At 64.0% G+C, this 115,343-nt stretch carries 90 protein-coding genes, 1 tRNA gene and 6 pseudogenes (2 of these 97 cut by a window edge); 65 read left to right on the forward strand and 32 right to left on the reverse strand.

Annotation, left to right across the window (positions count from 1 at the left end; translation table 11 throughout):
• The 3 genes and pseudogenes from OKW44_RS36315 to OKW44_RS36325 form a co-directional block, all read left to right on the forward strand.
• Window positions 1-472, forward strand: partial view of a type I secretion system permease/ATPase gene (locus OKW44_RS36315; protein ID WP_035470053.1) — the 3' end only. It extends 1,904 nt beyond the left edge of the window; the window shows 472 of its 2,376 coding nt (coding positions 1,905-2,376); the start codon falls outside the window, past its left edge; it ends in the stop codon at window positions 470-472.
• Window positions 469-1,713 carry an HlyD family type I secretion periplasmic adaptor subunit gene (locus tag OKW44_RS36320; protein ID WP_018417460.1) on the forward strand — a complete coding sequence of 415 codons (1,245 nt, stop codon included), beginning with the start codon at window positions 469-471 and terminating at the stop codon, window positions 1,711-1,713. Before OKW44_RS36315 ends, OKW44_RS36320 begins: the two co-directional genes overlap by 4 nt.
• Before the next feature lie 455 nt (window positions 1,714-2,168).
• Window positions 2,169-2,868, forward strand: a pseudogene (locus OKW44_RS36325) (aminotransferase class I/II-fold pyridoxal phosphate-dependent enzyme); the annotation flags it as partial.
• A gap of 17 nt (window positions 2,869-2,885) precedes the next feature.
• Here the strand turns inward: OKW44_RS36325 and OKW44_RS36330 are convergent.
• A pseudogene (locus OKW44_RS36330) lies at window positions 2,886-3,029 on the reverse strand (IS3 family transposase); the annotation flags it as partial.
• 262 nt (window positions 3,030-3,291) lie between these two features.
• Entirely contained in the window at window positions 3,292-3,426 is a 135-nt protein-coding gene (locus OKW44_RS36335) for a hypothetical protein (protein ID WP_275426059.1), read from the reverse strand.
• A gap of 260 nt (window positions 3,427-3,686) precedes the next feature.
• Here OKW44_RS36335 and OKW44_RS36340 point away from each other — a divergent pair, with 260 nt between their 5' ends.
• Window positions 3,687-4,190 carry a M48 metallopeptidase family protein gene (locus OKW44_RS36340; RefSeq protein ID WP_018417462.1) on the forward strand — a complete coding sequence of 168 codons (504 nt, stop codon included), beginning with the start codon at window positions 3,687-3,689 and terminating at the stop codon, window positions 4,188-4,190.
• Between the two features lie 38 nt (window positions 4,191-4,228).
• Here the strand turns inward: OKW44_RS36340 and OKW44_RS36345 are convergent, their stop codons facing one another.
• Entirely contained in the window at window positions 4,229-6,565 is a 2,337-nt protein-coding gene (locus OKW44_RS36345; RefSeq protein ID WP_018417463.1) for an FdhF/YdeP family oxidoreductase, read from the reverse strand.
• A gap of 151 nt (window positions 6,566-6,716) precedes the next feature.
• Between OKW44_RS36345 and OKW44_RS36350 the strand changes: the two genes are divergently transcribed.
• Entirely contained in the window at window positions 6,717-8,138 is a 1,422-nt protein-coding gene (locus OKW44_RS36350; RefSeq protein ID WP_018417464.1) for an aminotransferase-like domain-containing protein, read from the forward strand.
• Between the two features lie 48 nt (window positions 8,139-8,186).
• A complete protein-coding gene (locus tag OKW44_RS36355) occupies window positions 8,187-8,477 on the forward strand; it encodes a helix-turn-helix domain-containing protein (protein ID WP_018417465.1) in 291 nt (96 codons plus the stop codon).
• Between the two features lie 82 nt (window positions 8,478-8,559).
• On the opposite strand, the gene OKW44_RS36360 is transcribed toward OKW44_RS36355, so the two are convergent.
• A complete protein-coding gene (locus tag OKW44_RS36360; RefSeq protein ID WP_026225284.1) occupies window positions 8,560-9,129 on the reverse strand; it encodes a lysozyme inhibitor LprI family protein in 570 nt (189 codons plus the stop codon).
• Between the two features lie 244 nt (window positions 9,130-9,373).
• Here OKW44_RS36360 and OKW44_RS36365 point away from each other — a divergent pair, with 244 nt between their 5' ends.
• The 8 genes from OKW44_RS36365 to OKW44_RS36400 all read left to right on the forward strand — a co-directional run bounded on the left by OKW44_RS36365 (window position 9,374) and on the right by OKW44_RS36400 (window position 17,156).
• Window positions 9,374-10,264, forward strand: a complete 891-nt coding sequence (locus OKW44_RS36365; RefSeq protein ID WP_084753951.1) for an SH3 domain-containing protein — start codon at window positions 9,374-9,376, stop codon at window positions 10,262-10,264.
• A gap of 275 nt (window positions 10,265-10,539) precedes the next feature.
• Complete coding sequence (locus OKW44_RS36370; RefSeq protein ID WP_018417468.1) at window positions 10,540-12,855, forward strand: putative bifunctional diguanylate cyclase/phosphodiesterase; 2,316 nt, start codon at window positions 10,540-10,542, stop codon at window positions 12,853-12,855.
• A 136-nt stretch (window positions 12,856-12,991) separates the two neighbouring features.
• Window positions 12,992-13,180, forward strand: coding sequence for a hypothetical protein (locus OKW44_RS36375; RefSeq protein WP_008922008.1), 189 nt, complete (start codon window positions 12,992-12,994; stop codon window positions 13,178-13,180).
• Window positions 13,181-13,350: 170 nt separating this feature from the next.
• On the forward strand, window positions 13,351-14,748 hold the full coding sequence (locus OKW44_RS36380; protein ID WP_018417469.1) for an FAD-containing oxidoreductase: 1,398 nt from the start codon (window positions 13,351-13,353) through the stop codon (window positions 14,746-14,748).
• Between the two features lie 28 nt (window positions 14,749-14,776).
• Entirely contained in the window at window positions 14,777-15,130 is a 354-nt protein-coding gene (locus tag OKW44_RS36385; RefSeq protein ID WP_018417470.1) for a cupin domain-containing protein, read from the forward strand.
• 144 nt (window positions 15,131-15,274) lie between these two features.
• The gene (locus tag OKW44_RS36390) at window positions 15,275-15,850 is read left to right on the forward strand and encodes a TMEM175 family protein (protein ID WP_018417471.1); all 576 of its coding nucleotides are present in this window, start codon (window positions 15,275-15,277) and stop codon (window positions 15,848-15,850) included.
• A 2-nt stretch (window positions 15,851-15,852) separates the two neighbouring features.
• Window positions 15,853-16,659 (forward strand): hypothetical protein, encoded by an 807-nt coding sequence (locus tag OKW44_RS36395; protein WP_018417472.1) that lies wholly within the window; start codon window positions 15,853-15,855, stop codon window positions 16,657-16,659.
• A gap of 8 nt (window positions 16,660-16,667) precedes the next feature.
• Entirely contained in the window at window positions 16,668-17,156 is a 489-nt protein-coding gene (locus OKW44_RS36400; RefSeq protein ID WP_018417473.1) for a metallophosphoesterase family protein, read from the forward strand.
• 67 nt (window positions 17,157-17,223) lie between these two features.
• On the opposite strand, the gene proP is transcribed toward OKW44_RS36400, so the two are convergent.
• The 3 genes from proP to argA all read right to left on the reverse strand — a co-directional run bounded on the left by proP (window position 17,224) and on the right by argA (window position 21,167).
• Window positions 17,224-18,693 (reverse strand): glycine betaine/L-proline transporter ProP, encoded by a 1,470-nt coding sequence (proP, locus tag OKW44_RS36405; RefSeq protein ID WP_026225285.1) that lies wholly within the window; start codon window positions 18,691-18,693, stop codon window positions 17,224-17,226.
• 738 nt (window positions 18,694-19,431) lie between these two features.
• Window positions 19,432-19,704 carry an oxidative damage protection protein gene (locus OKW44_RS36410; RefSeq protein WP_026225286.1) on the reverse strand — a complete coding sequence of 91 codons (273 nt, stop codon included), beginning with the start codon at window positions 19,702-19,704 and terminating at the stop codon, window positions 19,432-19,434.
• Window positions 19,705-19,778: 74 nt separating this feature from the next.
• A complete protein-coding gene (gene argA, locus OKW44_RS36415; RefSeq protein WP_018417476.1) occupies window positions 19,779-21,167 on the reverse strand; it encodes an amino-acid N-acetyltransferase in 1,389 nt (462 codons plus the stop codon).
• 123 nt (window positions 21,168-21,290) lie between these two features.
• Between argA and OKW44_RS36420 the strand changes: the two genes are divergently transcribed.
• Entirely contained in the window at window positions 21,291-21,506 is a 216-nt protein-coding gene (locus OKW44_RS36420; protein ID WP_018417477.1) for a hypothetical protein, read from the forward strand.
• On the forward strand, window positions 21,503-25,786 hold the full coding sequence (hrpA, locus tag OKW44_RS36425; RefSeq protein ID WP_018417478.1) for an ATP-dependent RNA helicase HrpA: 4,284 nt from the start codon (window positions 21,503-21,505) through the stop codon (window positions 25,784-25,786). The genes OKW44_RS36420 and hrpA overlap by 4 nt, the downstream gene beginning before the upstream one ends.
• 87 nt (window positions 25,787-25,873) lie before the next feature.
• On the opposite strand, the pseudogene OKW44_RS36430 reads toward hrpA, so the two are convergent.
• A pseudogene (locus OKW44_RS36430) lies at window positions 25,874-26,338 on the reverse strand (YadA family autotransporter adhesin); the annotation flags it as partial.
• A 577-nt stretch (window positions 26,339-26,915) separates the two neighbouring features.
• Between OKW44_RS36430 and OKW44_RS36435 the strand changes: the two are divergent.
• The 5 genes and pseudogenes from OKW44_RS36435 to OKW44_RS36455 form a co-directional block, all read left to right on the forward strand.
• On the forward strand, window positions 26,916-27,935 hold the full coding sequence (locus tag OKW44_RS36435; protein ID WP_018417479.1) for a YVTN family beta-propeller repeat protein: 1,020 nt from the start codon (window positions 26,916-26,918) through the stop codon (window positions 27,933-27,935).
• A gap of 70 nt (window positions 27,936-28,005) precedes the next feature.
• Complete coding sequence (locus tag OKW44_RS36440) at window positions 28,006-29,004, forward strand: sterol desaturase family protein (RefSeq protein ID WP_018417480.1); 999 nt, start codon at window positions 28,006-28,008, stop codon at window positions 29,002-29,004.
• A 197-nt stretch (window positions 29,005-29,201) separates the two neighbouring features.
• Window positions 29,202-30,035 carry an EI24 domain-containing protein gene (locus OKW44_RS36445; protein ID WP_018417481.1) on the forward strand — a complete coding sequence of 278 codons (834 nt, stop codon included), beginning with the start codon at window positions 29,202-29,204 and terminating at the stop codon, window positions 30,033-30,035.
• 19 nt (window positions 30,036-30,054) lie between these two features.
• Window positions 30,055-30,894: a competence/damage-inducible protein A gene (locus OKW44_RS36450; protein ID WP_018417482.1), complete on the forward strand. Its 840-nt coding sequence runs from the start codon at window positions 30,055-30,057 to the stop codon at window positions 30,892-30,894.
• Window positions 30,895-31,421: 527 nt separating this feature from the next.
• Window positions 31,422-31,946 (forward strand): annotated as a pseudogene (locus OKW44_RS36455) (GH92 family glycosyl hydrolase); the annotation flags it as partial.
• A gap of 204 nt (window positions 31,947-32,150) precedes the next feature.
• Here the strand turns inward: OKW44_RS36455 and OKW44_RS36460 are convergent.
• Window positions 32,151-32,615, reverse strand: coding sequence for a rhodanese-like domain-containing protein (locus OKW44_RS36460; protein ID WP_018417484.1), 465 nt, complete (start codon window positions 32,613-32,615; stop codon window positions 32,151-32,153).
• Between the two features lie 454 nt (window positions 32,616-33,069).
• On the opposite strand from OKW44_RS36460, the gene glnA reads away from it, so the two are divergent.
• The 4 genes from glnA to OKW44_RS36480 all read left to right on the forward strand — a co-directional run bounded on the left by glnA (window position 33,070) and on the right by OKW44_RS36480 (window position 39,660).
• Window positions 33,070-34,485, forward strand: a complete 1,416-nt coding sequence (gene glnA, locus OKW44_RS36465) for a type I glutamate--ammonia ligase (RefSeq protein ID WP_018417485.1) — start codon at window positions 33,070-33,072, stop codon at window positions 34,483-34,485.
• Window positions 34,486-34,684: 199 nt separating this feature from the next.
• Entirely contained in the window at window positions 34,685-35,827 is a 1,143-nt protein-coding gene (glnL, locus tag OKW44_RS36470; protein WP_018417486.1) for a nitrogen regulation protein NR(II), read from the forward strand.
• Window positions 35,828-35,863: 36 nt separating this feature from the next.
• The gene (ntrC, locus tag OKW44_RS36475; RefSeq protein ID WP_018417487.1) at window positions 35,864-37,402 is read left to right on the forward strand and encodes a nitrogen regulation protein NR(I); all 1,539 of its coding nucleotides are present in this window, start codon (window positions 35,864-35,866) and stop codon (window positions 37,400-37,402) included.
• A gap of 140 nt (window positions 37,403-37,542) precedes the next feature.
• Window positions 37,543-39,660 carry a prolyl oligopeptidase family serine peptidase gene (locus OKW44_RS36480; RefSeq protein ID WP_018417488.1) on the forward strand — a complete coding sequence of 706 codons (2,118 nt, stop codon included), beginning with the start codon at window positions 37,543-37,545 and terminating at the stop codon, window positions 39,658-39,660.
• A gap of 51 nt (window positions 39,661-39,711) precedes the next feature.
• Here OKW44_RS36480 and xth read toward each other — a convergent pair whose 3' ends face one another.
• The 8 genes and pseudogenes from xth to OKW44_RS36520 form a co-directional block, all read right to left on the reverse strand.
• A complete protein-coding gene (gene xth, locus OKW44_RS36485) occupies window positions 39,712-40,488 on the reverse strand; it encodes an exodeoxyribonuclease III (protein WP_026225289.1) in 777 nt (258 codons plus the stop codon).
• A gap of 248 nt (window positions 40,489-40,736) precedes the next feature.
• Window positions 40,737-40,862, reverse strand: a pseudogene (locus OKW44_RS36490) (integrase); the annotation flags it as partial.
• A 50-nt stretch (window positions 40,863-40,912) separates the two neighbouring features.
• A complete protein-coding gene (locus OKW44_RS36495; protein ID WP_018417490.1) occupies window positions 40,913-41,932 on the reverse strand; it encodes an ABC transporter ATP-binding protein in 1,020 nt (339 codons plus the stop codon).
• Window positions 41,929-42,927, reverse strand: coding sequence for an ABC transporter ATP-binding protein (locus OKW44_RS36500; protein WP_018417491.1), 999 nt, complete (start codon window positions 42,925-42,927; stop codon window positions 41,929-41,931). Before OKW44_RS36500 ends, OKW44_RS36495 begins: the two co-directional genes overlap by 4 nt.
• A 1-nt stretch (window position 42,928) precedes the next feature.
• Complete coding sequence (locus OKW44_RS36505) at window positions 42,929-43,879, reverse strand: ABC transporter permease subunit (protein WP_018417492.1); 951 nt, start codon at window positions 43,877-43,879, stop codon at window positions 42,929-42,931.
• Window position 43,880: 1 nt separating this feature from the next.
• Complete coding sequence (locus tag OKW44_RS36510; protein WP_018417493.1) at window positions 43,881-44,816, reverse strand: ABC transporter permease subunit; 936 nt, start codon at window positions 44,814-44,816, stop codon at window positions 43,881-43,883.
• Window positions 44,817-44,833: 17 nt separating this feature from the next.
• Window positions 44,834-46,450, reverse strand: coding sequence for a peptide ABC transporter substrate-binding protein (locus OKW44_RS36515; RefSeq protein WP_018417494.1), 1,617 nt, complete (start codon window positions 46,448-46,450; stop codon window positions 44,834-44,836).
• Window positions 46,451-46,580: 130 nt separating this feature from the next.
• On the reverse strand, window positions 46,581-49,271 hold the full coding sequence (locus OKW44_RS36520; RefSeq protein WP_026225291.1) for a TonB-dependent receptor plug domain-containing protein: 2,691 nt from the start codon (window positions 49,269-49,271) through the stop codon (window positions 46,581-46,583).
• A gap of 1,073 nt (window positions 49,272-50,344) precedes the next feature.
• On the opposite strand from OKW44_RS36520, the gene OKW44_RS36525 reads away from it, so the two are divergent.
• The 13 genes from OKW44_RS36525 to OKW44_RS36585 all read left to right on the forward strand — a co-directional run bounded on the left by OKW44_RS36525 (window position 50,345) and on the right by OKW44_RS36585 (window position 65,772).
• Window positions 50,345-50,956 (forward strand): MotA/TolQ/ExbB proton channel family protein, encoded by a 612-nt coding sequence (locus OKW44_RS36525; protein WP_018417496.1) that lies wholly within the window; start codon window positions 50,345-50,347, stop codon window positions 50,954-50,956.
• 24 nt (window positions 50,957-50,980) lie between these two features.
• On the forward strand, window positions 50,981-51,400 hold the full coding sequence (locus tag OKW44_RS36530) for an ExbD/TolR family protein (RefSeq protein ID WP_018417497.1): 420 nt from the start codon (window positions 50,981-50,983) through the stop codon (window positions 51,398-51,400).
• A complete protein-coding gene (locus OKW44_RS36535; protein ID WP_018417498.1) occupies window positions 51,397-52,140 on the forward strand; it encodes an energy transducer TonB in 744 nt (247 codons plus the stop codon). The genes OKW44_RS36530 and OKW44_RS36535 overlap by 4 nt, the downstream gene beginning before the upstream one ends.
• Before the next feature lie 155 nt (window positions 52,141-52,295).
• Window positions 52,296-54,215 (forward strand): extracellular solute-binding protein, encoded by a 1,920-nt coding sequence (locus OKW44_RS36540; RefSeq protein WP_429412534.1) that lies wholly within the window; start codon window positions 52,296-52,298, stop codon window positions 54,213-54,215.
• A 7-nt stretch (window positions 54,216-54,222) separates the two neighbouring features.
• A complete protein-coding gene (locus OKW44_RS36545; protein WP_018417500.1) occupies window positions 54,223-55,275 on the forward strand; it encodes a microcin C ABC transporter permease YejB in 1,053 nt (350 codons plus the stop codon).
• Complete coding sequence (locus OKW44_RS36550) at window positions 55,229-56,341, forward strand: ABC transporter permease (RefSeq protein ID WP_026225292.1); 1,113 nt, start codon at window positions 55,229-55,231, stop codon at window positions 56,339-56,341. Before OKW44_RS36545 ends, OKW44_RS36550 begins: the two co-directional genes overlap by 47 nt.
• Window positions 56,341-57,987 (forward strand): ABC transporter ATP-binding protein, encoded by a 1,647-nt coding sequence (locus OKW44_RS36555; protein WP_018417502.1) that lies wholly within the window; start codon window positions 56,341-56,343, stop codon window positions 57,985-57,987. The genes OKW44_RS36550 and OKW44_RS36555 overlap by 1 nt, the downstream gene beginning before the upstream one ends.
• The gene (locus tag OKW44_RS36560) at window positions 57,984-59,423 is read left to right on the forward strand and encodes a TldD/PmbA family protein (protein ID WP_018417503.1); all 1,440 of its coding nucleotides are present in this window, start codon (window positions 57,984-57,986) and stop codon (window positions 59,421-59,423) included. The genes OKW44_RS36555 and OKW44_RS36560 overlap by 4 nt, the downstream gene beginning before the upstream one ends.
• Complete coding sequence (locus OKW44_RS36565) at window positions 59,420-60,808, forward strand: TldD/PmbA family protein (RefSeq protein WP_018417504.1); 1,389 nt, start codon at window positions 59,420-59,422, stop codon at window positions 60,806-60,808. The genes OKW44_RS36560 and OKW44_RS36565 overlap by 4 nt, the downstream gene beginning before the upstream one ends.
• A gap of 34 nt (window positions 60,809-60,842) precedes the next feature.
• Window positions 60,843-61,424 carry a GNAT family N-acetyltransferase gene (locus tag OKW44_RS36570; protein ID WP_018417505.1) on the forward strand — a complete coding sequence of 194 codons (582 nt, stop codon included), beginning with the start codon at window positions 60,843-60,845 and terminating at the stop codon, window positions 61,422-61,424.
• On the forward strand, window positions 61,421-61,984 hold the full coding sequence (locus OKW44_RS36575; protein ID WP_018417506.1) for a GNAT family N-acetyltransferase: 564 nt from the start codon (window positions 61,421-61,423) through the stop codon (window positions 61,982-61,984). The genes OKW44_RS36570 and OKW44_RS36575 overlap by 4 nt, the downstream gene beginning before the upstream one ends.
• A 7-nt stretch (window positions 61,985-61,991) precedes the next feature.
• Window positions 61,992-65,177, forward strand: coding sequence for a multidrug efflux RND transporter permease subunit (locus OKW44_RS36580; RefSeq protein WP_018417507.1), 3,186 nt, complete (start codon window positions 61,992-61,994; stop codon window positions 65,175-65,177).
• 518 nt (window positions 65,178-65,695) lie between these two features.
• Window positions 65,696-65,772 (forward strand) — tRNA-Met (locus OKW44_RS36585).
• Between the two features lie 149 nt (window positions 65,773-65,921).
• On the opposite strand, the gene OKW44_RS36590 is transcribed toward OKW44_RS36585, so the two are convergent.
• Window positions 65,922-66,620, reverse strand: coding sequence for an aspartate/glutamate racemase family protein (locus OKW44_RS36590; protein ID WP_018417508.1), 699 nt, complete (start codon window positions 66,618-66,620; stop codon window positions 65,922-65,924).
• A 163-nt stretch (window positions 66,621-66,783) separates the two neighbouring features.
• Between OKW44_RS36590 and OKW44_RS36595 the strand changes: the two genes are divergently transcribed.
• On the forward strand, window positions 66,784-68,085 hold the full coding sequence (locus OKW44_RS36595; RefSeq protein WP_018417509.1) for an amidohydrolase family protein: 1,302 nt from the start codon (window positions 66,784-66,786) through the stop codon (window positions 68,083-68,085).
• Between the two features lie 126 nt (window positions 68,086-68,211).
• On the opposite strand, the gene OKW44_RS36600 is transcribed toward OKW44_RS36595, so the two are convergent.
• From OKW44_RS36600 to fixL, 4 genes are all read right to left on the reverse strand, one after another.
• On the reverse strand, window positions 68,212-70,317 hold the full coding sequence (locus OKW44_RS36600) for a M3 family metallopeptidase (protein WP_018417510.1): 2,106 nt from the start codon (window positions 70,315-70,317) through the stop codon (window positions 68,212-68,214).
• A gap of 323 nt (window positions 70,318-70,640) precedes the next feature.
• Entirely contained in the window at window positions 70,641-71,504 is an 864-nt protein-coding gene (gene folD / locus OKW44_RS36605; RefSeq protein WP_018417511.1) for a bifunctional methylenetetrahydrofolate dehydrogenase/methenyltetrahydrofolate cyclohydrolase FolD, read from the reverse strand.
• A 423-nt stretch (window positions 71,505-71,927) separates the two neighbouring features.
• On the reverse strand, window positions 71,928-72,572 hold the full coding sequence (gene fixJ, locus OKW44_RS36610) for an oxygen response regulator transcription factor FixJ (protein ID WP_018417512.1): 645 nt from the start codon (window positions 72,570-72,572) through the stop codon (window positions 71,928-71,930).
• Window positions 72,569-75,085: an oxygen sensor histidine kinase FixL gene (fixL, locus tag OKW44_RS36615; RefSeq protein ID WP_035470140.1), complete on the reverse strand. Its 2,517-nt coding sequence runs from the start codon at window positions 75,083-75,085 to the stop codon at window positions 72,569-72,571. The genes fixJ and fixL overlap by 4 nt, the downstream gene beginning before the upstream one ends.
• Window positions 75,086-75,360: 275 nt before the next feature.
• On the opposite strand from fixL, the gene aceE reads away from it, so the two are divergent.
• The 3 genes from aceE to lpdA all read left to right on the forward strand — a co-directional run bounded on the left by aceE (window position 75,361) and on the right by lpdA (window position 81,712).
• Entirely contained in the window at window positions 75,361-78,057 is a 2,697-nt protein-coding gene (gene aceE / locus OKW44_RS36620) for a pyruvate dehydrogenase (acetyl-transferring), homodimeric type (protein WP_018417514.1), read from the forward strand.
• Between the two features lie 83 nt (window positions 78,058-78,140).
• Entirely contained in the window at window positions 78,141-79,796 is a 1,656-nt protein-coding gene (gene aceF / locus OKW44_RS36625) for a dihydrolipoyllysine-residue acetyltransferase (protein ID WP_018417515.1), read from the forward strand.
• A gap of 137 nt (window positions 79,797-79,933) precedes the next feature.
• Entirely contained in the window at window positions 79,934-81,712 is a 1,779-nt protein-coding gene (gene lpdA / locus OKW44_RS36630) for a dihydrolipoyl dehydrogenase (RefSeq protein ID WP_018417516.1), read from the forward strand.
• Between the two features lie 318 nt (window positions 81,713-82,030).
• Here the strand turns inward: lpdA and OKW44_RS36635 are convergent, their stop codons facing one another.
• Entirely contained in the window at window positions 82,031-82,606 is a 576-nt protein-coding gene (locus OKW44_RS36635) for a phasin family protein (RefSeq protein ID WP_013089827.1), read from the reverse strand.
• Window positions 82,607-82,989: 383 nt separating this feature from the next.
• Between OKW44_RS36635 and OKW44_RS36640 the strand changes: the two genes are divergently transcribed.
• Together OKW44_RS36640 and pbpG are read left to right on the forward strand one after the other, a co-directional pair.
• On the forward strand, window positions 82,990-83,265 hold the full coding sequence (locus tag OKW44_RS36640; RefSeq protein WP_162633874.1) for a hypothetical protein: 276 nt from the start codon (window positions 82,990-82,992) through the stop codon (window positions 83,263-83,265).
• Between the two features lie 87 nt (window positions 83,266-83,352).
• Window positions 83,353-84,540 carry a D-alanyl-D-alanine endopeptidase gene (gene pbpG / locus OKW44_RS36645; RefSeq protein ID WP_018417517.1) on the forward strand — a complete coding sequence of 396 codons (1,188 nt, stop codon included), beginning with the start codon at window positions 83,353-83,355 and terminating at the stop codon, window positions 84,538-84,540.
• Between the two features lie 138 nt (window positions 84,541-84,678).
• Here the strand turns inward: pbpG and OKW44_RS36650 are convergent, their stop codons facing one another.
• Entirely contained in the window at window positions 84,679-85,503 is an 825-nt protein-coding gene (locus tag OKW44_RS36650) for an IclR family transcriptional regulator (RefSeq protein ID WP_018417518.1), read from the reverse strand.
• A gap of 180 nt (window positions 85,504-85,683) precedes the next feature.
• Between OKW44_RS36650 and OKW44_RS36655 the strand changes: the two genes are divergently transcribed.
• Window positions 85,684-86,406: a (Fe-S)-binding protein gene (locus OKW44_RS36655; protein ID WP_018417519.1), complete on the forward strand. Its 723-nt coding sequence runs from the start codon at window positions 85,684-85,686 to the stop codon at window positions 86,404-86,406.
• 111 nt (window positions 86,407-86,517) lie between these two features.
• A complete protein-coding gene (locus tag OKW44_RS36660; protein WP_026225293.1) occupies window positions 86,518-87,933 on the forward strand; it encodes a lactate utilization protein B in 1,416 nt (471 codons plus the stop codon).
• 95 nt (window positions 87,934-88,028) lie between these two features.
• Here OKW44_RS36660 and OKW44_RS36665 read toward each other — a convergent pair whose 3' ends face one another.
• Window positions 88,029-88,556 carry a hypothetical protein gene (locus tag OKW44_RS36665; protein WP_026225294.1) on the reverse strand — a complete coding sequence of 176 codons (528 nt, stop codon included), beginning with the start codon at window positions 88,554-88,556 and terminating at the stop codon, window positions 88,029-88,031.
• 274 nt (window positions 88,557-88,830) lie between these two features.
• Between OKW44_RS36665 and OKW44_RS36670 the strand changes: the two genes are divergently transcribed.
• From OKW44_RS36670 to iscX, 10 genes and pseudogenes are all read left to right on the forward strand, one after another.
• Window positions 88,831-89,070: a hypothetical protein gene (locus OKW44_RS36670; protein WP_018417522.1), complete on the forward strand. Its 240-nt coding sequence runs from the start codon at window positions 88,831-88,833 to the stop codon at window positions 89,068-89,070.
• A gap of 154 nt (window positions 89,071-89,224) precedes the next feature.
• Complete coding sequence (locus tag OKW44_RS36675) at window positions 89,225-89,722, forward strand: low molecular weight protein-tyrosine-phosphatase (protein WP_018417523.1); 498 nt, start codon at window positions 89,225-89,227, stop codon at window positions 89,720-89,722.
• A gap of 135 nt (window positions 89,723-89,857) precedes the next feature.
• On the forward strand, window positions 89,858-90,388 hold the full coding sequence (gene iscR, locus OKW44_RS36680) for a Fe-S cluster assembly transcriptional regulator IscR (RefSeq protein WP_018417524.1): 531 nt from the start codon (window positions 89,858-89,860) through the stop codon (window positions 90,386-90,388).
• Window positions 90,389-90,471: 83 nt separating this feature from the next.
• Window positions 90,472-91,696: pseudogene (locus OKW44_RS36685) on the forward strand (IscS subfamily cysteine desulfurase).
• A 72-nt stretch (window positions 91,697-91,768) separates the two neighbouring features.
• A complete protein-coding gene (iscU, locus tag OKW44_RS36690; protein WP_013089817.1) occupies window positions 91,769-92,182 on the forward strand; it encodes a Fe-S cluster assembly scaffold IscU in 414 nt (137 codons plus the stop codon).
• Between the two features lie 78 nt (window positions 92,183-92,260).
• Window positions 92,261-92,584 carry an iron-sulfur cluster assembly protein IscA gene (gene iscA, locus OKW44_RS36695; protein WP_018417526.1) on the forward strand — a complete coding sequence of 108 codons (324 nt, stop codon included), beginning with the start codon at window positions 92,261-92,263 and terminating at the stop codon, window positions 92,582-92,584.
• Between the two features lie 138 nt (window positions 92,585-92,722).
• On the forward strand, window positions 92,723-93,250 hold the full coding sequence (gene hscB / locus OKW44_RS36700; protein ID WP_018417527.1) for a Fe-S protein assembly co-chaperone HscB: 528 nt from the start codon (window positions 92,723-92,725) through the stop codon (window positions 93,248-93,250).
• A 120-nt stretch (window positions 93,251-93,370) separates the two neighbouring features.
• Window positions 93,371-95,242, forward strand: a complete 1,872-nt coding sequence (gene hscA / locus OKW44_RS36705) for a Fe-S protein assembly chaperone HscA (RefSeq protein WP_018417528.1) — start codon at window positions 93,371-93,373, stop codon at window positions 95,240-95,242.
• A gap of 217 nt (window positions 95,243-95,459) precedes the next feature.
• The gene (fdx, locus tag OKW44_RS36710) at window positions 95,460-95,801 is read left to right on the forward strand and encodes an ISC system 2Fe-2S type ferredoxin (RefSeq protein ID WP_018417529.1); all 342 of its coding nucleotides are present in this window, start codon (window positions 95,460-95,462) and stop codon (window positions 95,799-95,801) included.
• Between the two features lie 15 nt (window positions 95,802-95,816).
• Entirely contained in the window at window positions 95,817-96,014 is a 198-nt protein-coding gene (gene iscX / locus OKW44_RS36715) for a Fe-S cluster assembly protein IscX (RefSeq protein ID WP_013588918.1), read from the forward strand.
• Between the two features lie 98 nt (window positions 96,015-96,112).
• On the opposite strand, the gene OKW44_RS36720 is transcribed toward iscX, so the two are convergent.
• The 5 genes from OKW44_RS36720 to OKW44_RS36740 form a co-directional block, all read right to left on the reverse strand.
• A complete protein-coding gene (locus tag OKW44_RS36720) occupies window positions 96,113-96,859 on the reverse strand; it encodes a glycine zipper 2TM domain-containing protein (protein WP_026225295.1) in 747 nt (248 codons plus the stop codon).
• Window positions 96,860-97,203: 344 nt separating this feature from the next.
• Window positions 97,204-98,730 carry a lysine--tRNA ligase gene (gene lysS / locus OKW44_RS36725; protein ID WP_018417531.1) on the reverse strand — a complete coding sequence of 509 codons (1,527 nt, stop codon included), beginning with the start codon at window positions 98,728-98,730 and terminating at the stop codon, window positions 97,204-97,206.
• Window positions 98,731-98,904: 174 nt separating this feature from the next.
• Window positions 98,905-100,009, reverse strand: a protein-coding gene (gene prfB / locus OKW44_RS36730) for a peptide chain release factor 2 (RefSeq protein ID WP_113061858.1) whose coding sequence is annotated in 2 segments (ribosomal slippage) — window positions 98,905-99,927 and window positions 99,929-100,009 — 1,104 coding nt in all. Because the reading frame shifts where the segments join, the coding sequence is not laid out codon by codon here.
• Between the two features lie 109 nt (window positions 100,010-100,118).
• The gene (recJ, locus tag OKW44_RS36735) at window positions 100,119-101,825 is read right to left on the reverse strand and encodes a single-stranded-DNA-specific exonuclease RecJ (protein ID WP_018417533.1); all 1,707 of its coding nucleotides are present in this window, start codon (window positions 101,823-101,825) and stop codon (window positions 100,119-100,121) included.
• 16 nt (window positions 101,826-101,841) lie between these two features.
• Entirely contained in the window at window positions 101,842-102,951 is a 1,110-nt protein-coding gene (locus tag OKW44_RS36740) for a hypothetical protein (protein ID WP_018417534.1), read from the reverse strand.
• Between the two features lie 306 nt (window positions 102,952-103,257).
• On the opposite strand from OKW44_RS36740, the gene OKW44_RS36745 reads away from it, so the two are divergent.
• From OKW44_RS36745 to ftsB, 9 genes are all read left to right on the forward strand, one after another.
• Window positions 103,258-104,511, forward strand: coding sequence for a lipoprotein-releasing ABC transporter permease subunit (locus tag OKW44_RS36745; RefSeq protein WP_018417535.1), 1,254 nt, complete (start codon window positions 103,258-103,260; stop codon window positions 104,509-104,511).
• Entirely contained in the window at window positions 104,504-105,259 is a 756-nt protein-coding gene (lolD, locus tag OKW44_RS36750; RefSeq protein ID WP_026225296.1) for a lipoprotein-releasing ABC transporter ATP-binding protein LolD, read from the forward strand. The genes OKW44_RS36745 and lolD overlap by 8 nt, the downstream gene beginning before the upstream one ends.
• 97 nt (window positions 105,260-105,356) lie before the next feature.
• Window positions 105,357-106,145 carry a TatD family hydrolase gene (locus OKW44_RS36755; RefSeq protein WP_018417537.1) on the forward strand — a complete coding sequence of 263 codons (789 nt, stop codon included), beginning with the start codon at window positions 105,357-105,359 and terminating at the stop codon, window positions 106,143-106,145.
• 115 nt (window positions 106,146-106,260) lie between these two features.
• On the forward strand, window positions 106,261-108,918 hold the full coding sequence (locus OKW44_RS36760) for a DNA internalization-related competence protein ComEC/Rec2 (RefSeq protein WP_018417538.1): 2,658 nt from the start codon (window positions 106,261-106,263) through the stop codon (window positions 108,916-108,918).
• Between the two features lie 116 nt (window positions 108,919-109,034).
• Window positions 109,035-109,838 carry an alpha/beta fold hydrolase gene (locus OKW44_RS36765; protein WP_018417540.1) on the forward strand — a complete coding sequence of 268 codons (804 nt, stop codon included), beginning with the start codon at window positions 109,035-109,037 and terminating at the stop codon, window positions 109,836-109,838.
• A gap of 140 nt (window positions 109,839-109,978) precedes the next feature.
• Entirely contained in the window at window positions 109,979-111,640 is a 1,662-nt protein-coding gene (gene pyrG, locus OKW44_RS36770) for a CTP synthase (RefSeq protein ID WP_018417541.1), read from the forward strand.
• The gene (gene kdsA, locus OKW44_RS36775; RefSeq protein WP_018417542.1) at window positions 111,637-112,491 is read left to right on the forward strand and encodes a 3-deoxy-8-phosphooctulonate synthase; all 855 of its coding nucleotides are present in this window, start codon (window positions 111,637-111,639) and stop codon (window positions 112,489-112,491) included. The genes pyrG and kdsA overlap by 4 nt, the downstream gene beginning before the upstream one ends.
• 165 nt (window positions 112,492-112,656) lie before the next feature.
• Window positions 112,657-113,940 carry a phosphopyruvate hydratase gene (eno, locus tag OKW44_RS36780; protein WP_018417543.1) on the forward strand — a complete coding sequence of 428 codons (1,284 nt, stop codon included), beginning with the start codon at window positions 112,657-112,659 and terminating at the stop codon, window positions 113,938-113,940.
• Between the two features lie 114 nt (window positions 113,941-114,054).
• Complete coding sequence (ftsB, locus tag OKW44_RS36785) at window positions 114,055-114,492, forward strand: cell division protein FtsB (protein ID WP_018417544.1); 438 nt, start codon at window positions 114,055-114,057, stop codon at window positions 114,490-114,492.
• Window positions 114,493-114,586: 94 nt separating this feature from the next.
• Here the strand turns inward: ftsB and OKW44_RS36790 are convergent, their stop codons facing one another.
• Entirely contained in the window at window positions 114,587-114,949 is a 363-nt protein-coding gene (locus tag OKW44_RS36790; RefSeq protein ID WP_018417545.1) for a hypothetical protein, read from the reverse strand.
• A gap of 199 nt (window positions 114,950-115,148) precedes the next feature.
• On the reverse strand, window positions 115,149-115,343 hold the final stretch of the coding sequence (gene hslO, locus OKW44_RS36795) for an Hsp33 family molecular chaperone HslO (RefSeq protein WP_018417546.1). The gene runs 756 nt beyond the window's last position; only the last 195 of its 951 coding nucleotides appear in the window; its start codon lies off the right edge, out of view; it ends in the stop codon at window positions 115,149-115,151.

Raw genomic sequence — 115,343 nt, forward strand, 5'->3', positions numbered from 1 at the left:
CCAGCGTCAGCTGGTGTCGCTGGCCCGCAGCCTCCTTGCCCGGCCGGAGCTCCTGTTGCTCGATGAGCCGACGAGCGCAATGGACGCCCAAACCGAGGCGCTCTTCCTTGAACATCTCGCGCGTGCAACTGCGGGGCAGGCGATCGTTGTGGTGACCCATCGCCCATCCTTGCTGGCCCTGGTTGACCGGATTGTCGTAGTCGAAGAAGGCAAGGTCGTGGCCGATGGTCCGAAGGACAAGATCCTCGCGATGCTGTCAGGCAAGAGCGAACCGGCAGCGGTGGATGAAACGCCGAAGCGCGCGCGACCGGACACCTCGCCCGGCGTCGCGGCCGCAACAAATACGCCCGTGGCGCCTCAGGCCGTTGCCACGAAGATCAGGATCATGAGCGCCAAAAAGACGGTACCGGCAGCCGCTGCGCAAGCGGGTAGTACGCAGGCAGGCGCACCGAACAAGGAGCAATCGCAATGAACTTCAATATTTTCAAACGAGGCAAGAAAAAGGCTAAGCTCGCCAAAGGCGACGCTGCTTTCATGAGCGACATCCGGGAATCGCTGCTGACGCAGTCGACGCCGGGCTCAATGATCATGCTTTACGTCATTCTCACGGTCCTGGCCGGCGGGCTGACCTGGGCGTACTTTGCGCGCGTGGAGGAGATAACGCACGGCGAGGGGACCATCATTTCGAAGAGCCGCGAACAGGTCATCCAGAGTCTTGAGGGCGGCATTCTCGAACAACTGGATGTACGTGAAGGCGACGTTGTCAAGAAGGGACAAGTGCTGGCAAAGATCGATCCGACGCGAGCCGAGACGAGCTATCGCGAAGCGTGGTCCAAGTCAGTAGGACTGAAGGCGACGATTGCGCGTTTGCGTGCCGAGGCGTACGAGCAGCCGCTGACGTTTCCTGACGACGTGAAAGCCGTGCCTACGGTCGTGAAGCAGGAGACGCTTGCTTACAACGCGCGACGTCGTGCACTGAACGATAGCGTGGCCGCGTTGGAAAAGAGCTACTCGCTGTCGAACAAGGAAATTGGCCTGGCCGAGCCGCTGGCGGCCAAAGGTCTTGTTTCTGAAGTCGAACTGCTCCGCATGCGCCGGCAGGCAAACGAGCTGCGCTCACAGATCGTCGAGCGTCGCAACAGATTTCAGGCCGACGCAAACTCGGAACTCACGAAGCTGGAACTGGAACTGGCGCAAACCAGCGAAACCGTAGTGGGTCGTGCGGATGTTCTACAGCGTACGACTGTGATTGCACCGGTGTACGGCACGGTGAAGAATATACGCTTCAATACGATTGGCGGGGTCATCCAGCCGGGCGAGCACATCATGGAAATTGTCCCGCTGGAAGATCAATTGCTCGTCGAGGCACGCATCAAGCCTTCGGACGTCGCATTCCTGCATCCTAATCAACCGTCCACCGTGAAGATTACGGCTTACGACTACGGAATTTATGGAGGCTTGAAAGGCACGGTTCAGCACATCAGCCCCGACACGCTCAAGGACGACCAGAAGGCTGCCGCGGGTCGGCCCGATGCGACGTATTACCGCGTGCTTGTGCTGACAGACTCCAGTGAGTTGCATGCGGGCGGAAAAAGCTTACCGATTCTGCCCGGGATGGTCGCGACGGTCGACATCCGTACCGGTGAGAAAACCATTCTTGACTACATTCTGAAGCCGATTTTCAAGGCTCGTGAAGCGTTCCGGGAGCGGTGATTATCTCGTTGGATCTGGTGACTTCCGGTAATGCCATGCACGGGTGAGCATGGAGGAAACTGGAAGATTCCCGCTTGGAAGCCCGCCTCTTTCCGGGTCTGCATGCCGTGGTCGGAAGAAGCTCGCTGCGCTGGAGCGCGCCTGACCCGGCACGACACGCTGCGGCGCTTGGAATGATTCGCGCATCGTTGTTGATCGTGGCGCTACGGTACGCATGATTGCGGCCGGTTGAACGAGCAAGAGGCGAATCCAATGACTACGACTACGCAGATCAACGTATTGCCGATGCTCAAGACCGGATCAATGACATAGCGAAAGGTGCAACCAAGGTCATAACTGCGACGGCGCTATGACGATTCCCTAAACGAGCATGGGTAAGGCGCTGTCGTTTGTGCCTCTATGCTGCACGTTGCTGACTTGCTCAACTATTTGTCCAAGATGAAGTCTGCTATGACATCCGCGGGCCTGTCCTCGAGCATGCGAAGCGGCTCGAAGAAGAAGGCCACCGCATCATCAAGCTGAACATCGGCAATCTCGCGCCGTTTGGCTTTGATGCCCCGGACGAGATCATCCAGGACATGATCCTGAACTTGCCCAGCTCGTCCGGCTACTCAGACTCGAAGGGCGTATTCGCCGCGCGCAAGGCGATCATGCACTACGCCCTGCAAAAAGGCGTGCGTGGGTCGAGCTGGGCGACATCTACATCGGCAACGGCGCGTCCGAGCTGATCGTGATGGCGCTGCAGGGCTACTGAACGATGGCGACGAAGTGCTGCTACCGGCGCCCGACTATCCGCTGTGGACGGCCGGCGTGAGCCTCGCGGGCGGCACGCCAGTGCACTACATCTGCGACGAATCGAATAGCTGGATGCCCGACCTCGATGACATCCGCGAGAAAATCACGCCGAACACGCGTGCGCTCGTCGTCACCAACCCGAACAATCCGACCGGCGCGCTGTATTCGGACGAACTGCTGCTCGGCCTGATCGAAATCGCGCGTCAGCACGGCCTTGTGATCTTTGCCGATGAGGTCTACGACAAGATCGTCTACGACAGCAAGAAGCACACGGCAATGGCCGCGCTGTCGGAAGACGTGCTAACCATCACGTTCAACAGCCTGTCGAAAAGTTACCGCTCGTGCGGCTATCGGTGCGGCAGAAATCTTGGACTCGTTTATGCTGCAAGTCCGAGGCTCTCCCGGTATTCGCGGGGACTAAGGGAGCCCGGTGAGATTTTGATCCGCTTTTCGTTATACCAGCGGATGTAGGAATCGACTACCGCGATGAATTGCTCAATGGTTGTAGCCTGCCGGTCCCGGCACCACTAGAGTTCACAAGGATTCAGCCGGCGCGATTGCGCCGCCTCGAGTGTGAGCACAAAGCCGGCGCCCTGATTGGATTACGGGCGTGGACGGTTCCACATAAATGAGCGGCCCGCGTGCGAGCGAGCCGATTCCCTGGATCAGGCATCCGCGCCACGATGGAAGCGCGAACACATCAAGTTCGGGCACGACATGCGTAGCCTACGTCGCGCCATCAATCTATGCGCTTACTTCTCCTCCGATATTTGCGCCATAGTCTCACGATCCCATATAGGCAAGAACTGTAACGATCAGTTCGGTAACTACCATTACCGGGATATAAATATCGCCAGGATCATGCAGACCAAACCCGTTCGCGATGGAAAGCCAGGCAAGCGCCAGGCTTTCGGGCATAGGCCACGGATACGTATGGAGTAACCAGTGCCGATGATACTAAGCATGGTCGCCCCACAATCATTCGTCATCTCATACAACGACGAAATTCAGCAATTCGAAATGTGCTCGCTCAAAGACTCAGATCTTGCGGAACTGCGCCGCTCGACGTCAAGCATGCACGGTGACGCCTACGCGCCTTAAGTCGTCCGGAGAGAATCAAACTTGTCGCCAGGCCGGACCATGCGTAACATCACCCCCGCCAACCTCACTCCGCCTTCATGTCCCTCCTCAAATACCTTACCGGCTACCCCGCACCTCTGCAAGACAAGGTGAGAAACCTGATCGCCGCCGATCAGCTCGGCTCCTACGTCGCGCAGAAGTACCCGAGCACGCACGAGGTGCAAACCGACCGCGCGCTCTACGAGTACTGCGCGGAACTCAAACGCGAACACCTGCGCAACGCCGAGCAGATCGACAAGGTCACTTACGACAGCAAACTCGACGTGATGCGTCACGCGCTCGGCCTGCACACGAGCATTTCGAGGGTGCAGGGCAGCAAGCTGAAAGCGAAGAAGGAAATCCGCATCGCGTCGTTATTCAAGGCCGCGGCGCCGGAGTTTCTGAAGATGATCGTGGTGCACGAACTCGCTCATCTGAAGGAGAGCGATCACAACAAAGCGTTCTATCGTCTGTGCGAGTTCATGCAGCCGGGTTATCACCAGATCGAATTCGATCTACGTCTGTATCTGACGCATCGCGATCTGGCGAAAAAGACCGTGTGAGGTACGCCGCGCGGCCGGCGCGACAAACGGAGCTGACTTCAAGCCGCCAGTTCCGCGGCGTCCTCCACCATCGACGCGGTCAACAACACCGGAATCGACTTCGACGTCGGCGTACCCGCGCCATCCGCGACCGAGGAGAGCGGCACCAGCGGATTCGTCTCCGGATAATAAGCGCCGAGACAGCCGCGCGGAATGTCGTACTCGACGAGCAGAAAACCGTCCACGCGTCGCTCGATGCCATCGGCCCACACGCTCGTAATATCGACGCGCTGACCAGCCGCGAACCCGAGCATCGCGAGATCGTCCTTGTTGGCGAACAGCACGCGCCGCTGTCCGTACACACCGCGATAGCGATCGTCGAGACCGTAAATCGTCGTGTTGTACTGATCATGTGAGCGGGTGGTCATCAGCGTCATCAGGCGTTCGCCATGTTGCTTCTTCGCCTGATGAATCGGCGTGTCGAGCGCGATCGCGTGCGCGATGAACTGCGCCTTGCCGCTCGGCGTTTTCCAGATGCGATCGCGCGATGCGACGCCGAGATGGAAGCCGCCCGGCTTCTTCAGACGCTCGTTGTAGTCGTCGAAACCGTCGATCACCTTCGCGATGCCGTCGCGAATCAGCGCGTAGTCGGCCGCATGGGCGAGCCAGTCCAGCTTGCCGCTGCCCAAAGTCGCATGCGCCATGCGCGCGACGATCGCCACTTCGGAAAGCAGATTGGCCGACGCCGGCTTGTTCATCCCATACGAGATGTGCACCATGCTCATCGAATCCTCGACGCTGACGCCTTGCGCCACGCCGTTCTGTAGATCGATCTCGGTGCGTCCGAGCGTCGGCAGGATCAGCGCGTCGCGGCCATGCACGAGATGGCTGCGATTGAGCTTCGTCGTCACGTGCACGGTCAGATCGCATGCGCGCATCGCGTCCCACGTGCGCGGCGTGTCCGGCGTCGCGATCGAGAAATTGCCGCCCAGCCCGATGAACACCTTCACCTTGCCGTCGAGCATCGCCTGAATCGTGTTGACGACGTCGAGTCCGTGCTCGCGCGGCGGCGCGAAGTCGTAGGCTGCGCCGAGCTTGTCGAGAAACGCTTCAGTAGGCTTTTCCTCGATACCGACCGTGCGGTCGCCCTGCACGTTCGAGTGGCCGCGCACCGGGCACAGCCCCGCGCCGCGCCGGCCGATATTGCCGCGCATCATCATCAGATTCGACAGCAGCTGTACCGTCGCGACCGAGTTCTTGTGCTGCGTGAGACCCATGCCCCAGGTCGAAATCACCGCGCGGCCCTTCACGTAGATATCGGCGAGCTTCAGCACCTGATCGAGCGGCACGCCTGCCTCGGCGACGATCGTGTCCCAGCACTCGGCGCGCAGATCGTCGGCGAAGGCAGCGAAGCCGACTGTGTGCTGGGCGATGAAGCCGACGTCGAGCACGCGCTCGAGGCCCGACACGAGCGCTTCGTCATCCAGTTCGAGCACGCGTTTGGCGACGCCCTTGATCAGCGCGAAATCGCCGCCGACCTTCGGACGGATGAACACCGAGCTGATTTTCGTGCTGCCCATCGTCAGCATTTCGACCGGATGCTGCGGGCTCGCGAAGCGTTCGAGGCCGCGCTCCTTCAGCGGATTGATCGACACAATCGTGGCGCCACGCTTCGCGCATTCGCGCAGCTCGCCGAGCATGCGCGGATGGTTGGTGGCCGGATTCTGGCCGAAGATCAGCAGCGTATCCGCGTGTTCGAAGTCATCGAGCGTGACCGTGCCCTTGCCGATGCCGACCGTGTGCGGCAGGCCACGGCTCGTCGCCTCGTGGCACATGTTCGAGCAATCGGGAAAATTGTTGGTGCCGTACATGCGCACGAACAGCTGGTACAGGAACGCGGCTTCGTTGCTCGCGCGGCCCGAGGTATAGAACGCGGCGCGGTCAGGATCGTCGAGACGCTTCAGATGGCTCGCGATCAGCGCGAACGCGTCGTCCCAGCCGATCGGCATATAGCGGTCGCGCGCGGCGTCGTAGACGAGCGGATCGGTCAGACGGCCGTGCTGCTCGAGTTCGAAGTCGGATTGCGTCATCAGCTCCGTGACGCTGTGCCGCTCGAAGAACGCGGGCGTCACGCGCTTGCCGGTCGCCTCAGCGGCCACGGCCTTCACGCCGTTTTCGCAGAACTCGAATGTCGACGCGTGCTCGCGATCCGGCCACGCGCAGCCGGGGCAGTCGAAGCCGTCAGGCTGGTTCTGCTTGAGCAGCGTGCGGTAGTTGCCGCCCGCGACCTTTTCCTTGAGCAGGTTGATGGCGACATACTTCAGCGCGCCCCAGCCAGCGGCGGGGTGCTTGTACGGCTCGATGCGGGCTTCGGCTTGTGTTTCGTTCTTCTTCATGACGTGGCGGTGGATAGATTCGACAGGCTTTGCAGACCAATGCCGAGGAGCCTACTGTGTTCCACAAACCGCGTCGGATACAGAAAACCGGAAAGAATAGGAGTACAGTTGCGCGACGATGCCTGAAGCCGCCCGAATCTACCCGAATCGCATGAAGCTCTACGAAAAACTCGCCGACGAAATCACCGAAACCGTGCGCCGCGGCGTGTTCGCGGCCGGCGAGCGGATTGCGTCGGTGCGTCAGGCGAGCCAGCAGCACGGCGTCAGCATCAAGACGGTGCTGCACGCGTATGCGCTGCTGGAGAGCCGCGGCATCGTCGAGAGCCGGCCGCAGTCGGGCTATTTCGTGCGCGACGCAGCCGCGCGGGCGCCCGCCGCGGCCCGCGCGGGCCGCAAGTCCGCGCTGCCGCCAGTGCCCGCGACGGTCGACGTGAGCCGGCTCGTGCTGTCGACCCTACGCAGCATCCGCGCGCACGACGCCGTGCCGTTCGGCTCGCCGTATCCCGATCCGTCGCTGTTCCCGTGGCGGCGCATCAACCAGTATGCCAACGGGATCGCGCGGCGGCACGCGAGCTGGAATCTGATCGACGATCTGCCGCCGGGCAACCCCGAGCTGATCCGGCAGATCGCGCGGCGCTATGCGGAAAACGGTCTGCCGGTCGATCCGGGCGAAATCGTGATCACGCTCGGCGCGACCGAGGCGATCAACCTGAGCCTGCAGGCGGTCGCCAAGCCGGGCGACACCGTCGCGGTCGAGTCGCCGACCTACTACGCGATGCTGCACGCCATCGAGCGCCTCGGCATGCGCGCGATCGAGGTGGCGACGCATCCGGTCGACGGCATCGACATCGACGCGCTCGCGAAGGCGATCGCGCGGCAGAAGATCGCCGCGTGCATGGTTATGCCGAATTTCCAGAATCCGCTCGGTTTCTGCATGTCCGACGAGCGCAAGCGGCAACTGGTCGAACTGCTGGCCGCGCACGAGATTCCGGCGATCGAGAACGATGTCTACCAGGAGCTGTATTTCGGCGACACGCGGCCGTCGACGCTGAAGACCTTCGACACCCAAGGGCTCGTGCTGCACTGTGCGTCGTTTTCGAAAAGCCTGACGGCGTCGTACCGGATCGGCTGGGCACTGCCGGGGCGCTATCGCGCGCAGGTCGAGAAGCTCAAATTCCTCAATACGCTGACGACGCCGTCGGTGCCGCAGGTCGCGGTCGCCGATTATTTGCGTCAGGATGGCTACGACCGCCATCTGCGGCATGTGCGCCGCGTGTACCGGCAGCAGGCGAGCATCATGAGCGCGCTGGTGCTGCGCTTTTTCCCGGTCGGCACGCGCGTGTCGACGCCGCAGGGCGGCTACGTGCTGTGGGTCGAGTTGCCCGTTGCGATCGATTCGATGCGGCTTTATCAGGCGGCGCTCGAACGCGGGATAACGGTCGGGCCGGGGATGATGTTTTCGACGCGCAACGATTTTCGGCACTTCATCCGGCTCAACTACAGCTATCCGTGGACCGCGCAGGCCGAGGCGGCGTTGAAGACGCTCGGTGAGCTGGCTACGGCGATGGCGTGACAGGCGCTAGGGCGATGCAAAACGACACATCACGACAGGTAGACCGACATGGACGACGACGACATCGACCCGCAACTCGCCGCGATACTCGCGCAGCTATGGCGCGCGCATCGCGAGACACCCCGGCGCGCGTGGTCGCTCGCGAAGCTGTCGAAGCAGGCCGGCGTGCCGATGAGCAGCTTGCGGCGGCAATTGACGGCGCTCTCGGGAAGCGGTCTCGTCGATACGATGCTCCACGACGATGGCACCGGAGCCGCGTCGCTGAGCGAAGTCGGCGCGCAGCTTTGCGCGGAGCTGTTCGGCACGAGCCAGGGCGGCGAGCCGTCGGCCGCCGACTGAGCTTCCCGGCGCAACTGCCACCTGCGCGCAATTGATCCGGCGCACGGGTTGATTGTTGTCGTTGTCAGCGCGTTCCGCCGTCTCATTGCCCAACGCTCGCCTGCACCTGCGATTGTGATTGCGATGGCGCCATGTCCGCCGCCTCTAAAGTGGCCACGCCGCAGAACCAGTCGGCATCGCGCGGCTGATACTTCCACCGCTTGCTGGACTGCCCGATCACGCTCGCACACTGCTCGTTCACCGCAAGGTCGGGCTTTGCGGCCGTGCATTGCAGCGTCGACGGGTCGGAGTGCGCATCCACATTCACGGACGCCGCGTTCCGCGCGCCGCTCGGCAAGCTCGCCAGCAGTCGCTGCAATTCGTCGATACGCGTCGCGTACCACGTCCGCAGACACGCGGCGTCGCGGCAGTTCGCTTCGCGCCAGGCCCACTTGCTGTCGCTGTCGTCGATGAACGCGCGGCGTTGGGCGACTCGCCGACGTGCTTTCCAGTAGAGTTGGCCCAACGTGTCGTCGAGCGTCGACAGCGCGGCGTCGCCGCAAATCATGCGCTCGGCCGGCGAGCGGCCGCGCTGGCAATCGAAGCTCGCAGCGTTGGCGTACGGATGCGCGAGCAGCAGTCCGGCGATCAGGAGGGGGCGGAAGAGGGTCATCAGGGTCTGGGCGGTGCATCGATTGATCATGCCGCCGATGATCGACCGGTCGCGCGCCTCGTGGACGTCCGAACAACGCGGGAATTCGGGCGGGTCGTTACCAGATGTTGCCGCGCGGGCTGCCGGCTCAGGTCGGCGCTCGCGCACCTTCGCGTGTCATGAAGTAGGCGCAACGTCTAGATATTGGAAGTGGGGGCACTTGGGCCGGCGTGTTCGAAGGCGGCCATCGAAAGAGGGAGAACGAATGCAACGACGACTCGTGATCGGTCTTTACATGGCAGCGGGCCTTCTGACTTTACCCGGCGCGGCCAGCGCGCAGTCACAGGCCTATACGAACAGCGGGACCAACGTGCGCGCGGGCCCTGCGGCCGACTACCCGATCGTCGCGCAGCTGCCGGGCGGCGTTCCGGTGACGGTGATGGGGTGCCTGAGCAACTACCAGTGGTGCGACGTCGCCGCGCCGAGTCTGCGCGGCTGGGTGTATGCATCGCGGCTCAGTTCGCCGTACCAGGGCTACAACATGCCGCTGAACTACGGCGTCGCGCTCGGCCTGCCGATCCTCGCGTTCTCGATCAACGATTACTGGGGCAACTACTACCGCGGCCAGCCGTGGTACGGCCAGCGGTCCCGCTGGGCGCGTCATGCGCCGCCCCCGCCGCCGCGACCGGGCGCCGGGCATCCGCCGCCGAACTGGCGGCCGTCGCCGGGGCATGTCGGCGGACGTCCGCCGGGCGGGACGCCGCCGGGTAGTACAGGTGGCCGTCCGTCGGGTGGACCGCCTCCCGGTAATGCGGGTGGCCGTCCGCCGGGCGGGTCGCCGCCGGGCAATGCGGGTGGACGGCCTCCAGGTCACGAGGGCGCCCGACCACCAGGCAACGCGGGCGGACGCCCACCGGGCGGCCCGCCGCCGGGCAACGCCGGGGGGCGTCCTCCCGGCGCGGAGCAAGGCGGTGGGGGCGGTCGGCCACCGGGCGGCGGACCGCAAGGCGGCGGAGGCGGTCGGCCACCGGGTGGCGACCAGCAGGGCGGCGGCAATCGCCCCCCAGGCGGCCATCAGGGCGGACCCCAAGGCGGTCCTCAAAGCGGTGGAGGTGGCGGCGGAACACGGCCTCCCGGAGGCGGTGGCAACCATTGAGGATTGACGCCGCCGCCACGCTGCAGACCATCAAGCCAAATGGGCCGTCGCAGTCTGCCGCGGCCGGCCCAGCGTCGAGCCGCTGCGGCGCCTCGAGGCCACGAACAGACGGCGCCCGCACTGCCGTCGCCCGTCGTACCGGCATCAACCGATGCTGGCACGCCACACCGGAGCCGTCCGCACGCGATGCATGGCAGATTTTCACGCTGGGCTTAGCGTAAACCCCGGTGTGCCGCGTACACTAACTTGCCGATGTTGGGTTGGGGGGCGCAACTATGATTTGCGAAGCAACATCACGTGGCACGACGACAGCCGCGCCGGAGGGCGCCCGCTATCGGCCGGAACGGGCCGAAGAGGTACTCGCATCCGAGCGCAGCGTGTTGCGGCTGATCACCCGCAACACGCCGCTGCCCGAGCTGCTCGACGAAGTCTGCCGTCGCGCCGAGGCGCTGCTCGGCGACGGCGCGTGCTGCTCGATCCTGCTGCTCGACCCGGATGGCGTGCATGTGCGCGTCGGCGGCGCGCCGTCGCTGCCGCCCGCATACAGCGCCGCGATCGAGGGCGCGGCGATCGGTCCGCGCGCCGGCTCGTGCGGCACGGCGATGTTCGAGCGGCGTCTGGTGATCGTCGACGACATCGAATCCGATCCGCTGTGGGAAAACTTCCGCGATGTCGCGTTGCCGCACGGCTTGCGCGCATGCTGGTCCGTGCCCTTCGAAAACGACGCGGGCATCGTGCTCGGCGCGTTCGCCGTCTACTACCGCGCCACCCGCCGTCCGACAGTCGAGGAAGAGGCGATGCTGCGCGACATCGGCAGCAGTGTCGGCCTTGCGGTCCATCAGGACGCGATGGCGCAGCGCCTCGCGCATAGCGAGGAGCGTCACCGGCTGGTCGTCGATCATCTCAGCGAGGGCATCGTCGTGCAGTCGCGCACCGGCATCGTGCTCGCCTGCAATCCGAGTGCGCAGCGCATGCTGCACGTGACACCGGAGGTCGTCGGCAGCAGCATGCGGACCGTGATGACACGCGCGTTCGGCGAGGACGGCTCGGTCATCGGCGAAGTCAACCGTCCGGTCTCGGAGGTCTTTGCGACCGGCAAGCCGATGCTCGGCGTGACGGTCGGCCTCGAACTGATCGGCGGCGAAGTCGTGTGGATCACGCAGAACGTCGTGCCGATCCTGCGGCCCGGCGACAGCGAGCCGGACTCCGTGCTGATTTCGTTTTCCGACATCGGGCCGGTGCGCGAGGCGCAGCGCCAGCTGAAGTACCTCGCCACGCGCGATTCGCTAACCGGCCTCTACAACCGCGCCTACCTGACCGAGCGGATGCGCGACCTGTTCGCGCCGCGCGCCGGCGGCGACCATGACGGCGAGCTCACCAGCGTCGCCGTGCTGTTCGTCGATCTCGACGGCTTCAAGAAGGTCAACGACACCGCCGGTCACGAAGCTGGCGACGCGTTGCTGTGCAGCGTCGCCGAACGGCTGTCGGCCTGCGTCGGGTGCGGCGACACGCTGGCGCGCGTCGGCGGCGACGAGTTCGTGATCGTCGCCAGTGCGTACGGCAATACCGGCGAGCTGATCGGCCTCGCGCACCGCATTCTGGACATGATCGCGGTGCCGTTCGCGGTGGCGGGCAACGAGTACTACCTGGGCGCGTCGATCGGTATCAGCCTGTTTCCCGAAGACGGCCAGGACGTCGCGACGCTGATGCGCAACGCCGATTCGGCGATGTATCACGCGAAGCAGCGCGGCCGCAACAACTTCCAGTTCTTCACCGCCGAGCTGAACCAGCATCTGCAGCGGCGTTTCACGATCGAACAGTCGCTGCGGCGCGCGCTTGCGGCCAACGAGCTGAGCCTCGTGTACCAGCCGATCGTCGATAGCCAAAGCGGCCGCACGATCGGTGCGGAAGCGCTGCTGCGCTGGTACAACAGCGAGCTGGGCAACGTGTCGCCGGGCGAATTCATTCCGGTCGCCGAGGATGCCGGGCTGATCGTCGAGATCGGCGACTGGGTGCTCGAGCACGCCTGCCAGCAGGTCGCGCAGTGGCGGCGCTCGCTCGCGCCGCATCTGATCGTCGCGGTCAATCTGTCGCCGCGGCAGTTCAACGACGGGCTGCTCGAGCGCATCGAAGGTTGTCTCGCGCAGTCCGGGCTCGAACCGGCCGCGCTCGAACTCGAGATCACCGAGCGATTGCTGATGAGCGACAGCGATACCGTGCTGCCGATGCTGAGCGCGCTGAACGCAATGGGCGTGCGCATCTCGGTGGACGATTTCGGCACCGGTTATTCGTCGCTGTCGTATCTGAAGCGCTTTCCGCTGCATAACCTGAAGATCGACCGTTCGTTCGTCGCGGGGCTGCCCGATCATCGCGATTCGATCGCGATCACGCAGGCGGTCGTCGCGATGGCGCACTCGCTCGGCATGAACGTGACCGCCGAGGGCGTCGAGACCGCCGAGCAGGCGGCGTTCCTGCGCGCGATCGATTGCGACAAGCAGCAGGGCTACCTGTACAGCCGGCCGGTCGGCGCGAGCGCGTATGCGCGCACGCTGTACGACGCGCAGCTGATCGGCATGGCGAAGGCATCCTGACGCGATTGTTCAGATTGCCGAACAAGTGACTTCGCGTTGCCGCTATTTATCGGCGGCGACGCGCTCCCTAAAATTCCCCCATCGAAACGTTATTGGTGCGTGGTGCCGAAGCGGCGCCCCGCGTTTGGGGGTCGTGATGTCAGAGTTGATCAGAAACCAGCTTTACCGGCCATCGGTCGTACTGCCGATGGTCGCGCTGATGCAGGTGATGGTGTCGCAGGACTTCAATCTCGGCCAGGTCGGCTGGGTGTTCGCGGCACGCGGCGCGCAGGCCGCATTGCAACGTTCGCGCGAGTTGATTTGCGCGGTTCATTGCCACGCCTGAGGAGTCGCGTGGAGGATCTGCAGTAATCCAGACTGATTGGCGCCGCCTCGCGCGCGGCGCCTGGCAAGACGGGCCGTCGCCAAAGCGCCCGCGCAATCAGACATGGCATGGCAGCCCGTGGCGCGAAGCGTAAGATGCTACGACCTGCATCCAGACCCTGGAGAGTTGCCATGGCACAGCACTTCGACGCAGTCGTGATCGGTACAGGACAAGGCGGTTCGCCGCTCGCCGTGCGCCTTGCTCAAAGCGGGCGCCGCACCGCGGTGATCGAACGCGCGGAGTTCGGCGGCACTTGCGTGAACGTCGGCTGCACGCCGACCAAATCCTATGTGGCGAGCGCCCGAGCGGCGCACGTGGCGCGCCATGCGGCGGACCTCGGCGTGCAGGTGGGTTCGGTCGGCGTCGATCTGGCGGCCGTGAAGGCGCGCAAGGACCGGATCATCGGAGAGTCGCGCAGCGGCGTCGAAAAATGGCTGCGCGCCACGGAAAACATCACGGTGTTCAACGGCCACGCGCGCTTCACCGGCGCGCGCATGCTCGCGATCAGCGGGCACGACGGTCAACTGCTGGACGAGCTCAGCGCGTTCGAAATCTTCATCAACACCGGCACGCGCGCCGTCGTGCCGCCGCTCGAAGGCATCCAGCGGATTCCGTACTACACGAACTCGACGCTGCTCGAACTGACCGCGTTGCCGGATCATCTGGTGATCGTCGGCGGCAGTTATATCGCGCTCGAATTCGCGCAGGTGTTTCGCCGCTTCGGGAGCCGCGTCAGCGTGCTGGTGCGCGGCGAGCGCGTGCTCAACCGCGAGGATGCCGATTTCGCGGAGTCGGTGCAGAAGGTGCTCGCGCGCGAGGGCGTCGAGTTTCATTTCGGCGTGCAGCCGACGCGCGTCCAGCCGCATGCGCATCGCGCGAATGACGTGTGCATCGGCTTCGAGCAGAACATCCCGGCCATGGAGGCATCGCACCTGCTGGTTGCCACCGGCCGCAGGCCGAATACCGACGACCTCGGCCTCGGCGCCGCCGGCATCGAGACCGACCGGCACGGCACGATCATCGTCGACGGCCAGCTGCGCACCAGCGTGCCGGGCGTGTGGGCGATCGGCGACGTGAACGGCCGCGGCGCGTTCACGCATACGTCCTACGACGACTACCAGATCGTCGCGGCGAACCTGCTCGACGGCGGCGCGCGCAGCGTCGACACGCGGATCATGACCTATGCGGTGTTCGTCGATCCGCCGCTCGCGCGCGTCGGCATGTCCGAGCAGGAGGTGCGCAACAGCGGCCGCGACGCGCTGATCGCGACGATGCCGATGTCGCGCGTGGGCCGCGCGCGCGAACGTGGCGAAACCGACGGCTTCATGAAGGCGCTCGTCGATGCGAACAGCAAACAGATACTCGGCGCGGCGATTCACGGCATCGAGGGCGACGAGGCGATCCATACGTTCGTCGACATCATGACCGCAGGCGCGCCGTATCCGACTTTGCAATACGCGATGCACGTGCATCCGACCATCAGCGAACTGGTGCCGACGCTGCTCGATGGGCTCAAGCCGATGCAATGAACTGCCTTGACGCTGGCGCGACACGCTGATGACAAGCCCGCTCAAACCCGCACGTAACAGCGGCAACCTGTTCGACGCCGTCGCGCAGCTGGGGGCGACGCCCGAGGAGCAGGTCGACGCGCTCGTCGAGCGTGGCGGCGTGACGATCGAGCGGATCGTCTCGACCGGGCAGGCGAGTCCGCCCGGCTTCTGGTACGACAGCCCGCGCGCCGAATGGGTCGTGCTGCTCACCGGCGCGGCGGTGCTCGAATTCGACGGCGACCCCCAGCCGCATCCGATGAAGCCCGGCGATCACGTGCTGATCGAAGCGCATTGCCGGCACCGCGTCGCATGGACGAGCGACACCGAGCCGAGCGTGTGGCTCGCCGTCCATTACCCGTGAGCCGCGGCGGATCGAGCCATCCGCGCGGCCCGCTCTCGCGCATCGACAAATCCTCACACCATCACCGATAATCGGCAGCGGCGCGGCCCGCGCGCAAGGCGAAGGCGGGCTGTGCGCCCCACCGCATTGATCTTCGGGACTCGCATGGGCAAGGGACGCGTCGAAGCCTTCAGCGATGGCGTAATCGCCATCATCATCACGATCATGGTGCTCGAGCTGAAGGTGCCCGAAGGCCACGATCTCGCGGCGCTGCGCCCGGTCGTGCCGGTGTTCTGCGCATACGTGCTGAGCTTCGTGTACGTCGGCATTTACTGGAACAATCACCATCACATGTTCCATGCGGTGCAGAAGGTCAACGGCAAGGTGCTGTGGGCGAACCTGCACCTGCTGTTCTGGCTGTCGCTGTTGCCGGCCGTCACGCACTGGGTCGGCGCGAACCATCTGGCCGCGTGGCCGACCGCGATGTACGGCATCGTGCTCTTCATGGCGGCGATCGCGTATTTCATCCTGACGCGCGCGCTGATTTCGCAGCATGGACACGACTCGACGCTGGCCAAAGCGCTCGGCAACGACTTCAAGGGCAAGGTCTCCGTCGTCATTTACCTGACCGGCATCGGGCTCGCGTTCGTCGTGCCGTGGGCGTCGGCCGTGCTGTACGCGCTCGCCGCCGCGTGGTGGTTCGTGCCGGACCGTCGCATCGAACACGTGCTGGAGGCCTGAGCATGCTGCTCGCACTGAAGCTCGTGCTGGCGCCGGCCTTTCTCGCCGCGCTGACGGCGGCCGCGCGCGTCTGGGGGCCGTCGGTCGCGGGATGGCTCGCGGGACTGCCGGTCGTCGCCGGACCGATCATGCTGCTGCTCGCAGTCGAGCGCGGGCCGGCGTTCGCGGCGCAGGCGTCGGAGGCGACGGTTGCGGCGATCGCCGCATCCGAGGCATTCAATCTTGCTTATGGATGGAGCTGCCGACGCTTCGACTGGCCGCTCGCACTGGTCGCGGGCATGGCCGGCTGGCTCGGCGCGGGACTGCTGATCGTGCGGATGCCCGGCTCGCTTGGCTGGGCGCTGGCGGCGGCGTGCGCGGCCGTCGCGGTGTCGCAGAGCTGCTTGCCGCGCGCGACGGGCCATGTGCCGGCGGCACGCGTCGGGCGCGCGGATCTGGCCGTGCGGATGCTCGCGGGCGCATTGCTGACGCTCGCGGTGACGGCTGCCTCGGCATCGATGGGCGCCGCGTGGAGTGGCGTGGTGTCGGTGTTTCCGCTGCTCGGCATCGTGCTCGCGGTGTCGGCGCAGCGTGCGCATGGCGCGGACTTCGTGGCGCTGCTGATGCGCGGCATGGTGGTCGGGCGCGGCTCGTTCGCGGCGTTCTTCGCGGTGACGGCGATGCTGCTGCCGCAGTACGGTGTGGCGGCGGGGTTTGCATGCGCGGTGGTGGTGTCGGTCGTCGTGCAGGGATTGACGCGGCGCATGCTGGCTGGGCAGCGCCGTGCTCAGGCGACGGCGCGAGAGTTGACGCAGCCGCAGACGGAGTGAGACTGCGCATGGCTTCACGTCGCTCACCTTCGACCGCTACCCGCATCGGGCTCATCTCGGATACGCACAACCTCGTGCGTCCGGAAGCGTTGTGCTATCTCGACGGCTGCGACGCAATCATTCACGCGGGCGATATCTGCAACCCGGACGTGCTCGACGCGCTCGCGCGGATCGCGCCGCTCACCGCGGTGCGCGGCAACAACGATACCGGTGACTGGGCCGCGTCTCTACCGACGCATGCGCGGCTGACGATCCAGCAGGTGACGATTCTGGTCGTGCACGATATCGCCGAGCTGGGCTGCGTGCCGCAGCACGATGGCATTCGCGTCGTGGTGAGCGGCCACTCGCACAAGCCGTCGATCGCGGAGCGCGACGGCGTGCTGTATGTCAATCCTGGCAGCGCGGGGCCGCGGCGCTTCAAGCTGCCGGTGTGCGCGGGCACGCTGACCGTCGAAGGCGCGCAGGTTGGTGCGACGTTCGATCCGCTCCTGACGTAAAAGAAGCGGGCCGGCGAATTTCGCCGGCCCGCTTCAGAAACAACGCCTGGTGTGATGACTGCGCGGATCAGGCACGCGCGGTTGCAGCCGCCGCGAACCGTTCATCCATCTCCTCGGCCTCGCGCTCACCGCGCAGCACCGCGTGCGCTTCAGCGCGCGTCCCGACGCACGGACCCGAGCCGAGCAGCGGCTTGCGCGCGGTTTCGCGCAGCGCGAGCACCGACACGATGCCGATCAGCGATGCACCCATCAGGTAGTACGCGGGCATCATCAGATTGCCGGTCCGGTCGACGAGCCATGCGGTCACGAGCGGCGTCGTGCCGCCGAACAGCGACACCGAGATATTGAAGCCGATCGCGAGCGCGCCGTAGCGGATCCGGGTCGGGAACAGCGCCGGCAGCGCTGACGGCATCACCCCGGTGAAGCACGACAGCAGCACGCCGAGAATCATCAGACCGCCGAACACCGGCAGCACCGTGCCCATGCGAATCAGCAGCAGCGCGGGAATCGACAGCGCGAACAGACCGACGCAGCCGAGCAGCATCACGGGCTTGCGGCCGATCGCGTCGGACAGACGGCCGGCGGCGAGCGTCATCGGCATCATCAGGATCATTACGAGCAGCACGAGGAACAGACCGTGCGTTTCGTTGAAGTGCAGCGTGGCGGACAGATAGCTCGGCAGATACGACAGCGCCATATAGTCGGTCACGTTGAAAATCAGCACGAGGCCGACACACAGCAGCAGCGGCTTCCACTGCTGCACGAGCAACTGGCGCAACGACTGGCTGGGCAGCGCGCGGTCTACGGCTTCGCGCTCTTCGGCCTGCTTCTTGAACGCTGGCGTTTCCTCGAGCTTCATGCGGATGTACAGACCCACCAGGCCGAGCGGTCCGGCGATCAGGAACGGTACGCGCCAGCCCCAGGACAGCAGCGCGTCGTTCGACAGCGTCGCCGTCAGCAGCGCGACCGTGCCCGCGCCGAGCACGTAGCCGATCAGCGTGCCGAACTCGAGAAAGCTGCCCATGAAGCCGCGGCGCTTGTCGGTCGAGAATTCGGCGATGAAGGTCGCGGCGCCACCGTATTCGCCGCCGGTCGAGAAGCCCTGCACGAGGCGCGCAAGCAGCAACAGCGCCGGCGCGAGAATGCCGATCGTCGCGTAGTTGGGGATCAGGCCGATCGCGAAGGTGCCCGCGGCCATCATGATCATCGTCATCGCCAGCACGCGCTGACGGCCGATGCGGTCTCCGAGCGGCCCGAATACCATGCCGCCGATCGGCCGCACGAGAAACGCCGCGGCAAACGTGCCGAAGGTCGCAATGAGTTGCGCCGATGGGCTCGACGAAGGGAAGAACACCTTGCCGAGCGTGACCGCGATGTAGCTGTACACGCCGAAATCGAACCATTCCATCGCGTTGCCGAGCGCCATGGCGCCGACGGCCCGTTTCAGGAGGGAGTGATCGACAACGGTGATGTCGTCGAGGGAAAGACGCTGTTCCGGTTTGTGATGTCGCCAGAAGCCGTTGCTGGAAGCGGTCAAGGTTGAAACTCCAATGACTGCGACGAAACTCGTGATGCGTTCCGCCACGGTTGCCGGGAAGTGTAATTTCGTGAGCAAGGCGAGGCTATTCGCGGCACCGGTTATCCGGCGGCGGAACGGATGGCGAAAAGAAGCAAACGCCCGTGCCTCGCGGTAAGTTCGCGAAAAAACACTCGACTAGATTGTGCTGACTGTTGCACCTGCGTGGCCGTGGAAGGGGGGCAGATGCATGAGGGACGCGGGGCTGGCGGGAAACTGACCCATGCGCCACTGAAGGCTTGAAACGAAAAAGGCCGGTCTTGAATTTTCCGCTTCAGGCGGGGAAACGACCGACGAGCCTTCTTGTTTAAAAACAGTTCGAATCAGGATGACGCACGCGCGGAAAACGCACGGCGAGCCAACTTGAATAGAACACGAATGAAGGTGAATTGCTGTTGAAACGCCGCACATATTAGCATGATGACAGAGGATCGTGCAAACCGGTGGTGCGGGCGAAGGCCGCCGATGTGGCTCAATCCATTGCGGGGCGGGGGATCTGGCGGGATCGGCCGAATTGGAAAACGGACCGCCTGGAACATTTGCAGACTCATTTTCGAGGCGAAGGCGACACGAACTGCGGATACGACACGCGGCCGGTATCGGGGCGAAAAAAATCCGCGCTCGCGGCGCGGACTTTCAGGCGTGTGTTTGCTCGGTTTGGGCGACGCGTTGTGTCGTGTCGTCCTCGACGAGGCAAGCTCAGGCTGACGGCGGCACGTACCCCGATGCGGTATCCGCGCCTTCGCCGAAGAAGAACTTTTCGGTCTGCTTCATCAGATACTGACGCGCGCGCGGATCGGCCATGTTCAGGCGATTTTCGTTGATCAGCATGGTCTGCTGCTTCAACCAGCTCTGCCAGGCTTCCTTCGAGATACTTTCGTAGATCCGCTTGCCGAGTTCGCCCGGCAGCGGCGGGAAATCGAGGCCTTCGGCTTCCTTGCCGAGCTTCGCGCATTGAACCATACGAGTCATGCTGTGCTTCTCCTGTAATCGATGTGGGGCGGGCAGGCGCCGGTTCGGATCAGATGGGGGCGATCACGAAGTACTCAAAGCTGTTTCATCAGCACGAGCGACTTGCGCTGCCAGTTATAGAGTCGGCGGCGGTCTTCGGGCAGGTCGTCGACCGAAACCTTGACGAAGCCGCGTTTCAGGAACCAGTGTTCGGTGCGTGTGGTGAGCACGAAAATGCGCGTGAGGCCGCGTGCCCGCGCGCGCTGCTCGATCCGCTTGAGCAAACGCTCGCCGTCGCCCGTGCCTTGCGCTTCCGGCGCGACCGTCAGGCACGCCATTTCGCCGATGCGCTCCTGCGGATACGGATACAGCGCCGCGCAGCCGAACAGCACGCCATCGTGCTCGATCACCGAGAAATGGTCGATGTCGCGTTCGATCTGGTGACGGCCGCGCCGTACCAGCGTGCCGTCAGTTTCGAGCGGCTCGATCAGCGCGAGAATGCCGCCGACGTCGTCCGGCGTTGCTTCGCGCAGGCTTTCGAGGTTCTCGTACGAAATCATCGTGCCGACGCCATCGTGCAGGAACAGTTCGAGCAGCAGGCTGCCGTCGAGCGCGTACGGGATGATGTGCGCACGCGCCACGCCGCCGCGGCAGGCGCGAATCGAATGCTTCAGGTAGAACGCGGCGTCGCCGGTCACTTCGCCGCTTTCGTTCAGCTTGTAGGCGTCGTCGAGCGACAGTTCGCGGATCAGCGCGGTGCCGCTTTCGCCGGTTTCCATCAAGCCCGGCGTTTCGGTCAGGAACACGATCTTGTCGGCGCGCAGCGCGATCGCCGCGGCCGAGGCCACGTCTTCCATCGACAGATTGAATGCCTCACCGGTGGGCGAGAAGCCGAGCGGCGATAGCAGCACGAGCTTGCGGCTCGCAAGCGAGTGTCGGATCGAATCCGCGTCGATCTTGCGCACGAGGCCCGTGTGCTGGAAGTCGACGCCGTCCAGAATGCCGACGGGGCGCGCCGTCACGAAGTTGCCCGATACGACGCTGATGTGCGCGTGCGCCATTGGCGTGTTCGGCAGACCCTGGCTGATCGCGGCTTCGATGTCCAGACGCACTTCGCCGGCCGCCTCCTTCGCGGACTCGAGCGCGCGCGCGTCGGTGATGCGCATGCCGTGTGAAAACTCCGATTCGACGCCGTGCAGGCTCATCTGCTCCTCGACCTGCGGGCGCGAGCCATGCACGAGCACGATCTGGATGCCCATTGCCTGCAGCAGCGCGATGTCGGACACGAGCGCATTCAGCAGCCCCTGATGCACCACTTCGCCGCCGAAACCCACGACGAATGTCTTGTTTCGGAACGCGTGGATATACGGGGCGACGGAACGCATCCAGTCGACGAATTGCGCGTGCTGGGCGAGAGTTTCCGGCGAGTCGGAGGGCGCCGGAACGCTCGCGGGCGCGGGGACGAGGTCGGTTTGGGAATTCATGCCGGGGATTATAATGCGCCCCCATGTCGAATGTACCCAAAAGTCCCGCTGGGGCGAACGAGAAACCGGCGTCGGCCGGCGAGCCGGTCAACCCCGGCGACACGATGCGCCGCCCAGCGCAGGATGCGAGACCCGATCAGGCGCGTGACGCGCGTCGAGGGGCGGGCGTGTCTGCGCGAAAGGTGCCGCCTGAAGGGGGCGGTGCAGGTCGAAAAGATCGCGAAGAGCACGCTGGCGCGCGTGACGAACGGCGCGGTGAATCCCGCGATGAATCGGATCAAGCGTCTGGTGCGAAGCGGGGCGGTGGGGCCCGTGGCGAGCAACATGGCGCTTCGTTGAGCGAGCAGCTTGGACAATTCCGTACTGCGCTTCATAACGCGGCCCGCGAGCAGCAGGGCGATCGGCCGCAAAGCGGGCAGCGGGGTGGGCCGCAAAGCGAGCGCCGCAATACGCCTTCGGCCGCGCCTCGCGGTGAGCATGGCCAGCAGGCTCGCGACGAGGGGGTTGAACAGCGTCGTGCGTCTCGCAACGAACAGGGAGATCGCGGGCCACGTAGCGAGCAACGCGAATCTACCCGCGGCGAGCAACGTCACGGATCGCGCGACAAACAATCGGGCGAGCCGCGCAAGGAACCTCGCGCGCCGCGCGAAGCGCGGCCGTCGCGGGTCGTCGAGCCGAATCCGATCCCACCGGTCACGTTCCCCGAAGCGCTTCCTGTCTCCGGTCGTCGCGACGAGATCGCGCGGGCGATCGCGGAGAATCAGGTCGTGATCGTGTCAGGCGAAACCGGCTCGGGCAAGACCACGCAGTTGCCGAAAATCTGCCTCGCGCTGGGCCGTGGTCTCGGTGCCGGCGGCAATGGTCTGATCGGCCATACGCAGCCGCGCCGGATCGCCGCGTCGGCGACCGGGCGGCGTATCGCCGAGGAGCTCGGCACGCCGTTCGGCGAAGTGGTCGGCTATAAGGTGCGCTTCAACGACAACCTCGCGCCGGGCGCATCGGTCAAGCTGATGACCGACGGCATTCTGCTTGCTGAAACGCAGACCGATCCGCTGCTGAATGCCTACGACACGCTGATCATCGACGAAGCACACGAGCGCAGCCTCAACATCGATTTTCTGCTCGGCTACCTGAAGGAGATTCTTCCCAGGCGTCCCGGCCTGAAGCTGATCGTCACCTCGGCGACGATCGACGCCGACCGTTTTGCGCGTCATTTCGGCAGCGACGACAAACCCGCGCCGGTGATCGAAGTGAGCGGCCGGATGTATCCGGTCGAGGTACGTTACCGTCCGGTCGTCGAGGACAGCCCGGCGGTCAAGGCGGCGCAAGGGACCTCCGGTGCAACCTCGTCTGGCCGCGAGCGCCCGAAGACGCAGCGCGAGGCTGATCGTGATCTGATGGAGGCGATCGTCGACGCTGTCGACGAACTGTGCCGCGAAGGCCCCGGCGACGTACTCGTGTTCCTGCCCGGCGAGCGCGAGATTCGCGACGCCGCCGAGGCGCTGCGCAAACATCATCCGCCCCATACGGAGATCCTGCCGCTGTTCGCGCGGCTCTCGGCCGCCGAGCAGGAGCGCGTGTTCCGCGCGTCGAACGCGCGCCGCATCGTGCTCGCGACCAACGTCGCCGAGACTTCGCTGACGGTACCGGGCATCCGCTACGTGGTCGACACCGGCCTTGCGCGCGTGAAGCGCTACTCGTATCGCAACAAGGTCGAGCAGTTGCAGGTCGAGTCGATTTCGCAGGCCGCCGCGAACCAGCGCGCGGGGCGTTGCGGCCGGGTCGCCGATGGCATCTGCATTCGTCTGTATGAGGACAGCGACTTCCAGGGCCGCGCGCGCTTCACCGATCCGGAAATTCTGCGCTCGTCGCTTGCTTCGGTGATTCTGCGCATGAAGTCGCTGCATCTGACGGCGATCGAAACCTTCCCGTTTATCGAACCGCCGCCGGGCCGTGCGATTTCCGATGGCTACCAGTTGCTCAACGAGCTCGGCGCCGTCGACGACGACAACCACCTGACGCCGCTCGGCCGCGAACTCGCGCGACTGCCGCTCGATCCGCGCGTCGGCCGCATGATCCTCGCCGCGCGCGACCAGCAGGCGCTGAAGGAAGTGCTGATCATCGCGAGTGCGCTGTCCGTGCAGGACCCGCGCGATCGCCCGATCGAAGCGCAGGAGCAGGCGGACCAGGCGCATCGCCGGTTCGCCGACGAGCGCTCCGAATTCCTGCAGTGGCTGAAGATCTGGAACTGGTTCGACGAAGCGATCGCGCACAAGAAATCGAACCGGCAGCTGCAGGACGAGTGCCGCAAGAACTTCCTGTCGCAACTGCGGCTGCGCGAATGGCGCGACGTCCACTCGCAACTGCTGACGGTGGTGCGCGAGCACGGCTGGCGGCTGAACGAAGCGGAGGCGACATTCGAGCAGATCCACCTGGCGCTGCTGACCGGTCTGCTCGGCAACATCGGCCTGAAAGCCGACGACGAGCCGTACTACCTCGGCGCGCGCGGCATCAAGTTCTATTTGTGGCCCGGCTCGGCGCTCGTGAAAAAAGCAGGCAAGTGGGTGATGGCCGCCGAGCTCGTCGAAACGAGCCGTCTGTACGCGCGCTGTATCGCGAAAATCGAGCCGGAGTGGGTCGAGAAGGTCGGCGCGCATCTGCTCAAGAAGTCGTTGTCCGAGCCGCATTGGGAAAAGCGCGCGGCGCAGGTGTCCGCGTTCGAGCGCGCGATGCTGTACGGCCTGCCGATCTATCACCGGCGGCGCGTCGCATTCGGCACGCAGGACCCGGCGCGGGCGCGCGAGCTGTTCATTCGCGGTGCGCTCGTCGAAGGCGAGTTCGACACGAAGCTTGCGTTCTTCGCGCACAACCGCAAGTTGCTCGCCGACATCGAGCAGCTCGAGCACAAGTCGCGCCGCCAGGACGTGCTGGTCGACGATGAATTGATCTACGCGTTCTACGATCAGGCGCTGCCGGACGGCATCCATACCGGCGCCGCGTTCGAGCGCTGGTATCGCGACGAGGTCAAAAAGAGTGGCCAGGCGGAGGACAAGCTGCGGCTGTTGTATTTGTCCCGAGACGATCTGATGCGGCACGAGGCGGCGGGTGTCACGACGGATCTGTTCCCTAAGCGGCTGACGATGGCGGGCATCGAGATGGCGCTGACCTATCACTTCGAGCCGGGCACGCCGCGCGACGGCGTGACGCTCGCAGTGCCGCTGTACGCGCTGAACCAGGTCGACGCGCGCCGCTGTGAGTGGCTCGTGCCTGGGATGCTGAAAGAAAAGGCGCAGATGCTGCTGAAGTCGCTGCCGCAAAAGCTGCGTCGGCATTGCGTGCCGCTCCCCGAGTACGCGGCGGGCTTCGCCGAACGGCACGGCGCACAGCGCTTCGGAGGAGGCGGCTTGCTCGAGGCGCTGATCGCCGACCTGCGCGAGCAGACCCAGGTCACGATGAAGCAGTCCGACTTCAAGCTCGAGACGCTGCCCGCGCATCTGTTCATGAACTTCAAGGTCATCGACGAACATGGCCGGCAGCTCGCGATGGGGCGCAATTTGTCGCAACTGCGCGCCGAGCTCGGCGCTCAGGCGCAGCAGCATTTCCAGAAGCTCGTTTCGGGCGCGGCGGGCGCCGCCTTGGCCGACGCGGGCGGCGGCGGTGTTGCGACACCTGCACGCTCTCCAGATCTGGCTCAGAGTGGCGCGTCGCGCGGCAAGGGCGCGGCCGCGCCACAGCCCGCGACACCGGAAGGCGCACCAGCCACCGCGCTGTATGAAAACCTGACCACGTGGAATTTCGGCAAGTTGCCCGAGTTGCTCGAAATTCGCCGTGGTGGTCAGACGCTGTTTGGCTACCCGGCGCTCGTGGACCGTGGCACTCATTGCGACGTCGAGGTGTTCGATTCGCCGGAAGAAGCCGCGCGGATTCATCGGGCGGGCTTGCGTCGGCTCTTCGCGCTGCAGTTGAAGGAGCCGATCAAGTATCTGGAGAAGAATCTGCCGGGCCTGCGCGAAATGGCCATGCAGTTCATGCCGCGCGGCACGCAGGAGGAACTGCGCGATCAGCTGATCGACACCGCACTCGACCGCGCGTGTCTGCAGGATCCGCTGCCCGACGACGATGCGAGCTTCCATGTCCGCCGCGACGAAGGGCGTAGCCGCCTCACATTGCTCGCGCAGGAAATTTCGCGGCTGGTCGGTCAGATACTTGGCGAATACGCGAGCCTGACGAAGAAGCTCCTGCAGGCGAAGCCATTCGCGGCCGCGTACACCGATCTGCAGAATCAGCTCGATGCGCTGATCGGCAAGCGTTTTGTCGTCGATACGCCGTATGCCCAACTCGCACATTTCCCGCGTTATCTGAAGGGGATGGCGCTGCGTATCGACAAGCTGCGCGCGGACGCCATACGCGACGCGCGCCAGTTCGCCGAATTCCAGCCGCTGCTGCAGCACTATCAGCGCGCCGTGTCGCAGCGCGGCGGCGTCGTGGATCCGCGGCTTGCGGAATTCCGCTGGCTGCTCGAGGAATTGCGCATCTCGCTGTTTGCGCAGGAGTTGCGCACCCCGATGCCGGTTTCGGTGAAGCGCCTGCACAAGGTGTGGGAGTCGATGCAGCGCTAAAGCCAGGGCGCTCGCTCGCGGACGCTGGACACTGGATGTGCACCGCGGCCGATGAGCGGGCCCGCGCACCGGTGCGCGCGGGGTACGCTGCGACACGCTGATCGCGAGCGCAGATTGACCGCCGTACGTGCCCTCGCCATGGCGACCATGCCGTGTCCCGGCAGGACCGCTTGCGGCAAAGCTGCCATCGCGAGCGCCGATGCCGTGCTCCCGTAGCAGTCCCGACGGGCGGAGCGGATCTGGTCGTCGGTATAGCGGTTCGACGCGCTGATCGCGCCGCTCACGCTTTGCTGCAACTGATTGACGTTGACCGCGTCGGTGCCTCGCACGCCGGCCGCGACGTTGGCGATCTGGCGTTCCTGGCCCGCCGCGCCAACCGATACCGTGTTAGCTCGGTCGCGCGTTCGCCCCGGCCGCAATCGCGTGCGCGCCGGACGCCTGCGCGCTCTCAGTCGCGCTATCGCCTGCCGCGCTGAACAACGCGTCGGTCGAGCCGATCGTCGCGTTATTGATCGCGCCTTCGAGCGCCGCGTTCAGCTGACCGAGGTTCATTAATTAAAAATCCTCCGCATTATTGGAGTTAGTGGCACGCAGCGCGTATTCCGACTTTGACGTGATGTTATTGCGTGGTTTTGAAAATATTGAAAATACAAAAACGCCGGTCATTGGTAAGGCTTGCGTTATTTGGTCGAGCGCGCGTCGGCCCGGCGATATACGCTCGGGTTTCATGGGAGAGGCGCTACCGGGGCGGCGCGTATGGAGAATTCTCCGCTGTCCGCGTGCAATTCAGATATCAGCAAACTCCGAAATTCAATCGGGCTAAAAAATATATTAATACGGCTAGGTTTTTATTGATAAGGAAAGAGGAGTATTCTTATTGCTCCCGCTAATCATTTGCGCGATTTTAACGTGTGGCTGATGCATGATTGGCCCTGACAGGGAGAGCACATTGATTCCTCGCTCGAAAACCCGCGGCGCGAGCATCAAACCGGACGTGGCAGACGAAACCTCCCGCTCGCGGCCGCGCTTCATCGCACCCGTCATTTTTCGGTCGTCGCCAGTGACTTACGTCAACCGCCCGGACCGGCAAACGTTCTACAATGACCGTTGTTCTCCGAAGCGAGTTTTCATGCGTAAATTTTTTCTTCCCGGCTTGAGTGCCACGTTCGCCGCGACCGCGGTGCTGGTCGCCGCCGCAGGCTTTTTTTCTCCAGCGGCGCACGCCAATAACGTGATCGTGCTCAATTCCGGCGAGGCCACGCTGAGCCTGATCGACGAGAACAGCCGCCAGGTCATTGGCACCGTGCCCACGGGCAAGGAACCGCATCACCTGATGGCCACGCCGGACAATTCCTCGCTGATCGTCGCCAATTCGGTGTCGAACAACCTGATGTTCGTCGATCCGAAAACGGGGCAGTTACAGCGTTGGGTCGAGAACATCGAAGATCCCTATCAAATCGGGTTTTCGCCTGATCGCAAGTGGCTCGTCACTACGGGACTGCGGCTCGACCGACTCGACATCTATCACTACGACAACCAGAAAAACCAGATGACGCTGGCTTCACGGCTACCGCTCGCGGTGATGCCGAGCCACATGGCGTTCTCGAATGACAGCAAGACGGTGTTCGTCTCGCTGCAGATCTCGGGCGAGCTCGCCGCCATCGACCTGCCCACGCAAACCGTCAAATGGAAGATGAAGGTCGGCAAGGTGCCCGCGGGTCTGTGGATGACGCCGGGGGAAAAGTACCTGCTCGTCGGCATGACCGGCGAGGACTGCGTCGCCGTGGTGGACTGGCGCAACCAGAAGGTCGTCAAGACGATTCACACGGGCAAGGGCGCTCACAATTTCCGCTCGCTCGCCGACGGCAAGCATGTCGCGGTGTCTAACCGCGTCGCTAGCACGATCAGCATCATCGACGAAGACACGCTCACCAACGTCGGCGACATCACCGGCCTGATGCCGGGACCGGACGATATGGAACTTTCCGCCGACAAACGCTATCTGTGGGTTACCTTCCGCTTCGCGAAGCACGTTGGCATCATCGATCTCAACACGCGCAAGCTGATCCAGACGATTGCGGTGGGCCGCTCGCCGCACGGCATCTATTTCTTCAACCGCGCGCCGGTGACGGCGCCGAACGGTGCGTGAGGGGCCTGAGGGCACCAGAGCAGAGCCAGGGCGCCATGAGCCATCAAGGATGAAGTAACAGGCCAGCATCATGTTCCATCTGATTTTCTCCTCACTCGACAGCTTCGTTTCAGCCGTGCAGACGTGGCTGTACGTCGACGTGGTGCAGCCGCTGCTGTTCCGGTTCAATCTGATGGACTACGACGAGGACACCTACGACAGCCTGTACTGGGTCATCGTCGGTGTGCTCGAGGTGCTCGCGATGTACGCGATCCTGCGTCCGCTCGAGGCGCTGCGCCCGGCCGAGCAATGGGAGAACCGCAAGGCCGTGCGCGTCGACGTGCTGTACACGTGGATAGCCAAGCTCGGCATTCTGAACCTGTTCTTTTTCTTCGCGATGCAACCGCTCTTCGACAACGTGCAAGGCTGGCTGCGGCTGCACGGCATCGCGAACCTGAACTTCGACAACCTGTGGCCCGGCGTGACCACGCAGCCGCTCGTCACATTCGTCATGTACCTGCTCGTGCTCGATTTCGCCGGCTACTGGTATCACCGCTGGCAGCACCGCTTCGGCGTGTGGTGGGAACTGCATGCGGTACACCATAGTCAGCGGCAGATGTCGCTGTGGTCCGACGATCGCAACCATCTGCTCGACGATCTGCTGCAGGCGTCGTTTTTCGCGATGATCGCGCTCGCAATCGGTGTGCCGCCGTCGCAGTTCGTCGTGCTGGTTGCGATCACGAATCTCGCGCAAAGCGTGCAGCACGCGAACATCCGCCTGTATTACGGCTGGCTCGGCGAGCGGCTGCTCGTCAGCCCGGCGTTCCACCGCCGTCACCACGCGATCGGGTACGGTCATGAAGGGCTCAATTACGGTTGCAATTTCGGCGTGCTGTTCCCGTGGTGGGACATGTTGTTCCGCAGCGTGTCGTGGAGCCGCGATATGGAGCCGACCGGTATCAGCGATCAGCTCGAAGGCCGCCGCTATGGCGATGGATTCTGGGCGCAGCACTGGTTCGCCTTCGTGCGCATCGCGCATCGCCTCGTATCGAAGCGCCGCGCACCCGGCAACGACACCGCTGCCGTTTGAGTCGATTCAGAGTCGGTTCAGAGTCCATTGCGGATCCATTCGAGCGCGCACTCCGCCGCGCTGCTCACTTCCGCCGGCGGCGCGTCCCTTGGTTTATGCTGTGCACGTTCGAGCGCACCCTCCAGTGCCCCAGCTTGCCTGGCCCGCGCGCGGCGCGTTTTTCCCGTCCATCGTTTCGTTCGCAGGCACTGGCTCGCATGAATGATCTGTTGCGCTCGTTTGGGCGCGCGCTCGCAAGCGCGTTGCATCCGCGCATGCTCTGGCTGACCTTCAAACCGTTTTTCGTCGCGACGGTCGGCTGGGGCGTACTCCTGTGGTTCTTCTGGCAGACGCTGACCGGCGCGACGCGCACCTGGCTCGACGACTGGTCCTTCACCGCCACGCTTTATCATCTGTTCGACGTGCTCGGTTTTTCGACGCTGCACGCGGTCATCGCGCCGTTCATCGTGATCGCGATGGCGATCCCGCTGATCGTCGTCACGGTGCTGCTGCTGATCGCCATGCTGTCGATGCCAGCCGTGATCCGCTTTCTCGCGGCCCGCCAGTTCGCCGGGCTGGAGATGCGCCACGGCGGAACGTGGTACGGTAGCCTCGGTCAGGCGCTCTGGACCACGCTGCTGTGTCTCGCGCTGCTGATCGTCACGTTGCCGCTGTGGCTCGTGCCGCCGTTCTTCGCGTTGATTCCGCCGCTGCTGTGGGGATGGCTCACGTATCGCGTGATGACCTACGATGCGCTCTCGTTGCATGCGACGCGCGACGAGCGGCGCGAACTGGTGCGGCGCCACCGGCTGCCGTTGCTGCTGATCGGTATCGTGAGCGGCCTGCTAGGTTCGCTGCCGACGCTGTTGTGGGCGTCGTCGGTATGGCTGATTGTGCTGTTCCCGGTGATCACGACGGTGACGATCTGGATTTACGCGTTCATCCTCGTGTTCTCGGCGCTATGGTTCGGCAACTACTGCCTGCGCGCGCTGCAGCGCATGCGGGCGGAAGCGCCTGGCGGCGCGCGCGAGGTCGCGCCGGTTCCCTATTGATCAAACGAAAGAGGCGGCAATGGCATTTGGCGTCATCATCATCGGCGATGAAATCCTGTCGGGCAGACGCGTCGACAAGCATCTGCCGAAGGTCATCGAGTTGCTCCGCGGGCGCGGGCTGTCGCTCGGCTGGGCGGAGTACATCGGCGACGATCCGGAGCGCATCACGGCGACGCTGCGGCGCACGTTCGCGTCGGGCGACATCGTGTTCTCGACGGGCGGTATCGGCGCGACACCGGACGACCACACGCGCCAGTGCGCGGCGGCCGCGCTCGGCGTGCCGCTCGAGCTGCATCCGGAAGCCGCGAAGCTGATCCAGGAGCGTATCCGCGACATGTATCCCGCGAACTCGCCGGCGCCTCTCGATCTGAACTCGCCCGAAAACCGGCATCGCCTGAATATGGGCACGTACCCGCAGGCCGCCGATATCATTCCGAACGGCTACAACAAGATTCCGGGCTTTTCGATCCGCCAACACCATTTCGTGCCGGGTTTCCCGGTGATGGCCTGGCCGATGATCGAATGGGTGCTCGACACGCAGTACGCGCATCTGCATCACACGACGCCGCACGCTGAAAAATCGCTGCTGGTGTTCGAGTTGCCGGAGTCGCGCGTGACGCCGCTGATGGAGAAAATCGAGCGCGATTTTCCGGGCGTGCGGGTGTTCAGCCTGCCGAGCGTCGGGGATGCGGAGCGGGGCGGCGTGTATGCGCGGCATCACATCGATCTGGGTGTGAAGGGCGAGCCGGAAGCCGTCGCCGCGGCGTTCGTGAAGCTGCGAGAGGGGGTGCATCTGCTCGGTGGCGATATCGTCGAGCCTGAAGCGGCGGCAGCGGCCACGGGTAAGCCGCGAAGCTGAGCGGGCGACAGCGGTCCGCCGGGCAGCTGTAGTGTACGACCCGCGCAGTTCAGGATGTCGGCGCCGCGCGCGCATGCAGCTTCAACGCACATCGACATGCGCGCGGCGCGGGGCCGGCAACTCCGCGCAACTAACCGCCGCTTCTTCTGCGTGCCTCTAGATGCGACTCATCGTCGGCATTCAAGTATCTCTACGGGCATTGCTAAATAAAATTCGTTATGCATAACCGGGCATTCCTCAAGACCCGGTTCATTCCATTGCCTCGATTAATCCAAGAATTGGATATTCCATCGCGAATTTTAGTTTGTTTAGTAAATTAAAATAAACTTAAATCGGAATGGATAATCGATTGGACGCAATTCGAATCGCTTTTATAGCACGGCCTCCGTTCATTGAGCCGATTGTCAAACGATAATCGCGACGACTAAACGGATGACTAAACAATACTCAGGAGGCAGCCGTGATAGATATACGCCATCCTTCGTCGCTTTGCTTATTACGGGTGCTTTGACGGGTTGTGGAGCAGCGCGGCGGACGCACCCCCTTCGTATGGTGTGCCGCTCGCGCGGAATGTGGCCGACGCTTTCAACAACCACGGCATCGGCAGCGACGGCAGCACCGATACCGAAGGTCGGGGTGCGGACTTCGACGGCTCGCTGTGCAGCTACTCGTCGCAGGCCTTGACGGCGGCGGGCGCGGCGCCGGGCAAACCGTTCTCCTTCGGTGGCGCGAGCTTCGTCTTGTCTGGCGGTCCGCTCGATAACGCGGTGGCGGTGGGGCAGGCCATCGCGATGCCGCCCGGCACGACCAAACCTTTCACGCTCTCGTTCGACGACTGGACGCTCAATGGTGGCGGTGCGGCGCCGGTGGACCCGATCGCGTCGACGACGAGCTATCGCAATGCCGGCGACGGCAGCAACGACGGCGTCAAGACCTATCCGTTCGCGCAGAGCGTGCCACTGTCGCCGGGCAAGCTCGTGGCGAGCGTCACGTTGCCGAAACAGGTCAGCGCAGGCAAGTTGCACGTGTTCGGGATTTCGGCCGCGCCCTGAACACAATGGAGCGCCGCGTGCGCGGCGCTCGACGAAACAAGCGGTCCGCGCCTGAGGGTTGGGTTGGCGCGAACCGCGACATCGCAGTGTCACAACCCGCGCCGACGATGCAATCAATGCGTGGTCGGCGCGAATCGTTTCAATCGGCCTGCTTCAGCGCCGCGCCACGGGCTTGCGCAGATGCGGGCAGTGCGCCACGCGCCATCAGGCTCCGATCCACGGCAAGCCGCGAAAACACCATCCCGACACCGTCTTCCGATGCCCCTGGCTGTCCTTGTCGCCTTCGAAGCCTTCCAGCAGGTCATACGCCTTCGTGAAGCCGGCCTGGGTCGCGGCGATCGCGGCGAGCTTCGAGCGCGCGGCGCTGCGGCACAGGAACAGCACCGGCGTACCGGGCGAGGCGACCTGCGCGAGTTGCTGCACGAATTCCTGATTGGGCACCGCGCCCGGATAGCGCGTCCATTCGACATGCGCGTATTGGCCATCACCGATCACCGGCCGGCCGACCCAATCGAGCTCGGCGCGGGTACGCACGTCGACGAGACGCGTGCGCGGATCGAGTTCCAGCAGTTCGAACGCCTCGGCCGGCGATACCGCGCCCGCGTAGGGCAGTTGGTTCTCGGTGCGGCGGGCGTCCGCCTTCGCGTAAAGTTGTTCGAGCGTGCTCATGAGCGTCAACTCCTTCGGACCAAATGATTATTCTAGCGCGCGGCAGGCAGCGCACGGACCTGTGTAGACTGGACGGCGCCGGACAGTCGACGGGCAGCGCCCCAATCTCGATGCGCGAATATGGTGCATTTCTCGCTGAATGCACCAAAATGGTAGAGAGCGCCGTTTCCAAAGCGGTGAATGCACGAAATGGGTGCGTCGCAGTGCCCGCACGTTTGTTTGCGACGCGGCTCGCGCCTCGTGCGTGGCCGGCAAATCCAAGCGGCGCAGTGGTGTGCGCCGGATTGGCCCGCCCGGGCCCAGACGTGGCACACTATCTGCTTTATTGGTGCCGATCGATTTTGCCCGGCAGAATTTTCCGCCCTGCGACGCCATATGGGTGGACGTTCCGGGACGGGTCAGCTAGATTGGGCGGCGGCTGAATCCGCCGAAATTGTTAATCAGGAGATAGGTTATGAGTAAATCCGTGGCCGACGTCATTCAACTCGTCAAAGACGAAGACGTCAAGTTTGTCGACTTCCGTTTCACCGACACGCGCGGCAAGGAGCAACACGTTTCGGTGCCGGTGTCGGCGTTCGATGAAGACAAGTTCGAAAGCGGCCATGCGTTTGACGGTTCGTCGATTGCCGGCTGGAAGGGCATCGAAGCATCGGACATGTTGCTGGTCCCGGACGCGAACACCGCCTTCATCGACCCGTTCTACGAAGAATCGACCCTCGTGCTGACCTGTGACGTCGTCGAACCGGCTGACGGCAAAGGCTACGAGCGCGACCCGCGCTCGCTCGCGAAGCGCGCCGAAGCGTACCTGAAGAACTCGGGCCTCGGCGACACCGCGTACTTCGGTCCGGAACCGGAATTCTTCATTTTCGACTCGGTCCAGTGGAATACGGATCAGTCGGGCTGCTTCATCAAGATCGGTTCGGAAGAAGCACCGTGGTCGTCAGCGAAGGAATTCGAAGGCGGCAACACCGGTCACCGTCCGGGCACCAAGGGCGGCTACTTCCCGGTCGCGCCGGTCGACTCGTTCCAGGACATCCGCTCGGAAATGTGTCTGCTGCTCGAACAGATCGGCATTCCGGTCGAAGTGCACCACCACGAAGTGGCGGGCCAGGGCCAGAACGAAATCGGCACCAAGTTCTCGACGCTCGTGCAGCGCGCCGACTGGCTGCAGCAGATGAAGTACGTCATCCACAACGTCGCGCACACGTACGGCAAGACGGCGACATTCATGCCGAAGCCGGTCGTCGGCGATAACGGTTCGGGCATGCACGTCCACCAGTCGATCTGGAAGGACGGCCAGAACCTGTTCGCGGGCAATGGCTACGCGGGTCTGTCGGAATTCGCGCTGTTCTACATCGGCGGCATCATCAAGCACGCTCGCGCGCTGAACGCGATCACGAACCCGGGTACGAACTCGTACAAGCGTCTCGTGCCGCACTTCGAAGCTCCGGTCAAGCTCGCCTACTCGGCTCGCAACCGTTCGGCATCGATCCGTATTCCGCACGTCTCGAACCCGAAGGGCCGCCGTATCGAAACGCGCTTCCCGGATCCGCTGGCGAATCCGTACCTGTGCTTCTCCGCGCTGATGATGGCGGGTCTGGACGGCGTGCAGAACAAGATTCACCCGGGCGAAGCCGCCGACAAGAACCTGTACGACCTGCCGCCGGAAGAGGATGCAAAGATCCCGACCGTGTGCGCGGGCCTCGACCAGGCGCTCGACTCGCTCGACGCGGACCGCGAGTTCCTGACGCGCGGTGGCGTGTTCACGGATGCGATGCTCGACGCGTACATCGAACTGAAGACGACAGAACTGCAGCGTTATCGTCAGTCGGTGCACCCGATCGAATTCGAAATGTACTACTCGCTGTAAGCGGCCATGGCGCTTCGCCCGTCACCCGGCGAAGCGCTTTGCCCGACGCTCGCGATCGGTCACAAAGGGACGGCGGCGCCGTCCCTTTTTTGTTAGGCCGTACGCACGGCCGGCCGCGCGCAGGCAACCCGGCATTCGGTGAAGCACAATAAAGCAGCACTCCTGATTTATCACCATCTCCTACCGGCCAGACTGCAAGATGGTTCTGAAGAATCTGATCAAGGCAAGGAAAGGACACGAACAGACGCTGTCGGATGACGTGCAGCTCGTGAGCTCCGGTTTGCTGCCCGGTTTCGAGGCGCTGCCGACCGTCGTGCTGGTGCTCGAAAAGCGCACGCTGCGCGTCGCGTTCGCGAATCCGTCGGCGGAATCGATGCTCGAGATGTCTCGCAAGCAACTCACGCAGATGGCGTGGCCAGACATCTTCTCGAACGCGGACGAACTGGTCGCGACGATCACCGCGATCGCCGCGCACCGTTTTCACGCGACGCATCTGGACGCCGTGCTCGAGCGTCCCGGCCACGAGCCGCTGCACGTGCATGCGATCGTCGGTTTTCTGGAAAGCGCGCAGGACTACGTGTTGCTCGAACTGTTCGAGAACGAGCGGCATCTGCGCACCGACCGCGAAGAGCGCATCAACGACCTGACGGCCGTCAACAAGCATCTGATCCGCAATCTCGCGCACGAAATCAAGAATCCGCTGGGCGGGATTCGCGGCGCCGCGCAACTGCTGGAGTTCGAACTCGGCGAACGTCAGCGCGACGAGTTGCGCGAGTACACCCAGGTCATCATCAAGGAGTCGGACCGTCTGCAGACGCTGGTCGACCGCTTGCTCGAACCACACCGGCATCCGCACATCGTCGGCGACGTGAATATTCACGAGGTGTGCGAGCGCGTGCGTCAGGTGATTCTCGCGGAGTTTCCGCGCGGCCTGACGATCGAGCGCGATTACGACGTCAGCGTGCCGGATCTGCGCGGCGACAAGGAGCAGCTGATCCAGGCGCTGCTGAACATCGTGCGCAATGCGGCCGAGGCGTTGCGCGAGCGGATCTCGCAGGGTGATGCGCGCATCGAATTGCGTACGCGCGTGGCGCGCAAGGTCACGATTTCAAAACGCCTGTGCAAGCTGGCATTGGACTTGCATATCATCGACAACGGCCCAGGCATTCCCGAAGAGATTCGCGACCGCATTTTCTACCCGCTCGTGTCGGGGCGCGACGACGGCAGCGGTCTCGGTCTCACACTAGCGCAGACCTTCGTGCAGCAGCACGAAGGTCTGATCGAAGTGGACAGCCGGCCGGGCCATACCGAGTTTCAGATTCTGCTGCCGCTCGACCTCTAGATAACACAAGCACCTCAAGACTTCTGACCGACCTATATGAAGCCGATCTGGATAGTAGACGACGATCAATCAATTCGCTGGGTGCTCGAGAAAGCGCTGGCTCGCGAGAACTTCGCGACGCGCAGCTTCGCGAACGTGCGCGAAGCGTCGGCCGCGCTCGATCACGACAGCCCGCAGGTGCTGGTCTCCGATATCCGCATGCCTGGCGGCTCCGGGCTGGAACTGCTGCAAACCGTACGCGACAAGGTGCCGGGCTTGCCGGTCATCATCATGACCGCGTTCTCGGATCTCGATAGCGCGGTCGCCGCATTCCAGGGCGGCGCGTTCGAGTATCTGGCGAAGCCGTTCGACGTCGACAAGGCCGTCGAGCTGATTCGCCGCGCGGTCGACGAAAGCATGCGCGGCGAGCAGACGTGGGACGAGCGCGTCGCCGAAGCGCCCGAGATGCTCGGCCAGGCGCCCGCGATGCAGGACATGTTTCGCGCGATCGGCCGCCTGTCGCATTCGGCGGCCACCGTGCTCATTACGGGCGAATCAGGCACCGGGAAGGAACTGGTCGCGCGTGCGTTGCACCGACATAGCCCACGCGCGAATGGCCCCTTCATCGCGTTGAACACGGCCGCGATTCCGAAGGATTTGCTGGAGTCCGAACTGTTCGGTCATGAGCGCGGGGCGTTCACCGGCGCGCAGGCGATGCGCCAGGGACGCTTCGAGCAGGCCGAGAACGGCACGCTGTTTCTCGACGAAATCGGCGACATGCCGTTCGATCTGCAGACGCGTCTGTTGCGCGTACTGTCGGACGGGCAGTTCTATCGCGTGGGCGGCCACAATCCGTTGCGCGCGAATGTGCGGGTGATCGCGGCGACGCACCAGAATCTCGAATCGCGCGTGCGGCAGGGACTGTTTCGCGAGGACCTGTATCACCGTCTGAACGTGATCCGTCTGCGCTTGCCCGCGTTGCGCGAGCGCAACGAGGATATCCCGCTGCTGACGCGGCATTTCCTGCAAAAGAGTGCGCGCGATCTCGGCGTCGAACCGAAGCGCGTGTCCGAGGAGGCGCTCGCGTATCTCGCGTCGCTGCCGTTTCCGGGCAACGTGCGACAACTCGAGAATCTCGCGAACTGGCTCACGGTGATGGCCCCCGCGCAGACGATCGAAATCAAGGATCTGCCGCCCGATCTCGGTCCCGCGCACGGCGGCGGGAGCGAGCTTGGTGCGGGCGCCGCTGTTGGCGCGACGACGGATGGCACCGTGGCGACCAATGCGGGAATCGCGGGCGGCGTGCCGCTCGCTGGCACGAGCGGCGGCGCGCTCGTGCATCCGGGTGGGGCGGCCGGTGCGTCGGTCGCCACCGCGCTGAGCGCATGGGAAGGCGGCTTGCGCACCGAAGTGGCGCGCATGCTGCGCGAGAACGCGGCCGACGTGATGGACGAACTCGCGCGCCGCTTCGAAGCGGCCGTGATCCGCGAGGCGCTCGACTTCACGCGCGGCCGCAAGGTCGAGGCGGCCGAGCGGCTCGGCATCGGGCGCAATACGATTACGCGCAAGATTCAGGAGCTCAATCTGGAGCCATGACGCGCTCGGTCTGAGCGATGCTGCATGGCAGGCGGGGGCGGCTCAGGCCGCCTTCGTCGTTTTTGCATCGCGCCCCGCGGCAAACCGTCAACCACCGGACACGAGGCATAATCAACGCTGTTCCGATCCAACAGCCGACGATGCCAGCTTCTTCAGCTTCTCCCGCCCCGTTCGAGTGGCCGCTTTCCCCCGATCCTTTCCTGTCGCTCGAAGAGCTGTACGACGCTGACGCACTCGCATGGGTCGACGCGCAGAATGCGCGCACCCGCGTGGCGTGGTGCAGCGGCGAGTCGTTCGACACGCTCAGACGGCGGCTTGCCGATGCCTATCTGCCGCGCGAGCGTCCGGTGATTCCGGATCGCTGGAAGGACTGGGCCTACGATTTATGGCAGGACGAGCGCAATCCGCGCGGTATCTGGCGACGCACCGCGTGGGCCGCATGGCGCAACGGCGCGCCGGTGTGGCAGAACCTGCTCGACTTCGACGCGCTCGGCGCGGCCGAAGGCACGCCGTGGGTGTGCGTCGATCTCGATATCCTTTATCCGGACGGCGACCGCGCGCTGATCACGATGTCGCCGGGCGGTTCGGATGCGCTCGTCGTGCGCGAGTTCGATCTCGACGCGCGGCGTTTCGTCGACGATGGCTTCGCGATTGCGAAGGCGGGCAAGCACACGGCGTCGTGGATCGATCGCGATACGCTGTACGTCGGCTGGGACAATGGGCGCAAGACGCTGACGCGCTCCGGTTATCCGCGCGACGTGCGGCGCTGGACCCGCGGTACCGCGCTCGCCGATGCGCCCGTCGTGTTTCGCGGCGAGTTTGGCGACATCGGCGTGGAGGCGCATTACGATCCGGTCGATCGCCGGCATACGGTGACGAGCAGCGTCGACTTTTTCGATTCGCACACGTATTACCTCGACGACGCTAGCGACGCCTGGCATCGTTACGAAGTGCCGTCGCACGTCGCGGTGGGGGCGTGGCATGGCTGGCTGTTGGTCGAGCCGCGGCTCGATTGGGAATGCGAGTGGGAGGGCAATCTCGCGCGCTATCCGGGCGGCGCGCTACTCGCGATTCGCGAGGACGCGTTTCTGCGCGGCGAGCGCGATGTGACGCCGCTCTTCACGCCGACGCCGCTGACCTCGGCCTGCGAGTGGTCGCATACGCGCCATCATCTGATCGTGTCGTATCTCGACGACGTGCGCGGCAAGACGCTGATCTGGACGCCGTCGCAGCGCGAGGACGGCACGTGGCAGTGGCGTGAGCGCGTGTTCGCGTCGCGCGGCGATGCGCAGGTCGACGTGTCTCCGGTCGAGTCGATACTGAACGACGAAGTGTTCGTCGACACCGACGATTATCTGCAACCGCCCGCCTACTGGCTCTCCGATCTCGCGCTCGAGGAGCCCGACGAATGGGAGTTGCTCGACCGTTGGCCGACGCAGTTCGACGCGACGCGCGTTGTGGTGACGCGCGGACATGCGGTATCGGCCGATGGCACGCGCGTACCGTACACGGTGATTGGGCCGAAGGAAGCGCTGTCATCGCCGGGCGATGACAGCCCGACGCGCCCATGTCTGCTGAGCGGCTACGGCGGCTTCGCGATTCCGCTGCTGCCGTGCTATCTGACGGGGCAGGGCATCGGCTGGCTCGAACGCGGCGGCGTGTACGTGGTCGCGCATATTCGCGGCGGCGGCGAATTCGGCACGCGCTGGCACACGGCGGCGCAAGGCGAGCATCGCCAGCGCGCGTTCGATGATTTCATCGCGGTCGCCGAGGCGCTGATCGCGACCGGCGTGACGAGCGCCGCACAGCTTGGCATTCAGGGCGGCAGCAACGGCGGTCTGCTGGTGGCCGCCTGCATGGTGCAGCGGCCGCAGCTATTCGGCGCGGTCGTCTGCGAGGTGCCGTTGCTCGATATGAGCCGCTATCACCTGCTGCATGCGGGCGCCTCGTGGATCGACGAGTACGGCGACCCCGATGAACCCGATGAAGCGCGCTCGCTCGCCGCGTATTCGCCGTATCACAACCTCGCGGCGGGTGTCGCGTATCCGCCGGTGCTATTCACGACGTCGACCGCCGACGATCGCGTGCATCCCGGCCATGCGCGCAAAATGGCCGCGCGCATGCAGGCGCTTGGCGCGCAGCACGTGTGGTATCGGGAGAATACGGAAGGCGGCCACGGCGGCTCCGATGAGTTGGAGCAGGCCGAGCATGATGCGATGGTGTTCGGGTTCTTGTGGGGTGTGCTGGGCGGCGCTTGAAGCAATAGGGAAGCGAGGCAGCGCTGCCTCATTTCATCGCTGGATGCCGGATCAACCCAGCTGCGCGAACACTGGCGCGTGATCCGACGGCTGCTCCCACTTGCGCGGCACCTTGTCGATGTCGCACGCCGAGCAGATGTCGGCCAATGCCTTCGACAGCAGGATGTGATCGATGCGCAGTCCCGCGTTGCGACGGAACGCCATCATCCGGTAGTCCCACCACGAATAGATTTTTTCCTGCTGCTCGAACTGGCGGAACGCATCGAGCAGGCCGAGGCCGATCAGCCGCACGAACGCCGCGCGTTCCTCGGGCGACACCAGATTCTGACCTTCCCATGCCTTCGGATCGTGCACGTCGCGATCGTCGGGCGCGATGTTGTAGTCGCCGAGCAAGGCGAGCTTCGGATGCAGCGTCATCTCGGTTGCGAGCCAGTCGTGCAGCGCGTCGAGCCAGCGCAGCTTGTACGCGAACTTGTCGGTGCCGGGCGCCTGGCCGTTGGGGAAATACGCGGAGATGATGCGCACGCCGTCGATGGTTGCCGCGATCACGCGCTGCTGCGGGTCCTCGAAACCGGGGATGTTGCGCACGATGCTGCTTTCGTCGACGTTCAAACCTTCGCGCACCAGAATGCCGACACCGTTATAAGTTTTCTGACCCGCGTACCAGCATCGATAGCCGACCGCCTCGAGTTCGGCGCGCGGAAATTTTTCGTCGGGAAGCTTCAGCTCCTGCAGGCACAGCACGTCGGTGCCGCTGCTCGCGAGCCAGTCGATGACGTGCTGCTGGCGGACTTTGAGGGAGTTGACGTTCCAGGTGGCGATTTTCATCAGTTGCACAAATTGTTGATTTTCAATAAATATTTGACTCGATATGGTCGTGATATATGTATCGACATACTCATTTCACGAGTGGTGTTCCGTTACTCAAGAGTCACACGCGATGCCAGTCCGGCGTCGCAGCCTATATGATACGGCCTGTCGGGCCGGGGGGCGCGGGTTCGAGTCCCGTCCACTCCGCCAGACAAAGCCCTTCATGGGAACTTGAACGGGCTTTTTGCTTTTGGCCCATCACCAGGCTGGTGCTTGAGGTTGCCGGCCGCCTCGATGAGACGACGCACTTCATCGGGACTGAGCACGACGGGCAATGTGCGGGGCACGCGCACCGGGCGCATTCTGACCATCAGTTCGGGCCGGTCGAGCGTGGGCTTTCGCCGCTATCCCGGTTGTTGAACTCCCGCCCGTGAGAGAGGCGCTATTCGGTAGGAACGGGAACCCGGATGCACGCAACCCGCCGTGCATCACCTTGCTGGGAAACCGCTTGCGGTTGCGCCTCGCCGCATGCGTCGATCGCGGCGGGGCAGCGCGTGCGGAACGCGCATCCCGACGGCGGTTGCAAGGGCGACGGAATCTCGCCTTGAAGCAGCAGATGCCGTCGCGCGCGCTCGACGGTCGGGTCGGGAACCGGTACGGCCGACAGCAATGCACGGGTATAGGGATGCGCAGGTGCCGCGTACAGCGCGCGTTTTTCGCCGAACTCTATCACGCGCCCCATATACATCACCATCACGCGATGGCTGATTGCTTTCACCACGGCCAGATCGTGTGCGACGAACAGCAGCGACAACGACAGTTCGCGTTGCAAGTCGCGCAATAGATTAACGATTTGCGCTTGAATCGACACGTCGAGCGCGGACACCGGTTCATCGCAGATCACGAGTTGCGGCTCGCTGATCAATGCCCGTGCAATTCCGACGCGCTGACATTGCCCGCCCGAAAACTCATGCGGATAGCGCCGCAGATGCTGCGCATTCAGGCCGACGCGTTCGAGGATGGTCAGCACGCGAGCGCGCACATCGGCGCGCGCGACATCGGGCCGATGCGTGATCAACGGCTCCGCGACGATCTGCTCGATCGTCATGCGCGGATCGAGCGACGCCAGCGGGTCCTGAAAGATCATCTGCACGTCGCGCCGCAAGATGCCGAGATCGCGCTTCGCGCCTTGCACGGTTTCGACGCCATGAAGCTTGACGCTGCCGCCCGACGCAGGCGCAAGACCGACGATCGCGCGCGCGAGCGTGGACTTGCCGCAGCCGGATTCACCCACCAGCCCGACAGTTTCGCCGCGCCGTACATCGAACGACACGCCGTCGACAGCGCGCAGCGTGGCCTTGCCAGACCACGGTAATTTGCCGCGCGGCACGCTGAAATGCACCTTCAGTTCGTTCACCGACAGCAGCGGTTCGGTACTGTTGCAAGCGGAATGCTGGTTCATCGAACGGCCTCCAGAATGGCTGAAACCGGACGGTGGCACGCGCGCAATGCACCCGCCAGATCGCTACGCGCATCGAGCGACGGCACAGTGGTGCGGCAAGTATCGTCTGCAAACGAACAACGCGGTGCGAACGCGCAACCCGCGCCGATTTGCCCCGGCAAAGGCGGATTGCCCGGAATGGTTTGCAACGGGCGGTCGTCGTCGGTGATGCGCGGCAGCGCGTTCAGCAGGCCGATCGTGTACGGATGGGTCGGCGCGGCGAACAGCGCACGCGCGTCTGCCTGCTCGACCGTGCGCCCTGCGTACATCACCACGACGGTATCGCACAAACCGGCGACCACACCCATGTCGTGCGTGATGAGGACGATTGCCGTGCCGCGCTCGCGATTCAGTTCGCGCAGCAATTCGATGATTTGCGCCTGAACGGTGACGTCGAGCGCGGTAGTCGGTTCGTCGGCAATCAAAATTTCCGGTTCGGACAGCAACGCCATCGCAATCATCACGCGCTGCCGCATACCACCGGAAAACTCATGCGGATACATGCCGATGCGGCGTGCGGCATCGGGAATCCGCACCGTGTCGAGCACCTCGATGGCGCGCCGACGCGCTTCGCGACGCGACAGCTTCTTGTGCAATTGCAGCGATTCCGTCATCTGCCGTTCAATGGTCAAAAACGGATTGAGCGCCGTCATCGGGTCCTGAAACACCATGCCGATCCGGTTGCCGCGAATCCTGTTCAGCGCTGCGTTGTTCATCGTCAGCAGATCGCCGCCGTCTTTGCCACGATACAGTGCGGTGCCCGACACGCTGCCGTTCGACGACAGCAAACCGAGCAGCGCCATCACGGTCTGACTCTTGCCCGACCCCGATTCGCCGACGATACCCAGCGTGCTGCCCGCGTCGAGCGAAAACGACACGCGTTGGACCGCATCGACCGGCGGTCCTTCGCGGCGCGTGAAGCGCACACTCAGGTCCTTCACTTCGAGCAGCGCCATGTCAATGATCCTTGGGGTCGAGAGCGTCGCGCAAACCGTCGCCGACGAAGTTCACGCAATAAAGCGTCACGCACAGCATGACGGCAGGGCAGAGCAGCAGCCACGGCATTGATTCGAGTTTTTGGGCACCGTCTTCGATCAGCACGCCCCAACTCGTCATCGGCTCCTGGACGCCGAGTCCGAGAAACGACAGCACTGATTCCGTCAGCACGATCGACGGCACTGTGACCGTGGCATACACGACCACCACGCCGATCAGGTTCGGCACGATATGCCGCGCGATGATGGCGCGGGTGCTGACGCCAGTCGCACGCGCCGCGTCGACGAATTCGCGCGAACGCAGCGACAGCGTCTGACCGCGCACCACGCGCGCCATATCGAGCCACGAAAACGCGCTGATGGTCAGCACGACCAGATAGAACGCGCGGCCGAACAGCGTCATCATCATGATCGCGATCAGCATGTACGGAATCGCGTACATCACGTCGACGACGCGCATCATAACGGCATCGACGCGTCCGCCCATGAAGCCGGCTGTCGCGCCCCACGCGACGCCGATCAGTCCGGACACCAGCGTGCCGAGCAACCCGACTTCGAGCGATACGCGCCCGCCCACCAGCGTGCGCGCGAGCAGGTCGCGACCGAGTTCGTCGGTACCGAACAGATGCATGCCGAGCCACGACGGCGGCAGACTGATCGATCCCCAGTCGCTGTCGACCGGATTGTTGGGCAGAAACAGCGGCCCCGCAAAGCATGCGACGACGATCAGCAGCAGGATCACGAGACTTGCAAATGCCGCGCGATTACGCAAAAAGCGCATGCCGGCAATCGCGAACGGTCCGCGCGCAGCCTTCGTGACGATGCCGCCGGACAGACAGCCGCCTGCGGACGCCGCATCGGCCGGCGGCGCGACGAACGCACGCGCGGCCAGGTTGAATAGACGAATCTTCATGTCAGTACCGGATGCGCGGATCGAGCCATGCGTAAGCAAGATCGACCAGCAGATTGAACAGGACCGCGAATGCCGTGATCAATGCGACCAGACCGAGCACCAGCGTGTAGTCGCGATTGATCGCGCCGTTCACGACCAGTTGCCCGAGACCGGGCAGTGCGAATACGGATTCGGTGACGACCGCAGCGGTGATCGACGAAATGCACAGCGAGCCGAGTAGCGATACGACCGGCATCAGCGCCGGTTTCAGCGCATGACGCAAGACGATGGTGCGCCCGGCCAGACCTTTCGCGCGCGCGGTCCGGATGAAGTTGCCGGACAGCACTTCGATCATGCTGCCGCGCATCACGCGCGCAATCGTCGATACGTTGATAATCACGAGCAGTACGATCGGCAATACGCGGTAGTGCCAGTCGCCATCGCCCCAACCGCCAGCGGGCAGCAGACCATGCTCGCCGCGCTTGATCAGGATCGCGAAGACCCACACCAGCACGGGGCCGAGGATGAATGGCGGCACCACACTGCCGAGATTGCCGAGCAACATCACGCCGTAGTCGATCACGCCATTGCGGCGCACTGCCGCAACCGTGCCGAGCGCCACACCGATCACCAGCGCGATCGGTACCGAAATGCCGCCGACGCCGAGGCTGACCGGTAGGGCTTTCCACACCAGTTCGCTGACCGACCAATCCGTGTAACGGAACGACGCGCCGAGATCGCCGTGCAGCAGCGAGTCGATGTACAGCAAATACTGCTTCCACAGCGGCTGATCGATGTGATATTTCGCGTCGAGATTGGCAAGCACGGCCGCCGACAGATGCTTCTCCGAATCGAACGGGCCGCCGGGCGTCAGGTGCAGCAGCAGGTAGCACGCGGTGATCACGGCGAGAATCGTCGGGATCGCCCATAACGCGCGGCGCAATGTATAAGCCAGCATGGCAAGGCTCCTTGCGCTCAGTGCTTGATGATGTACATGTCCTGCGACTGCCGCTGATCGACGTAGTTGGTCGGCGAATAGCCGCCCACGTACGATTTCACGAGCCGCACCGCCGAGTACTGGAACATCGGAATCAGCGGATAGTCGTTCATCGCGATGTCGTGCGCCTGCGTTAGCATCGCGGTGCGCTTCGCTTCGTCCATCTGCTGGTTCGCCTGATCGATCAACGCATCGACCTTCGGATTGCAGTAGTGCTGGTCGTTCTGCACGCTGTTGCAGCGGATCAGGTCGAAGAACGACATCGCGTCGTTGTAGTCGACGAACCAGCCGTCGCGCGACGCCTGCACCTTGCCGTCGTGGCGCATTTTCAGCAGCACGCGGTTCTCGACGTTTTCGAGCTTCACGTTGACGCCGAGCTTGGTGCGCCATTCCGACGTCGTGAATAGTGCGACCTTCTTGTGCAGGTCGTTGGTGTTGTATGTCAGCGTGAACGTCAACGGCTTTGCAGCGGAATAGCCCGCCTGTTTCAGCAGGTCTCGCGCGGTTTCGATGCGTTTCGCCATCGGCCACGCGGCCCAGTCGGGCTGGAATTGCGCCGCGCCTTGCGTGCCTTTTGCAATCAGGCCGTACAGCGGCAACTCGCCGCTTGCGGTCAGTTTAGACGTCAGCAGGTTGCGGTCGATCACCATCGACAGCGCCTCGCGCACGCGCTTGTCCTTGAAGGCCGGGTCGGCGTTGTTCAGCGAGTAGTAGTAGGTGGCGATAAACATCCCGGTCTTCAGTTCGGAGCCGAACTGCTTGCTGACCTGGTTATAGATGCCGGACGGAATCGAATACGTGTAATCAAACTGGCCGGCCTGATACATCCGCATTGCCGTTTCGTCGCTTTCGATCGGCAGATAGGTGACTTTCGTGATCGCGACCTTGCTCGCATCCCAGTACTTGTCGTTCTTCACCATCACGAGACGGTTGCCCGGTTGCCAGTCGCTCAACGCATACGCACCGTCGCTGACCATGTGGCCGGCCCGGGTCCACTCGTCGCCGTATTTCGCGACCGTCGCGCGGTTCACCGGCGCCATCGTCGACATGGCGGTCAGTTGCGGAAAGAACGCGGTCGGGTCTTCGGTTTTGACCTCTAGCGTGTACGGATCGACCGCGCGTACGCCGAGACTGGAGAGCGGCGCCTTGCCCGCCAGAATGGCCTTCGCGTTCTTCACGAACTCCACCAGGATGGTGTATTTCGAGGCGGTTTTCGGATCGACCACGCGTTGCCATGAATAGACGAAATCGGCGGCCGTGACCGGCTCGCCATTGCTCCAGCGTGCGTTGTGGCGCAGCTTGAAGACCCATGTATCGGGCGCGCCGCGGCTCCACGATTGGGCGACGCCCGGCACCACCGCACCGTCGGCGGCGATGCGCGTCAAGCCTTCGAACAGGTCGAGTCCGATGGTATTCGCGGCCCAGGATTCGATATGCGCAGGGTCGATCGATTCTGCCTCGACGGGTGTTTGCCGCGTGAGTTCCTGGTTGGCTGCGAGCGTGACGCCGGGCGGGATCGTCACGGCGTGGGCGGGAGAGAGAAGGGCGAGCGCCAACGCGGCCAACGCCGCCCGGGTGGCGTGAATCGGTTTCATTGCGTGTTTCAAGTGGCATCCGTAAAGCAAAAAAGCTGGCGGTGCACGAGGCACCGCCGCCAATCCTCTTCAACAACGAAGAAGAGGCAAGAGGAGACCTACGGTCCTGCGATAAAGCCCGCTGCGACGATCAGAAGCGGTAGCTCGCACCGATCTGGAAGAAGCGGCCCAGATTCGTGTACAGCGACTGGTCGTAGCCGGTGATGTCCGGCGTGGCTTGCCACTCCACGTCGAACGGCGGCGCCCTGTCGAAGATGTTCTGGATGCCACCATAGATCGTCCAGTTCTTGAAGCCGCGATACGTCATCATCAGGTTGAACTGGCTATACGACGCCACCGAACCCGTCCCACCGTCGCCGAACTCGGCTGCCACCGCGTTGGTGTACGGACCCGTGTACTGCCAGCTCAGCGTCGTGGTCATCTTGCGGTAATCCCACGTCAGGTTCGTGTTGCCCTTCCAGCGGGGATTCGACGCACCGAACGGTTGCAGCAGCGCGAGGTTGTTACCCGCGAAGTCCTGCGTTGCAGAGCCCGGGCTGTTCAGCTTGAAGTGCCACACGTACGCCCAGTCGCCCGACAGCGTGAACGTGCCGTACTTCGTGCCGACCGATTTGCGGAAGTTCATATCGAAGCCGTCGGTGTCCAGCGAGCCGAGGTTGACGAACTGTTGCGCGATGTAGCGGACCGTGCCGTCGGGATTGCGCACGACCCTTGACGGGTCGTTGGCATCCAGCACGGCATTCGGATCGTCGGTACCGATTACGCCGTCGATATGAATCTTGTAGAACGCTGCACCGATATCGGTCGACGCATCCGGCGACAGTTCGAAGCCGATGTTGTAGTTCTTGGTGTGCTCCGGTTGGAGGTTCGGATTGCCGTTGATCTGTTCCGTCGTGAAGTGCTTGGTCGGCACGCCGCTCGGGTCGTTCGGGTCGACGAGGTTCTGGTGAGCCAGGTAGGTTGCCTGCGAGTTTTCGACCAGCGTCGGCGCGCGGAAACCACGGCTGTACGACGCGTACGTCGTCAGCATCTGGACCGGCTGGAAGCGCAGTGCGAAGTTCGGCGAGAACGCGCCGCCGAAATCGCTATAGTGGTCGTAGCGGCCCGCTTGCGTGAACGTCAGGTTGTGGATGATCGGAATATCGATCTGGTAATACACGGCCGCGATGTTGCGTTCGCCGTCGACGGACTGAACGTTCGCCGGCACGACGATCCCTTGCGACGAGTACGTGCGCGGGTTGATCAGCGAGCTTTCGTGACGGAATTCCGTACCGAAACCCATGCCGACCGGGCCAGCCGGAAGGTTGAACAGATTGCCGGTCGAGGTCTTCGCCGTCACGCTGTCGAGCTTCGAGATCGCCTGCTGGTTGTCGTTCTGGAACAGGCCGTTCAGACCGTTCGGTGTCGATGCCGGGTTCGCGAAGTTGTAGCCGCCGTTCGGGCCGAGGATGTTTTCAAGCGCGGCCGTGTTGATCATGTTCGAGTACGTCGTGTCGACCGTGCTCTGCGAATGACCATAGTCCACCGACCAGTCCCAGTCGCCGATCTTCGCCGTGGTGAACGAACCCTTCACGCCCGTCGACGCCTTCCAGAACGTCGATACCGTGTCTGCGCGCTGCGCAACGCCCGGGAAGGTCAGGTTGATCGGCGTATCGACACCGTACGGGTTGTACGGATTCAGCGCCGACACCGTGCGGTCGAGTTGCGACACCGAGCCGGTCAGCGGATTGAACACGTTCGACGTGCTGCTGATGGCTGGGCTGCCGAAATACTGGACCGTCTCGTTGCGGCTCGCCCACAGGTCGGCGTAAGCCTGTATGTCGTCGTTGATCTTGAAGGTGCCACGCACCTTCGCGTTCATACGCGTCGTCTGCGGAATCAGCGAGTACGTGTTCGCGTTCTTGTACACGCACGATGCGCCCGCCGCGTTAGTGCTGCCCGGAGGGCATGGGCTCAACGCGGCGGTCGAGCCGTCGGGCAGTTGCCAGAATGACTGCTGATTCGGACCCAGAGGACCAGCCGACCCACCAGGGAACTGACTGAAGTCTTCGTTTTTGGTCATGTCGCGCTGGTCGAGCGTCGAACCGGAATCGCGATAGTAGCTGGCGGCTGCCGTCACGTTGAAACGATCCGAGTTCAGGTTGCCGAAGCCGCCGAGCACGCTGAAGTTGCCCTGACCGTCACCCGGATGCTGTGCCTTGCCGAGCTGCCCGTCGATCTGAAGACCCTGGAAGTTCTTCTTCGTGATGATGTTGACCACGCCGGCAATCGCGTCGGAACCGTATTCGGACACGGCGCCCGTCTTCACGACTTCGATGTGATCGACGATGTTCAGCGGGACCGTGTTGACGTCGAAGAACGTGTCGGTGAAGTTCACCGCCTGTGCGTAGTTCGCGACGCGTTGGCCGTCGACCAGCACCAGCGTGTACTTCTCGGACAGACCGCGCAATGCGATCCCCGAGCCGCCCGGCGCCGTGCCGTTCATCGTGGTGGAACCCCAACTGGAAGCGGAGTTGGCAGACATGCCGCGCAGGAAGTCGGCCACGGTCGTGTAGCCGCTTTGCTGGATTTCCCTTGCTGTAACGGTCTGGACTTCGACGTTGCCGGTCTTGTCCGATGTGCGGATCAGCGAACCGGTGACTTCTACTTTTTCGAGCTTGCTGACGGCGGGGGGAGTCGCCGCTGGCGTGCTTGCGGCCGTCGGAACGGCCGCTGTATCAGGTTGGCTTTGTGCGTGTGCCAGCGGGACGAACGCCGCTGTCAACACCAGTTCGGCTCCGATGATTCTTTTGATGGCTGAGGCCAATCGCTTTTGTTTCACTTCCGCTCCTTCTTGTTGTTAAGGCCACTTCCGTTGAACGATCACGCAAACGCAGGCGCGAGTTGCGCATGCGCTGCCGTGCGTTGACGTCAGCGAGTTCTTCGCTGTCCGGCGCATCCCCGCGCCGTCCCGCACATCCCGTCCAGGGTGCGTCGCCGATCGTGTCGGACGCGCGCCTTGGTCTTGAAGCGAGCGCAGCAAGAGCACGAGATATGCCATGTGTGAGGTCGCGGACCGTCGGAAAGGCCTTGAGCGGCCTCCGCAAATGCATCGAAGCGATTGATTTGCTTAGGAATTAAGACTTACGAAAAATTTTGTTACGCGGGTAATGCCTGGAAATAAAGCTCTCCTCGTGCGTGTAACAGAACACGAGAAAATTTCAATTAAAAAAGAATACAGGCCGGTGGTTCGTTGTTGTTACGATTGGTGCGAAATTCGCACCGCGCGAATGCGTTAATTCCGAATTGGTGCATTAAATAAAGATGGATCAAACGCAATGAGATTCCCTAATTCTGGGCAATTAAGATGCCTTAAAAACGCTAAGTAATAAATGTAATGAAATGATCGGTAAGATGGCTTCGCGTTGCGCGAAGCTTTTTTGGGTCGGGGATTGGTCTGCAATTGGTGTTTAGGGTGTAAGACAACAGAAAGTAAAAAGAACGATACATGTAATAAAGTTGGCTATGTCGTATTGGGCGTTGCACCAAAGCATTTCAATTGCGATTTTTCGCACCATTTCGGCAATGGCGAATTAAAGACCTTGCCAGGGAAAGTCTTCGAAAGCGGCTTTACGCCATTACCGAAATCAATTTGTTTTGATATACGCGTGCGCGAGCGCCACGCAAGCCTTCGGGATGCGAGTTTTTGTTACGCTACGTAAGGCCATGAAATAAAAGGCAAAGCGTTCCGTGTAAGGGGTTGGCGACGTCTTTACGGAGCAATCAGACACTCGACCTGGTACGGGCTTTGCATTGCTGGCAGGCCTTTTTAGCTGGCGACCCATAAGGCAGCCGGCATCTCGATACCCACCGTTATTCAACGGCCGCTTGAGCCCGTACTAACCGGAGTCCGCAGTGCTGAATACCCTCATTAACTACTCGATCCAGTCGATGGGTCTGATCCCTCTCCTCGCGTTCATCTTCCTGCTCGGCATCGCGATCATCATCGAACGATTCATGTTCTTCTCGCGTGCCGTGCGTGCCGGCAGGACCCTCGAACATGACCTGAAACTCGTCGATGCAGCCAATCCCGACGATGCCGCCAAAGTGGCCGAGCACTACAAGCAGACCGTGCAAGGCGAACTCGTGAAGTCGGCGATGAAAGTGAAGGGCAAGAGCGAAGCCGTGGTCGAACGCGAGATCGAGGAAACGATCATGTTCCAGTTGCCGCGTCTCGACCGTAACCTGTGGATTCTCGACACGGCCGTGACGCTCGGCCCGTTGCTGGGTCTGCTTGGCACGATCATCGGCATGGTCGAATCGTTCAACGTGCTCGGCACCAGCGGCACCGCGAACCCGAACGGTGTGACGGGCGGCATCGGTCACGCACTGACGGCCACCGCGTGCGGGCTGACCATCGCGATCATCTGCGTGATCTTCCTGAACTACTTCAACAAGCGTATCCGGATGACGGTCAACCAGTTCGACCTCATCAAGTCGTTGCTCGTATCGCGCTTCGCAGTCTGACGCCCTCACTCAAGGAGACGGACCATGCGAAACCATCGCAGCCATTACCTCGGCGGTGAAGAGAAAGCGCGCATCGAGATCATCCCGATGATCGACATCATGATGTTCCTGCTGGTGTTCTTCATGCTCGCGACGCTGAAGATGATCCAGGGCACAGGCATCAAGCTCGACCTGCCGCAATCGAGCACCGCCGAGCAGTTGCAGCAGACCGTCAAGCTATCGATCGGCGTGACGAAGACGGATGAAATCTATCTGGATTCGAAGCCCGTGACGCCGGAAGAACTGACCGCGCGTCTGCAAGGTCTGGTTCACGACTCGAAGAAAGTGGATGTCGCGATTGCCGGCGACGAAGGCACGAGCTACAAGAATATCGTCAAGGTGATGGACCTGGTGCGCGCGGCGGGCATCAGTTCGGTTGCATTGGCCACGAACCCGACGACATGAGTTCACCGGCCATCGACATGAAAGATCCGCAAAACCGCCTGGACGGCGCACTCTGGGCATCGACGACGCCGGCGCATCACGGTCGCATGCCCATGAAGCTGGCGATCGGCGTTGCGGTGCTGGTCGAGGCGCTGGTGATTCTGGGCGTATCGCACATGAAGTTCCAGCCGCCGCCGCCTCCGCCGCCGAAGGAGATGCGCGTGCAGATTGCGCCGCCGCCTCCGCCACCGCCGCCGCCCGAGGTGAAGAAGCTGGAGCCGCCGCCGGCGCCGCCAAAAGCGCAGCCGAAGCACGAAATACCGAAGCCGACCCCGACGCCGCCGCCGCCGCGACCGACGCCGCAGCCGGTGATCCAGCCCACGGCGAATCCGGCTCCGAACGCTCCGGCAGTCGCGTCGCCGACGCCTGCGCCGGCACCCGCTCCTGCACCGGCCGCGCCGCCGGCGCCGCCCGCGCTGCATGGCGTGGTGGACGGCCGCGGTCATTGCCAGTCGGTGCAGCCGGTGATTCCGCGCAAGGCATTGACGGACGGTATTTCGGCGGACGTGATCGCGCATCTGACGATCGGTACGGACGGCAAGGTCAGCGACGTGAAGATCATGCGCGTCACGCCGCCGACATCGGTGTTCAACGAAGCCGTGATTGCCGCAGGCAAGGCGTACAAGTGCGAGAAGAATGCCGAGCCGTATGTCGGCGAAGTTCAGTTCTCGTTCAAGACCACACCGTCCGACGACGAGTAACCACGACGAGTAACGACGACGAATAAGCTCAGCTTCGACGCGAACTTCCGGCCTTCGCAATTTACCCATCCGGCCTTCAACCCGGAACCGCGCGAGCGGTGGCTACCCGCCGCTGCCCGCGCGGTTTCGAAGCATCGCGCGTCGGCTACGAGCCGATGCGCGTCCAGACACGCATGATGACAACCGACAGGTTTCGAGGCCCGCGCGCGAGCGTCGTTACGGCGTTCGCGGCGCGAGTTGCGATGACGCTCGCCGCGGGGCTGCTGGTCGTGCCGTTGACGACCGCGCCCGCGTTCGCGAGGGCGTCGATCGCGCAGTATGACGCGCCGAAGTATCCGTCCGGGTTCACGCATTTCGATTACGCGGACCCGAATGCGCCGACCGACGGCACACTGGTTTTCCAGAACTACGACGAAGCGCAAAGCTACGATTCGCTGAATCCGTTCCTGACGCGTGGTGCGCCGGCGCCGGACATTCTGCATTTGATGTTCGATACGCTGATGCAGCGCAGTTGGGACGAACTCGCGTCGGAATACGCATTGATCGCCGACGACGTCGAGGTGGCGCCGGATGGCAAATCAGCGGTGTTTCATATCGACCCGCGAGCGCGCTTTTCGAACGGCGATCCGATCACCGCCGACGACGTCAAGTATTCGTTCGATACGCTGACCAGCCCGCAGGCATCGCCGCTGTTCAACTCGCAGTTCGCGGTGATCAGCCGCGCCACGGTGCTCGACCCGTCGCGGGTGCGCTTCGACTTCAGGCACGTGGAACGCGACGCGCCGTTGATCGCAGGCGACCTGCCGGTTTTCTCGCGCAAGTGGGCAATGCAAGCCAACGGCACGCGCATCGCGTTCGATCAGTTGACCAACGTGCCGCCGGTGTCGAGCGGCCCGTATCTGATCGGGCAGCGCAAGAACGACACGCAGATCGTCTACCGTCGCAATCCGGCTTACTGGGCCGCCGATTTGCCGTCGCGGCGCGGCATGTACCACTTCGCGCGCGTCGCGTTCAAGCTCTATCACGATCATTACACGCAGCTCGAATCGCTGAAAGCGCTCGATACCGACGTGATGGTCGAATACAGTTCGATGCAATGGGCGCGCCGTTATATCGGCAAGAACTTCGAGAACGGCGCGTTGCAGCGCAAACTGTTTCCGGATCACGGCGCGCAGATGCAGGGGCTGATGTTCAACACGCGCAGGCCGATGTTTTCGGATGTGCGGGTGCGGCATGCCCTTGCACTCGCGTTCGACTACGACTGGCTGAACCGGATGACCTTCTACGGCCAGTACCGGCGCACCAACAGCTACTTCGACGATAGCCCGTTCGCCGCGCAAGGCGTGCCCACCGATGCCGAGCTCACGCTGCTCGACCCGTATCGCGCGAGTTTGCCGGCGGCCGTGTTCGGTCCAATGGTCAGGCAGGCCGACACGATTGCGCCGCACACGTTGCGCGAGAACCTGCGCGAAGCGCGCGGCCTGCTCGCCGAAGCGGGTTGGACGGTGCGCGACGGCCAGTTGCGCGACGCGCACGGGAACCCGATGTCGATCGAAATCATCGACGATCAGCCTGGCATGGATCGCGTACTGCTGGCGTATATGCGCAACCTGCAACTGCTCGGCATCGATGCGCATATGCGCGAGATAGATAGTGCGTTGTATCAGAAGCGGATCGACAACTTCGATTTCGATATGACGAGTTTTATCTATCTGCGCGTGACGATTCCCGGTTCCGAACTGGAGCGTCGTTTCAGCAGCGCATCGGCGTCCCAGGTCGGCTCGGAGAACTATCCGGGCGTGAGGTCGCCGGCGGTCGATGCGCTGGTGCGCGCGGTGATGCGCGCGAGCACGCTGAACGAACTCGAAACCGCGACCCATGCGCTCGACCGCGTGCTGATCAATGGCTATTACCTGGTGCCCGAATATTTCGCGCCGGATACGCGCATAGCGTACAAAAGCGCGCTCGGCTACCCGTCGGTGACGCCGGTCAGTTTCCAGGGCGAGGACTGGATCGTCAGCTACTGGTATCGCAAAACGCCGTCCGCTGCGGCCAACACCGCCGAGGCGAAGTGAGGGGCTTATGTTTATCTACATCGTCAAACGTCTGCTGCTGATGATCCCGACGCTGATCGGCGTCGTAACGCTGACGTTCTTCGTGACGCAGTTCGTGCCGGGCGGCCCGGTCGAACAGATGATGACGCAGTTGCGTCACGGCCAGCAGCGCGGCGGCGAAGGCGGAGGCGGAGGAAACGCGTATCACGGCAGCCAGGGCGTCGATCCGCAGCAGATCGAGCAGATCAGGAAGCAGTTCGGCTTCGACAAACCGCCGCTGACGCGCTATCTGAAGATGCTGAGGGACTACGCGCGTTTCGATCTCGGCCAGTCCTACTATCACCATCAGAGCGTGTGGGCGGTGATCCGCTCGAAACTGCCGGTGTCGATCACGCTTGGGTTATGGACGGTCGTGCTGACCTACATCGTGTCGGTGCCGCTCGGGATCGCGAAAGCGGTGCGCAACGGATCGCGCTTCGACACCGCCACCAGCGTGATGGTGCTGACCGGCTACGCGATTCCGGGCTTCGTGTTCGGCGTGCTGCTGCTGATGCTGTTTGGCGGCGGCACGTTCTGGCAGGTCTTCCCGATGCGCGGCCTCACGTCCGATAACTTCGACGAACTCAGCGCGTTCGGCAAGGTGCTCGATTATCTGTGGCACATCGTGTTGCCGGTGACGGCGTCGGTGGTGGGCAACTTCGCGATCGTCACGATCCTGACCAAGAATACGTTTCTCGAAGAGATTGGTCGTCAATACGTGCTGACCGCCCGGGCGAAAGGCGCGCCCAAGCGTGACGTGCTGTGGAAGCACGTATTGCGCAACGCCGCGATTCCTTTGCTGACCGGGCTGCCCGCCGCGTTTATCGGCGCCTTCCTGAACGGTAATCTGCTGATCGAAACACTGTTTTCGCTCGACGGCATGGGCCAACTGTCTTATGACTCGGTGATCCGCCGCGACTATCCGGTCGTGCTGGGTTCGCTGTTCCTGTTCACGCTGATTGGTCTCGTGACCAAACTCATTGCTGACGTCTGCTATGTCCTCGTCGACCCCCGCATCCAATTCAACAGCCTGGACCGATGAACTGCCGCCCGGCGCGTTGCCGGTGTCCGTGTCGCCTGGGCGACGCGTATGGCAGCGTTTCCGCCGGCAGAAGCTCGGTTACTGGAGCCTGATCGTGTTCGCAACGCTGTTCGTGCTGAGCCTGCTCGGCGAAGTGCTCGCGAATGACCGGCCGTTGATGGTCCGCTACGACGGCCATTACTATTTTCCGATCGTGAAGGATTATCCGGAAACGATGTTCGGCGGCGATTTTCCGACCCGCGCGAACTATCTCGATCCGTTTATCCGCAAGCAGTTGACGGAGAAAGGCAACTTCGCGATCTACCCGCCGAATCACTACCACTACGATACGATCGATTACTTCGCGACGCGGCCGTTTCCGGCGTCGCCGTCCGCGACCAACTGGCTCGGCACCGATCAATACGGCCGCGACGTGCTGTCGCGATTGCTGTACGGCTTCAGGCTGTCGGTGTTGATGGCGCTTGCGCTGACGGTGTCGGGTATCGTGCTGGGCGTGCTGGCTGGTGCGTTGCAAGGCTTTTACGGCGGCCGCACCGACCTGATCGGGCAGCGCCTGATCGAAGTATGGAGTTCGATGCCGGACCTGTATCTGCTGATCATCTTCGCGTCGATCTTCGAGCCGAGTTTGTGGCTGCTGTTTATCCTGCTGTCGATGTTCGGCTGGCTGGTGTTGTCCGACTATGTGCGCGCCGAGTTCCTGCGCAACCGTTCGCTCGATTACGTTCGCGCCGCGCGCACGATGGGTTTGAGCAACTGGCAGATCATCTGGCGTCATCTGCTGCCGAACAGCATGACGCCGGTGATCACCTTCCTGCCGTTCCGGATGAGCGCCGCGATTCTGTCGCTGACGAGTCTGGACTTTCTGGGGCTGGGTGTCGCACCGCCCACGCCGAGCCTGGGCGAACTGCTTCAGGAAGGCAAGAACAACCTCGACGCATGGTGGATTTCGGTATCTGCGTTTGCCGCGCTGGTGATCACGTTGTTGCTGCTGACGTTCATGGGCGACGCGTTGCGCAATGCGCTCGACACGCGTTCGCGCGGGTCGGCGTTCGGCGGGGGAAAGTGATGAGCGATGCAACGTTGCACAAGCCTTTGCTGGAAGTCGACACGTTCTCGATCCGTTTCGGCAACAAGGTCGCGGTTCGCGAACTGAACCTGACGATCGGGCGCGGCGAGCGGGTTGCGCTGGTCGGCGAATCCGGTTCGGGCAAGAGCGTCACCGCGCTGTCGATCCTGCGCCTCGTCGAACATGCGCAGACCAGCGGCGAGATACGTCTCGACGGCGTCGATCTACTGCAGAAAACCGAGCAGCAGATGCGCGGGATTCGCGGCGCCGACGTCGCGATGGTGTTTCAGGAGCCGATGACCGCGCTCAATCCGCTGTTCACGATCGGTCAGCAGATCGCCGAAAGCCTGCGTTTGCACGAAGGTTTGCGGCCGAACGCGGCGCACGCACGCGGCATCGAACTGCTGCGCCGTACCGGCATTCCCGAGCCGGAACGGCGGATCGACAGCTACCCGCATCAACTATCCGGCGGACAACGCCAGCGCGCGATGATCGCGATGGCGCTCGCGTGCCGTCCGCGCCTGCTGCTCGCCGACGAACCCACTACCGCGCTCGACGTCACCGTGCGGCAGCAGATCGTCGATCTGCTGATCGAGCTTCAGGAACAGGAAGCCGCCGATCGCGGCATGGCGGTGCTGCTGATCACGCACGACCTGAATCTCGTGCGCCGCTTCGCCCGACGCGTGGCGGTAATGGAAAAGGGTGTGTTGGTCGAAACCAATACGACCCAGGCGCTGTTCGCAGCGCCGCAGCATCCTTACACGCAGCGCTTGCTCGACAGCGAACCGCATCGCGAGATCGAGCCGATCGAACCGCACGCGCGTCGGGTGCTCGAGGTGCAAGGCCTCGCGGTCGATTACCGGACGGCCGCGAAAGGCTGGCGCTCGCTGTTCAGCGGTTCGACGTTTCGCGCAGTGCACGACGTCGATCTGACGCTGCGTCGCGGTGAGACGCTCGGCGTGGTCGGCGAATCGGGCTCCGGAAAATCGACGCTGGCGGCGACGCTGCTCGGTCTGCAACGGCCCGCCGCCGGTTATATCCATATCGACGGCGCGCCGTTGTCCGCTTTGCGTGGAGCGAACTCGCGCCGCGCGTTGTACTCGCGGATGCAGGTGGTGTTTCAGGACCCGTTCGGGTCGCTATCGCCGCGCATGACGGTCGAGCAGATCGTCGGGGAGTGGATCGAGGTGCACCGGCCGGAAATCGACGCGCGCACGCGCCGCGCGCGGGTGGGGACGATGCTCGAAGAAGTGGGAATGCCGCAAGAATCGATGCTGCGCTATCCGCACGAGTTTTCCGGCGGGCAGCGGCAGCGCATAGCGATCGCGCGTGCGTTGGCGGTCGAACCGGAAGTGCTGATTCTCGACGAGCCGACCAGCGCGCTCGATGTGTCGATCCAGCAACAGGTGCTTAAGTTGTTGGCGGGCTTGCAGAAGAAGTACCGGTTAAGTTATCTATTGATCACCCATGATCTGGCGGTGATGCGTGCGATGGCGCATCGCGTGATCGTGATGAAGAACGGCCGCGTGATCGAAACGGGAGCCACGCTCGACGTGCTGCATGCGCCGTCACATCCTTATACGCAGTCGTTGCTCGCCGCGTCGATGATCGCGCCGGAGCACGACGAACCCGAGGTGCTGCAATGAGTGAATCGCGCTGGACGCAGGCCGCCCGTGCGTTGAAGAGCACCGCGGCGTTCTGGTCCTTACGGATTTGCGATGAACAGATCGACGACCACGAAGTGCGCAACGACGTCACGCAGCCGCTGCGCACGCAGCGCGAACGCGGCGCCATGCTGACCGCGTGGGCCGGCGCGGGCGCGGGCTATGCGGCGAGCACGGATCTGTCCATCGCGGGCTTGCAGGCTGCGCTCGATATCGCGACGCAACGTGCGCTGGCGAGCGCCGGCGCATCGCTGATCGACCATCGCGCAGTGTCGCGCGAAGCGCTCAGCGGCGCGTATGTCTCGCCCAATGCCGACCAGCCGCTGCCGACGCGCGGCGAATGGATCGCGCGTCTCGCGCACGAATGCGCCGCCGCGAAAATCGACGACCGGATCGTCGAGCGCACGGCATCCGTGCAGATCACGCGCACCGAACAGGTCTATCTGACCAGCGACGGCGCGCGAATCGAGCAGCGCTTTTGCCTCGTCATGCCGGAAATGAGCGTCGCGGCGCACGCGAACGGCGACACGCAGGTGCGCACGCTCGGCGGCAATTACGGCACGCTCGCGCAAGGCGGCGTCGAAGTGCTGGACCGCTACGCGTTCGACGGCGCAGGCGTGCGGCTCGCCACCGACGCGCTGACCTTGCTGGCCGCGCCGAACTGTCCGTCTGGTCCGCGCGACCTTCTGCTGATGCCCGATCAGATGATGTTGCAGATTCACGAATCGATCGGGCATCCGCTCGAACTCGACCGGATTCTCGGCGACGAACGCAATTTCGCCGGATGGAGTTTCGTGAAGCCGGAGATGTTCGGCACTTACCGTTACGGCTCGGAACTGCTCAACGTGACATTCGATCCGTCGTTGCGCGAAGAAGCCGCGTCGTACGCATTCGACGACGACGGCACTGAAGCGCGCAAACAGTATCTGATTCGCGATGGCGTGCTCGAACGTCCGCTCGGTGGCGCGCTGTCGCAACAGCGCGCAAAGATGGCGGGCGTCGCGAATTCGCGTGCGTCGAGCTGGAATCGCGCGCCGATCGACCGGATGGCGAACCTGAATATCGAACCGGGAACCAGCACGCTGGGCGAAATGATTTCCGGCATCGAACACGGCATCCTGATGCGAACCAATACGTCGTGGTCGATCGACGATCACCGCAACAAGTTTCAATTCGGCTGCGAGCTCGGCCAGTTGATCGAAAACGGCAAGCTCACGCAAATCGTCAAGCAACCGAATTATCGCGGCATATCCGCAAATTTCTGGCGCAGCCTGAGCGCGGTCGGCAATGCCGGCATGCGCGAAGTGTTCGGCACGTCGATGTGCGGCAAAGGCGAGCCGACGCAGATGGTGCGCGTCGGCCATGCGTCGCCGCCGTGCGTGTTCACGCATGTCGATGTATTCGGAGGCGCGCGATGACTACAACCAATGCAGTCAATGCATCGAGCGGCTTCGATTTCGCCTCGAACGCGCAGTCGCCGGATTGGCACGCGCATTTCGCGCTGCTCGCCGATGCGATCGACACGTTGCTCAGCGGCGACGAAGTGGCGTTGACGCGGCTGTCGGCGGAGCAATCCGACTTTATCCGCTTCAACGGTGGCAAGGTTCGGCAGATCGGCCAGGTGTCGCAAGGCAAACTGACCGTCCGCCTGATCGACGGCGCCAGGCAGGCGTATTCGAGCTTCACGGTATGCGGCGATCCGGCGACGGATCTGCGCGATATCGCCGATGCGCTGAATACGTTGCGCGACGGCTTGCGCGATGCGCCCGACGACCCGCATCTGTTGTACGACGCCACCCAATGGACCCAATCGACGCGCCGCAGCGGCAAGCTGCCCGCGCCCGACGCACTGTTGCGGATCGCTACAGAAAGCGCGCGCGGACTCGATTTCGTCGGCTTCTATGCAGGTGGCTCGATGGTGCGCGGCTTCGCGTCGTCGCGCGGCAGTCGCGGCTGGTACGAAGTCAGCAACTTCAGCTTTAGCTGGTCGTTGTACGACCCGAGCGGTCGTGCGATCAAAAGCACGTACACCGGCGACCACTGGGACGACGACGTGTTCGCCGCGAAGGTCGAACAGGGCGCCGCACGTTTGCCGGTGCTTGGACGCACGCCGCGCGTGTTGTCGCCGGGGCGGTATCGCACGTATTTGGCGCCGTCGGCGATGCTGGAACTGCTCGGCACGGCGTCGTGGGGCGGGTTTTCCGCGCGCGCGAATGCCACCGCGCGCAGCCCGTTTTACCGGCTGCTTAGCGGCGAAGTCGCGCTCGATTCGCGCGTGTCGATGACCGAAGACCTGAGCCTGAATATCACGCCGCGCTTCAACGAAGACGGTTATCAGCGCGACAGCGTGCCGTTGATTCACGACGGCCGCAACGCCGGGCAACTGACCAACGCTCGTAGCGCGCGCGAATACGGATTGACGCCGAACGGCGCGCTCGCCAGCGAAACGCCCGACTCGCTGGCGATGGCTGGCGGCGATCTCGACGCCGCCGATATCCTTGCCGCACTCGATACCGGACTGTATGTCGGCAATCTCTGGTACGTGAATTTTTCTGACCGGATGAATTGCCGGTTGACCGGCATGACGCGTTTCGCGACGTTCTGGGTCGAACGCGGCCAGATCGTCGCACCGGTCGACGCGATGCGTTTCGACGACAGCCTGTACCGTTTGCTGTCGAGCGAACTCGAACGTCTCGACGCCCAGCCGGAACTGCTGCTGAACGATGGAACGGAGGGCGAGCGGCAGACCGGCGGCTGGAAACTACCCGGCTTGCTGGCACGCTCGTTCGAACTGACGCTGTGAGTGAGTTTCCGATGACAGACTGAACGCCATAACAATGACAGAACCAACGACAATATTTGAGAGCACGACACGGTTCGGGGCCGAACCGTTCGAGATCGGCATCAGGCCGCTGCATCCGGACGACGCCGCGCAACTCCACGCGCTGCGTTCATGCCCCGGTGTGATGCGCCAGAACCCGATGCGTCCGTATCCGACCTTGCAGCAGACTCAAGGCTGGCTCGCGAAGCTCGCGGCGCCGTCGATGGCGATTGCAGCGCTGGTGGGCGATACGCTGGTCGGCGCGGCAGATCTGCATCCAGGCGCGCTGCGTCGCGCGCATAGCGGCTGGCTGGGTATCAGCGTGCACGACGACTGGCAGGGAAAGGGCGTCGGCACGCGGCTGATGGCCGAACTGATCGAAGCCGCCGACAACTGGTACGGGCTGCGCCGTCTCGAGCTGAACGTGTTCGCCGACAACCATCGCGCGATTGCGCTGTATCGCAAGTTCGGTTTTTCGCACGAAGCGACCTTTCGCGGCGCCGTGCTGCGCGACGGCATGCTGATCGACTCGGTGTTCATGGGCCGCTTACGCGCGCCGATGGGTCATCTGCAAGCGGAAATCGAGGCGACCGTATGAACGTCTCGTTGAAACCTGACACGGCGCATGTGATTATCCGCGCCCGCGAAGTGTCCGACCTCGACGCGATCACTTCGTTGATGAACTGCCCCGGCGCGCGGCATGGCACGTTGCAGACGCCGTATCGCTCGAACGCGACGGTCGGGAGCTGGCTCGAAAAAATGCCCGCGGACACGCTCGGACTGTGCGCCGAGGCGGGCGGTCGCGTGGTCGGGATGATCGATGTGTTGCCGCGCATGCACCGGATGGCGCATTGCGCGGGAATCGGTCTGTCCGTGCATGACGATTACGTCGGGCGCGGCGTCGGCACGGCGCTGCTCGCGGCGGCCGTCGAGTGCGCGGATACGCTGCTCGGCCTGCGTCGGCTGGAGTTGACCGTGTTCGTCGACAACCACCGCGCGATCGCCCTGTACCAGCGCTTCGGTTTCGTCGAGGAAGGACGCTCGCCAGCGTTCGCGATGCGCGACGGCAAGCTGGTCGATGCATTCCATATGGCCCGATTCGCCGATGCGCCGGTGTTCGCTTCGCCGGTCGCGCTCGCACCGAACCCACACGCGTGAGCATGCCTTGGCCGCCTTTTTTATCGACCGACCGGTCTTTGCGTGGATTCTGGCGCTTGCGGTAATCATCGCGGGCGCGCTCGCGTTGACGCAACTGCCGGTCGCGCAATATCCGCGACTCGCGCCGCCGCGTATCGTGATCGACGCCGTCTATCCGGGTGCGTCGACGGAAGCCGTGGATGCGAACGTTGGCAGTATCATCGAAGAAAGTCTCGACGGTGCCGACGGGATGCTTTACTACGAAACCGGCAGCGACGGCCTCGGCAACCTTGAAATCGCGGCGACCTTCGCGCCCGGCACCAACCCCGATATCGCGATGATGGACGTGCAGAACCGGCTCAAGCAGGTCGAGCCGCGTTTGCCGCAACAGGTGGTGCAGCAGGGTATCAGCGTTTTCAAGGCCGCCAACACTTTCCTGATGCTGGTCGCGCTGACATCCACCGATGGCACGCGCGATTCCGCGCAACTGAGCGACATCTTCAGCCGCGACATCATGCGCGAACTGAAGCGCGCGCCGGGCGTCGGTTCCGCGCAACTGTGGGACGCCGACGAAGCGTTGCGCATCTGGCTCGATCCGATGAAGCTGCGCGAATTCGGCCTCGCCGCGTCCGACGTCAACGCCGCGATTGCCGCGCAAAACGTGAGCGTCGCGGCAGGCACACTCGGCGACGCGCCGCTGGTGGACGGCCAGCAGCTGACCGCGTCGGTGAACGTCAAAGGGCAGTTGCTGTCGCCGGAGGAATTCGGCCAGATCGTGCTGAAAGCGCACCCCGACGGCTCGGCAGTGCGGCTTGCCGATGTCGCGCGGGTCGAGATCGGCCGCGACAACTATACGTTCTGGTCGCGCCTGAACGGCAAGCCGTCGGCGACGGTCGGGATTCAACTCGGGCCGCGCGGCAACGCGCTCGAAACATCGGACGCGATTCGGGCGCGGCTCGCGGAACTGGCGAACCGTTTGCCGCCGGGCGTCGCGGTTCAGGTGCCGTTCGATAGCGCGCGCTTCGTCAACGTTGCAATTCGCGAAGTGCTGATCACGCTGGCCGAGGCGATCGTGCTGGTGTTTCTCGTGATGTGGCTGTTCCTGCGCGATCTGCGCTACGCGCTGGTGCCGACTGTGGTGATTCCGGTCACGCTGATGGGTGCGTTTGCCACGATGTACGCATTCGGCTTGTCGATCAACGTGTTCACGATGTTCGGCCTCGTGCTGGCGATCGGCATTCTGGTCGACGACGCGATCGTGGTGGTCGAGAGCGTGCATCGCGTGATGGACGAAGAGGGCATGGCGCCGCGCGACGCGACATTGAAAGCGATGAAACAGATCGGCGGTGCGATCGTCGGCGTGACGGCGGTGCTGACCGCCGTGTTCGTGCCGATGGCGTTCTTTCCTGGCGGCGTCGGTGGGATTTACCGGCAATTCGCGGTCGCGATGATTGCGTCGATGCTGGTGTCGTCTTTCATGGCGCTTTCGTTGACGCCCGCGTTGTGCGCGAACCTGCTGGGCGCGCCTGCGCAATCGGTCCGTCAGCGAGACGCGCGACGCGGTTTGCGTGGCGTTGCCGCCCGCCTCTCGACGCATTTCGAACAGGGCTTTGATCGCGCGTCGCGCGCCTACCGGGCCATGACGGCCGCCGCGATGCGCCGGGTCGGGCCGCTGCTCGCGGTGTATGCCGTATTGCTGCTGCTGTGCGGCGCGTTGTACTGGCGGATGCCGGGCGGCTTCCTGCCCGTCGAAGACCAGGGCCAGCTGCAGGTGATGATCCAGTTGCCGGCCGGCGCGACGCAGGCGCGCACGCTCGCCGTCGTCGAAAAGACCGAGTCGATTTTGCGCATGCAAACGGCGGTGGCGAACGTGACAAGCGTGATCGGCTGGAGTTTCGAGGGCAGCGGACAGAACGTAGCGATGTCATTCGTCACGCTGAAAGACTGGGGCCAGCGCGGCGTTGATGCGATGACGCTGCGCGACACGTTGAACCGGTCGTTCAGCCGGATTCTCGACGGCAACGTGCAGGCGCAATTGCCGCCGTCGGTGCCGGGCGTCGGGCATTCGGACGGCTTCACGTTCCGGCTCGAAGATCGCGGCGGCTTGGGCCGCGACGCGTTGAAGGCCGCCCGCGACCAGCTTGCCGAGCGCGCGAAGGCCGATCCGTCGCTGGCGTCGATTCATTTCGAGGATCTGCCCGACGCGCCGCGTATCGAACTCGACGTGGACCGCGCGAAGGCGTACGCACTCGGCGTATCGTTCGACCGGATTGCGGACGTGTTTCGCAGCACCTTTGGCTCGTACTACGTCGACGATTTTCCGGCGGATGGCCGGATGCGCCGCGTACTGGTGGCGGGCGATGCGTCGACGCGGATGACGGAAACCGATCTGCTGGCGTTGTCGGTGCCGAACCAGTCGGGCGCGATGGTGCCGCTGTCGTCGGTTGCGACGCGCCGCTGGACCATCGGGCCAGTCGCATTGACGCGCTACAACGGCTATCCGTCGCTCGATCTGAACGGCCGTGCGGCGAGCGGTGTCAGTTCGGGGGCGGCGATGGAGGCGATGGAGCGGCTCGCGGCGAGCTTGCCTGCGGGCATCGCGTTCGACTGGGTCGATGCGGCGCGCGAAGAACGCGCGGCGGCGCGGCTGACGCCGTTGCTGCTCGGACTGTCGCTGCTGGCGGTGTTCATGGCGCTGGCCGCGCTATACGAAAGCTGGACGATTCCGCTCGCGGTGTTAATGGTCGTACCGCTTGGCGTAGTCGGCGCCATTGCGGCGATGCTGATGCGCGGCATGCCGAACGACGTCTACTTCAAGGTTGGGATGATCACAGTGATCGGCTTGTCCGCGAAAAACGCGATCTTGATCGTGCAATTCGCGCGCGACCTGAGCCTACGCGGCGTGCCGCTGACGCGCGCGGTGATACGCGCGGCGGGCGCGCGATTTCGCCCGATCGTGATGACGTCGTCGGCGTTCCTGCTGGGCGTCGTGCCGCTGGTGCTGGCGAGCGGCGGCGGTGCGGAAAGCCGCCGGTCGATCGGTACGGGCGTGTTCGGCGGCGTCGTGACGGCGACCTTGCTCGGGCTGGTGTTTGCGCCGGTCGCGTTTCAGGCGGTGGCGGTGGTCGCGCAGCAAGGGCCGCGCGGCGCGCTGCGGCGCTTGCATGGCTATCGGCGTCAGTCGCGCGAGTTGATTCGCGATGTCAGCACATGATCGGCTCACGCGCCGTCGATCTTCAGATACGCACGCGCGAGGCCTTCGTTTTCCAAGCCGAGCCGCTCGAGGAGTCGCGACCTTCCGCAATACGCATGAGCATGGGCGACCGTGCTCCGGCAGAAAAATTTAAATGCCGTGTTGATTCCTCGTGCATGGGTGCCGATGCCTGCGCAACTTGAGCAAAGAGGTTTTCAGGGGCAGCGCAGCAAGAATTGCATCCGGTGGATACGTCATATCAAGTTCCGCTCAACGATGAAGATAGCTTCTTGCGTTGTTGCGTTCGCGCGGGCGAGGCTCGATGAATGAAGTCCCGGCCAGTTGCTCCGATTCGCGTTAGTCCCGCATCTAATCCACGTGCGCGAGCGGGGAGTGTGCAACTTGCCGTTGCGATGTTTCGTAGCGCGTGCGACGCATCGCGCCGCGCGAATGTGCCGCTTGCTCGACCGCACTCGATATGTATTTCGCGCCAACATTTGACGTTGTGTCAGCGATCCGATATACTCTTTTTTCTCTGACGCGGGGTGGAGCAGTCTGGCAGCTCGTCGGGCTCATAACCCGAAGGTCGTAGGTTCAAATCCTACCCCCGCAACCAAAGCATTGTTGAAAGCCCGCATCGCGCAAGCCATGCGGGCTTTTTGACTTTCAACGGTTGTTTCTGCTTGTGGCAGCTACGCTGCGCAGGCCGTGTGCGTGTGAGCACGCGCAGCACGTTTCGCGTGCGATCCAGGCCCCAAGCCATCCTCACTCCGACCCGATCGCCCACTCCACCGCCGCCTGCGCATGCAACGCAGTAGTATCGAACACAGGCAGCACCGAATCTTCCGGCTTGATCAGCAGCGTGATCTCGGTGCAACCGAGTATCACCGCCTGCGCGCCACGCGCGGCCAGGTGCTCGATCACGCGTTGATAAACCTTGCGCGACGCGTCGGCCACGTTACCGTGGCATAGCTCGTCGTAAATGATGCGGTGCACGTCCGCGCGTTCGTCCTCATCAGGCACGAGCGTGTCGAGTCCATAGCGCTCGCGCAGCCGGCCCATATAGAACGTCTGCTCCATCGTGTAGCGCGTGCCGAGCAGGCCCACGCGCTCGATGCCCGCCGCGCGCAGCGCCGCGCCGGTCGGATCGGCGATGTGCAGGAACGGCACCGTGATTGCCTGCTCGATCGATTCGCACACGCGATGCATCGTGTTCGTCGCAAGGATCACGAGATCGGCGCCGCCGCGTTCGAGCTGGCGCGCGGCGTCGGCCATCTGCTCGCCGAGCGCGTGCCAGTCGCCGGCGCGCTGGTTCGCCTCGATCGACGCGAAATCGACGGTCAACAGCAGACTGCGCGCGTTGTGATGTCCGCCGAGCCGCGCCTTCGCGTGGCGGTTCAGCAGCCGGTAGTACTCGGTGGACGACTCCCAGCTCATTCCGCCGATCACGCCGATCGTTTTCATCTGTACGCTCCGTCAATGCATGGCCGAAACGGCGAGTATAGGCGCGTCGCATCGCGCGCAGCCGGTACGGATTTCGGCCTGCGCGCCGGTACGCATCGGTGCCCGCATTTTTCTGGCGCCGATAGAATCGTAGCGAGTCCGAACGCGATCAACCGGAGCGAACATGGATCTGATCATCCGCCGCGCGACGCTGCCCCGCAGTGCCGCCCAGCTGTCCCCGCATCACCAGTCCCCAATCGACATCGGCGTCGACGCGGGCCGTATCGTCGCCATCGAGCCGAACCTGGCCGCGAGCGCGCGCGACGAAATCGACGCGGCCGGTTCGCTCGTCACGCCGCCATTCGTCGACCCGCATTTCCATATGGACGCGACGCTGTCGTACGGTTTGCCGCGCGTGAACGCGTCGGGCACGCTGCTCGAAGGCATCGCGCTATGGGGCGAGCTGAAGCCCCAGCTCACGCAGCAGGCGTTGATCGAACGCGCGATGCAGTATTGCGATTGGGCGGTCGCGCGCGGCCTGCTCGCGATCCGCAGCCACGTCGACGTGTGCGATCCGCGTCTGCTCGCGGTCGAGGCATTGCTCGAAGTGAAGCGCCGCGTCGCGCCGTATCTCGATCTGCAATTGGTTGCCTTCCCGCAAGACGGTCTGCTGCGCAGCGCCGGTGCGTTCGACAATCTGAAGCGCGCGATCGACATGGGCGTCGACGTGGTCGGCGGCATTCCGCATTTCGAGCGGACGATGGCCGACGGCGCCCGGTCGGTGCGCATGCTGTGCGAGTACGCGGCCGAAAAGGGCCTGCGCGTCGACATGCATTGCGACGAATCGGACGATCCGCTGTCGCGCCACATCGAAACGCTCGCGGCCGAAACGCACCGGCTCGGCCTGCACGGACGTGTCGCCGGTTCGCACCTGACGTCGATGCATTCGATGGACAACTACTACGTGAGCAAGCTGTTGCCGCTGATGCGCGAGTCGGGCGTCGCGGCGATCGCGAATCCGCTGATCAACATCACGCTGCAAGGCCGCAGCGACACATACCCGAAACGGCGTGGCATGACGCGGGTGCCGGAGATGCTGGCCGCGGGCATCACCGTCGCGTTCGGCCACGACTGCGTGATGGACCCGTGGTACAGCCTCGGTTCGGCCGACATGCTCGAAGTCGCGCAGATGGGCCTGCATGTTGCGCAGATGACCAGCGTCGACGGCATGCACGCCTGTTTCGACGCGGTGACCGTGAACGCGGCGCGCATTCTCGGTCTGGAAGACTATGGCATCGCGCCCGGATGCGCGGCCAATCTCGTCGTGCTCGATGCGCGCGACGAGCTCGAGGCGATCCGTCTGCGCGCCGCGCGGCTCGTGGTGGTGAGCCGGGGCAGGGTGGTCGGCCGCGCGCCGGCCGCGAGCGTGTCGTTATCGCTAGAAGGGCGGCCTGAGCAGGTCGATTTCAAGCTGCATCGCGCGTAGCGACGTATCTCGCGCATCAATGAAAAACCGGCGGCCTGCTTGCGCAGACCGCCGGTTTTTCTATCGGCATCGTTCATTCAGCGCCATCGCATCCAGGCCGAACGATCATCGCGACGTTTCAATCGCTCAGTGCGCGGCACCCGGCGCCATGCCGTTATGCCGCAGCAGCGCATCGATATTCGGCTCGCGGCCACGAAACGCCTTGAACGATTCCATCGCCGGACGGCTGCCGCCCACTTCGAGAATCTCGCGACGATAACGCATGCCGGTCGTCTGATCGAGCACGCTGCCCGCGGCTTGCGCGGCTTCCTCGAACGCCGCGTACGCGTCGGCCGACAGCACTTCCGCCCACTTGTAGCTGTAGTAGCCGGCCGCGTAACCGCCCGCGAAAATATGGCTGAACGTATTCGGCCAACGCGAGAACGGCGCTTGCGGCACGACATGGAAGCGCTCGTTGATTTCGCGCGCGAGTTCGTTGGCGCTCTTCGCGCCGTTCGCATCGAAGCCCGTATGCAGTTGCATGTCGAACATCGAGAACACGATCTGCCGCAGCGTGCCGAGGCCGCTCTGGAAGTTTTTCGCGGCGAGCATCTTGTCGAACAGCTCGCGCGGCAACGGCTTGGCGGTATCGACGTGCGAGGTCATGTCGGACAGCACGTCCCACTCCCAGCAGAAGTTCTCCATGAACTGCGAAGGCAGCTCAACCGCATCCCATTCGACACCGTTGATGCCCGACACGCCGAGCTCATCGACGCGCGTGAGCATGTGATGCAAGCCGTGGCCGAACTCATGGAACAGTGTGATCACTTCGTCGTGCGTAAAGCAGGCGGGCTTGCCGCCGACCGGCGCCGAGAAATTACAGGTTAGATACGCGACCGGCGTTTGCACCGCGCCATGCGCGAGCTTGTGACGGCCGCGCGCGTCGTCCATCCATGCGCCGCCGCGCTTGCCTTCGCGTGCATACAGGTCGAGATAGAACTGCGCGACGAGGCCGCCGTCCTGATTCTCGACGCGGAAGAAGCGCACGTCCGGATGCCAGACGGCCGCTTCGTCGCGGCGGATGCGCACGCCAAACAGCGTCTCGGTGACCTTGAACAGGCCCTTGAACACCGCGTCTTCCGGGAAGTACTGCTTCACTTCGTTTTCCGAGAACGAATAGCGCTTCTGACGCAGACGCTCGGCGGCGAACGTCATATCCCACGGCTGCAGCTCGGTCATGCCGAGTTCGCTCGCCGCAAATTCGCGCAGCTCTTTCCAGTCCTGCTCGGCATGCGGACGCGCGCGCGTCGCGAGGTCTTCGAGGAAGGCCATTACCTGCGCCGGCGATTCGGCCATCTTCGGTGCGAGCGACACTTCGGCGAAGTTGCCGTAGCCGAGCATCTGCGCTTCTTCGGCGCGCAGCTTCAGTTCGTCGGCGAGCACCTGGGTGTTGTCCCACTCGGTATTGCCGTTGCCGTATTGCGCGCCGAGTTCGGACGCGCGCGTCACGTACGCGCGATACATCGCTTCACGCATCGGACGGTTCTCCGAGTACTGCATGACCGGGAAATACGACGGGAAGTGCAGCGTGAACTTGTAGCCGGTCTTGCCGTCGCGTACAGCCGCTTCCTTCGCGGCTTCGATCACGTCTTCGGGCAGCCCCGCCAGTTGCGTTTCGTTGCCCGCATCGACGATGTACGCATACGCGTTGGTCGCATCGAGCACGTGATCCGAAAATGCCTTCGACAGCGCCGCCTGGCGCTCCTGCAATTCGGCGAAACGCGGCTTCTGGTCTTCCGGCAACTCGGCGCCGGACAGACGGAAATCACGCAGCGCGTTGCTGAGGATTTTTTTGCGTTCGCCGTTCAGCGATGCGAATTCGTCGCTGGCGTTCAGTGCCTTGTACTTCTCGTAGAGCGCGAGATTCTGGCCGACGCTCGACCAGAACTCGGTCACGCGCGGCAGGTTTTCGCCGTACACGGCGCGCAGCTCGGGCGTATCGGCGACGGCATTGAGATGACCGATCACGCTCCACGCGCGCGACAGCGGCTCGGTGGCGCGCTCGACCGGTTCGACGACGTCGGCCCACGACGCGGGCGTGGCCGGCAGCGCGGCACGCTCGACGGCGGCCGCCGCGTCGGCGAGCAGCACGTCGAGGGCGGGCGTCACGTGTTCGGGTCGGATGGAGCCAAAGCGCGGCAGATCGGAAAAATCGAGGAGCGGGTTGTCTTGATGCGTGGCGGTAGTGGACATAAGGCTTCCTGTCTGACGCGGGTGAAGGGGGCGGTGCGGCGCTCGCGCGTGCCGTCTCGTGGTGGGTCGCTCGACGCTCGGCGCATGGCGGCACCGGCTATGGACATTATTGGGGCGGGGGGCGCCGATTCCAATCCATCGGCTGACAAATTAACAGATGTTGCGGCGTGTTGGGCGCGCGTTGGGGCGGGGCGTGGCGTGGGCCGCGTGTTCCGGCGACGCGGTAAGGAGGTGGTGCTTCTGCGAGAGAGAAGGGCGGGTGATGTCCCGGTGGACGAGACGGATGAGTCGCCTCACTCCGCCTCGCGCTCGCCGCCCGGCGGTTACGCCTTGGCCGCGTCCGCCCCGCGCTCGGCCGCTTCGATCGTGTTGACGAGCAGCATCGTGATCGTCATCGGGCCGACGCCGCCCGGCACCGGCGTGATGTGGCCGGCCACTTCCTTGACACCCGCGAAGTCGACGTCGCCGCACAGCTTGCCGGCGTCGTCGCGATTCATGCCGACATCGATCACGGTCGCGCCCGGCTTCACCATGTCCGCGGTCAGGATGTTGCGCAGACCGGTCGCGGCGACCACGACGTCGGCGTTGCGCGTGTGCGCGGCCAGATCGCGCGTCTTGCTGTGGCAGATCGTGACGGTCGCGCCCGCTTCGAGCAGCAGCAGCGCCATCGGCTTGCCGACGATGTTCGAGCGGCCGATCACGACCGCGTTCGCGCCCTTCAGATCGATGCCGTAGGCCTCGAACATCTTCATCACGCCGTACGGCGTGCACGGACGGAACAGCGGCTGACCCGTCAACAGCGCGCCCGCATTGGCGACGTGGAAACCGTCGACGTCCTTCTCGGGCGCGATCGCCTCGATCACCTTGTGGCTGTCGATGTGCTTCGGCAGCGGCAACTGCACGAGAATGCCGTGGATGGCCGGATCGCGATTCAGCTCGTCGATGCGCGCGAGCAGGTCGGCTTCGGGCAGATTGGCCGGATAGCGGTCAAACGACGAGCCGAGGCCGTTGTCGTGGCAGGCCTTTACCTTGTTGCGCACATACACTTCGCTGGCCGGATTGTCGCCGACCAGAATCACGGCGAGGCCCGGCTGATGGCCGCGGGCGGTCAGGGCGGCGGCGCGCGCCGCGACGTCGGCGCGCAGGGTCTTGGAGAGGGCGAGGCCGTCGATCAGTTTGGCTGTCATGGTCGGTCGAACGTTGGGTCGAGATTGGGATCGGGAATCAGGTCGGGACAGGCGATTTGGCAGGCGGGGCGAAGCGCTCGCGCGGAGGGGCGCGACGGCGTGCTTCGGCTGGCTGACGGAGCCCCGTCGCCCTGCGACAGGCGCGCTGCGGGTTCGGGCAAGGCGTCGCCGCGAAGTCCAACATTATACCGGCGCGGGGGCGTGCTTCCGCAGTGGATTCGGGGCGCGCGGCGCGCGTGGGAGCGTCCGGGATGTGAGGCGGCGGTCCTGTGGCAGCAAGGAAGCGCACTGCGAGCGCCGGGGCAGGCCGCTCGCACGCCGGACTCGGCGTCGGTCAGGCCGTCGCGAACCGGCGACGCAACCGCCACGGATGGCGGCCACGTACCAACGGCCCCTCCGAACGAAGGGCCGCCCGTGCCTCTGTTACTGCGCCGTTTGCGGCTTGTTCGACAGCGCGAGTCGCAGCAGATCGGCGACCGTGTTGACGTTCAGCTTTTCCATGATGTTCGCGCGATGCGCTTCGACCGTCTTGATGCTGATGCCAAGGTCGTCGGCGATCTGCTTGTTCAGGCGGCCCGCGATGATCCGCTCGAGCACCTGATGCTCGCGCGCGGTCAACTTGCCGAGGCGCTCGGCCGCGGCGCGCTGCTGCTGGACGCTGGTGCTTTCGCTGCGTGCCTTGTTGAGCATGCGCTCGACGAGCTTGCGCAGTTCGGCTTCGTCGAACGGCTTTTCGATGAAGTCCATCGCGCCTTTTTTCATCGTCGACACCGCCATCGGCACGTCGCCGTGGCCCGTCACGAAGATGATCGGCAACGACGCGTTGTCGGCGATCAGGCGTTCCTGCAACTCGAGCCCGCTCATGCCGGACATCCGCACGTCGAGGATCAGACACGCGATCTGGCCCGGATGCTGATGCGGCTGCCATGCGTCGATGAACTGCTCGGCGCTCGAGAAGCACTGAACGCGGTAGCCGTTCGCCTCCAGCAGCCAGCGCAGCGAATCTCGCACGGCCTCGTCGTCGTCGACGACAAAGACGGTTTCCTGTGTGGTGACTGGGCTGTTCATAGCTCTCCCGTAACGGTTTGTGGTATCGGCGCCTCGGACCCGCCGTTGCTCGGGCCGTCAGGCTCCCCAATGGGCAGACTGCAATGGAACGTGGCGCCCGTGATGTGGCCGTCGGATTCGACGTTGTTGACCACCCACAGACGGCCGCGGTGCGATTCGATAATCGAACGGCAAATGTTCAGCCCCATGCCCATGCCATCGGACTTGGTGCTGTAAAACGGTTCGAACAGACGCTCGGCGGTCGCTTCGTCGACGCCGGGCCCCTGGTCGACGACGCTGATGCAAACGAATCCGCTCTCCAGTCGCACGACCACGCGGATGACTGGGTCGACCGCGTTCGGGCGCGCTTCGGCCATCGCTTCGACGCCGTTCTTCAGCAGGTTCACGAGCACCTGCTCGATCAGCACCGGATCGACGTAGATCACCGGCAGCCGCGAGCGCAGATCCGTAACGATGCGAATGCGCCGCTTCCTTGCCTCGATTTCAGCGAGACCCACCGCGTCCGCGACGATATCCGCGACCCGCGTGGCCTGCCGCTTCGGCTCGCTGCGCTTCACGAACTCGCGGATGCGCTTGATGATCATGCCGGCGCGCACCGCCTGCTGCGCAGTCTTTTCGAGCACCGGCAGCAGATTGTCGGGCGTCGTTCGACCGGATTTAACCAGTGCGACGGTTCCGGAGCAATAGTTATTGATGGCGGCGAGCGGCTGGTTCAGTTCGTGCGCGAGCGACGAGGCCATTTCACCCATCGTCATCAGGCGGCTCGTGAACTGCAGCTTCTCGTCCTGCTGGCGCGCGAGTTCCTGCGCGCGCTTGCGGGTCGTGATGTCGGTCGCGATCTGCATCTGCGCAAGATGGCCGTCGACCCACTGGATGTACTGGCGTCGCACCTCGAACCACTTCTGGATGCCGGGGATGTAGATTTCCTGCGCGTCGGCGGCGCTTTCGGTCAGCGCGGCGGCGGGCAGGCCGACGAAGGTGTCGACCATGTCGATCGAATCGGACGACGCCTGCGAGCTGTCGAAGCCGCCGCCCGCGAGTTCGAGGTGGCCGTCCGGGCGGATGCCGAACAGATGCCGGTAGTAGCGGTTCGCGAACAGCAGCTCGGCTTCATCGGCGGCGAGCACGGACACCGCGGCATCGAGGCTTTCGAGCACGGTCGTGAAGCGTTCGTGGGCGGCGGCGAGTTCTTCGCGCGCGCGCTTCGGCTCGGTGATGTCGGTCATCGACGACATCCAGCCGGTCTGGCGGCCCGAGCTGTCGATCAGCGGCGACACGTAGAGCCGCGCGTGGAACGTCGAGCCGTCCTTGCGCCGCACGCGCAACTCGAAGCCGGACGAGGGCGCCTTGCCACGCAGTGTCATGTCGAGCTGGCGCTGCATTTCGGGGTATGCATCGCGCGGCCAGTAAGCGAACGGCGCGCTCTTGCCGACGAGGTCGCTTTCGTCCCAGCCGGTCATCCGGCAGAACGCCGGATTCACGTGCGTGATGCGGCCGTGCATGTCGAGCACGCGCATGCCGATCAGCACCGAATTTTCCATCGCGCGGCGGAAAAACGCTTCCGCGTAGAGCGCCTGCTGCGCCTCGAAGCGCTGGCGCGTGTGCTTCCACAGACTCCACAGGCTCCACAGCACGAAGCAGGAGAGGCCGGCCACCAGCCACACCAGCGTGTTGTTCGTGAAGTTGGTGATCTGCGGGAACGCGTACACGCGCACCGAAATGCCTTGGCCCGGCGGGTCGAGCGGCAGGTCGTAGAACATGTCGCGCGGCAGGCGCGGGCGGGTCGACGTGGTGGTCAACTCGCGGTTGTTCACGTCGATGATCGAGATCTTGTATTTGGCCGACAGCTCGGGCGGGATGTCGCGCTTCAGAATGCCTTCCACCGAGAACACCGCGGCGATGGTGCCGAGGAAATCGCGGTCGCGGAAGATCGGCGTTTGCAGCGTGATGAAGCCGTTGCCGAGGTCGTCGTAGATGAGCGGCGAGTACACCTGGCGGCGCGTGTTGCGCGCCTCGGCGAAGCCGGCCTTGACAGCCTCGTCCATCTGCGCGTCGTTCGGACGCGCGAGCCGCTGGCCGAGCACCGGGGGCGCGGCGTTGGGCCAGCGCGGCTGCTGCTGGCCCGTGTACCAGTTCATGTAGAGGATCTCAGGATGCCCCTGCATGATGTCCGTGGTGCTCACCTGGAACGAATGCTCGTCGGCATGGCCGGCGGCGAGGTCGCGCGCGAGCGCCTGGATCTGCTCCTGCGCGCCCGTCATCGACAGGCGGATCTGCTGCTGCGCCCACGCGACGTTGCGGTACAGCGTGTCTTCCTGCTGTTGCTGCTCGCGCCGGTTCAGACTCCACAGAATCAGGCTCATGACGACCAGGAACACCAGGATCGACAGGAGCGGCGTCAGCAAATAGGAATTGGACCACCAGGGTCCGTGGTGCCAGCGCGAGGACGGCGACGAATCCGCCGGCGAACCCGCGGTGCGCGCCGAGCGAGAGAAGAGCCGTTCGGTCAACATGCGTGGCATTGTAGCTCAGCACGTCCCCGACAAATGACGCAAAAAAGCACGGAAAGTGCAGTTGATCGGCGCAAACTAGCCGACGGATCAGTCGATCGGCAGTCAAACCAGGTTGCGTTGCAGCAATTTTCCGCATTATGAGAATTGATCTCGTAATTTGAAAATTTGGTTGCGCTGACGTCTGGACCCTCATTACAATCGGCCGGAGCTGCCGCGGCCATTCCTGCGTCCGCGTCGTCTGTTCAAAAGTGCGTTCCCATACCCAGGAGACGAGCATGTCCGCTGTACCCGACGAAGTCATGAAATATGTCGCCGCCGATAAAGACGACGATCCCCAGGAAACCGGCGAATGGCTGGAAGCGCTGGATGGCGTGATTTCTGCTGTTGGCCCTGACCGTGCCCACTACCTGATCGAAAAACAGATCGAATTCGCACGCGTGCACGGCGAACATCTGCCGTTCTCGGCTAACACTCCTTACATCAACACGATTCCGGTCGCGCGCCAGGCCAAGAACCCCGGCGACCAGGACATCGAGCACCGTATCCGCTCATACACCCGCTGGAACGCGATGGCGATGGTGCTGCGCGCCGGCAAGGAAACCAACGTCGGCGGCCACATCGCGTCGTTCGCGTCGGCCGCCACGCTGTACGACGTCGGCTACAACCACTTCTGGCACGCACCGTCGGCCGAGCATGGCGGTGACCTCGTGTTCGTGCAGGGCCACTCGTCGCCGGGCGTCTACTCGCGCGCGTTCCTGCTCGGTCGTCTGACCGACAAGCAGCTCGACAACTTCCGCCAGGAAGTCGGCGGCGAGGGCATCTCGTCGTATCCGCATCCGTGGCTGATGCCGGACTTCTGGCAATTCCCGACCGTATCGATGGGCCTGGGCCCGATCATGGCGATCTACCAGGCGCGCTTCATGAAGTACCTGCAGGCGCGCGGCATCGCGAAGACCGACGGCCGCAAGGTCTGGGCCTTCCTCGGCGACGGCGAAACGGATGAGCCGGAATCGCTCGGCGCGATCGGCATGGCCGGCCGCGAGCGTCTGGACAACCTCGTGTTCGTGATCAACTGCAACCTGCAGCGTCTCGACGGTCCGGTGCGCGGCAACGGCAAGATCATCCAGGAACTCGAAAGCGAATTCCGCGGCGCGGGCTGGAACGTCATCAAGGTCATCTGGGGCAGCCGCTGGGACGCGCTGTTCGCGCGCGACAAGTCGGGCGTGCTGATGCGCCGCATGATGGAAGTCGTCGACGGCGAGTACCAGACGTACAAGTCAGAGTCGGGCGCGTTCGTGCGCGAGCACTTCTTCAACACGCCGGAGCTGAAGGCGCTCGTCGCCGACTGGTCCGACGACGACATCTGGAATCTGAACCGCGGCGGCCATGATCCGCACAAGATCTACGCGGCGTTCACGGAAGCGTCGAATTCGAAGGGCCAGCCGACCGTCATCCTCGCGAAGACGATCAAAGGCTACGGCATGGGCGAAGCCGGCCAGGCGATGAACATCACCCACCAGCAGAAGAAGATGCAGGTGGAGCAGCTGAAGAAGTTCCGCGACCAGTTCCGTCTACCGATCACGGACGAGCAGATCGTCGACGTGCCGTACCTGACGTTCGAGGAAGGCTCGAAGGAACTCGAATACATGCGCCAGAAGCGCATGGACCTCGGCGGCTATCTCCCGGCGCGTCGTCAGAAGGCCGAGTCGCTGCCGGTGCCGGAACTGTCGGCATTCGAGCCGCTGCTCAAGGGCACGGGCGAAGGCCGCGAGATCTCCACGACGATGGCGTTCGTGCGGATCCTGAACATCCTGCTGAAGGACAAGACGCTCGGCAAGCGCGTCGTGCCGATCGTGCCGGACGAATCGCGTACGTTCGGCATGGAAGGTCTGTTCCGTCAGATCGGTATCTGGAATCAGGACGGCCAGAAGTACGTGCCGGAAGATTCCGACCAGCTGATGTTCTACCGTGAGTCGGAGACCGGTCAGATCCTGCAGGAGGGCATCAACGAAGCCGGCGGCATGGCCGACTGGATCGCGGCCGCGACGTCGTACTCGACGCACGGCGAGATCATGATCCCGTTCTACATCTTCTACTCGATGTTCGGCTTCCAGCGCATCGGCGACCTCGCATGGGCCGCTGGCGACATGCGCTCGCGCGGCTTCCTGCTGGGCGGCACGGCGGGCCGCACGACGCTGAACGGCGAAGGCCTGCAACACGAAGACGGCCACTCGCTGATGTGGGCGGCTTCGGTGCCGAACTGCATCAGCTACGACCCGACGTTCGGCTACGAACTCGCGGTCATCGTGCAGGACGGTCTGCGCCGCATGGTCGCCGACCAGGAAGACGTCTACTACTACGTCACCGTGATGAACGAGAACTACGAGCACCCGGCGATTCCGCAGGGCGAGACCGTGGCGGCCGACATCATCAAGGGCATGTACTCGTTCAGCAAGACCGCAGCCGATAAAAAGGCGCCGCACGTGCAACTGATGGGCGCAGGCACGATCTTCAACGAAGTGATCGCCGCGGCCGACCTGCTGAAAAACGACTGGGGCGTCAACGCCGACTTGTGGAGCGTGCCGAGCTTCACCGAGCTCGCGCGCGAAGGTCACGAAGTGCAGCGCTGGAACCTGTTGCACCCGACCGAAGAGAAGAAGCTGTCGCACGTCGAGAAGCTGCTGAAGGATGCGCCGGGTCCGGTCATCGCATCGACCGACTACGTGCGCGCGCTGACCGAGCAGATCCGCGCGTTCGTGCCGCAGAAGTTCGTCGTGCTGGGCACCGACGGCTACGGCCGTTCGGACACGCGCGAAAAGCTGCGTCACTTCTTCGAAGTCGATCGCTACTGGGTCACGGTCGCCGCGTTGAACGCGCTGGCGGACGAAGGCACGATCGAACGCAAGGTGGTCGCCGAGGCGCTCAAGAAGTACGACCTTGATCCCGCCAAACCCAACCCGATGACCGTCTAAGGCATCACCCGTGTGCCATGGCGTACGCGCCCGCTCCTCATCGCGAGGGGCAGGCGGCGTGCGCGGCCCAGGAGACACTAACAATGAGTCAAGCGATCGAAGTCAAGGTGCCGGACATCGGCGATTACAAGGACATCCCTGTGATCGAGGTGCTGGTGAAGGCGGGTGACACCGTCGAAAAAGAGCAATCGCTCGTTACGCTGGAATCCGACAAGGCGACGATGGACGTGCCGAGCTCGGCCGACGGCGTCGTCAAGGAAGTGAAGGTCAAGGTCGGCGATGCGGTGTCCGAAGGCACGCTGATCATCGTGCTGGAAGGCGCCAACGCCACTGCCGCGGCGCCCGCGGCGGCTGCTCCTGCTCCTGCTCCGGCTCCTGCTCCTGCTCCTGCGCCGGCGGCAGCTCCCGCTGCGGCGCCCGCCCCCGCGGCGGCAGGCGGCGGCGTGCAGGAAATCAAGGTGCCGGATATCGGCGACTACAAAGACGTCCCCGTGATCGAGATCGCGGTGAAGGTCGGCGATCGTGTCGAGAAGGAACAGTCGCTCGTCACGCTCGAATCCGACAAGGCGACGATGGATGTGCCCAGCTCGGCCGCCGGTGTCGTCAAGGAAGTGAAGGTCAAGGTTGGCGATACCGTGTCGGAAGGCTCGGTCATCGTCGTGATCGAAGCGGAAGGCGGCGCTGCCCCGGCACCGGCCGCGAAGGCGCCGACTGAAATGCCGTCCGACGCGCCGGCCACGCCGACTCCGGCACCGGCCGCGCCGTCCGCGCTCGCGCAGGCGCCGCTGATCCCGGCTGGAGAAGGCGGCTCGCGTCATCCGAGCCATGCGTCGCCGTCGGTGCGCAAGTTCGCGCGCGAACTCGGGGTGGACGTCGGCCAGGTGAAGGGCACCGGTCCGAAGGGCCGCATTACGCAGGCCGACGTGACCGCGTTCGTGAAGGGAGTGATGACGGGCCAGCGCGCGGCGCCGGCTGGTGCGGCGGCGCCGGCCGCCGGCGGTGGCGAGCTGAATCTGCTGCCGTGGCCGAAGGTCGACTTCACGAAGTTCGGTCCGATCGATCCGAAGCCGTTGTCGCGCATCAAGAAGATCTCGGGCGCGAACCTGCATCGCAACTGGGTCATGATTCCGCACGTCACGAACAACGACGAAGCGGACATCACCGAGCTCGAAGCGCTGCGTGTCAAGCTGAACAAGGAACACGAGAAGGCGGGCGTCAAGTTCACGATGCTCGCGTTCGTGATCAAGGCCTGCGTGGCGGCCCTGAAGAAATTCCCGACCTTCAACGCGAGCCTCGACGGCGACAACCTGGTGTTCAAGCAGTACTACCACATCGGTTTTGCCGCTGACACGCCGAACGGCCTCATGGTGCCGGTGATTCGCGACGCGGACAAGAAGGGCCTCGTCGACATCGCGAAGGAAATGGCCGACCTGTCGAAGGCCGCGCGCGAGGGCAAGCTGAAGCCGGACCAGATGCAGGGCGGCTGCTTCTCGATCTCGTCGCTGGGCGGTATCGGCGGCACGCACTTCACGCCGATCATCAATGCGCCTGAAGTCGCGATTCTCGGCCTGTCGCGCAGCGCGATGAAGCCGGTGTGGGACGGCAAGCAGTTCGAGCCGCGCCTGACCATGCCGCTGTCGCTGTCGTACGACCATCGCGTGATCGACGGAGCGGAAGCCGCGCGCTTCAACGCATACCTCGGTTCGATTCTTGCCGATTTCCGGCGTGTGATTCTTTGACCGGCTGGTGAGGTTCGCCGGCGCGGGCGCGGATGGTTTCGACCGATCCGCCTCGCGCCGTCCGCGCGTTCGCACTCGCGTGCGCTGTGCGCGTCGAATGCGCCGCTCATCATCGATCAATAAGAGAAGGGGACACCATGAGTCTCGTCGAAGTAAAAGTGCCGGACATCGGTGACTTCAAGGACGTCGACGTCATCGAAGTCAACATCAAGCCGGGCGACACCATCGAAAAAGAGCAGTCGCTGCTGACGCTCGAATCCGACAAGGCGTCGATGGAAGTGCCGAGCGATACCGCCGGCACCGTCAAGGAAGTGCGTATCAAGCCGGGCGACAAGGTCTCGCAGGGCACGGTCATCGCGCTCGTCGAGGCAACGGCGGGCGGCGCGGCTGCGGCCGCGCCGGCGCCGAAAGCGCCCGAGAAGGCGGCTCCCGCGCCGGCGCCTGCCGCTGCGGCGCCGAAGGCCGCCGCAGCGGCTGCGCAAGCCGGCAGCTATTCGGGCAGCGCCGACATCGAGTGCGACATGCTCGTGCTCGGTTCGGGCCCCGGCGGTTATTCGGCCGCGTTCCGCTCCGCCGACCTCGGCATGAAGACCGTGCTGGTCGAGCGTTATCCGACGCTCGGCGGCGTGTGTCTGAACGTCGGCTGCATCCCGTCGAAGGCGCTGCTGCACACCGCGCTCGTCATCGACGAAGCGGCTGATCTTGCCGCCCACGGCATCACGTTCGGCAAGCCGCAGATCGATCTCGACAAGCTGCGCGATTTCAAGTCCGGCGTGGTCAAGAAGCTGACCGGCGGTCTCGCCGGCATGGCGAAGGCGCGCAAGGTCGAAGTGGTGGTCGGTACGGGTGCGTTCGCCGATCCGAACCACATGGAAGTGCAGACCGAGGGCGGCAAGAAGGTCGTCAGGTTCAAGCAGGCGATCATCGCAGCGGGCTCGGAAGCGGTGAAGCTGCCGTTCATTCCGGAAGATCCGCGGGTCGTCGATTCGACCGGCGCGCTCGAACTGCGCCAGATTCCGCAGCGCATGCTCGTGATCGGCGGCGGCATCATCGGTCTCGAAATGGCGACCGTGTACTCGACGCTCGGCGCGCAGATCGACGTCGTCGAAATGCTCGAAGACCTGATGACCGGCGCGGACCGCGATCTGGTCAAGGTCTGGGAAAAGTACAACAGCAAGCGTTTCGCGAACGTGATGCTGAAGACCAAGACCGTCGCCGCCGAAGCGAAGGACGACGGTATCTACGTGTCGTTCGAGGGCGAGCAGGCGCCGGCCGAGCCGCAACGCTACGACCTCGTGCTGGTGGCCGTCGGCCGCTCGCCGAACGGCAAGCGGATCGGCGCGGAAAAGGCCGGCGTCGCGGCGACGGATCGCGGCTTCATCGAAGTCGACAGGCAACAGCGCACGAATGTGCCGCACATCTTCGCGATCGGCGACATCGTCGGTCAGCCGATGCTCGCGCACAAGGCCGTGCACGAAGGCCACGTGGCGGCGGAAGCCGCGCATGGCGAGAAGGCGTACTTCGACGCGCTGCAGATTCCGTCGGTGGCCTACACCGATCCGGAAGTGGCATGGGCCGGCAAGACGGAAGACCAGCTGAAAGCCGAAGGCGTCAAGTTCGGCAAGGCGGTGTTCCCGTGGGCCGCATCGGGTCGCGCGATCGCCAACGGTCGCGACGAGGGCTTCACGAAGCTGCTGTTCGATGAGCAAACGCATCGCGTGATCGGCGGCGGTATCGTCGGTCTGAATGCGGGCGACCTGATCAGCGAAGTCTGTCTCGCGATCGAGATGGGCGCGGACGCAACGGATATCGGCAAGACGATCCATCCGCATCCGACGCTCGGCGAATCGATCGGCATGGCGGCCGAGTTGTATGAAGGCGTCTGTACCGATCTGCCGCCCGTCAAGAAGAAGTAACGCGGTGCACCGCGCCTGCGTGACGACATGCGGGCGCGGCAAAGCCGGTCGAGCCGTACGGCAAAGAAAAACGGCGCGCTCCATGTCGGAGCGCGCCGTTTCTGTTTTCGTGGCGGCCGGTAGCGGGCAAAAAAATCCCGGCTTGGCGGCCGGGCAAACGATACGTCATTGCAACGTATCGGAGCGTTCGGCTCATCAAACCGTATAAGCGGCAACGGCACGACGCTGTTGCTTGCGATAACGCCGGCGCAACGCATAGGCTGGGCCGGCGTGAAAGACGCCGCCAGGCATAAAGCCTGGCGTGTTGACGCGTGAAGCTTAGACGGCCTTCTTGGCGGCGGCGCGCGATGCTTGCGCAGCGGCTTGCGAAGCTGCCTTCGAAGCGGCCGTTGCAGCTGCGTTGAAGTTGCTTTCGGCGATTTCGACAGCCTGGCGGGTTGCCTTGTGGACCGTTTCGTACGTGGTGTTGGCGGCGGTGATAGCCGACTTCATCACGGCGACAGCGGTTTCCGAACCGGCCGGTGCGTTCTTGGCGACGTTTTCGACGAGCGCCTGAACCTTGCGGTTTTGCTCTTCGAATTGCGCTTCCGCGACGCGGGTGAATTCACCCTGCGTTGCCGAAACGATTTCGTACACATGGCGGCCATACGACAGCGCCTTTTCAGCCACCGGCTGCGCGAGGCTTGCTTGCAGTGCCAGCAGTTCCTGCGCGTCCTTCACGGACAGCGCGCGTTGGGCATTTTCCTGGCTTTCGGCGAGCGTCGACTTCACAACTTGCAGGTTCAGTTCGACCAGCTTTTCGACACCTTCAAATGCTTTGGTCGTCAGGCCGAACAGGGTTTCGAAGTTGGCTTTCTGGGCTGCGGCGAATTGCTCAGGGGTCAGCAGAGTCATGGTTTACGCTCCTGGATCGCGGCCGGTCTGTGCGGACCGCGTTGGGTGGGTGGCAAGACGCGGATTCATCGTCTGCCCGGACCGCGATGTATTGTGCATCGCAGCAATGGTTCCCATTTTAGGATGGCTACAAGGAATGTCAAGCGTTTTTTGTGCATCGCACAATGTTAAGAAAATGCTGACAAAACAACAGCTTATGCAGTAGGCATGTCATTAATATGACGCGGAACGATTGCGCATTGCACCGTGCTGGTGCGACATAAAATAACTGATCGGCAGGCCGTCGGGAGATTATTTTTCCGTGTAGCAGCGATTTGCCCCTGAAAAACCAATTCTCGTCGATTCGAGGTAAACCACAAGATGACAAGGAACGTTAAAGAACGATGGCAGTCGAACGCGCGTTAGCGACTTTCGTCGGACACTTAAAAGTCTGGCGCACGTTCGCAACGCCTTCATGGCGCGGTGCAGTAGTTTCCGCCTGTGCTCTGACAGTATTTCCCCGGATCAAGGTTGTCTCAAAATTGCCGTTATCCTGCAAGGATCTGCTCGATTGGAGCGGGCGGCGGCAATGGCGAGGCTTGCTGGCGACGATCGTTTTTTTCGATCGAGGCGCGGCACTTATTTGCGTTTTCGCGATCGGAGCTGACAAGCCGGTTTAAGGAGCGTGTATAAGTGCTTCAAATTGCTAATTTTTCGTTGCTTTACTACACTTGCGGAAACCCCTCGCCGCTCCCTATCGAACACCCATGAAAACCGACATGTTTTCGTCGCTAAAAGTGCTCCACGGCGCGGCGCGCAGCACCGCTCTGTCGGTGGCCGTCTCGCTGGCCATCGCAGCGTTCGCTACGCCTGTCAGCACTTTTGCAGCTACGTCTGCTGCAACCGCAAAAACTTCCAAACACGCTAAAACTGCCAGGAAACCGGCGCAGGCGGCCGCCACCGAAAAGGTGTCGAGCCATGCGGCGAAAGCCGGCAAGGGCGAGGCCGTGAAAGGCGCTGCCGCGGATGAAGATGCGCCGCACGCCGGCGTCAAACGCAAGCGCGTCACATTCACGGCGAACGGCCGGCACCGTTCGGTGATGCGACGCGTCGCGTACGAGCCGCGCCAACCGAGCGTCGGCCAGGCGTTTGGTCTGCACGAGACGCCGGACGCGCTGATGCTGCGCTCGAGCGTCGCCTATGTGATCGACCAGAACAGCGGCGAGACGCTGTTCGACAAGAACTCGCGCGCGGTGGTACCGATCGCATCGATCAGCAAGCTGATGACGGCGATGGTGGTGCTCGATTCGAAAGAGCCGATGACCGATCAGATCGAAGTCACCGACGAAGACCGCGACTACGAGAAGAACACGGGTTCGCGTCTGTCGGTGGGCTCGGTGCTGTCGCGCGAGGACATGCTGCACATCGCGCTGATGGCGTCGGAAAACCGCGCGGCGGCGGCGCTGTCGCGCTACTACCCGGGCGGCCGTCCGGCGTTCCTCGCGGCGATGAACGCGAAGGCGAGGCAGCTCGGCATGAGCGACACACACTTCGAGAACCCGACCGGTCTGACGAGCATGAACGTGTCGAGCGCGCGCGATCTCGTGAAGATGGTCAACGCGGCGTATCAGTACCCGCTGATCCGCAAGTTCTCGACCGATCACAGCTACGAGGTGTACACCGGCAAGCGCACGCTCGCGTACAACAGCACGAACGCGCTGGTGCGCAACCCGACGTGGGACATCGGTCTGCAGAAGACCGGCTTCATCAACGAAGCGGGCGAGTGTCTCGTGATGCAGGCGACCATCCACGGCCGGCCGATGATCCTGGTGCTGCTCGATTCGTCGGGCAAGTACTCGCGGTTCGCGGACGCGACGCGTCTGCGTACGTGGCTGGACAACGGCGGCGACCAGCCGCGTATCACGAGCGCCGATGCCGGCGGTCCGGGCACCTGAAGCCGCAACGCATACTCAGCCGGTGGTAGTCAGTCCGGCTGCAGAGAAAAAGCCTCGCGGATGCGAGGCTTTTTTATTGGCGTTGACGAAGGCACGACGGGAAAGGGTGCAACCGCGACCCGACGGCCGCTGCGTCGCCTACGAATGCTGGCTGTGGGAACTGTGCGAAGCGTGCGAATGGTCTTGCTGCGCCTGCGGCCGGTAGCCGAGCGATTCCGAAATCATCAACGCGGTCTGGCTCAACTGCCCGAGCCACGAATCCTGCAAACGATCGGCCGGCGCCGACAGCGACAGCCCCGCGACCAGCTTGCCGGTATCGTCGTAGATGCCGGCGGCGATGCAGCGCACGCCCAGCTCCAGTTCCTCGTTGTCGCGCGCGCAGGCCTGCTGGCGCACATGCGACAGCTCTCGCTCGAGTTTCGCGAGATCGGTGATGCTGTTCTGCGTGTGGCCCGACAGACCGGTGCGGGTTGCGTAGGCACGCACGCGGGTGGCTTCGTCGGCCGCGAGGAACAGCTTGCCGACCGAGGTCAGATGAAGCGGCGCGCGCCCGCCGATCGCCCGCACCACCTGCATGCCCGAGCGCTCCGAATACGCGCGTTCGATATAGACGATTTCGTCGCCCTGACGCACCGACAGGTTCACGGTCTGCCCGGTCTCGCGGTGCAGCTCGCGCATCGGCGTGAGCGCCGCGTCGCGCACCGACAGGCGCGCCTTGACGAGATTGCCCAGTTCGAGCAGGCGCATGCCGAGACGGTAGGTGCCGGGGTCTGAGCGGTCGACCAGCCGGCACATCACCATATCGTTCAGGATGCGGTGCGCGGTGGATGGATGCAGCTCCGTGCGGAGGGCCAGTTCTTTCAGGCTGACCGGGTCGCTATGCGCCGCCAGTGCGTCGAGCAGGCGCATCATGCGTTCGATCACCTGGATCGAAGTTTTGGGATCCGGGTTCGTATCGCTCATATGAGAATTGGTGGATGCGTCAAACTGCGGAAATTGATTGTATCTCGTATTGTGAAAAAAGCGAACGCGCTTCGAGGCGCGTTTCCAATCCAGCGCGGCGTACTTCCTATGCCTTCCGGCCGTTGGTATTGCACCACCAAACAGCGGATAATCAGGGACGTTTCCCCGAAAGGAGGGCTCATGCGAGTCGGATTGTTCGTCACGTGCCTGATTGACCTGATGCGTCCCGAGATCGGTTTTTCGGTCATCAAGCTGATCGAAGGCGCCGGTTTCGAGGTCGTGGTGCCGCCCGCGCAAACCTGTTGCGGGCAACCTGCGTATAACTCGGGAGACCGCCGCCTCGCGCGCGACCTTGCCGAGAAAACGCTGCGCGAGTTCGAACAGTTTGACTATGTGGTGGTGCCGTCGGGCTCGTGCGGCGGCATGATCCGCGCGCACTACGGCGACCTGTTCCGCGACGATCCCGAACTGATGAACCGTTTCGGCCGCCTGCGCGGCAAGGTGTTCGAACTCACGGATTTCCTCGTCAACGTCGCGAAGGTGCAGTTGCAACCGGGCGAGTTCACGGGACAGGTGACTTATCACGACTCGTGTTCGGGCTTGCGCGAACTGGGCGTCAAGGAACAGCCGCGCGAACTGCTCGCGCAGGTCGGCGTCTCGGTCACCGAGATGAAAGGCTGCGAGCATTGTTGCGGCTTCGGCGGCACTTTCGCGGTCAAATACGGCAATATCTCGACCGCGATCGTCGACGAAAAGTGCGCGAACATCGCCGCGAGCGGCGCCGGTGCGGTGGTGCTCGGCGACCTCGGCTGCATGTTGAATATCGAAGGGCGGCTGCGCCGCAACGGCGACTCGACGACGCGCGTGCTGCATATCGCGCAGGTGCTGGCCGGCGACGTGTAATCCCCGCGCGGCGAACACCGCCATTGTTCGCGTCACGTTTATCTTGTCTGTCACGCATTGCGTCGGGCGCGAATGCGCCGCGCGTTTCACTCCGATCTCATCAGGACCGCCATGCAAGTCCAATCGATGCAGTTCAAGGCTCGCGCCGGTCAGAAACTCGCCGACCAGCGCCTGCAGCAGAACCTGACCAAGCTGTCCACGAAGTTCGTGTCGGCGCGCGCGAGCGCGATGACCGCGATCGATTTCCCCGCGACGCGGGCCGCGCTCAAGGAGCGCCGTGATCGCGCGCTCGAAAATCTCGACGTGTGGCTCGAAACCTTCGAGCGCGAGGCGACCCGGCGCGGCGTGACTGTGCTGTTCGCGGAGACCACGCAAGAGGCCGCGCGGCTCGTCGGCGACATTGCGCGCAAGCACGACGTGAAGAAGGTGATCAAGACCAAGTCGATGGTCACCGAGGAAATGCGCCTGAACGAAGTGCTCGGGCAGATGGGCGTGCAGTCGATCGAAACCGACCTTGGCGAATACATCCTGCAGATCAACGATAACGAGCCGCCAAGTCACATCATCGCGCCGGTCGTTCACAAGGATAAGGACGAGATCGCCGATCTGTTCGCGAAAACGCACGGCCGGCCGCGGCTCACCGAGATTCCCGACATGACGCGCGAGGCGCGCGAGATGCTGCGGCCGCATTTTCTGAGCGCGGACATGGGCGTGACGGGCGGCAATTTCATCATCGCGGAAACGGGCTCGGTCGCGGTCGTGACCAACGAGGGCAACGAAGGCATGTGCACGGTGATGCCGCGCGTGCATGTCGCTGTCACCGGCATCGAGAAGGTGCTGCCGACGCTCGAGGATCTCGCGACTGCTATGCGCCTGCTGCCGCGTTCGGCAACCGGCCAGGCCACCTCGAACTATTTTTCGATGCTGACCGGGCCGCGTGGCGCGGGCGATCAGGATGGGCCCGACCAGATGTACGTGGTGCTCGTCGACGGTGGCCGCACGGGGCTGATCGGCGGCGACTTCCAGGAGATGCTTCGCTGCATCCGCTGCGGCGCGTGCATGAACCATTGCCCGGTGTATCAGAAGGTCGGCGGGCACGCGTATGGCTGGGTCTATCCGGGGCCGATGGGGTCCGTGCTGACGCCGAGCTATGTCGGCATCGACAAGGCGCTCGATCTGCCGCAAGCGGCGACGTTATGCGGCGAATGCAATAGCGTGTGCCCGGTCGGTATCCCGCTGTCCGATCTGTTGCGCAAGCTGCGCGAAAAGCAGATGGAGCGACACCTACGTCCGTGGAAGGAGCGCGCCGGGTTGGCGCTGTGGGGCTGGCTAGCGCTGCATCCCGATGCCTATGCGCTCTTTACCAAACTCGCCGTGCGCGTGCTGGAGCGCATGGGCGGACGCAATCGGTCGATCGCCAAACTGCCGCTCGGCGGCGCGGGCTGGACCGATACGCGCGACATGCCGGCGCCGGTGGGTCGTACGTTTCGCGAGTTGTATGCTGCGCAGCGCAGCCATATTGGCTGAGCGGGCGGCATTGGGATTGGTTTGACGGCTGCGCGCTCGCGCAACCGTCGAGATGGGCGAAGAAGCCGGCCGGATACTTCAGCGCCGCTCCGTCTTCAATGTTCGGTAATCTGCCCCGGATGACGCGCCGGTGCATTTCTCCCCAAATCGTTGCCCCGTCCGCCGCCGTTGCCGGCTTGCGGCTGGCCCGGCGGCGGGCCGCCCGCGCCGGGATGCGGGCCGCCATTGGCGCCACCAGGGCCGTGCGGACCGCCCGCTGCGCCCTGCGGCGGCGGGCCGCCGTGCGGTTGTCCAGGACCGCCGCCGTTGTTGCCATGACCGTTGCCGTGATCGCCGTGATGCCAATCGTTGTCGTTCCGTTGACCGCGATCCGGATAGCCGCGATAGCCGGAGCCTGGCGCCGGGCCGTAGTAGCGTCCCGGACCGTAATCGCCGTAGCCGAGGTACACATTGGTTTGGGGCACGACCGCGGCGCCCGGTGCGTATGCGGAATCGTCATAACCGTTGTAGCCGCTATAGGCGCCGTAGCCGTTGCCGTACATCGGCGTGCCGTCCGGATAGACCGCGCAGCCGCCGAGCAGCGCAGCGGCCACCAGGCCAGTGAGAGGTGCAATGCGTTTCATTTTGTGGGGCCAATGCCAGTGCAAAGAAATGTAGGCGTAAGAGTAAGACCATTATTATGGCCGTCCGTCGCGGCGGCTTTGTATGCGTTTGTAAGCTTTACTTTTGTGTGCCAGCGATGCGCCATTCGTTCCCGCAAGAGATGTCAATTGACTGTTTCGTGTCGAGCAACGATCTATCTCGCGCGGCCGGGTTTTTCCCGATTGTGAATTCCTATAGGATTCAATTAGGGCATAGCGCGTCATAAGCTCATACGCCCCTAATTGAAAAACCATCATGAAAAACACAATATCGGTGTACTGGCCCATAGCCATCGTTGTACCGCTCGCGGTGCTCGCCTTTCTACATGTCAACGGCCAAACCGGTTCGCGCGCTTCGCAGATGCCGCTCGACGCCAACCATCTGACCGCCGAACTCGCACGCGCGGTGTCGTACGGCATGATCGACACGGCGTCTGCATTGCCGGCCAAGCCGATGCGTGCCGCCACGGCGACGCCGCTCGCCGAGTCATCGTAAGCCGGCGCGGCGGATCGCGACGGTCGGAAGCCGCTGATCTTGCGTGGCTGCGCCCCGCTCGGCGCGAATCTGTCGAGATTTGTATAATCGCGGCGCAGTCCGCTGACTGTCTGACGACCTCACGCGCGGCGCCTCGAGCGTCGAAAAATCCCTGATGAAAACTGTGTCGATCTGTTTCGTTTGCCTCGGGAATATCTGCCGTTCACCGACGGCGGAGGGCGTGATGCGTCATCTGGTCGACGAGGCGAAGCTTGCGGACTGCATCCTGATCGATTCGGCCGGCACCGGCGATTGGCACATCGGCGCGGCGCCCGACGAACGCGCGCAACACGCGGCGCGCCAGCGCGGCTATGCGCTCGACGCGCTGCGCGGCCGCCAGATCACGGTCGCGGACTTCGAGCGCTTCGATCTGCTGATTGCCATGGACGACCGAAACGTCGCCGCGTTGCGTCAACTGTGCCCGCCCGCACAGCGCGACAAGATCCGTCTGCTGATGGAGTTCGTGCCGGAGTCGGATGGCCGCTGGAGCGGCGCACGAGAGGTTGTCGATCCGTATTTCGGCGGCGCGGAAGGCTTCGAGTTGGTGCTCGATCAGTGCGAAGCAGCCTGCCGCGGGCTGATCGCCGCGCTGCGCCCGCAGTTGCTCGCGTAGGCACGGGTGGGGTGCGGCGTCGAAGTATGGTGATCAATTAAGCGAATGACACAAAATTCACCGCACATACTTGACTAAATCGCTCATGTATTTATACTTGACCAAACTTGTCGAGAATTGCGGTTCCCACATCATATGAGACTCACCACGAAAGGCCGTTTCGCCGTCACGGCGATGATCGACCTGGCGCTGCGCCAGGAGCAGGGCCCGGTGACGCTTGCGGGTATCAGCCAGCGCCAACACATCTCCCTGTCGTATCTCGAGCAGCTGTTTGGCAAGCTGCGCCGTCATGAAATCGTCGAGTCCGTGCGCGGACCGGGCGGTGGCTACAATCTCGCGCGCCGTGCCGAAGAGGTGACGGTGGCCGACATCATCATCGCGGTCGACGAACCGCTCGACGCCACCCAGTGCGGCGGTAAGGGCACGTGCGAAGGCACCAAGCAGCACGACGGCCACTGCATGACGCATGAGCTGTGGTCGACGCTGAACCAGAAAATGGTCGAATACCTCGATTCGGTTTCGCTGAAGGATCTGGTCGATCAGCAGCGTTCGCGCGAAGGCACGCCGGCCGTGCTGCGCGACAGGCGCAACGACGCTCCGGCGGTCGAACCCGTCCGCGTGGCGCCCAAGGGTCCCAATTCCGTTTTCAACATGGCCGGTTCGTGAAGCGCGGCACGCAATAGAAAACCCTCGCCGCAGCCCCATATCGAACCCCGAAGCCAGAGCACATGACGTCCCCGGAGCAATTGATGAACAACGACTCTCTCCATCTGCCCATCTACATGGACTACAGCGCCACGACGCCGATCGATCCGCGTGTGGTGGACAAGATGATCCCGTATCTGCGCGAGCAGTTCGGCAATCCCGCATCGCGTAGTCACGCTTATGGCTGGACCGCCGAGCGCGCAGTCGAGGAAGCGCGCGAGCAGGTCGCCGCGCTCGTGAACGCCGATCCACGCGAAATCATCTGGACCTCGGGTGCGACTGAGTCGGACAACCTCGCTCTGAAAGGTGCCGCGCATTTCTACAAGAGCAAGGGCAAGCACATCATCACGGTGAAGACCGAGCACAAGGCGGTGCTGGACACCACCCGCGAGCTCGAGCGCGAAGGCTTCGAAGTCACCTATCTGGATGTCAAGGACGACGGTCTGATCGACCTCGACGCGTTCAAGGCGGCGCTGCGCCCGGACACGATTCTGGTGTCGGTGATGTCGGTCAACAACGAGATCGGCGTCATCCAGGACATCGAGGCGATTGGCGAGATCACGCGTGAGAAGGGCATCATTTTTCACGTCGACGCGGCGCAGTCCACCGGCAAGATCCAGATCGATCTGCAGAAGCTGAAGGTCGACCTGATGTCGTTCTCGGCGCACAAGACCTACGGCCCGAAAGGCATCGGCGCGCTTTACGTGCGTCGCAAGCCGCGTATCCGTATCGAGGCGCAGATGCACGGGCGGCGGTCACGAGCGCGGCATGCGTTCGGGCACGCTCGCCACGCACCAGATCGTCGGCATGGGTGAAGCGTTCCGTATCGCGCGTGAAGAGATGGCGACCGAAAACGAGCGCATCCGCATGCTGCGTGACCGGCTGCTGAAAGGCCTGTCGCAAATCGAGGAAGTGTATGTGAACGGCGACATGGAAAAGCGTGTGCCGCACAACCTGAACATCAGCTTCAATTTCGTCGAAGGCGAATCGCTGATCATGGCGGTGAAGGACGTCGCGGTGTCGTCGGGTTCGGCGTGCACGTCGGCGTCGCTGGAGCCGTCGTACGTGCTGCGAGCGCTTGGCCGCAACGACGAACTCGCGCACAGCTCGATCCGCTTCACGGTGGGACGGTTCACGACCGAGCAGGAAATCGACTACGTGATCAACCTGCTGAAGTCGAAGATTTCCAAGCTGCGCGATCTGTCGCCGCTGTGGGAAATGCACAAGGACGGGATCGATCTGTCGACCATCCAGTGGGCCGCGCACTGACGCGCCGGCTGGACGAAGCGGACATCGAACGATCATCGCATTGCAGGTTGAAACGAATCAAGGAGTGTAATCATGGCTTATAGCGACAAGGTCCTCGACCACTACGAAAACCCGCGCAACGTCGGTTCCTTCGCGAAGGACGACGACACGGTCGGTACCGGCATGGTCGGCGCGCCGGCCTGCGGCGACGTGATGAAGCTGCAGATCCGCGTCGGCGCGGATGGCATCATCGAAGACGCGAAGTTCAAGACCTACGGCTGCGGCTCGGCGATCGCATCGAGCTCGCTCGTCACCGAATGGGTGAAGGGCAAGACGCTCGACCAGGCGATGTCGATCAAGAACACGCAGATCGCCGAAGAACTGGCACTGCCGCCGGTGAAGATCCATTGCTCGATCCTCGCGGAAGACGCGATCAAGGCAGCCGTCGCCGACTACAAGCAGCGCCACGGCGAAGCAGCGGTTGCCGAAGACGGCAAGGCCGCCTGAGCAACAGGGTAAGAAAGAAGCAACCGGTGAGCGCGGCGCGAACACGCGCGCCGCGCACTCTGGCAACTGAGAAACGTTATGGCAATTACGTTGACCGAAAAGGCAGCACAGCACGTCCAGAAGTATCTGATCCGCCGCGGTAAAGGCATCGGGTTGCGCGTCGGCGTGCGCACCACCGGTTGCTCGGGCCTCGCCTACAAGCTCGAGTACGTGGACGAACTCGCGCCGGAAGATCAGGTGTTCGAGACTGGCGGCGTGAAGGTCATCGTCGACCCGAAGAGTCTCGCGTATATCGACGGGACGGAGCTCGACTTCGCGCGCGAAGGGCTGAACGAAGGCTTCAAGTTCAACAACCCGAACGTGAAAGACGAATGCGGCTGCGGCGAGTCGTTCCGCGTCTAGATTCGTTACCTTCCGCGTGCGGCGGATAAAAGGCGGCGCGGGCCGCCTTTTTAGTTTTGATCCGCGCTCCACTGAACCGGTCACGCCTGACAAGGCCCAACATCTCCATACCAGTTTTCATCAACGGACTTTAATCCGATGGTCTCGCTGAACGACAGCCATTTCGACCTATTTGGTCTGCCGGCGCAATTCGCGCTCGACGCGAGCACGCTCGATCACGCTTACCGCACCGTGCAGGCGCAGGTGCATCCGGATCGCTTCGCGGCGGCCGGCGATGCGCAAAAGCGTATCGCGATGCAGTGGGCGACGCGCGCGAACGAGGCCTATCAGACGCTGCGCGATCCGCTCAAGCGCGCGACCTACCTGCTGTCGTTGCGCGGCATCAACGTCGGCGCGGAGAACAACACGGCGATGGAGCCCGCGTTCCTGATGCAGCAGATGGAGTGGCGCGAGAACATCGAGGACGCGGCCGCGGCGAAGAACGTCGACGCGCTCGACGCGCTGCTCATCGAGTTGCGCGACGAGGAGCGTCGGCGCTTCGACAAGCTCGGCGCATCGCTCGATAGCGGCGCGAATCAGGCGGCGGGCGAGGCGGTGCGGCAGCTGATGTTCATCGAGCGCGTCGCGTCGGAAATCGATGCCCAGATCGAGCGGCTCGAAGGCTAGCAACAGTAGGCAGCGACGTAGTAAGCGACAAACAAAAAATCAGAGCGGCCGCGAGCCGCGGCATCACCCCCAGCAACGCGAACATTCAGGACGGGGCACGACGTCCCCGAGAAAATCCAGATGGCCTTACTGCAAATCTCCGAACCCGGCATGGCGCCGGCGCCTCACCAGCGGCGTCTGGCGGTCGGTATCGATCTTGGCACCACTAACTCCCTCGTCGCCGCCGTGCGCAGCGGCCTGCCCGATGTGCTGCCCGACGAAGACGGGCACGTGCTGCTGCCGTCGGTGGTGCGTTACCTGGAGCAGGGCGGCCGTCGCATCGGCCGCCGGGCGAAGGCCGAGGCCGCGAGCGACCCGCGCAATACGATCGTGTCGGTCAAGCGCTTCATGGGTCGCGGCAAGGCTGAGGTGGAGGGCGCCGAAAACGCGCCGTACGACTTCGTCGATGCACCCGGCATGGTGCAGATCCGCACCGTCGACGGCGTGAAGAGCCCGGTCGAGGTATCGGCTGAAATTCTCGCGACGCTGCGCCAGCGCGCCGAAGACACGCTCGGCGACGAGCTCGTCGGCGCGGTAATCACGGTGCCCGCTTACTTCGACGAAGCGCAGCGCCAGGCGACCAAGGACGCCGCGCGTCTCGCGGGGCTGAACGTGCTGCGTCTGCTCAACGAACCGACCGCTGCGGCGATCGCCTACGGTCTCGACAACGGCGCCGAAGGTTTGTACGCGGTCTACGACCTCGGCGGCGGCACCTTCGACCTGTCGATCCTGAAGCTCACCAAGGGCGTGTTCGAAGTGCTCGCGGCGGGCGGCGATTCCGCGCTCGGCGGCGACGACTTCGACCACACGCTGTACCGCCATGTGCTCGAACAGGCCGGCATCGCGCCGCAGACGCTCGCGCCGCACGACGTGCGCCTGCTGCTCGATAGTGTGCGCGAGGCCAAGGAGGCGCTGTCGAGCGCGTCGCAAACTAGCCTCAAGCTCACGCTTTCCAACGGCGCCGCGCTCGACCTGACGATCGACGAAGCCACTTTCGAGACCATCACGGCCGCGCTGGTGCAACGCACGCTGGGCCCGACGAAAAAGGCGCTGCGCGACGCGAAGGTCACCACGAAGGAAATCAAGGGCGTCGTGCTGGTCGGCGGCGCGACGCGCATGCCGGTGATCCGCCGCGCGGTCGAGGCGTTCTTCGGCCAGCCGCCGCTCGTCAACCTCGATCCGGATCAGGTCGTCGCACTCGGTGCCGCGATCCAGGCCGATCTGCTGGCCGGCAACCGCGGGGCGGAAGGCGACGAGTGGCTATTGCTCGACGTGATTCCGCTGTCGCTCGGCGTCGAGACGATGGGTGGTCTCACCGAAAAGATCATTCCGCGCAACTCGACGATTCCAGTCGCGCGCGCCCAGGATTTCACGACCTTCAAGGACGGCCAGACCGCGATGGCGATTCACGTCGTCCAGGGCGAGCGCGAGCTCGTCAGCGATTGCCGTTCGCTCGCGCGCTTCGAGCTGCGCGGCATTCCGCCGATGGCCGCCGGCGCCGCGCGCATTCGCGTGACCTATCAGGTCGACGCCGACGGCCTGCTGTCGGTGTTTGCGCGCGAGCTGGCGTCGGGCGTGGAGGCATCGGTCGTCGTGAAGCCTTCGTATGGCCTCGCCGACGACGACATCGCGCGCATGCTCGAAGACAGCTTTTCGACCGCTGAAATCGACATGCGGGCGCGCGCTCTGCGCGAGGCGCAGGTCGAAGCGCAGCGTCTCGTCGAAGCGACCGACGCGGCGCTCGCCGCCGACGCCGAGCTGCTCGACGACAGCGAACGCGCCGAACTCGACGCGCTGCTCGCCGCGCTGCGCAACGTCGCGCCAGGCGAAGACGTCGGCGCGATCGAAGCCGCGACGAAGGCGCTCGCCGAAGGCACCGACGAATTCGCCGCGCGCCGCATGAACAAGGGAATTCGCCGCGCGCTGGCGGGACGCAAGCTCGACGAGATCTGAACGGGCGAACGTAGCGAAGGCCGCGCACGCGCTATGCGCGTTGCGTGAGCGAACCGGCAACGCGCGCTCCACCAAGGACGAATTGCGAACATCCCACGAACCACCGGAGCGCGCCGCGTGGGCTTAAAAAGTCCGCGCGACGCCAGTAAAATGACACGGAGCCTGCACGCGGCAATATGCTGGCAGCCGCCGTGCCTCAGACCCAAACGGAAACTGTATGCCTCAAATCGTTGTGCTGCCTCACGTCGAACTGTGCCCGGAAGGTGCGGTGATCGACGCCGTTCCCGGCAAGAGCATCTGCGACAACCTGCTCGATAACGGTATCGAAATCGAGCATGCGTGCGAGAAGTCTTGCGCGTGCACGACCTGTCACGTGATCGTGCGTGAGGGTTTCGCCGCCTTGACGCCGTCCGAGGAAGACGAGGACGATCTGTTGGACAAGGCATGGGGGCTCGAACCCGCTTCGCGCCTGTCGTGTCAGGCGCTCGTGCCGGACGAGCAGGATCTGGTCGTCGAAATTCCGCGTTACTCGATCAATCACGCGAAGGAAAATCACTAACAGGAGGGCGCCGCCATGAAGTGGACCGATACGCAAGACATCGCGATGGCTCTGACGGACAAGCATCAGGACGTCGATCCGCAGCAGGTGCGTTTCACCGACCTGCATCGCTGGGTGACCGAGCTCGAAGGCTTCGACGACGATCCGAACCGCTCGAACGAAAAGATTCTCGAAGCGATTCAGGCGGCGTGGATCGAAGACGCGGATTACTGAGCGCGTGTTCGAACGGGTGCATTGAACTCCAAAGAAAAGGCGATTCCACTGGAATCGCCTTTTTTCATTGCTGCGTCGAAGAAACTGGAGCGCTGACCTCAGTCGGCGAGGAGGCGGCCGTTCTGGACGCGCACGCGCTCGCCGTCGCGGAACGGCGGCGCCTCTTGATAGGTGAAGTAGCGCATCTTGCCGTCTTCCATGCGCACGCGCACCGAATACGACGTCGTGCTGCGCAGATGTTTTTCGACCGAGTTGCCGGCGAACCCGCCGCCGAGCGCGCCAAGGAGCGTCATCGCGGTACGCCCGCCGCCGGCACCGAACTGGTTACCGACGACGCCGCCGGCCACCGCGCCGCCGACCGCGCCAATACCGGTGCCATGTCCTTCATGGCGAAGCGCCGAGATCGCGACGACGGTGCCGCAAGTCGCGCAATAAGCGGCTTGCGGAGCCGGCTGCTGCGCATGCTGCGGCGCCGCTTGCGGCTCGGGTGGTTGTGTGTATTGCGACTGGGGTGCGGCCTGCGCCTGCTGCTGCGAGTACTGCTGTTGCTGCACCGAAGCAGGAGCCGGGGCAGGAGCGGATGGCGCCACTTGCTGAGCCTGAACCTGCGGCTGTTGCGCGGATGGATTGACCGGCGCGGCCGAATCCACGACGCCCGGCGGTTGCGTGCTGACCTGCGCGGCCTGCGTCTGATTGTTCTGTGCGCCGTTGCCCGACGCCTCCGGGAACACGCCGGTGATCGCCGCGGTAGCGACGAGACTCGCGACGAGCACCGCGCCGGCGGCCACCGCGATCAACGGATGAAGACGACGTGGCTGCGTGGGTTGATGAGTAGGGGTGTCCATGTAGGTCCTCCGTTTCTGGCAGAGCCGACTTCTGATGAGAATGAGTGTCGGGCAATTCGATCCGGGCAGCGTTTCTATTTGTAACCGCTCAGGTGGCGCCCTCTGGCGCCGGTAGACGCCCTTCACGCGGTGCGCTTTGTTGCAACAAGCTTCCAAGACCATCGAGTCCGCGGCGACTTGCGCGCGAACGAGCAGCTTTTACCGCTGGTTACAAACGATGAGAAGCAGAAAATGGTCCCGTAAAGCGAAAACGCGCGCATAAGAAAACGCCCGGCATCAACCGGGCGCTCTTCAAACCATCGCATTGCGCGCGAACCACAACGAGCGCTCGCGCCGAGCGTCGCTCAGTCTTCGCGACGCAGATGCGGGAACAGAATCACGTCGCGGATGCTCGGGCTATCGGTCAGCATCATGACCAGACGATCGATGCCGATACCGCAGCCGCCCGCCGGCGGCATGCCGTACTCGAGCGCGCGGATGTAGTCGGCGTCGTAGAACATCGCTTCCTCGTCGCCGGCGTCTTTCTGGTCGACCTGCTTCCTGAAGCGCGCGGCCTGATCTTCCGGATCGTTCAGCTCCGAGAACCCGTTGGCGATTTCGCGGCCGGTGATGAACAGCTCGAAACGCTCGGTGATGCCTTCCACCTTGTCCGACGCACGCGCGAGCGGCGACACCTCGATCGGGTAGTCGATGATGTAGGTCGGCTCCCACAGTTGCGACTCGGCGGTCTCTTCGAACAGTGCCAGTTGCAGCGAGCCGACGCCCGCGTTGAGGAACTGCGGCTGCGACGCATCGACGCCGAACTTCTTCAGCTCGGCGCGCAGGAACGTGCCGTCGGCGAGCTGCTCGTTCGTGTATTGCGGCGCGTATTTCTGGATCGCCTGCGTGATCGTGAGCCGATGGAACGGCTTCGACAGATCGAGCTCGCGGCCCTGATAAGTGATGGTGGCCGTGCCGAGCGCATCGATCGCGGCCTGGCGAATCAGCTGCTCGGTGAAGTCCATCAGCCACTTGTAATCGGTGTAGGCCGCGTAGAACTCGATCATCGTGAATTCCGGGTTGTGGCGTACGGACACGCCCTCGTTGCGGAAATTACGATTGATCTCGAACACGCGCTCGAAGCCACCCACCACCAGCCGCTTCAGGTACAGCTCCGGCGCGATGCGCAGGAACATCTGCATGTCGAGCGCGTTGTGGTGCGTCGAGAACGGCTTGGCCGCCGCGCCGCCCGGAATCGGGTGCAGCATCGGTGTTTCGACTTCCATGAAGTTCGCGTCGGCCATGTACTTGCGGATCGACGAAATCGCCTTCGTGCGCGCGACGAACGTGCGGCGCGTTTCCGGCGTGACGATCAGATCGACATAGCGCTGGCGGTACTTCATTTCCTGGTCGGCGAGACCGTGGAACTTGTCCGGCAGCGGACGCAGCGACTTCGACAGCAGACGCAGCTCCGTGCAGCGCACCGATAGCTCGCCCTTGTTGGTGCGGAACAGCACGCCGCGCGCGGCGACGATGTCGCCCATGTCCCACTTCTTGAATGCGTCGTAGGTCTCCTGTCCGACGTCGGCCGGCGTGATGAAGAACTGGATCTGACCCGAGCCGTCGCGCACGGTCGCGAAACTTGCCTTGCCCATCACGCGTTTCAGCATCATGCGGCCGGCGATCGCGACTTCGAGCGGATTCGCTTCGAGCGCTTCCTTGTCGGCGTGCTCGTACTGCGCCTGCAGATCTTCGGCGTGGTGCGTGGGACGGAAATCGTTCGGATAGGCGACGCCTTGCTCACGCAGTTCGCGCAGCTTTTCGCGGCGCTCGGCGATGATCTTGTTGTCGTCCGCTTCGGGCACGACAGTCGGCTGGGTCGGTTCAGTCATGATGATTTGGTATTCGGTGGCCCGCCGCGGAGTGCTCCGCTGGCGGGAAGCCAGTCAGTGTAAAAACCTCAGGCGGTACGGGAAAAACGGCGAACAAATAGCGCGGAAGCAACGCAAAAGCAGCAACGAAGAAGGCGCGGTCCCGATCGGTGAACGGGGCCGCGCCGTGCGCGCCTAGACGCCCTGTTTCAGGCTCGCGCTGATGAACGGATCGAGGTCACCGTCGAGCACGCTCTTCGTGTTGCTGATTTCGACGTTGGTGCGCAGATCCTTGATGCGGCTGTTGTCGAGCACGTACGAACGGATCTGATGGCCCCAACCCACATCGGTCTTGCCGGCTTCCAGCTTGTCCTGCTCGGCCTGACGCTTGCGGATTTCCGCTTCATACAGGCGCGATTTCAGCATCGCCATTGCTTCGGCGCGGTTGCGGTGCTGCGAGCGGTCGTTCTGGCATTGCACGACGATGCCCGACGGCATGTGCGTGATACGCACCGCCGAGTCGGTCTTGTTGATGTGCTGACCGCCCGCTCCAGAAGCACGGTACGTGTCGATGCGCAGATCGGCCGGGTTGATGTCGACTTCGATCGAGTCGTCGATTTCCGGGTACACGAATACCGACGAGAACGACGTGTGACGACCGCCCGACGAGTCGAACGGTGACTTGCGCACGAGCCGGTGCACGCCGGTTTCGGTACGCAGGAAGCCGTACGCGTATTCGCCTTCGATCTTGATCGTCGCGTTCTTGATGCCGGCGACGTCGCCTTCGGTCTGCTCGAGCACTTCGGTCTTGAAGCCCTTGCGTTCGCAATAACGCAAATACTGGCGCAGCAGCATCGACGCCCAGTCGCATGCTTCGGTACCGCCCGCGCCGGCCTGGATGTCGAGAAAGGCGTTGTTGGGGTCGGCCGGGTTCGCGAACATCCGGCGGAATTCCATGTCGGCGACGCGCGCCTCGATGGCCTGGGCGTCACCCTCGCAGGCGAGCAGCGTGTCGTCGTCGGCTTCTTCGCGTGCCATCTCGAACAGGTCTTGCGCGTCGCGCACGTCGTTCGTGATCGACGTGAGCTTGCCGACAGTGTCGTCGAGCAGCTTCTTTTCTTTACCGAGTGCCTGGGCGTGCTTCGAGTCGTTCCAGACGTCCGGGTCTTCGAGTTCCCGGTTGACTTCGATTAGACGCAGTGCTTTGTCGTCGTAGTCAAAGATACCCCCGTAGGTCGTCCGCGCGCTTGCGCAGGTCGGCCAGAGAGGCTTCGATCGCGTTGAGACGTTCCGCTTCCATGTCGATCTTCTATTCTGCGTAAAAAGCAGAAATTATAGCCGATCGGCACGCCGCGCCGGAGCCTCGCGGGCGATCCAGCGCGTGTTCGCGATTGATTTTGCGGGAGATTTCAGCTCACCGCGTGCTCGACGATCAGTTGCACGCGCGACACACCGTTCCATGTATCGCTTGCGAGCCGGTAGGCGACGGTCGTGCGCGCGGGTAGCGTGTCGGTGTGATTGAACCAGATCGCGTTGAAGCGCTGGCGGCCGCGCAGAAGTTGCAGCTTCAGGTGCTTGTCCTTCACCAACGCCTGCGAGGCGACCTCGAATTCGCCGGAGAACACCGGCGCCGGAAAACCCTGGCCCCAGACGGCCGCGTCGAGCATTTCGACGAATTGCGGCGTGAAGTACGCGTCTTCGAGCTCGCCGTCGGTTTCGATCGTGCGCGCGAGCGCCTGCGCGGACAGCCACTCGCGGCCGACCGCCTCGAACGCGGCGGTGAAGCGCGGCACGTCGGCGGCGGCGATCGTCAGGCCCGCGGCCATCGCGTGGCCGCCGAATTTGACGATCAGGTCCGGCTCGCGCTTCGAGATCAGATCGAGCGCGTCGCGCAGATGGAAGCCCGCGATCGAGCGGCCAGAGCCCTTGACGAGCACGCCGGTATCGTCGGCCGGCGCGAACGTGAACGACGGGCGGTGGAACTTCTCTTTCAGCCGTCCCGCGACGATGCCGATCACGCCCTGATGCCAGCCCGGATTGAACAACGTGATCGTGGTCGCGCCGTCGGGATCGACCGTCGACAGGTCGTCCAGCGCCTGCTGCTGCATGCCGGCCTCGATTTCGCGGCGCTCGCGGTTCATCGTGTCGAGTTGCTGCGCGAGTTCCCAGGCGCGGCCGACGTCGTCGGTGGTCAGGCATTCGATGCCGAGCGACATGTCCGACAGCCGACCCGCCGCGTTCAGGCGCGGTCCCAGCGCGAAGCCGAGGTCGAAGCCGGAGGCGTTGCGCGCATCGCGCGCGGCGGCCCGAAACAGCGCGGCGATGCCCGGCTGCATGCGACCCTTGCGGATGCGCTGCAGACCTTGCGCCACCAGCACGCGGTTGTTGCCGTCGAGTTTGACGACATCGGCGACGGTGCCGAGTGCGACCAGATCGAGCAGGCCGTCGAGGCGCGGCTCGGGCAGCGCGTCGCCGAACGCCCCACGGCGGCGCAGTTCGGCGCGCAGCGCGAGCAGCACGTAGAACATCACGCCGACTCCGGCGAGGCACTTGCTCGGGAACGTGCAGCCCGGCTGGTTCGGATTGACGATTGCGCGCGCGGCGGGCAGGTCGTCGCCGGGCAGGTGGTGGTCGGTGACGAGCACGTCGATGCCGAGCGCGTTGGCTGCCGCGACGCCGTCGACGCTCGCGATGCCGTTGTCGACGGTGATCAGCAGATCGGGCTTGCCGGCCGCACTGCGTGTCGCGAGCTCGACGATGTCCGGCGTGAGCCCGTAGCCGTGCTCCATGCGGTTCGGCACCAGGTAGTCGATGCGCGCGCCGAACATGCGCAGCCCGCGCACCGCGACCGCGCAGGCTGTCGCGCCGTCACAGTCGTAGTCGGCGACGACCAGCATGCGGCGCTGCTGCTGGAGCGCGTCGGCGAGCAGCGCGGCGGCCGCGTCGCAGCCCTTCAGTTCGGCGGGCGGCACGAGCCGCGCGAGGCCGGTTTCGACGTCCTCGGGCAGGCACACGCCGCGCGATGCGTACAGGCGCGCGAGCACCGGATGCAGGCCGCAGCGGGTCAGCACTTCGGCGTCGACGGGGGAGCAGGGGCGCGTAACGATTCGGGTCATGCGGAAGGGCCGTGGATCATTCGATGAAAAGCGAGGCCAGCACGCGCCGCCGCCAGAATTTGCGGAGATCGCCGCGCGTGACCGTCAGCGTCACCGAGCCGGTGTCGCCGCACAGCGTGAGGCCGAGCTCGGCGAGTTCGCCCGACTGCAGTGCCGCGAGCGCAGGCGCGAACCAGTCGGTCTGCAGCGCGGCGAATGCCTGGTTCCAGCGCGCCCAGTCCTGTTCGATGTAGGGCGCGGAGAAGGGGTCGAGTTCGACGAGCGTTGCGCCGCTGCCGTTGGTGGTACCGCGCAGCGCCGCGGCCAGTTCGCGATACGACGCCGGCGGCGCGCCTGTCGCGACCCCCGCGCTGAGCGCGAGACCGCGCGTTGCGGCGGCATCGGACAGCACCTGCGCGAACGGACTGCGCACGTTCCGCGCGGCGCCTTGCGCATGAAACCAGATCGAGTTGACGGCCGGCAGCCCGCGCGCCTCCCGCGCTTCGTTCACCGGATGCTCGAACCACGCCATCTGCACTTCGTTCTGCAGCTTCATCCACGCGCGAGAGCGTTCGCCGGAATGCGCTTCGTGCGGCAACCAGATCTCGATGTTGCGGCCGCTCGCGCGCAACGGCGACGCGCCCGCGAGCGAGCCGAAAGCGTCGCTCGACAGATACCAGCGGATTGGCTTGGGCGCCTCGATGCGCACGCCGAGTTCCTCGATCAGCGGACGCGCGAGCGCGAGCAGCGTGCTCGCTTCGTCGTCCGACAGATTGAGCGACGCCGGGTCGATCAGCACCAGGTGGTCGTGCGCGATGCGCACGTGTACCGGCTGCACGCAGGCCCACGTCGCGTTGCCGGGTTCGCCGCCGTCGGCGCGCAGCATGTAGGGCGCGAGCGGGGCTTCGTCGGCGGCGGCCGAGGCGCCGCCGGGCAGCGCGCCGAATTGTCGCGCGACCCAGCGCTCGTGCGGCAGCGTGCGCTGAAAATCCTCGCCGATCACGCGTTCGATCAGCGTCGCGCGCGCGATCAGCCTGTCGAGAGCGGGACACTGGATGTCGTGAAGCGCGGTGGAGGCGTCGGCCGCGGCAGGCAGCGCGAAGGGCAGCAGAAGATGGAGGCGGTCGGCAGGCATGATGCTGCGCATTGTAGGGCAAACGGTGCGAGTATTTCGACGAAGCGGGGCCGGTTTGTCGATGGCGCGGCCGAGGCACGTCCTTTGCGCGAGCCGGCGGCATTGTGTGGCAAACTTCGCGCTTGATCGCTGGACCCGGCAGGGTGGCGCATCGCGGCGCCGCGGCTCTATGCGCCGGCAGAGCTGCGCAGCGGCCGGGCGAGCGAGGAACGATCCGCGCCGCCGCGAGCCCAACGATCACGACGCTCGGGCCGCACGGCGGACGCTCGATGTCCACCGGTCCCGACATACAGTCGAAGAACGCACAAAAGGATTCGCTTGAAATTTCCCTACGAATGGCAGATTGGCTGGCGCTACACACGCGCCGGCAAACGCACGACCGGTAACGGCTTCATCTCGTTCATCGCGCTGGTGTCGATGTCGGGCATCGCGCTTGGCGTCGCGGCGCTGATCGTGGTGTTGTCGGTGATGAACGGCTTTCAGAAAGAGGTGCGCGACCGCATGCTGTCGGTGCTCGCGCACGTCGAGATCTTTTCGCCGACCGGTTCGATGCCCGACTGGCAACTGACCGCGAAGGAAGCGCGCCAGAACAAGGAGGTGATCGGCGCGGCTCCGTACGTCGAGGCCCAGGCGCTGCTCACGCGCCAGGATGCGGTGAGCGGCGTCGCGTTGCGCGGCATCGAGCCGACGCTCGAGCCTGAAGTGTCCGACATCGGCAAGGAAATGAAGGGCGGCAAGCTGGCCGACCTCGTGCCCGGCGGCTTCGGCATCGTGCTCGGCGCCGATCTGGCGGCCAATCTCGGCGTGCAGCTGAACGACAAGATCACGCTCGTCGCGCCCGAAGGCACGATCACGCCGGCCGGCATGCTGCCGCGCCTGAAGCAGTTCACGGTGGTCGGCATCTTCGAGTCGGGTCATTACGAATACGACAGCACGCTCGCGCTGATCAACATCAAGGACGCACAGGCGCTGTTCCGGCTGCCCGCGCCGACCGGCGTGCGGCTGCGCCTCACCGACATGCAGCGCGCGCCGGAAGTCGCGCATCAGCTCGCGCGCACGCTGTCGGGCGATCTGTACATCCGCGACTGGACCCAGCAGAACAAGACCTGGTTCTCGGCGGTGCAGATCGAGAAGCGCATGATGTTCATCATCCTGACGCTGATCATTGCGGTGGCCGCGTTCAATCTTGTGTCGTCGCTGGTGATGACGGTGACCAACAAGCAGGCCGACATCGCGATCCTGCGCACGCTCGGCGCGCAGCCCGGCTCGATCATGAAGATCTTCGTCGTGCAGGGCGTGACGATCGGCTTCATCGGCACGGCGACCGGCGTCGCGCTCGGCTGCCTGATCGCGTGGAGCATTCCGTGGCTCGTGCCGATGATCGAGCATCTGCTCGGCGTGCAATTCCTGCCGCCGTCGGTGTACTTCATCAGCGAGCTGCCGTCGGAGCTGGTTCCGGCGGACGTCGCGCGCATCGGCATGATCGCGTTCGTGCTGTCGGCGCTCGCGACGCTCTATCCGAGCTGGCGCGGCGCGAAGGTCCGTCCGGCGGAGGCGCTGCGCTATGAATGACCGCCTCGCCCATCCCTCAACCGATTCATCCATGACCGCTCAGGACTCCGCGTCGCATCCGCTCGTGCTCGAAGCCACTGGCATTTCCAAATCGTTCGTGCAGGGCGGGCTGAACGTGCAGGTGCTCAACAATGCGCAACTCGCCGTGCGGCGCGGCGAGAAGCTCGCGATCGTCGGCGCGTCGGGCTCCGGCAAGAGCACGCTGCTGCACGTGCTCGGCGGTCTCGACGATCCGAGCGCGGGCCACGTGTCGGTGCTCGGCAAGCCGTTCACGAAGCTCTCCGAGCGCGAGCGCAACGATCTGCGCAATCGCGCGCTCGGTTTCGTGTATCAGTTTCACCATCTGCTGCCGGAGTTTTCCGCGCTCGATAACGTCGCGATGCCGCTGCGGATTCGTCGCGAGACGACCGAAGTCGCGCGCCGCGAGGCCATGGCGGTGCTGGAGCGCGTCGGCATGGGGAATCGCGCGAAGCATCGACCAGGCGAGCTGTCGGGCGGCGAGCGTCAGCGTGTCGCGATCGCGCGTGCGCTCGTCACGAAGCCCGCCTGCGTGCTCGCCGACGAGCCGACCGGTAACCTTGACGGCGGCACCGCCGACACGGTCTTCAACCTGATGCTCGAACTGTCGCGCACGCTCGAGACGAGCTTCGTGATCGTCACGCACGACCCGGAGCTGGCGGGCCGCTGTGATCGCATCATGCGGTTGCGCGACGGCGTCCTGCACGAAGAGCCGCCGGTGCCAGTCTGAGTGCGGGCCGGCACGGTCGTGGCGGGTCGCGGATGACTGACCGCCACGCGGACCGCCGGGCCGCCTTCGGTCCGTCCTCTTGCCAGCGAGATAACCCATGTGGATCGATACGCATTGCCATCTCGACGCTTCGGAATTCGACCCCGACCGTGATGCGGTTGCGGCGTCCGCGCGCCATGCGGGGGTGTCGCGCATCGTGATTCCTGCGATCGGGCGACAGAACTTCGCGGCGGTGCGCGAGCTCGCGCATCGCGTCGACGGCGGCGCGTATGCGCTCGGCATTCATCCGCTGCTCACGCCGCACGCCGTCGATGCCGACCTCGACCTGCTGCGCATGGAGATCGAGGCGAGTCTCGACGATCCGCGCTTCGTCGGCATCGGCGAGATCGGGCTCGACTATTTCGTCGACGGTCTCGACGATGCGCGCCAGCAGTTTTTCTACAACGGCCAGTTGCAGCTCGCGCGCGAATTCGATTTGCCGGTCATCTGCCATGTGCGCAAATCGCAGGATCAGGTGATCAAAGGGCTGCGCCGGCATCAGATTCATCGCGGCATCGCGCACGCGTTCAATGGCAGTTTCCAGCAGGCGCAGGCGTACATCGATCAGGGCATGCATCTTGGATTCGGCGGCAACCTGACGTTCGAGCGCGCCCGGCAGATCCGGCGACTCGCCGAACAGCTGCCGTTCGATGCGCTGGTCGTCGAGACCGACGCGCCGGATATAGCGCCGTCATGGATGTACAGACAGCGCAATTCACCCGAGCAGATTCCGGCGATCGGCGCGAGCCTCGCGCGACTGCGCGGTGTCACTTCCGACGCAGCCGCCCTTGGCACAACGGCTAACGCGCTCGCCGCGCTGCCGCGACTCGCGCTTTCCTCTGCATAATCGATTCCGTTGATCGAAAGGGTTCGCGTCGGGCGATCCCCACGCCCGGCGGGCTCGCTGCTGCCCGTTCGCTGGCGCGGTGACGACGCCCGGCGCCAGCGGATACGGAGGGCGGATGCGGGCGGTCTGGTGCGGGTTGGCGTTGGGCGTGGTCTGGCTGCAGCGACAGGCGGTGTTGCCGGATACAGGCGGATGGTGCGCGTTGATACTGGTCGGCTGCACGGCGGCCGGCGTTGCGGTGTGGGGTTTGCGTGGCGGCGGAGCGGCTGCGGCGGGTGTGACAGGTGCGACCGGTGCGGCCAGTGCGGCCGGTGTGGCGCTCCAGCGCGAATACGAGCGGGGCTTCTCGCACCGGTTCGCTAGCCGCGTATGGCGCGACGCTCGGATGCGGCGGGTGGCCGGTTGGGGCGCGGTGTGGTGCGCGGCGATCTGCGTCGGCTTCGGCTACGCGGCGGTGCGCGCGCAAGCGCGGCTCGCGGTGAGCCTGCCGCACGAGTGGGAAGGGCGCGATATCGAGGTGGTCGGCACGATCAAGGGATTGCCGACGCGTGACGACAAAGGCGCGCGCTTCCTGTTCGACGTCGATACGAACGGTGCGCGGCTCGCCGCTTTCCCGCGCGTGATCCAGCTAGCCTGGATCGCACGCAACGCCGCGGCGCCGCGGCTCGAACCGGGCGAACGCTGGCGTCTGACCGTGCGCCTGAAGCGCCCGCACGGCAACGCGAATTTCGGCGTGCGCGATGCAGAGGCGAGTCTGCTCGCGCGCAACGTCCGCGCGACCGGCTATGTGAGCGTGCCGGACCATGCGCGGCGCCTGACCGGTCACGCGCGCGGGCTCCCCGTGCTGGTCGACCGCTGGCGCGACGGGTTGCGTGCGCGTATCGACACGGTGCTTGCCGATGCGCCGCATCGCGGCGTCGTCGTCGCGCTCGCGATCGGCGCGCAGGACGAAGTGAGCCCCGCCGACCGGCAATTGATGCGCGGCACCGGCACGAGTCATCTGGTGGCGATTTCGGGCTTGCATATCGGCCTGGTCGCGGGGCTGACCGGCTGGCTCGCGGCAGCAATCTGGCGACGTTCGGGGTGGCTCGGCCACAACTGGCCGCTACGCTTGCCCGCGCAGTTCGTCGGCGTGACGGCCGGTGCGATGTTCGCCACACTGCATGCCGCGCTCGCGGGATTCAACGTGCCAGCGCAACGCGCGCTGTGGATGGCCGCGCTCGTCGCGCTGGCGTTCGTCGGCGGCCGGCAGCTAGCGCGCTCCACTGTGCTCGCGTGGGCGCTCGGGCTCGTGCTGCTGGTCGATCCGTGGGCGGTCGTGTCGGCCGGATTCTGGCTGTCGTTTTGCGCAGTCGGCGCGATCCTGTTCGCGATGTCGGGGCGGCCGCGCGTGCGGGGTCCACTGGCGTCCCATCATCATGAAGACGAGGAGGGCAGCGCGGCGGGTCCCGTATCGATCCGGCGTCTGCGCGTACTCGCCGAACGATTGCGCAGCGCCGCTCACGCGCAATTTGCGGTGACGGTCGCGCTGGCGCCGCTGACCGCCTACTGGTTCGCGCAAATTCCGCTCGCCGGTCCGCTCGCGAACGCATTCGCGATTCCCTGGGTGAGCCTGCTCGTCACGCCGACGGTGCTCGCGGGCGTCGCATTGCCCGCGCCGCTCGATGCGTTCGCGTGGCGCGCCGCGCACACGCTGCTCGATGGTCTCGCGGCCGGCCTGCAACTGGCGTCGGGACCGCGCTGGACGCTGTGGTGGCTGCCGCAGCCGCATGCGTGGGCGCTGGCCGCGGCGGCGCTCGGTGTGCTGTGGTGTCTCGCGCCACGCGGCTGGCCACTGCGCTGGGCGGCGCCGCTGTCGTGGCTGCCGCTACTGATGCCCAGCGCAAGCGGCGCACTCGCCGAGCCATCAGGCGCGTTCCGTCTGACTGCGCTCGATGTCGGGCAGGGCTCGTCGGTGCTCGTGCAGACCGCGCATCACGCGTTGCTGTTCGATGCGGGTCCCGGTCCGGAATCGAGCCACGCTGGCGAGCGCGTGGTGGTGCCGTTCCTGCAGGCGCAAGGCGTGACGACGCTCGATACGCTGATGATCAGTCACGCAGATTCGGATCATGCGGGCGGCGCGCCTGCCGTTTTCGATGCGATCGAGGTGCGTCAGCTGGTGGCTGCTCTGGAGCCGGACAATCCGCTGTGGCCGAAGGCAAAACAGCATGGCACGCAGACGCTGCCGTGCGTGGCGGGACAGCGCTGGCAGTGGGATGGTGTTGAGTTCGCCGTGCTGTGGCCTGACGTCGGGGCACTCACGGGCAAGGCGAACGAGCATTGCTGCGTGTTGAGGGTCAGCACGTTGCCGGCCACCAACGCAAGCCGGGCGGCGGCGTTGGTCGGTGCGAACGCGCCGCGTTTCACGGCCCTGCTGACCGCCGACATCCAAGCGCCGACCGAACGCGCGCTGCTCGCGCGCGATCCCGCTATGCTGCGCGCACAAGTGTTGATGGTGCCGCATCATGGCAGCAAGACGTCGTCGACCGAGCCGTTCCTCGACTCTGTCGATCCGTCCATCGCGTTATTTCAGGTAGGCTACGAGAATCGCTTCCATCATCCGAATGCGGGCGTGTTCGCGCGCTACGCTGCGCGTCATATCGAACTCGGGCGCAGCGATCGCGATGGCGCCGTGAGGGTCGACGTCGATCCGGGCGCGCGCGGTGAGGAGGGCGCCGCGCTCACGCTCGAGCGCTATCGGGACACGCAGCGCCGCTACTGGATGGAGCCATGAGCGCGTCGCGGCCCGATGAGCGCAACAGCGCAGACAACAGGCTCAAGCAGGGGTATAAGCAGCGGCACAGGCAAAGCACCGCCCACGCGTAAAAAACACAACGGAGATCGCCGCAGTTGAAAAACATCATCCATTTCTCGCATGCGAACGGCTTTCCGGCCTCGACTTACCGGACGATCTTCGCCGAACTCTCCGACGACTACGACGTGCGCTCGATCGAGCGGATCGGCCATGATCCGCGCTTTCCGGTCACGCAGGACTGGCCCCATCTGGTCGAGCAACTGCTCGACGACATCGCCCGCAAGTACGAGCAGCCGGTGTGGCTCGTCGGGCATTCGCTCGGCGGTTATCTGTCGCTGATGGCGGCGCTGAAAAAGCCGCAGTGGGTGAGAGGCGTCGTGATGCTCGACTCGCCGGTGATCGCCGGCTGGCGCAGCAGCATGCTGCGCGTGTCGCAATGGACCGGGCTCGACGAGCGGCTGTCGCCCGCCGCCGCGACGCGCAAGCGGCGCACGCAATGGACGAGCCGCGACGAAGCATGGCGGCACTTCCATTCGAAGCCCGCGTTCGCCCGCTGGGACGAGCGCATGCTGTCCGACTACATCGACTTCGGCATTCCGCAGAGTTCGCCCGACGGCACCCGGGTGCTCGCGTTCGATCGTCGCACCGAATACCAGATCTACCGGACGCTGCCGCATACGCTCGGCGCGCGGCTCGCGCGCGGCGCGCCGGTGCCGGTCGGCTTCATCGCCGGGACACACTCGAAGGAAATCCGCCAGGCCGGGCTCGACGCGACGCGACGCGCGACCGGCGGACATATCGAGTGGATCGAGGGCAGCCATCTGTATCCGATGGAAAGGCCGATCGAAACCGCGCGCGCAGTGCAACGCATGCTGCGTGAACTGGAGCGAACCGCCTGACGTTGCGCGCGCGAAGCGGGCCCCAAACCTCTGCTCCAGCTGCCACGCGAGGCGGCATCGGCACGCGTGGGTCGGCCGTTTTTTGCTGGGTCGGGACCATCCTTTACGGTATAATCCGTTTTTCCCGCGAGCATCCAGCGATGACCAAATATGTTTTCGTCACCGGCGGCGTAGTATCTTCCCTCGGCAAGGGTATTGCCGCCGCTTCCCTCGCCGCGATCCTCGAATCGCGCGGTCTTAAAGTCACCCTCCTCAAACTCGATCCCTACATCAACGTCGACCCCGGCACGATGAGCCCGTTTCAGCACGGCGAAGTGTTCGTGACGGAAGACGGAGCGGAAACCGACCTCGACCTTGGCCACTACGAGCGCTTCATCAGCACGAAGATGCGCAAGGCCAACAACTTCACCACGGGCCAGATTTACGAGTCGGTAATCCGCAAGGAACGCCGCGGCGATTATCTCGGCAAGACCGTGCAGGTCATCCCGCACATCACGAACGAAATCCAGGCATTCGTCGAGCGCGGCGCAGCGTCTGCGACGTGCGGCGAGCCGGATGTCGCGATCGTCGAAGTGGGTGGCACGGTGGGTGACATCGAATCGCTGCCGTTCCTCGAAGCCGCGCGCCAGATGAGCCTGCGCCTCGGCCGCAACAGCGCGTGCTTCGTGCACCTGACGCTGGTGCCCTGGGTCGCCACGGCCGGCGAACTCAAAACCAAGCCCACCCAGCACAGCGTGCAGAAGCTGCGCGAAATCGGTATCTTGCCGCACGTGCTGCTGTGCCGTGCCGACCGCCGCATTCCGGACGACGAGCGCGCGAAGATCTCGCTGTTCTCGAACGTGCCCGAAGACGCGGTGATTTCCGTGTGGGACGCGGACAGCATCTACAAGATTCCGCAGATGCTGCACGACCAGGGTCTCGACGCGATCATCTGCGAAGAGCTCAGGCTCACGCCGAAGGCGGCGGACCTGTCCATGTGGTCTGACCTCGTCGAGAAGCTGCAGAACCCGAAGCACGACGTGACGATCGGCATGGTCGGCAAGTACGTCGATCTGACCGAGTCGTACAAGTCGCTGATCGAAGCGCTGCGTCATGCGTCGATGCATACGTCGACGCGCGTGAATATCGAGTACATCGACTCCGAAGAAATCGAAACGCAAGGCGTCGGGAGCCTCAAGCATCTCGACGCGGTGCTCGTGCCGGGCGGCTTCGGCCGTCGCGGCACCGAAGGCAAGATCGCCGCGATCCGTTATGCGCGCGAAGCGAAGGTGCCGTATCTCGGCATCTGCCTCGGCATGCAGCTCGCCGTGATCGAATTCGCCCGCGACGTCGTCGGCCTGAAGGACGCGAACAGCACCGAATTCGATCAGGAAACGAAGAACCGCGTGGTCGCGCTGATCACCGAGTGGTACGACCGCGAAGGCCGCGTCGAGAAGCGTACCGAAGAGTCGGATCTCGGCGGCACGATGCGCCTCGGCTCGCAGCGCTGCCCGATCAAGCCCGGCACGCTCGCCGAAGAGATTTACGGCACCGATGTGAACGAACGCCACCGTCACCGTTATGAGGTGAATAACCGTTTCGTGCCCCAACTCGAAGGCGGTGGCCTCATCATTAGCGCCCGTACCCCGAGCGAGGATTTGCCGGAAATGATGGAGCTGCCGCGCAGCATGCACCCGTGGTTCGTCGGCGTCCAGTTCCACCCTGAATTCACGTCTACGCCGCGTGACGGTCATCCGCTGTTCAAGTCGTTCGTCGAAGCGGCGCTCGCGCATCAGCAGTCGAGGGTCGAGGAGAAAGCATGAAACTGGGCGATTTCGACATCGGGCTCGACAAGCCGTTCTTCCTGATCGCCGGTACCTGTGTCGTCGAATCCGAACAGATGACGATCGACACGGCCGGCCGCCTGAAGGAAATCTGCGCGAAGCTGAACATTCCGTTCATCTACAAATCGTCGTACGACAAGGCCAATCGCAGCAGCGGCAAGTCGTTTCGCGGTCTGGGCATGGACGAAGGTTTGCGCATCCTGTCGGAAGTGAAGCGCCAGCTCGGTCTGCCGGTGCTGACCGACGTGCACGCCGAACACGAGATCGAGCAGGTGGCGTCGGTCGTCGACGTGCTGCAAACGCCCGCGTTCCTGTGCCGTCAGACCGACTTCATCCACGCGTGCGCGCGCTCGGGCAAGCCAGTCAACATCAAGAAGGGCCAGTTTCTCGCGCCGCACGACATGAAGAACGTGATCGACAAGGCGCGCGACGCCGCGCGTGAAGCGGGTCTGTCCGAAGACCGCTTCATGGCGTGCGAGCGCGGCGTGTCGTTCGGCTATAACAACCTCGTGTCGGACATGCGTTCGCTCGCGATCATGCGCGAGACCCACGCGCCGGTCGTGTTCGACGCGACGCATTCGGTGCAGTTGCCGGGCGGTCAGGGCACGAGCTCGGGCGGCCAGCGCGAATTCGTGCCGGTGCTCGCGCGCGCCGCGGTCGCGGTCGGCGTCGCCGGTCTGTTCATGGAAACGCACCCGAACCCGGCGCAAGCGAAGTCGGACGGGCCGAACGCGGTGCCGCTCAATCGCATGGCCGACCTGCTCGAGACGCTCGTCACGCTCGACCGGGCCGTCAAGCGCGGGCCGTTCCTCGAAAGCGATTTCAACTGATTCAGGTGTGCGCCGCGTGTCACGATTGCCCTCGACAATCAAGCCGCGGCGTTTTCGCATAGTGGTCGTCGAACGTATCGGCGCGCGAGTTGTCTGTCGGGGAGACCGGCAGGTGCGCGATGCAAGGTCACAGTAAAGAATTCAACGTCATCCTTTGAGGAAACCATGAGTGCTATCGTAGACATCATCGGTCGAGAGATTCTCGATTCGCGAGGCAACCCCACCGTCGAATGCGACGTGCTGCTCGAGTCGGGCACGATGGGGCGCGCAGCCGTGCCGTCGGGCGCGTCGACCGGCTCGCGCGAAGCGATCGAACTGCGCGACGGCGAAGCCGGCCGCTACGGCGGCAAGGGTGTGCTGAAGGCCGTCGAGCACATCAACACTGAAATCTCCGAAGCGATCATGGGTCTCGACGCTTCCGAGCAGGCATTCCTCGACAAGACGCTGCTCGAGCTCGACGGCACCGACAACAAGTCGCGCCTCGGCGCGAACGCGATGCTGGCCGTGTCGATGGCCGTCGCGAAGGCCGCGGCTGAAGAAGCCGGCCTTCCGCTGTACCGCTACTTCGGCGGCTCGGGCGCGATGCAATTGCCGGTGCCGATGATGAACATCGTCAACGGCGGCGCGCACGCGAACAATAGCCTGGACATCCAGGAATTCATGATCGTGCCGGTCAGCCAGCCGAGCTTCCGCGAAGCACTGCGCTGCGGCGCCGAAGTGTTCCACGCGCTGAAGAAGATCCTGTCGGATCGTGGCATGAGCACGGCAGTCGGCGACGAGGGCGGCTTCGCGCCGAACTTCGGCAGCAACGAGGAATGTCTGTCCACCATTTTGCAAGCCATCGAGAAAGCAGGCTATCGCGCCGGTGAAGACGTGCTGCTCGCGCTCGATTGTGCGGCGAGCGAGTTCTACCACGACGGCAAATACCAGCTCGCGGGCGAAGGCCTGCAGCTGTCGTCGACGGAATTCGCGGACTACCTCGCGAACCTCGCCGACAAGTTCCCGATCGTGTCGATCGAAGACGGCATGCATGAGGGCGACTGGGAAGGTTGGAAGACCCTGACCGACAAGCTCGGCAACAAGGTCCAGCTGGTCGGCGACGACCTGTTCGTGACGAACACGCGCATCCTGAAGGAAGGCATCGAGAAGGGCATCGCGAACTCGATCCTGATCAAGATCAACCAGATCGGCACGCTGACGGAAACCTTCGCGGCGATCGAAATGGCCAAGCGCGCGGGCTACACGGCGGTGATTTCGCACCGTTCGGGCGAAACCGAAGACTCGACGATCGCGGACATCGCCGTCGGTCTGAACGCCGGCCAGATCAAGACAGGTTCGCTGTCGCGTTCCGACCGCATCTCGAAGTACAACCAGCTGCTGCGTATCGAGGAAGATCTCGGCGATATCGCGAGCTATCCGGGCAAGTCGGCCTTCTACAATCTGCGCTAAGCGGCCTTCGCCAAATTGTTCACACCGATCGATGAGCCGGTTATCCTTCGTTTCTGATTGACCTCGCCGCCCTGCGTATAGCGCAGGGCGGCGCGTATTTATTGTGCTTACTTCATGCGGCTTGTCACTGCTGTCCTGATCGTTCTGCTGGCGTTGATCCAGTACCCGCTCTGGTGGGGGCACGGCGGCTGGCTGCGCGTGCATGAGTTGCAGGGACAACTCGCGCAGCAACTGCAGAAGAATGCCGACGCGAAGCTGCGCATCGAGCGCATCCAGGGCGAAGTGCAGGACCTGCAGAATGGCACGGCCGCGGTCGAAGAGCGGGCGCGCTACGAAATGGGCATGGTCAAGGACGGCGAAGTGTTCGTTCAGTTCGTGTCGCCGAACCAGCCGTTGCCGTTGGCGAATACCACGTCGGTGAATACCTCGACGCGCGGTGAGGTGTCGGCCGCGCCGCTGCATGTGGTACCGAATCCGGAGTCGCGCGCGAAGCCGGATCGCAAGCATGGCGGGAAGGCAGCGGCTGCGAAGGAGAAGAAGCCGGTGCACTGAGGTTCGATATTCGCATCGGCCTCGCAGGAAGGCACAAAAAAAGCGCGGTTCATTTTGAACCGCGCTTTTTTGTTTTTATGCTGCCGTGTTCGGCCTACCAGCCCCAATACGGCCCGAACCCGACGCCGATCCCGGTTCCCCAGCCACGTCCCCAGCCGCCGCTCGAGAAGCCCGCGGAAAACCTCACGGGCGGCGAACGCGAGTAATAGCGCGACCAGGCTTGCGCGGCGGCGGCGTCGGCCATCGTCTGATTCTGTTCGAACATGACCTGTTGCTCGATCGCGTCATAGCGCGCGCGTTCCTCCGGTGTCAGCGTCTGCTGATGGCTGATGGCTTCGGCCTGATCGGGCGGCAGACGGCTCAGAATCGGCGCTGGGCCAGGCGGATCGATCGAGCAGCCGGCCAGCACCGCGCTGCCCGTGAGGATGGCGAGGATCAACGAAAGCATGTGCTTCATGGTCGAATCTCCATCGGTCCGATGGCTCGAGCAAGCGCCTTCCAACGCACAGCGCCGCATCCTTCCAGAGTATCAACACCGCGCTCAAAAGCAACGCGCCGCCCGAGCCGTGACGAGGCATGGGGCGGCGCGGTCAGGACTAGCGTTGAAGAGCGCGATCAGTTCACGGGCACGTATTCCGCTTCGGCGAAAGCGCGGTCTAGTGCCGCTGCGCGGCCGCTGGCGTCACACCTTGTGAGAGTCCGCCGGTCACGAAAAGTTGCGCGACGTCGACCGGGTCGAACTCGTAGCGCTGATTACAAAACTCGCAGTGAATCTCGACGTGGCCGCGTTCCTCGATCACGCCGTCGACTTCATCGCGGCCAAGCATCTTCAGCATCGCGCCGACTTTTTC

Source organism: Paraburkholderia lebeckiae (assembly GCF_050436325.1).
Taxonomy (GTDB): Bacteria; Pseudomonadota; Gammaproteobacteria; order Burkholderiales; family Burkholderiaceae; genus Paraburkholderia; species Paraburkholderia tuberum.

Coding starts and splice junctions, on each gene's coding strand:
- OKW44_RS36570 (WP_018417505.1), top strand. CDS start 60,843: ATGACAGAACCAACGACAATATTTGAGAGCACGACACGGTTCGGGGCC.
- OKW44_RS36445 (WP_018417481.1), top strand. CDS start 29,202: ATGAATGATCTGTTGCGCTCGTTTGGGCGCGCGCTCGCAAGCGCGTTG.
- OKW44_RS36675 (WP_018417523.1), top strand. CDS start 89,225: ATGAAAACTGTGTCGATCTGTTTCGTTTGCCTCGGGAATATCTGCCGT.
- iscR (WP_018417524.1), top strand. CDS start 89,858: ATGAGACTCACCACGAAAGGCCGTTTCGCCGTCACGGCGATGATCGAC.
- glnL (WP_018417486.1), top strand. CDS start 34,685: ATGGTTCTGAAGAATCTGATCAAGGCAAGGAAAGGACACGAACAGACG.
- pbpG (WP_018417517.1), top strand. CDS start 83,353: ATGAAAACCGACATGTTTTCGTCGCTAAAAGTGCTCCACGGCGCGGCG.
- OKW44_RS36370 (WP_018417468.1), top strand. CDS start 10,540: ATGATTTGCGAAGCAACATCACGTGGCACGACGACAGCCGCGCCGGAG.
- OKW44_RS36515 (WP_018417494.1), bottom strand. CDS start 46,450: ATGAAACCGATTCACGCCACCCGGGCGGCGTTGGCCGCGTTGGCGCTC.
- OKW44_RS36670 (WP_018417522.1), top strand. CDS start 88,831: ATGAAAAACACAATATCGGTGTACTGGCCCATAGCCATCGTTGTACCG.
- OKW44_RS36395 (WP_018417472.1), top strand. CDS start 15,853: ATGCTGCTCGCACTGAAGCTCGTGCTGGCGCCGGCCTTTCTCGCCGCG.
- OKW44_RS36740 (WP_018417534.1), bottom strand. CDS start 102,951: ATGCGCAGCATCATGCCTGCCGACCGCCTCCATCTTCTGCTGCCCTTC.
- iscU (WP_013089817.1), top strand. CDS start 91,769: ATGGCTTATAGCGACAAGGTCCTCGACCACTACGAAAACCCGCGCAAC.
- xth (WP_026225289.1), bottom strand. CDS start 40,488: ATGAAAATCGCCACCTGGAACGTCAACTCCCTCAAAGTCCGCCAGCAG.
- OKW44_RS36360 (WP_026225284.1), bottom strand. CDS start 9,129: ATGACCCTCTTCCGCCCCCTCCTGATCGCCGGACTGCTGCTCGCGCAT.
- OKW44_RS36550 (WP_026225292.1), top strand. CDS start 55,229: ATGTCCTCGTCGACCCCCGCATCCAATTCAACAGCCTGGACCGATGAA.
- OKW44_RS36640 (WP_162633874.1), top strand. CDS start 82,990: ATGGCAGTCGAACGCGCGTTAGCGACTTTCGTCGGACACTTAAAAGTC.
- OKW44_RS36575 (WP_018417506.1), top strand. CDS start 61,421: ATGAACGTCTCGTTGAAACCTGACACGGCGCATGTGATTATCCGCGCC.
- aceF (WP_018417515.1), top strand. CDS start 78,141: ATGAGTCAAGCGATCGAAGTCAAGGTGCCGGACATCGGCGATTACAAG.
- hscA (WP_018417528.1), top strand. CDS start 93,371: ATGGCCTTACTGCAAATCTCCGAACCCGGCATGGCGCCGGCGCCTCAC.
- OKW44_RS36650 (WP_018417518.1), bottom strand. CDS start 85,503: ATGAGCGATACGAACCCGGATCCCAAAACTTCGATCCAGGTGATCGAA.
- OKW44_RS36350 (WP_018417464.1), top strand. CDS start 6,717: ATGAAGCTCTACGAAAAACTCGCCGACGAAATCACCGAAACCGTGCGC.
- iscA (WP_018417526.1), top strand. CDS start 92,261: ATGGCAATTACGTTGACCGAAAAGGCAGCACAGCACGTCCAGAAGTAT.
- OKW44_RS36600 (WP_018417510.1), bottom strand. CDS start 70,317: ATGTCCACTACCGCCACGCATCAAGACAACCCGCTCCTCGATTTTTCC.
- OKW44_RS36595 (WP_018417509.1), top strand. CDS start 66,784: ATGGATCTGATCATCCGCCGCGCGACGCTGCCCCGCAGTGCCGCCCAG.
- OKW44_RS36540 (WP_429412534.1), top strand. CDS start 52,296: ATGCGCGTCCAGACACGCATGATGACAACCGACAGGTTTCGAGGCCCG.
- ntrC (WP_018417487.1), top strand. CDS start 35,864: ATGAAGCCGATCTGGATAGTAGACGACGATCAATCAATTCGCTGGGTG.
- OKW44_RS36355 (WP_018417465.1), top strand. CDS start 8,187: ATGGACGACGACGACATCGACCCGCAACTCGCCGCGATACTCGCGCAG.
- fixJ (WP_018417512.1), bottom strand. CDS start 72,572: ATGAACAGCCCAGTCACCACACAGGAAACCGTCTTTGTCGTCGACGAC.
- OKW44_RS36450 (WP_018417482.1), top strand. CDS start 30,055: ATGGCATTTGGCGTCATCATCATCGGCGATGAAATCCTGTCGGGCAGA.
- lpdA (WP_018417516.1), top strand. CDS start 79,934: ATGAGTCTCGTCGAAGTAAAAGTGCCGGACATCGGTGACTTCAAGGAC.
- OKW44_RS36760 (WP_018417538.1), top strand. CDS start 106,261: ATGCGGGCGGTCTGGTGCGGGTTGGCGTTGGGCGTGGTCTGGCTGCAG.
- OKW44_RS36440 (WP_018417480.1), top strand. CDS start 28,006: ATGTTCCATCTGATTTTCTCCTCACTCGACAGCTTCGTTTCAGCCGTG.
- OKW44_RS36565 (WP_018417504.1), top strand. CDS start 59,420: ATGACTACAACCAATGCAGTCAATGCATCGAGCGGCTTCGATTTCGCC.
- OKW44_RS36480 (WP_018417488.1), top strand. CDS start 37,543: ATGCCAGCTTCTTCAGCTTCTCCCGCCCCGTTCGAGTGGCCGCTTTCC.
- OKW44_RS36635 (WP_013089827.1), bottom strand. CDS start 82,606: ATGACTCTGCTGACCCCTGAGCAATTCGCCGCAGCCCAGAAAGCCAAC.
- OKW44_RS36390 (WP_018417471.1), top strand. CDS start 15,275: ATGGGCAAGGGACGCGTCGAAGCCTTCAGCGATGGCGTAATCGCCATC.
- fdx (WP_018417529.1), top strand. CDS start 95,460: ATGCCTCAAATCGTTGTGCTGCCTCACGTCGAACTGTGCCCGGAAGGT.
- OKW44_RS36530 (WP_018417497.1), top strand. CDS start 50,981: ATGCGAAACCATCGCAGCCATTACCTCGGCGGTGAAGAGAAAGCGCGC.
- OKW44_RS36590 (WP_018417508.1), bottom strand. CDS start 66,620: ATGAAAACGATCGGCGTGATCGGCGGAATGAGCTGGGAGTCGTCCACC.
- hscB (WP_018417527.1), top strand. CDS start 92,723: ATGGTCTCGCTGAACGACAGCCATTTCGACCTATTTGGTCTGCCGGCG.
- OKW44_RS36555 (WP_018417502.1), top strand. CDS start 56,341: ATGAGCGATGCAACGTTGCACAAGCCTTTGCTGGAAGTCGACACGTTC.
- OKW44_RS36510 (WP_018417493.1), bottom strand. CDS start 44,816: ATGCTGGCTTATACATTGCGCCGCGCGTTATGGGCGATCCCGACGATT.
- OKW44_RS36495 (WP_018417490.1), bottom strand. CDS start 41,932: ATGAACCAGCATTCCGCTTGCAACAGTACCGAACCGCTGCTGTCGGTG.
- kdsA (WP_018417542.1), top strand. CDS start 111,637: ATGAAACTGGGCGATTTCGACATCGGGCTCGACAAGCCGTTCTTCCTG.
- OKW44_RS36380 (WP_018417469.1), top strand. CDS start 13,351: ATGGCACAGCACTTCGACGCAGTCGTGATCGGTACAGGACAAGGCGGT.
- OKW44_RS36365 (WP_084753951.1), top strand. CDS start 9,374: ATGCAACGACGACTCGTGATCGGTCTTTACATGGCAGCGGGCCTTCTG.
- folD (WP_018417511.1), bottom strand. CDS start 71,504: ATGACAGCCAAACTGATCGACGGCCTCGCCCTCTCCAAGACCCTGCGC.
- lolD (WP_026225296.1), top strand. CDS start 104,504: ATGAATGACCGCCTCGCCCATCCCTCAACCGATTCATCCATGACCGCT.
- OKW44_RS36410 (WP_026225286.1), bottom strand. CDS start 19,704: ATGACTCGTATGGTTCAATGCGCGAAGCTCGGCAAGGAAGCCGAAGGC.
- OKW44_RS36505 (WP_018417492.1), bottom strand. CDS start 43,879: ATGAAGATTCGTCTATTCAACCTGGCCGCGCGTGCGTTCGTCGCGCCG.
- ftsB (WP_018417544.1), top strand. CDS start 114,055: ATGCGGCTTGTCACTGCTGTCCTGATCGTTCTGCTGGCGTTGATCCAG.
- eno (WP_018417543.1), top strand. CDS start 112,657: ATGAGTGCTATCGTAGACATCATCGGTCGAGAGATTCTCGATTCGCGA.
- OKW44_RS36755 (WP_018417537.1), top strand. CDS start 105,357: ATGTGGATCGATACGCATTGCCATCTCGACGCTTCGGAATTCGACCCC.
- OKW44_RS36435 (WP_018417479.1), top strand. CDS start 26,916: ATGCGTAAATTTTTTCTTCCCGGCTTGAGTGCCACGTTCGCCGCGACC.
- OKW44_RS36500 (WP_018417491.1), bottom strand. CDS start 42,927: ATGGCGCTGCTCGAAGTGAAGGACCTGAGTGTGCGCTTCACGCGCCGC.
- lysS (WP_018417531.1), bottom strand. CDS start 98,730: ATGACTGAACCGACCCAGCCGACTGTCGTGCCCGAAGCGGACGACAAC.
- OKW44_RS36460 (WP_018417484.1), bottom strand. CDS start 32,615: ATGAGCACGCTCGAACAACTTTACGCGAAGGCGGACGCCCGCCGCACC.
- OKW44_RS36400 (WP_018417473.1), top strand. CDS start 16,668: ATGGCTTCACGTCGCTCACCTTCGACCGCTACCCGCATCGGGCTCATC.
- OKW44_RS36790 (WP_018417545.1), bottom strand. CDS start 114,949: ATGAAGCACATGCTTTCGTTGATCCTCGCCATCCTCACGGGCAGCGCG.
- argA (WP_018417476.1), bottom strand. CDS start 21,167: ATGAATTCCCAAACCGACCTCGTCCCCGCGCCCGCGAGCGTTCCGGCG.
- OKW44_RS36320 (WP_018417460.1), top strand. CDS start 469: ATGAACTTCAATATTTTCAAACGAGGCAAGAAAAAGGCTAAGCTCGCC.
- recJ (WP_018417533.1), bottom strand. CDS start 101,825: ATGACCCGAATCGTTACGCGCCCCTGCTCCCCCGTCGACGCCGAAGTG.
- iscX (WP_013588918.1), top strand. CDS start 95,817: ATGAAGTGGACCGATACGCAAGACATCGCGATGGCTCTGACGGACAAG.
- OKW44_RS36655 (WP_018417519.1), top strand. CDS start 85,684: ATGCGAGTCGGATTGTTCGTCACGTGCCTGATTGACCTGATGCGTCCC.
- OKW44_RS36340 (WP_018417462.1), top strand. CDS start 3,687: ATGTCCCTCCTCAAATACCTTACCGGCTACCCCGCACCTCTGCAAGAC.
- OKW44_RS36660 (WP_026225293.1), top strand. CDS start 86,518: ATGCAAGTCCAATCGATGCAGTTCAAGGCTCGCGCCGGTCAGAAACTC.
- OKW44_RS36560 (WP_018417503.1), top strand. CDS start 57,984: ATGAGTGAATCGCGCTGGACGCAGGCCGCCCGTGCGTTGAAGAGCACC.
- fixL (WP_035470140.1), bottom strand. CDS start 75,085: ATGTTGACCGAACGGCTCTTCTCTCGCTCGGCGCGCACCGCGGGTTCG.
- OKW44_RS36420 (WP_018417477.1), top strand. CDS start 21,291: ATGCGAGACCCGATCAGGCGCGTGACGCGCGTCGAGGGGCGGGCGTGT.
- OKW44_RS36335 (WP_275426059.1), bottom strand. CDS start 3,426: ATGCCCGAAAGCCTGGCGCTTGCCTGGCTTTCCATCGCGAACGGGTTT.
- OKW44_RS36535 (WP_018417498.1), top strand. CDS start 51,397: ATGAGTTCACCGGCCATCGACATGAAAGATCCGCAAAACCGCCTGGAC.
- OKW44_RS36385 (WP_018417470.1), top strand. CDS start 14,777: ATGACAAGCCCGCTCAAACCCGCACGTAACAGCGGCAACCTGTTCGAC.
- OKW44_RS36720 (WP_026225295.1), bottom strand. CDS start 96,859: ATGGACACCCCTACTCATCAACCCACGCAGCCACGTCGTCTTCATCCG.
- OKW44_RS36665 (WP_026225294.1), bottom strand. CDS start 88,556: ATGAAACGCATTGCACCTCTCACTGGCCTGGTGGCCGCTGCGCTGCTC.
- glnA (WP_018417485.1), top strand. CDS start 33,070: ATGAGTAAATCCGTGGCCGACGTCATTCAACTCGTCAAAGACGAAGAC.
- OKW44_RS36345 (WP_018417463.1), bottom strand. CDS start 6,565: ATGAAGAAGAACGAAACACAAGCCGAAGCCCGCATCGAGCCGTACAAG.
- pyrG (WP_018417541.1), top strand. CDS start 109,979: ATGACCAAATATGTTTTCGTCACCGGCGGCGTAGTATCTTCCCTCGGC.
- OKW44_RS36545 (WP_018417500.1), top strand. CDS start 54,223: ATGTTTATCTACATCGTCAAACGTCTGCTGCTGATGATCCCGACGCTG.
- aceE (WP_018417514.1), top strand. CDS start 75,361: ATGTCCGCTGTACCCGACGAAGTCATGAAATATGTCGCCGCCGATAAA.
- OKW44_RS36375 (WP_008922008.1), top strand. CDS start 12,992: ATGTCAGAGTTGATCAGAAACCAGCTTTACCGGCCATCGGTCGTACTG.